We start from the raw sequence: 87666 nt of genomic DNA, 5'->3' as shown, positions 1-87666 counted from the left end.
CGACTCGTAGTCTGCGGTTTTCTGCTTCCAGGTCGAGGGATTCAGCGGGGCTGTCGGCGCCGGATTGTTTGTGGTTGCGGACCCAGACGCGCAGGGATTCTTTGCTGAGGCCGAGCTCATTGGCGATGCGGGTGACCGCGCCGTGGGCGGTTGCCGGATCGGCTTGGGCGCGGAGCACGAGTTCTACAGCACGCTGCTTGAGCTCCGGGGTGTACTTGACGGGCATGTGAAGGTTTCCTTTTCCAATTTCTTACCCTCCATTAAACCCGGGGCGAACCACCACGCCCTGTGGATCCCGGTCGGGACTCGACACAATTTCACCGTGCGGGAAAACTCGGTAGTTACCGCTCTTGCGTTTCCGGTTGTCGACCTAGCCACGACACTGTCCAAGCTGACGATCGTCTCCGTGGACGAACCCCTCAGCCGGCTGATGCATGCCCTCCACGTGGCACAGACCATCGACATTTCCCCACCACCAGACCTGACCCGTCAGATCCTGTCGATCATCGAGGGCTCCTCTCCTGGCGATACGAACCTTCCGTTGCCCAGCTCCCCGGAGGCCCGTGCCGTGGCGGAGACGATCCTCTTCAATCCCGGTGATGTCCGGAGCGTCGCAGAACTGGCGGCATCGGTGCACGTCTCCCCCAGAACAATCGAACGACGGTTCCTCGCCGAGACAGCAACTACCGTCCGCCAGTGGCGGATCCGGGCACGGATGACCACGGCAATAGAACTACTACGGGCGGACACGTCGGTGGCTGCGGTGGCGCACCGAGTCGGCTACACAAACGTGACGTCGTTTCGGAGGGCCTTCACCGAGCACTTTGGGGAATCTCCCACCTGCTTTGCCCGTAGATTCCGTTCCCGGTGATACGGACTCACTGCCAGGTCAGAGGAACATCGCTACGTTTGGGGTATGGACGATCGACAGACTCCCGCCAATGCCCCCACCGGTGCCGGCACCCTCGGAACCAGCGACGACGGTGCCGTCCGAGTCTCCTTCCGCCGGGAAATCCCGGGATCAATCGCCCATGCGTGGGCCGCACTGACCGATCCCGCCCAGATGTCCACGTGGCTCCCGGGAAGCGAAATCCAACCTGAGTCCGGTGGTCACGTTCGCTACGATTTCGGCGAAGAAGGCCAAGCGACCGGCACCGTCACCTCAGCGCTGCCCCTCAATTCCCTAGGCCCAGGATCATCAACTGAAATGGCCGACTTAGTCGAGGCCACCGACTCCACTGCGATGCTCGAGCACACGTGGAGGTGGGAAGGCCTGCCGGATTCGACGGTCCTGTGGCAGTTCCAATCCACCGGATCAGGAACGACGGTGGTTCTCACGCACAGCGCCATCGTCCGAGATGCCGCAGTGGATTTCGCCGTGGGCTGGCACCTGATCTTGGACACATTGCAGCGCTACATCGCCGGCGACGCGATGGAGACCGACGACGAAGACTGGGACGGCTTCCCCACCGACATCATCGAGTTCTACGACCGTCAGCTCGGCTGATCCACCGGTTCTGCGCCGAGGTCGCGGATTTGGCGTTCGAGGTCACGAACTCGACGTCGTAAAGCACGTTGTTTATCCCACTGCTCACTCACGTCATGCAGGACTGCCGCGATGCCCTCAATCTGACCATCTCCGTCGGTCAGGATCGTGATGGAAAACGACAATGAGATCCGTTCACCAGCGGCGTTGAGGCCCGGCACCGTCAGTGGTTCGTGACCGTACGAGGTGTGTCCGGTCTGGAGAACCTTGTCCCACCCGGCCCAGTGAGGTGTGCGGTGTTTCTCCGGGATGATCAGGTCGAGGGACTGCCCCACCGCCTCTTCCTCAGTGAAACCGAAGATATTCTGCGCCGCAGAGTTCCATAGTCGGATGATGCCATTGCGGTCGGCATAGACAACTGCGTCGAGGGGTGTACCGGCGACCGTCCGTGCGGAGATATCGCGGAACTGCTCCGTGTGCGCCCCTGAGCCGGCTGCATCTGTCGTCGAACTGTGGTCAGTCATGGCTTACCTCCGATGTAATGCACGTCACTTCCATTCAATCATGGTTTCCGGCCCGATCAGGGCGACTGGACTACACCCACCGGCTTCTCGCAATGCAGGTTTCCGCTGGTCACCGTAACCTTGAAGGTGAACAGACAGCGCGATTCCACAACAACTCGGGGAGTCAGTGATGAACGACAAATCCTCTGTCGCGTCTTCTCTACCTGAGCCCGGCGACCAGCTGCCGTGGCTCCGTGAGCAGCTCGACGACATCAATGCCGCGCTGATCTCCGCCGGAAAACTCCATGCGGAGGACATCACGGCGGTTGCACCGGAGTGGACCGACAACGCCCGCAACCTGATCCATTACGTGACTCTGCGCCGCCGCGACCTGCGGCCAATTCAGGCCGGATTGTCGCTGCATGGTTTTTCCAGCCTCGGGCGAGTTGAACCGCACGTGCTGCCAACCATCAACGCCATCCGCAATGCCGCGCGGGTGGTCTCGGAAGGCACTGCAGAAGAACCGGCAGATCCCGGGCTGGACACCGACGCAGATGGGGTGATCGACGGACCGGCGAGGCTCGATACTGCTGCTATTCGTTGTTTTGGCCCTGCACCGGAAGATCGCTACACCCGAATCATGGTGACGATGCCCTCGGAGGCATCCCACAACCGGCCGCTCCTGCGAGACCTGGTTGCCGCAGGTATGAACTTGATCCGGGTGAATTGTGCCCACGATGACCCGGAGACCTGGGAATCCATCATCGGCCTCGCCCGTAGTGAGGCCAAGCGCGCCGAGCGTCCAGTGCGAGTCAGCATGGATCTGGGCGGACCGAAACTTCGCACTGGGCCCTTCCTGCCAGCGCCTGGCGTGGTGAAGATTAAGCCGAGTCGGGATACCTACGGTCGGGTGCTCGTCCCCGCGTACGTCTGGCTGGGGCTGACGGACCAGCCCGGCCCCGCGGGTATCGATCTGGAAAACCTGCAAGCGACAGGCTTCGGTGACATCGCTGCTGAGGCCACAGTCGTCCCGGTGACGTGCACTGCTGATTTGGAACGCCGGTCATTGGCCCCGGGCTCAGAACTGCGGCTTATCGACGCCCGCGGCTCCAAGCGACGCCTCCCCATCCTGTATCGCGGTGCAGGCGGAGTGTTGGTCAGCACCGCGAAGACGACGTATGTGACCGAAGGTGTCGGGCTGCATACCGATGGGGCTGCAGACTCCTCCCTCACCATTGCAGCACTGCCCGCGATGGAGCAGGCTCTTCGCCTTCATGAAGGTGAGACACTTCAGCTGCTCAGGACCACAGACCCTCAACCGGTCACTCCAATTGGCCCGGCGCGGGTGGGCTGCACATTGCCGGAGGTATTCGATGCCGTTGAGCCTGGTGAACGAGTACTTTTCGACGATGGCTCTATCGAGGGCACCGCGGTCCTCGTCAGCACAGATCGGATCGACGTTCGGATCGACCGCACTGCTCCCGGCGGATCAAAATTGAAGGCGGAGAAGGGCATCAACGTACCCGATACCGAACTGCCGGTATCTGCGTTGACGGACAAGGATAGGCGGGACCTCAAGTTCGTCGCCAAGCACGCGGACATCGTGAACGTGTCATTTGTGAACACCGCCGAAGATGTCCAAGAAGTCATTGATCTGCTGCGGGACTCCCCTGCCGCTGACCGCGACTTTGGGCTGGTCCTCAAGATCGAAACACTGCGGGCGTTTCGGAACCTCCCCCAGATTCTCCTCGCCGCAATGCGCTGGCCCAGCGTGGGCGTGATGATCGCCCGCGGAGATCTCGCAGTGGAGATCGGCTTCGAACGGATGGCTGAGGTGCAGCAGGAGATCCTGTGGCTCTGCGAATCCGCCGGTGTCCCCGTCATCTGGGCAACCCAGGTGCTGGAACAGCTGGCCAAGAAGGGTCTTCCCACCCGCGCGGAGGTTACCGACGCCGCCGAGGCTCAGCAGGCGGAAGTCGTGATGCTGAACAAGGGCCCGTTCATCGTCACCGCCGTCAGCACCCTGGCGGACATCTTGCAACGGATGCAGACACACACGGAGAAGAAGATCAGCCTCCTACGTCGACTGGAGTCATGGGACTTGGGCCGGACTGGATAGTCAGGGCCCAACTCACTCCTCCTGTAATTGATAGAAACGACGCCTCACATCAAATAGCAACTTTGCTACAGGCCCCTATTTGATGTGGTGCCGCCTAGAGACCACTTGCAGTGAGTCCTCGTGCGTCATCCTGATGCTCTCGGTCTCTATGGCCACCTACTCAGCGGCCGACGTCAATAAACCGGCGTATGGTGGCGCCGGAAGAGGATCGCACCGGCGAGGCGGCCTCGGACCACTGGCTAAGGAGTGTCGAGGTGGGCGCTCTTTACGTCGTTAAGCGTGGCCCTTAAGGCCCCATCGCCGGACGCTCCTTCCTGGATCGGGGAAAGGAATGCCATGCCCACCGTCGCAAAGCACATCGTCGATACTCTCGCCGCCAGCGGAGTTAACCGCGTCTACGGACTGCCCGGAGATTCACTCAATGGATTCACCGACGCCCTGCGGACAACCGACGAGGTGGACTGGGTACACGTCCGACATGAGGAATCCGCTGCTTTCGCCGCGTCCGCTGATGCCGCGCTGACCGGCCGGATTGCTGTCTGCGCCGGCTCCTGCGGTCCCGGCAACTTGCACCTGATCAATGGTGTCTACGACGCGAAGCGTTCCAGGGTTCCGATGCTGGTGCTGGCCGCACACATCCCCACCCCAGAGATCGGCACTGGGTATTTCCAGGAGACCCATCCACAGGACCTGTACCGCGAATCGAGCGTCTACACCGAGTACGTCTCGCAACCAGAGCAGCTTCCCCGGCTACTGCGGATTGCGATGCGGGAGGCGCTTTCCCAATCCGGCCCGGCTGTTCTTGTCATTCCCGGCGACGTGCTAACCGGAAAGACCGACGCGAAGCCGCAGACGATTCTGCCAACCACCTCTTCCATCCTTCCTGATGACGAGGCACTTCAGGCTGCCGCCGACGCGATCAACGGAAACTCCAAGGTCACCATCCTGGCTGGTGCCGGAGCGGCCGGAGCACATGACGAGTTGGTGAACCTCGCAGAGAAGCTGCAGGCCCCAGTCGTGCACGCGCTGCGTGGCAAAGAGCACGTGGAGTACGACAATCCCTATGACGTGGGCATGACCGGCCTGCTGGGTATCACCTCCGGGTACCACGCCCTGATCGAAGCGGAGACGCTCATCATGCTCGGCACGGACTTCCCGTACCCGCAGTTCTATCCAGAAGGAGCCACGGTCATCCAGGTCGATGTCCGTGGTGGGCAGATCGGACGACGGGTCAGCGTCGATCACCCGTTGGTTGGCACGGTCAAGGAAACCGTGGCAGCGCTCCTGCCGAAGCTCCAGGTCAATAAGAGCTCGAAGCACCTGGACAAGGTGCTCAAGCACCACGGCAAGACTCTCAAGAACTTGAAGGACCTAGAGAAGCCCGACCGCAAGCGGATCCACCCGCAGCACCTCACTGCTCTCATCAATGACAAGGCTGCGGATGATGCGGTGTTCATTCCGGACGTCGGCTCGCCGGTGATGTGGGCGGCCAGGCACCTGGACATGAACGGTCGCCGTCGACTCATTGGTTCCTTCACGCACGGCTCGATGGCCAATGCCCTTCCCCAGTCCATCGGCGCCCAGATTGCCTACCCAGATCGCCAGGTGATCGCCCTCGCCGGCGACGGTGGACTGTCGATGCTGATGGGCGAATTGCTCACCGTCACCCAGAACAAACTGCCGGTGAAGACCGTGGTCTATAACAATGACTCCCTCAACTTCGTCGAGCTGGAGATGAAGGCCGCCGGCTTCGTGAACTACGCCACCGACCTGTCCAACCCTGACTTCGCGGCTGTCGCCAACGCTCTCGGGATCAAGGGGATCCGGGTAGAGGATCCGAAGGACCTCGACAAGGCAATCGATGAGTTCCTGGCGCATGATGGACCAGCGCTTCTCGACGTCGTCGTCGAACGCCAGGAGCTCACCATTCCTCCGTCCATCGAGAAGGAACAGGCTGAGGGCTTCGCCCTCTTCGCCGTCCGCACCGTCCTGGACGGTCGCGGCTCCGAGCTAATCGACCTGGCAAAGGCCAACATCCGCCAAGTCTTCTAGAGCCTTCGGCTCATCATTCCTCTTTCCTGCGGTAATCCTGCGTCTTGACCGCACCGATTCTTGAGGTCGCTGTCCCACCATTAAGGGACAACCCCGGTGACCACGGACAACGGGTTCGTCACCATCACCTCGCAGGGGTCGGTGTCCAGCACCCGGCCGCATACCTCGATCGCCTGTGCCATTCCGGCATACAACGAGGAAGACTCGATCGCTTCAGTTCTGGATTCGCTGCTGACCCAGTCTCGTCCGCCTGAGGTGATCCACGTGGTCATCAGCAACACCACTGACCGCACCTTCGCGATCGCCCGGACCTACGCTGGCGAGCACCTGCGCACCGGTGAAGGCACCGGCCATGTGCTCGAGACGTTCTCCACCTACGTGTTCGTTCACGACATCGGTGAGAACGCCGAGAAGAAAGTCGGCGCCCTCAACTACGGTTTCTCCAAGGTGTGCGACAGTTTCGACTACCTCCTCGGCGTCGACGGCGACACCATTTTGGAGTACGACGCCGTAGAGCGCCTGGAGCAAGAGGCCCGTTCTGAGTCCCACATCGGCGGCATCTCCGCGATCTACACCGTTGATCACAAGTCCAGCCGTGGCATCATTTCCTCGTTCCTCACCACCGGCCAGCGCGCCCAGTTCGCGGCATTTGGATCTCGTGGTTCTCCCATGACAAACGCTGGATTCACGTCCTCAACTTCAGCGCGACACTCCTGATCGTCTGGGCTCCGCTCGCTGTAGACATCGACGTGATCTCACCAAACGCGTTCCTTGGGCCGATTCTCGTGCCCGCGATTCTCTGTGTCGTGGGCATTTTCACTGCCGGCGTCAGCAACAGCATCCACACCCAACAGCGGGAACTACAAGCGATGGACGCGGAGCTGCGAACCTCTGCAGACGCCAGTCTGCGCCAGGCCCAGCTGCTCAACACAGTCATCGAGGCTGTGCCCACCGGAGTACTCGTCGTCGACGGTGGTGGCCATGGCGTCCTGATGAACAGCCACCAGCGGGAACTTCACCAGCTAGGAATCCCAGAAACCATCAGCGATCCCGGCGAAGATCAGCTCCTCCTCTTCTCCTCGGACAAAACCACGCCGCTCAATGCAGAAGACCGTCCGGTACGCCGGGCCATCGACGGCAACCCAGTGGCAAACCAGTTGGTCTGGATCGGTGAGAGGTATCCCCGAGCTCTCTCAGTGTCTGCCAGCAGGATGGAAGCTCCGGATGGTTCGTACGCAGGTTCAGTCATTGTTTTCAATGATGTCACCGAACTGATGGATGCCCTCGAAGCCAAAGATGACTTCCTGCACCGCGTCAGCCACGAACTCCGCACCCCTTTGACGTCGATCCTGGGGTATGTCGACCTTGCATAGGAAACCGCAGAAAGTGAGCCAGTACCGGCCGATCTGATAGCGAATCTGCAGGTCGTCGAGCGCAATGCGGAACGCCTCCTGCACCGAGTCTCTGATCTACTAACAACGGCGTCTCGACCATCGATCCACCCGCTGCCCGCGGATCTATCTACCGTTGTGCGATCCAGCCTCATTGCTGCGAAACCCCAGGCGGAGGCAGCTGGGATCACTCTTGTCGATGGGACAACCCAGGATCTGACCAGTGAATTTGATCCATCTCGGATGCACCAGGTCTTCGACAACCTCATCACCAATGCGATCAAGTACTCCTCGGCTGGTGACACCGTCACGGCGACGTGCCGCAAGGACAGCGATAATCTCGAGGTGTGCATCAGCGATACCGGGCGGGGAATGACCGAGGAGGACAGGCTCCGAGTCTTCGACCGGTTCTTCCGCACCACAGAGGTCCGGGAGTCAACGATTCCGGGCCTCGGGCTTGGCCTCACCATCGCCAGTGTCGTCCTCCAAGGCCATCATGGAACCATCGCGGTGGAAAGCGCCTTAGGGCAAGGCACAACGTTCACAGTGCGCATACCTGCCACCGCACCGATCGACACCGGTCGCTGAATCCCCGGCATCAGATCAGAAGAACACAATCATGAGCTGCGCGACGAGCACCTTCAAGATCATGCTCACTGGGAACAGCATCGCGTAAGTGATGGCCAGTCGCTGGTCCGGGACCTTTCCCATCGCGTAAGCGTACGGAGCAGGGTTCAACTGAGAACCGGTAATGCCGCCCAGCGCATTCGCCGTACCTAGTCCCAGCACCGATCGCAGTCCAACGACACACACCAGTGCGTGGACCAGCGTGATCGACAAAATCAGCCCGATCAATGGCAGCGCCTCATCGGCCAGCGCAGTCACGAGTCCGGAGCCAGCACCGGTTCCCACACCCACCAAGAACACCACGAGAGCAAACTGATTGAGCGTGTTCGACACTCCTGGAGGCAGCGTCCACACCACCGGACCGGTCCTGCCGATCGCGCCGAGGACAACACCGGCGATCAGTGGAGCCGTCGCCGTACCCAGCGTCAGGGTTCCGCCGCCGGGCAACGGAATCTGCACGAATGCCAACAACAAACCAATGGTCAGGCCTAAGCCAAGTCCAATGGCATTGATGTCGCCAGCCGCGCGCTCGGAGTCGCCCAAGTCCTTCGCGATCTTCTTCAGATCCGACCGGTGCGCGGTGACGCGAATGCGGTCACCGCTCTGGAGGACAAATTCCGGAGTCGCAATGAAGTCAACGTCGCCGCGTCGCACGCGGCTGGCCATGGCGTCGTAACGCTCTTCTAAACCGAGGGAACTTAACGGCCGACTGACATACTTCGGATTCGACAAGGTGATACGACGAAAGTCGATGTCACTGCGATCCATCCACGGTTCATGGTCGGACGACTCTCCCAAGTCCTCCGCCACGCGTTCGTACTCGTCTGCGCGGGCGGTGACGGTAACAAGGTCACCGTCGTCAAGCGATTCTTTTGCACCAGCCACGACGGTGGTGCCGTTGCGAGTGAGGCGTGAAATGACCGCGTCGTAGCGTTCCGACAGATCCCGGACAGTCATCTTCGGATTCCCGATCATGCGCAAAGTCCGCACGATGATCGGATGCACAACCTCCTTGTCCTCTGCCGTCGGCCGCTTCCGACCAACACTCATGAGGTACGAGCAGGCCAAAATCGTGACCAACACCGTGATCGGATATCCAACGGCATAACCAATCGCCGGGCCCGCCGGCGGCTCACCACCGCCCGCCAATTGCTGCTGAACCGCACCAAGAGCCGGCGTCGAGGAGCCGGTGCCTGCGAAGGCGCCAGCAATCAAACCGATATCAAAACCAAGCGCCTTCCCGACGCCCAGTGCAACTCCCGCCATCGCCACAATCGCCGTGACCACCACAAGGACGATCTTCCATCCTGATTTCAGCGCACCCAGGAACGAGGGCCCTGCCGCAACGCCGACCATGTAGCAGAAGACACATAGTGCCAGGCTCGTGACCAGCGGCGATATGGCGACATCGGGCTCGATCGCCGACAGTGCCAGTGCCACGAACAGTGCTCCCGCGGAACCGAAAGACACCGGTCCGAACCGAATACTTCCCAGCACTGCGCCCACACCGACGCAGAAGAAAATGGTCAAAAGAGGACTGTCAACGAACCACTGCAACATGATTGTTCCGATCGCTGGTGAACGGTGTAGAACGGCACTTTCTTACCGTTTTACCAGCAGATCCCCATATTTAGACCTCTCTGAGACCGTGAGACTCGTCTCTGCCCCCGTTTGGGCCCGCGGGCGCACGCGCTAGGAGATCAGAACTCCTCGTAGACCGCCGGGTCCTGATCCTTCAGGCGTCCGTCGGGGCTGCCGAGGGCAGTGATGGCGTCCACTTCCGCCGGGTCCAGCACGATGTCCACGGCAGCGAGATTCTCCAACTGCCGCTTGTCCGAGGCCGCCTTCGGGATAGGAATGGCTCCACGAGCAATATGCCATGCCAGAACAACCTGTCCTGGGGTGGCATTGTGAGCCTCGGCGATTTTGCCAATGTCCTTTCGGCCCAGGAGATCATTTCCCCGGCCGATGGGGCTCCACGACTCGGTGAGGATTCCATGTTCAGCGTCGTATGCCAACTGTTCAGTCTGCGGGAAGTAGGGGTGGAGTTCGATTTGGTTGACGTCGGGAAGCACGCCAGTCTTCTTCTCCAGAGTCTCTAGGTGCTCCGGGAGGAAATTACTCACACCGATGGCCTTGATGAGGCCACGCTCGCGGGCTTCGATCATCGCTTCCCAGGCCTCTACATAGAGGCCCTGGTTCGGGTTGGGCCAGTGGATCAAGTACAGGTCGATGTAGTCCAGACCAGTGCGGTAAACGCTCTCTTCGATCGTGGTCAGCGCATCATCATGCTTCTGGTAGCGACCCGGGAGCTTCGAGGTGACGATCAGATCCTCACGGCTCACCCAGGAGGCCTGCACCGCATTACCGACGGTTCCCTCATTCTCGTAGTTATAGGCCGAATCCAGGAGGGTATATCCCTTGTCGATTGCCCTCACCACCGCATCGGAGCCCTCTGCACCCTTCAACTTGTAGGTGCCGAAGCCGATCTTCGGCAGCGTCAGGCCACTGTGGGAGGTGCGCGTTGTTTCAGTACGTGCCGTGCTCATCAGATCTTCCCTTCGTAGTACTGCTCGTGAGCTGTCCGAAGGGCCGCGTTCATATACGAACCGACCACTGCCGAGGGTAGGCCTGAGTTCGCCGACTGTGTTGTTGCAGTTGGCGCAGCCTTGTGGCCTGCACAATTGTCACCTGCCCGCTGACTGCCCCTTGACCGCCTGTTGACTGCACCCCCTTTTCATTGAGGCCGCCGAACACAGATCCCCCTTCTTTGATCAGTCCATATCCAGTAACCCCAGGTCAGGAGATTAGATATTAATGGAGACTGAAAATAAAAGAGGGATTCGTCAATAATGCGAAAAACGAAAGGAGGGTGCAGTGAAAGGAGCCCCGGCGAGGCAGCGACCCAAAGCCCCGACTGGGCGAATAGCGCGGGCTGGAAATGCAGAGAATCCCGGTCGCAATGACCGGGATTTCCACGAACTGTGGAGCTTAGGGGAATCGAACCCCTGACCCCCACCTTGCAAAGGTGGTGCTCTACCAATTGAGCTAAAGCCCCTGGTCCTGAGATCGTTTCCAACCTCAACTCCTGCTTCTCCGAAAAGAAACGGGAGTGGTGGGCCTAGGAGGACTTGAACCTCCGACCTCTTCATTATCAGTGAAGCGCTCTAACCACCTGAGCTACAGGCCCGTGAACCGGGATTAAAGATAACCCGCATCGTCTAACAAATACAAATCCCCTGCACAGCGAGCATTTTCAGTACAACGAAAAGCGCACTTATGTGGAGCCACTCCCCCACCTGTCACCGGTTATTCCGGTGATGTTCAGTGGAGGGGTGTAGAGGGAGACGCCGGGCAGAGCCCGGCCTCCTACTTGTTGTCACCCAGGACGACGGAGATGCCGCCGACCAGGCCCGCGCAGGCGTTGTAGATGACCGCACCGAGCGTCAGCAACGCCGGGAACAAGATCATCCACAGAACACCGACACCTGCCGCGCCGCCGAGAATCGGCCCTGCAGTGAGCATTTCCGCTCCGACGAGTTCGCCGAAACTGTTCCACACACCCATCATGCTCAGCACGAAGTAGATGATGCCGGCGGCGATCATCCACACCAGGAAACCGATGACTCCCAGGGACGCCGAAATCTTCAGGGTCGACAACGGGTCGATCCGTCGAACCACAAGTGTCGTTTCACGGGCCATTGTGGGTCTCCTACTCGTTACGGTCGGTCAGGTTGAGCGACACCTGCGTGGGATTAGCGCCTTCAGCGACTGCTGCAGCGGTCTCTTCCACCTCGTCCTCGACATTACGGTCGATCGCGAGCAGTTCGGTGCCTTCCGCAAGATTGACCAGGCGCACGCCCTTTGTCGTACGGGAGGTCGCACGAACTTCTGCGACGCGGGTGCGGACGACGTCTCCGGCGGAGGTAACGGCGAAGATCTCGTCGTCATTGCTGACCACCAGTGCTCCCATCAGCGGGCCACGCTTCGGGTCGTACTTGAGGGTGAGCACGCCCTGGCCGCCGCGACCCTGGACCGAGTACTCGGCCAGCGGGGTCTTCTTGCCGTAGCCGCCGGTCGTAGCGACCAGCAGGTTCTGATCGTCGCGGACGACGACCATACTGAGTAGCTTGTCGTCACCCTTGAAGCGCATGCCCAGGACACCAGCGGTGGAGCGGCCCATCGGACGCAACGCATCGTCAGAGGCGGTGAACCTGATGGACTGGCCCTTCTGGGAGATCAGCAGCAGGTCGTCGTCGCCGGTGCACAGGCGAGCGCCGATGAGGGCGTCGCCGTCCTTGAGGTTGACGGCGATCAGGCCGGAGGACCGTGCGGAGTCGTAGTCCTCAAGGCGCGACTTCTTGACCTTGCCCTCGCGGGTAGCCAGGACCAGGTACGGGGCGTCCTGGTAGGAGCTGATCTGGAGGATTTCGGCAATCTTCTCCCCCGGCTGGAACTCCAGCAGGTTTGCCACGTGCTGGCCGCGAGCGTTGCGGGTTGCTTCCGGCAGCTCGTAGGCCTTGAGCCGGTAGACCCGGCCGGCATTGGTGAAGAACAGAATCCAGTCGTGCGTGGAGCAGACGAAGAAGTGACGGATGATGTCGTCCTGCTTCAGGTCCGCTCCCCGCACGCCCTTGCCGCCGCGGCGCTGCGACTTGAAGGAGTCAACCTTCATGCGCTTGGCGTAGCCGGTGGAGGTGATCGTGATGACCACGTTCTCGCGGGTGATCAGGTCCTCTTCACTGATGTCGCCAACAGAGCCGATGATTTCGGTGCGGCGCTCATCGCCGAACTTGTCGATAACCTCCTGCAGCTCATCACGGACGATGGAGCGCTGGCGCTCCGGCTTAGCCAGGATGTCCTTCAGATCTGCGATGGTCTCTTCGATCTCAGCGAGTTCATCAATGATCTTCTGGCGCTCCAGGGCAGCCAGGCGGCGCAGCTGCATCGCGAGGATGGCATCTGCCTGGGCCTCATCGATGTCAAGGAGCTCGATCAGGCCAGTGCGAGCGATGTCGACGGTGGAGGAACGACGGATGAGGGCAATGACCTCGTCCAGTGCGTCCAGTGCCTTCACCAGTCCGCGGAGGATGTGGGCGCGCTTTTCGGCCTCATCCAGGCGGTACTGGGTACGGCGGACGATGACCTCGATCTGGTGGGCCACGTACAGGCGCACCATTTGGTCGATTCGCAGGGTGCGCGGCACGCCATCAACGATGGACAGCATGTTGGCGCCGAAGCTGGTCTGCAGCTGCGAGTGCTTGTACAGGTTGTTCAGCACCACGCGCGGCACTGCATCGCGCTTGAGCTTCACGACGATGCGCATGCCCCACTTCAGGTCGGTCTCATCCTCAATGGAGGAGATTCCGGCGAGGCGGCCATCGCGGACCTGCTCGGCGATGTTCGCGATGAGGCGGTCCGGGTTCACCTGGTACGGCAGCTCGGTAATGGTGATCTGCTGCCGGCCGTTCTCCTCCTCGATGGTGGTCACGCCACGCATGCGGATAGAACCACGGCCGGTGGTGTAGGCGTCCTTGATGCCGGAGTCACCGACGATTTGGGCTGCCGTCGGGAAATCGGGGCCCTTGATGAAAGACATGACCGCATCGAGCGTGTCCTTCTCGTCGGCCTCGGGGTTCTCCAGGCACCAGTTGATCGCTGCGCCGACCTCGGTGAGGTTGTGCGGCGGGATGTTGGTGGCCATACCGACGGCGATACCGCCGGAGCCGTTCATCAGCAGGCTCGGCACGCGCGACGGGAGGATCGTCGGCTCAGTGGTCTTGCCGTCGTAGTTCGGCTGGAAGTCGACGGTGTTCTCGCGGATGTCGCGGACCATCTCCATCGCCAGCGGCGTGAGACGGGACTCCGTGTAACGCATCGCGGCCGGGCCGTCGTCGCCGCGGGAACCGAAGTTTCCCTGTCCGTCGACGAGTGGGTAGCGCATCGACCACGGCTGGGCCATGCGCACCAGGGTGTCGTAGATCGCCGAGTCACCGTGCGGGTGGTAGTTACCCATGGTGTCGGCGACGGGCTTGGCGGACTTCACGTAGCTGCGGTCGGGCCGGTAGCCGTTGTCGAACATCGCGTACAGGATGCGCCGGTGCACCGGCTTCATGCCGTCGCGGACCTCCGGAAGGGCACGTCCGACGATGACCGACATCGCGTAGTCGATGTACGAGGACTGCATTTCCTCGTTGATGTCGATCGGGTGGATCACATCGTGGGGAATGATCCCGGAGCCGTTATCGTCGCTCACTCGTTCACCTCGTTCTTGTAAAGCGGTTGACAGGCCCATCTTACCCGGTGACGGCGCGAAAAGCGCCTCAGAAGCCCATAAAGTGCTTTACGACGTCCCTTTCGATACCATCGTGATACCAACTCGGGGGCCACACCGTGATTCTGGAAGGCGGATCAGACACATGGCAATGACTCTTAGACTTACTGCAGAACAAGACAAGGCTCTGAGCCTCCTCGCCCAACTCCGTGGCGTGTCCAAACAGGAGGCAGCCACCAGAGCCATCGTGGAGACTGCTGCCCGAACCGTGCGGACCACTGAGGTGCGAGACCTCGCCAGGCGCGATGTGGCGGAGTACCGGGCAGTAGAGAACCGGGTCCGTCGGGATCGAGACTGAGATGGCAGATCCACTAGGTCGATCGCTGAGCTCCGAGGACGTTCTTGTCGTTGCTGACGAGGTGTGCGAGTCCTACCTCAGTCACCTGCGGTCTATGCCTGCAATCTGCGCCATCGCGGCAGTGGCCGACGCTGCTGTTGCGGGCGTTCCTGTCCACCGGTCCGGCGAGGCACGGGACACTGCGATCCGAGATGCTGTCAGGCGTCTACAGCCGATTCAAGACAACGCGGCTAATGCAGCGTTCGCGGATGTCCTTATCTCGGTATTGCACAGTGTCGGTGACATCGATGGCTGACTAATGCCAAGACGGGGACCATGGTGTCCATGCCCCAACTTTTTGACGCCCACTTCCACATCATCGACCCTGCCTATCCCTTAGTGGAGAACAACGGCTTCATGCCCGAGCCATTTCTTGCTTCTGACTATGTCGACCAAGTGGTGGGGCTCGACGTCGCCGGAGGTGCGGTTGTATCCGGTTCCTTCCAGGCATTTGATCAGGGTTATCTCGTTGATGCCTTGGCTGCTCTCGGTCCGGGGTTCGTTGGAGTCACCCAGATCCCAGTCTCGACAACTGATGCAGAGATCAGGAGCCTCAACTCCGCCGGCATTCGTGCCATTCGTTTCAATCTCCGCCGAGGCGGGTCCGCAGGTTTGGAGGACTTGGAAACGTTAGCCCGGCGCGTTCATGATCTGGTTGGCTGGCACACGGAGTTATACGTCGACAGTCGTGAACTAGGCGATCTGGAGTCAATCCTTACAGCTCTTCCGAACGTCAGTATTGACCACCTGGGAATGCATCGAGGGGGGCTGCCGACTCTGCTGCGATTGGTAGAGAACGGCGTCAAGGTAAAAGCCACTGGGTTCGGTCGGATAGAGATCGATCCGGTAGAAACCATTCAGGCCATCATGGCTGTCGATCCAACCGCACTAATGGCCGGTACGGATCTCCCCTCAACTCGAGCCGCGCGACCGTTCAATAGTTCCGACCTAGACGTGCTCGCAGAGGCTGTTGGCTTCAATCACGTAGAGGATGTCTTCTGGAACAACGCCGCTCGCTTCTACCGCGCGACAGAGTCTTAGACTGTTTCACGTGAAACATCCCGACGCCGACCCACTCTCCTATTCCGACATCTCCGACGCTACGGAGAGAATTGCGGGTCGGGTCCGGCCGGTAACGGTGACTCCCGCAGAGCGCGTCGAAAAGCCTGGCGCCTCCGGCGAATACGACCTTCACTTCGCACTGGAGTACATGCAATACACCGGCTCTTTCAAGGCCCGGGGCGCACAAAACTTCCTGCGCGCTCACCATGCCGCCGGGATGCTCCCCGATGCTGGAGTCACCATCGCCTCGGGAGGAAACACCGGGCTTGCCTGCGCATGGGCAGCCCAGGAACTGGGGGTCGCATCCACGGTCTTTCTCCCGACTACCGCTCCCACGGTAAAGATCGAACGCCTGCGGTCGTACGACGTAGATGTTCAACTAGTTGGCTCGGAGTACGCAGACGCCAATGCTGCGTGCCAAGATTTCGCGGCTACCAGCGGCGCGTTGACGTCCCATGCCTACGACAATCCGCTCATCGCAGCTGGCGCCGGAACTCTGGTCGATGACATCAGGACTCACGTGCCAGACATCGACACCATCGTTGTCGCAGTCGGTGGAGGTGGACTCTTCGCGGGCGTTGCCACGGCCGCAGACCACCATGGAATACAAACTGTCGCGGTCGAGCCCGACGGCTCCGCGGTCCTTAATGCCTCATTGGCGGCCGGGAAGCTTATCGACATCCCGGTGAACTCCATAGCGGCTGACTCCCTAGGCGCCCGCCGTGCATCGCAATACGCACTTCATGCCACTCAACTAGAGAGCTCCTCCTCCATCACCGTGTCCGACGGCGACATTATTCGAGCGCGCGCCAATCTCTGGAAGGACCGTCGTATCGCCGTCGAATACGGAGCGGCGACAGCACTCGCGGCACTTGAGGGCGCCTACGTTCCGTCGGTTGGCGAGAAGGTGTGCGTCGTCCTCTGCGGCGCCAATACTGACCCAACCACTCTGTAGTACCCCAGGTGTTTCACGTGAAACATCATGCGGCAACGTGTGCCGCAGCAACCGCCTCTGTTAGTTCCCTGCGGAGCTTGACGAGTTCCGGATCTGCTGCAGCCGCCCGCAGTTTGCCTTGGAGTTGTTCCCGGCTGTGCCCGGATCCATACCCAGTGCTTCGCAGTCGCGCGGGGACCTCGATATCTCGGATTATTCGGCCCGGCCCCGTCGCCATCACGACCACACGGTGACCGATCAGAAGTGCCTCTTCGACTGAGTGCGTGACAAAGATGATCGTCGGCCGGCTCCGATGCCACACTCCGATCACTTCCGCCTGAAGCTGCTCACGGGTGAATGGGTCGAGTGCGCCGAACGGCTCATCCATCAAGACGGTCGCCGGGTCTGCGGCCAACACTCTGGCGATCTGAGTCCGCTGACGCATTCCTCCAGAGAGCTCATGCGACAAACGGTCTACTGCGTGGCTCAGACCCACGGCATTGATGGCGTCGTCGATACGCTCCTTCATGCGCGAGGTACCAACACCTTTCCCGACGTCATACTTCCCAGCCAACGGGACATTGCCAGCCGCCGAGAGCCACGGCAGCAACGGCGGACTCTGGAACACCACTCCCCTGTCCACCCCAGGTCCAGTGATTACCTCTCCGTCAGATGTCACCGTTCCTCCGGTTGGCTCCTGGAAACCAGCGATGATGTTGAGCAAAGTCGACTTTCCACAACCGGACGGTCCCACCAGCGTGACAATTTCTCCGTCACCAACCGTCAGCGTGACGTCATCCAAAGCCACCACTCGGTCGCCTCCATCGGTAATGAAGGTTTGGCCCACATCGCTGATCTGAATCATGATTGGCCTCCTTCAGGCAGTACTACGGCGTCTCGGTAATGGGCTTCATCTGCCACCGCCGGAATCTCGTCCTCGTTGTAAAGGAACTCGGCAGTGCTGAACAGACCAGTCGCCACGGACTCCAATTCCTCCCGCTGTTGATCGCCCTGGATGATATTCAGACCCTCCAGTTGCAATCGGGTGTCCTCAATAGATAGTCCTGACGCCGCCGCGACAGACTCCACGAACTCATCAGTGTTCTCTACGTACTGAGATGCAGCCCAGTTCTTGAGGTCCAGCCAGGTCTCCAGAATCTCGGGATTCTGCTCTGAGTACCCACGATCAACGATCGTGAGGTTGAAGGTCGGAGAGCCCTCCTCCCCCACTTCTTCGGACGTCTCTAATGTCGTTCCGCCACTGTCAGTGAGAATCTGCAGTGTTGGGTTCCAGACGTACGCAGCGTCGAGGTCCGGTGAATTCCAGGCAGCCGGAAGCGTATCCGGAGACAGGTTGACCAGTTCCACGTCGGTGGCCGGATCAATCCCCTCCGCCTGGAGTGTCTTGAGGAGGCTGTAGTGCGATGTGGACCCGAACGGGACTCCAATGCGGCCGCCTTTGAGGTCTTCGATTGACTGAGCGTCTTTGGCCACGAGTGCCTCTGCGGCTCCGATGACCGAATTCACCTCGGGGACAATTACGTCCAGATTCAACGGCTCGCTGAGTGCCCTGGCAGTCGGAGTAGATCCGAGCAGTCCAATGTCCGCCGACCGAGCGGCGAAGCCTTGCACGATGTCCGGACCGGTGGGGTACCTCGTCCAGGAGACGTCGACATTCGGGAAGCACGCCTCGGCCAGACCCTGATCGAGGATGTACGACTCTGGTTCAGCAGATCCAAGGTGGGCAATTCGCAGGGCTCCGTCGGCATCAGAGGTCTCCACTGGGCAGACCGCGTTGACGTCATTTCCCTCTGCGTCTGAGTTGCCATTGCCACCGGAGTTCGCGAGTTGATCGGCCTGGGGCCCAACGCAAGCGGATAGCGCGGAAACCGCCAATGCGGAGACTGCGATTACGGAGGCAGTCCGAGAAAGTGTCGTATTCATGAGGTCACTGCTTTCCCTGCCACGGAGCGACCTTGCGCTCAAGTGCCACGAGTAGTTGGTCGAATGCCAGAGCCGTGATGCCAATGATCACGATGCAAGCGATGGTTAATGCTGTGTCGAGCTGAGTACCAGAGATATAAGCAAGCCCACCGATACCGGGGATTCCGTCATTCATCTCCGCCGCGACGATCGACGCCCAGGCAAGTCCTGCCGCCAGCCGAATACCGACGATGATCGACGGCGCTGCGCCGGGAACTGTCACGTCTCGAAGCACTTGGAAGCGTGACGCTCCGAGCGTCTGCACGGATAACCCCCAGGACTTTGGAACTCCGATAACTCCGGTGAGTGTGGCGATGGCGACGGCCGGGAAGGATGCCAGAAACAGAAGGACAATCTTCGAGGTACCTCCGATGCCGAACCACACGATCAGTAGTCCGATGTAGCCAAGGGGAGGCAGTGCCCGCTGGAAAGTCACATACGGCTCCACCACTGATCTGATGATGCTGTTGCTCGCGAGCACCCAGCCAAGCAGAACTCCTACAAGAACTCCTGCGCCCAATCCCACGGCAATTCGCTGGACGGTCGCTAGGAGGTGCTGCCACAGGAAGTAACCCTGGACGCCACAGTTAACCCGGCCGGATCCCGATGCTGATTCCACACACCGATTGCCGTCGATCACTTCCCCGACCACGGCGTCAGGCCCAGGAAGAATCACGGGATCAATCTGCGCGAAGCGGGCGATCGCCCACCACAGTGCGATGGCCCCAACGAATACAGATACCTGAATCAGTCGTTTCCGAGCAGCCTTCTTCAGAGCAGGCCGGTGCGCTCCTTTTCGGCTCACGGTCGGAGTCACGTGAGGCGCTATGGCATTTTACCCACTTCCCTCTCCCTTCGATGTTTCACGTGAAACTTTGGAGTTTGTTCCACGTAAAACATCGCCGGCCGAAGACTTCTCGTCGGCGTCGTCCGGTCCTGTTAAATCAGCTGCGCGAGGCGCCGTTTCCGACGTGCTCCCGGAGTACGTGCTGTTGGTCGTTGTCATGGTTGAGCCTTACTGGCTCCCAAAAGGGCGGCAAAGAATCGACACGCGATTCATGGAAGACGAGCGGACTGACTGGTTCTTCAATGACGGCACAGTGCGTGACATCCAGGAGAGCCACGAAGTGGTCTCCTACCGGAATCACGCGAAGAATCGAGCCGATGAAATGAGCCGAGGCACCTTCAACGAGAACCGCATTTCCATCGGTGGCGTGCCACCGAACGTCGTCGAGACGCTTATCGGCCGGTCCTGAAAACTGACGCACAACATCCCGGTGCTGTTCTGCCAACACCGAGATACCGATCTGCAGGGATTCCAGCAGTAGCGGCCACGTATTGGACGTCGTCTGAACGCTGAACTGCACGATGCCTGGATCCAGACTGATCGTGGTGAAGGACCCGATGGCCATGCCCACTGCACGCCCACCGACATGTGCTGCGGCAACCGCAATGGAGGTAGGAACCCGGGAAAAGGCCTGACGCAGATCCCCGGGTTCAGGTGAAGTCCGGGCGACTCAATGCGGTGCCGGTGAAGCTGCTGCCCTCTGGTGGGGATTTAAAGCTGTGGTCACGGGAGAGTCCTCTCTGTCTGTGTGGGTGCGCCGCGACTAGGCGGCGAGGCGCCGAGTGTCGTGGATCAGGAGGCCGACGCGTCGGCGAAGGGTGTGGCGAAATGGCCATCCTCGGAGTCCGCATTCTCCGGATCCGGATGATTGGCAACGGACAGCCCGCGACGCTGCAATGCAGGCACGATCCCCTCGCCCACGTGGAACGTCTCTTCCAGGTGCGGGTAGCCGGAGAGAATGAAGTGGCTCGCTCCGACTGCCCGGTATTCGGCCAGCCTTTCAGCGACCTGGTCATAAGATCCGACCAACGCAGTACCTGCACCGCCTCGGACCAAGCCCACCCCCGCCCGGAGGTTCGGCGCGATTTCTAGAGTTCGGGCATCGGCTCTAGCAGTGAAGTTGGACCCGCGACCGTGAAGTTCAGTCATTCTCCGCTGCCCTTCGAACTGCGAGCGAGCCAATCCGTCCTGCACGGCGCGGACGGCGTCAGGGTCAATTCCGTCGAGCAGCTTCTGTGCCTCCGCCCAGGCTTCGTCCTCCGTCGCTCGGGCGATGACATGCAAACGCACACCGTGCTCAACAGTCCGTCCGAGGGTCCTCGCCTTGTCATCGACGGCGGCAAGCTTCTCTCCAACCTGTTCCACGGGCTCTCCCCACGTCAGATACGTGTCCGCGTGAGCGGCAGCAGTAGCAATTCCTGCGGCCGAAGATCCACCGAAGAAGTCAGGAGGCCGCTTCTGCGCGGGGCCTGTTAGATGGGCACCGGTGATGTCGAGGTAATCGCCGTTGTAATCGATCGGGTGTCCTCCGCCCTCGCCTACCGCTCCCTCAGACCAAATTCGGTCAATGAAATCGAGAACTTCACCGGCCTTCGCATACCGCTCTTCCTTGGTGGAATGGTCACCGTAGGCACGTTGCTCGATGTCTTCGCCACCCACTACGACATTGAGAATCAGTCGGTCGCCGGAAAGCCTCTGGAAGGCGTGCGCCTGCTGAGCGGTCAAAGTAGGGCTAGACAGTCCTGGGCGCAATGCCACGAGGAACTTCAACTTCTCGGTCTTGGCGATCAGTGCCGCGGTGGTAATCCAAGCGTCGGCGCACCATGCGCCAGTGGGGGTCAGTACGGATTCGAATCCGTTGTATTCAGCGGCCAGCGAATCCTGGATGAGCGTGCGCTCGCGCTCGGCAGAGCTATTTCTCTTGCTGTCGATGTGGTCGACCCAGAGTCGGTCGTCTTTGCGGGGGAGGCATTCACCTCAGACCGCCGTGGCGTTCAACTCATCGCATCCATGCTCCGGAAGGACCTCGGCGGCGACCGCAAACTCAGCATCCAATGCGCCGGCAGCCGGGTGGTCACTGATGCGGCACGCACGGTGGCACTTCATGGATTGTGGACTGACCCCTTGGGTACGGCTGAAGGACTTCACCAGAGCGCGTAAAAACTTCTGCTTTACGACGTCCCCTCCCCACACGATCTATTTCGTCACGTGACGTTTATCTGCCCTACCGGGAAGGTAGGACGATATTCGTCACGTGACGTAATTGGGTGTCAAAGGATCGACGGGTGATGTTGTCCGGCGCTGACATTCGCGAGAAATTCATCAAACCTGTCGGCAACGATCTTCGGTTCTCGGGCCCACCTATTGTGCCCGAGCCCCTCGGGGACGTAGCCGTAGCGCGCCGCCTTTGGAAGTCGGGCCGCGAGATCCTTCGCCGACTCTGGAGGGCAGTCATAGTCACCGCCACACGTCAGGGCGAGAACCGGCGTGGTGATCTGAAGCTGGGCTCGGTCGTAATTCAAATCAGTTCGGAACGGCTTAAGCCTTCCTCCGGCCGAGTACCGGGCCCACTCGCGGATATGCCGACCGGACTGTCGTCCGTAGCCTGCAAGATCAAATCGACCGCCGGGCCAGTAGCCGAGCGCTGTGGAGAACACCTGCATCACCGGCGATCCGTACCGCAACCGCGCCCGCTGTTTTCCACTGAAGTTGATGTAGTGCGGGATACCTGACCCGATAAAGATGGCAGCGTCGACATCAGCCTCCGGCCGGGACAGGTACATCATGCCGATCTGCCCGCCCATCGAGTGGCACATGAAGTACAGCGGCAGCCTGTCCGACCCCTCCTTGACCGGATATTTCTCAGCGAAATGACCTCGAGCAGCGGCCGTAACAAGTGGATAATCCTGCGACGCCAGGTCGTGATAGCCCCACTGGTTACGCCTGGTGGCCTTGGAGGTCTGACCACCCTGCCCTCGAAGCTCCGATAGGACCACCCCGTAACCACGCGAAGCTAACTCCCGTGCCATAGGAGTGAAATACCGCGCTCCCATGCCAAGGCCCGGCCACAGAACAACTACTCCCTTCGGAGTTTCCTCCGGGGTAAAGACAAGCAGTGGGGTAACCGATTTGTCCGGCAAAACCACCTCGATGGTCTCCCAGTCATTATTCCGGGTTACGGATCCTTCATTCGCATTCACCTGGCTAATAATAGTCATCGATATCTATCTTTTCAGCAACGCACCTGAGAATCGACGTAAGTTTCACGTGAAACATCGGGGTGAATCCGGCTCCCCGTTCACCCGGTCATTCACCCGTAACTTACGATGAGATGCAATGCCCAATGATGTTCAGCAACTCAACTCGACAACGGAATGATTCAGTGACAACATACTCTCCCGGCTCCGATGCCCAGTCCTCTTCTGTGTACGCACGGAAGTTGAGTAGAATTCTGGCTCCTGCGACCTCCCTCGCGGTAGCGTCCACCTTGATATTCTCCCCGGCAGCTAATGCTTCCCCTAACGCTGACGCCATGCCGGATCTCGAATGGACCGACTGCCCAATTGCAGCCTTGACCGATCCTGGGACACTTTGCGCGGAACTTGAGGTCCCCCGTGATTATTCGGATCCGGCGGGAGAGCAGATCACGGTCACGGTAAGTCGGGTTCCTGCGTCATCAGGACAGAGCCAGGGATCCATCGCCGGCAACCCTGGTGGTCCAGGTGGCGACGCTCTAGGTATGTTCGCCGAAGGCGGCATCTCCATGCCTGAAGAGATCTCGCAGAACTTCGATCTGATCGCTGTACAACCCCGTGGGCTGCGTTGGTCCACTCCCCTGGACTGCGATCTCGCCGGTATCCCGATGTCTGGATTAATTGCCGCCACTGTCGGAGGGCTCTACGCATCCTGCGAAACTACGTCCCCGGGATATGCCCGGACCGTCACCACAGAGAACACTGCCCGGGACCTGGAGGAGGTTCGTAAAGCTCTCGGTGAAGACACGATCGGACTGTACGGCACCTCGTATGGATCAGATCTGATGTCCACCTACGCCACGCTATTCGGGGACAAGGTCGACGGGATGGTCTTGGATTCGAGTATCGATGCTGACACCCGATATTTCGACCTGGGTACATCCAGGGAGTCGTGGCGCCGGGACGGAATGAACGCCATGTTCCAGTGGATGGCGGACAGGGACGATCAGTACCACCTTGGCACGACCCCTCTGCAGGTCTATACGAAATGGTCCCAGATGGTGAATGACGAGGCAGGCGCTCCCGGTCAGGCCTATCCCCCGCCGGCCGAGGTCGGCGATCTCCCTGAAACCATCGCAAACAATGCTGACGCCCTCCTGCCTGTAGCCAATGAAATCCTGCCAGTTGCCTGGCGTGGAAGTTCCTTCGTCAGCTCGCTTATGGGCAGCTCCGCGCAGACCTCCCCCACTTTCGCGAAGGCAATGGAAGGTCTGTACACCGAAACCGCGTGGCCTGATCTTGCTAGTGCCATCGCTTCTGGAGAAACTCCTGTTCAGAAAATACCGGAAGAACTCACGGACCAGGATCTCATGGATCAGATGGTGTCCATTGCCACGCTGGAGCGCGCCATCATCTGCAATGACAACATCGTGGCTCCAGATCCCTCGTTGATTGGCCAGTCGTACGCAGAGTCGTTCACTGGTGGGGACATCTTCGAGCTCAACTCTCTGGGCCTGAAGTCCGGTCAGCTATGCCTGGGATGGCCTGCCCAACAGTCGGCGATTGACCACTCCCCCGCGAGCCTCGACCGGCAGCCACTCGTCCTGCATTACACCGGTGATACTGCTGTAACGGGAACACCGGCCGGCGAAGCAACCCGCGATCGCATGAATGGAGAGTTCCTTCTCCTGGATGGCTACAGCCATGTAGTCCTTCTCGACGGCCACCACCCCGATGATTCCGACGTTCAAGAAGCAGTAGTCCGCCAGTACATGGGCTAAGGGTTCGCACAAAGCGCACATTCACAATGATGCCGGGGTGACCACAGGGCGTGGCCACCCCGGCATTGGTCTAGTTAATGTTTCACGTGAAACACTCCACTTCCCGCGGAAATAATGCAGCGGCTCTATCTTCAATCCGATGCAAGTGAGGGATGCGGAGAGGGCGTCGTAAAGCGAATCGTTGTAATGCGATGTTTCACGTGAAACATCAAAGCCCTCGCCAGAAGGCGAGGGCTTTAGCATGCTCGGTTAGACGTCCAAGAAGCGGACATCCTTGGCATTGCGGGTGATGAAGGAACGACGTGACGCGACATCGTCACCCATGAGGATGGTGAAGAGCTCGTCCGCCTTCTGCGCGTCCTCGAGTGCAACCTGGCGGAGCACACGGACCTGCGGGTCCATCGTGGTCTCCCAGAGCTCGGCGGCGTTCATCTCACCGAGACCCTTGTAGCGCTGGATGCCATCGTCCTTGTTGATCTTGCGGCCTGCGGCCAGTCCTGCCTCCAACTGAGCATCACGCTCAGCGTCGGAGAAAGCGTAACCCGGCTCACCCTTGCCCCACTTGAGCTTGTAGAGCGGCGGCTGTGCCAAGTAGACGTGGCCTTCTTCCACCAGCGGACGCATGAGGCGGAACAGCAGGGTCAGCAGCAGGGTCGCGATGTGCTGGCCATCGACATCGGCGTCGGCCATCAAGACGATCTTGTGGTAGCGGAGCTTCGAGATATCGAACTCATCATGGATACCGGTGCCCAGAGCCGTGATGATCGCCTGAACTTCGGCGTTCTTCAGGGTCTTGTCCAGGCGGGCCTTCTCCACGTTGAGGATCTTGCCTCGCAGCGGGAGTATCGCTTGGAACATCGAGTCACGGCCGGACTTCGCCGAACCACCAGCGGAGTCACCCTCCACCACGAACAGTTCAGACTTCTTCGGGTCCTTCGAGCGGCAGTCAGCGAGCTTGCCCGGCAGTCCACCGATATCGGTAGCGGACTTGCGACGGACCAGATCACGGGCCTTCCGCGCAGCCATGCGAGCGTGCGCGGAAGAGATGGCCTTGTTGATAATGGCCTTAGCCTCGGCCGGGTTGGCCTCCAGCCAGTGCGCAATGTGCTCATTGGTCATCTTCTGCACGAAGGAACGAACCTCGGTGTTGCCGAGCTTCGTCTTGGTCTGCCCCTCGAACTGCGGGTCGGAGACCTTCACCGAAATGACACACGCGAGTCCCTCACGCACATCTTCACCGCTGAGGTTCGCATCCTTGTCCTTGAGCAACTTGCGCTCGCGGGCGTAGCGGTTGATCAGGGACGTCAGTGCCGAACGGAAACCCTCTTCGTGGGTGCCGCCCTCGATCGTGTTGATCGTGTTCGCGAAGGTGTGGACCGACTGGGAGTAGCCGGAGTTCCACTGCATCGCGATCTCGACCTCCTGGTCGGAACCGGCTGCTTCGAACGTGATGATGCTCGGGTGGATCGCAGTCTTCGACTTGTTCAAAGCCGTGACGTAGTCAACCAGACCGTTCGGGAAGTGGAAGACCTTCTTGCGCTCGGTGACCTTCGCCTTGCGCTCTTTGTCCTTCTCCTTCGCCTCCTCGGCGTCCTTGGCCAGCGAAGCAGACTCAGCTTCTACGGCTGCGGCGAGTTCCTCAGCCTCAAGCTCGGCCTCGAGCTCTGACTGGCTGACGCGCTTGTCAGTCAGGGTGATGGTCAGACCCTTGTTTAGGTATGCCATCTCACGCAGACGTCGTGCGATCGTCTCGAAGTCGAAGTCAGTGGTCTCGAAGATTTCCGCATCCGGCCAGAAACGGATCGTGGTACCGGAGCCGCGCTTACGCGGGCCCTGAACCAGTTCCTCCGGGACAGCGTTGACGAAGTTCTGGTACCAGAGGTTTCCGCCATTGATGATCTCCGCCTCCACCTTGGTGGACAGCGCGTTGACCACAGAAATACCCACGCCGTGCAGACCACCGGAGACCGCATAGGAATCGGAGTCGAACTTACCGCCGGCGTGCAGCTGGGTCATGACGACCTGGACGGTCGGGGCACCGGAGGCGTGCATGTCAACGGGGATACCGCGACCGTCATCGACGACCTGAACACCACCGTCTTCCAGCAGCGTCACCTCGACCTTCGTCGCGTGCCCAGCCATCGCCTCATCGACGGAGTTGTCGACAACCTCCCACACCAAGTGGTGGAGGCCCCGCTCCCCCGTCGAACCGATGTACATGCCCGGACGCTTCCGGACAGCCTCAAGTCCCTCCAGGATCGTGATCGATGATGCGTCGTAATTATGTTCGGTGGCAGCCACGTGGAGCTGTTCTCCTTCTAGAAGCCTTCAAGCGCCTTTTAAGCCTTATGTAATACCTGACCAGTCTACCCGTATCCCCACACTAAAGGGGCATCGAATCTGGTCTGAGGCGCGTTCTGAGACGTTTTTCATGGGTCGGATGGCATTCGTTCACCGGAAAACATAGGAAATTAGGCCTCTCACGCGCCTTTGAGCCGTCGATTCCGATCAACCGTAGGTGTCTCGCGGGCCACGCCCCTTGACGTAGTACCGGCCCTTGCGCCAGTTCGGAGCTGGTGGGCCAACGATCTTGAGCTGATTGACTACTCCATCTCCGACGGTGTCGGCAATGGTGCTCAAAAGCTGCGACTGCAGCAGGCGCACTTGAGTGGCCCACGCGGTTGAGCTGGCCTGGAGTTTCAAAACACCTTCATCGAAGGATTCGATCGTCACATGAGAGGCGAGTTCGTTCCCGACGATCTCATCCCACTTTGACACCACCATGCCGCGCGCCATGTCGGCATTCCACTTACGTTCGATGATCTCCTTGATCAGGACCTTGCCCAGCGGTTGCGGATCACGTCGGCTGGCTCGATAAATCTTGGCAGAGCGCGACCGCAACAGACTGTCGGGGATCCTCGTGCCAGCGCGGTCACGGGGTACTCCATGGAATCCCTCGTCGCGCTGTGGGGTCACTTTGCCAAGGCCAGGGATCGTCACGTCCTGGGTCTGCGATGCCATGTTCACTCGGTCTGCGAGCATGTCACCCCGTGCTTTACGACGTGGAGGAGCTGACAACACAGGCAGTCGCCCTCTCTTACGGGCTTCTGCACGCATCCGCTGGAACGTGTCCTCCACCATGTCGGAGGAAGAATCGCCGAGATCAGCGGTACGTGGGGAGTCTGGGTCAGCCATCGTGGCTCTGTTCGTCGAGAAGCGAGATCCTTCCGTCCGGGGTATCCCGGACGGTGACGGTGTGGGAGCGGTATCCACCGTCGGTTAATGCCGACGGTAGCTCCTCCCCCACCGCCGAGGTGATGAGAACCTGTTCCGCCTGCTGCGCAATAGCAACCAATGCTTCCCGACGTTGCTGGTCGAGTTCTGCGAAGACGTCGTCGAGGATGAGGATCGGATCCGGGCCCTCATCGCGCAGGAGCTGATACGAGGCCAGTCGGAGGGCCAGCGCATACGACCACGTCTCGCCATGGCTGGCGAAACCTTTGGCTGGGTCACTGCCGAGCGTAAGCACAAGATCATCACGATGAGGACCCACCAGCGACATACCGCGGTCGATCTCTCGCTGTCGAGATTCGGCCATCTCGGTAAGCATCATTGCTTCGATGACGGTGGCGTCGGTAGGCAACTCGTCCAGTGGAGCCGGAGACCCGGAGCTCTGCTGGCCTGATCCGTTCTCAGTGATGCGGAAGCGGTAATTCACGTAGGCTGGTCGGGATCCAGACGCTAGGTGCGCGTAGGCGTCGATGATGCGTGGCGCCAACTCCTGCAGCAGCAGAATGCGCTCGGCAGTAACGATGGACCCCACATGGGCTAACTGTCCATCCCAGGTGTCCAGGGTCGCCAAAGCGGCCTCACCATCTGCAGACCCATATCCGCGGCGCAATGCCTGCCCCGCGGACTTCAGCAGGGCGTTGCGCTGGCGCAGGATGCGGTCGTACTCGATGCGAGCACCAGAGAGCATCGGCCGGCGCAACCCAAGCAGGTCATCCAAGTATCGCCGTCGCTGGGCCGGCTCGCCCTTGACCAGTTCGAGGTCCTCTGGTGCGAATAACACCGAGCGGACCGTCCCTGCCATTTCCCGAGGGCTCTTCAGCCTGGTGCGGTTCAGCTGCGCCTGATTGGCCCGGTGTGGGTTGATCAGCAGATGTGCGGCCAGTGCACGTCCATCGTTGACGACCGTGGCAGAGACCCGCGCTGAGTCGGCACCACTGCGAACCAGAGGCGCGTCAGAACTCACCCGGTGGGATGAGAGCGACGAGAGATAACCGACGGATTCAACGATGTTCGTCTTACCGAAGCCATTGCGGCCGACGAAGACGGTGATGCCCGGCTCCAGATCGACCGACAGCTCCGGCCAGGACCGGAAATCTCGGAGGGACAGCGAACGCAGATACATGAGACTCCGGACTTCCTCCGGCGACTCAGCCCGGCAGACGGACCGGCATGAGCAGGTACGTGTATTCCGTCTCCGGAGTCTGGAACATCCCGTCAGTACCTGCCTCCGGGACCGACTCGGGCTCCGGGACGAGGATCGCCGGGCGGGAGGCCTGGGTGAATCCCATGAAGACGCGGCTGGTGTTGATCGCAGCGAGGCCATCATTCAGATACGCCGGGTTGAAGGCGATGATCAAGGGCTCACCGGTGAAGGCGCAGTCGAGAACCTCATCGGCACGACCGGTTTCTTCGGCCTGAGCCGACAGCCGGACCTGACCTTCAGAGAAGTCCATCCGGATCTGTGCTCCACGGTCAGCAACCAGGGAGACACGGCGAATGGCCTCACGCAGAGGTTCAATCTCCACCGAAGCCACGGCGGTGTGAGCCTTCGGCAGCAGCGGTCGGAACTTCGGGAACTCAGCGTCCAGCAGACGAGTGGTGGTGCGACGGTCCGCTCCGAGAATGCCAAGCAATCCGTCTGCGCCGATGGCCTTGCCGTCCGAGCCATCACCGACAGCGATGGTGACCTGCTCAGAGGAATGCGTGTCGATGGTGCGAGCGGTGTCTGCGAGCGTCTTGGCAGGAACCAGGAGCTCCGCTGCGGCGTCGGTGTTGGAATTCCACTTCAGGGTACGAACAGCCAGACGGAAACGGTCGGTTGCCGCCATCGTCACCGTGTCGCCGTCGGACTCCATGCGGATGCCCGTGAGCATCGGCAGGGTCTCGTCACGACCTGCCGCGACAGAGACCTGCGAAATGGCCTCAGTGAAGACACGGGGGTCGATTGTGGCGGTGACAGCGGGGGTCTCCGGCAGAGCCGGATAATCCTCGAGAGTCATTGCCGGAAGTTCGAAGCGTGAGGACCCGCCGGTGACGTGGACCTTAGTGCCATCAAAAAGCATGTCGATCGGCTTGTTCGCCATCTTGGAGACGATCTCAGAGATCAGTCGACCGTTGACCGCGAATCGCCCTCCTGCGCTGACGTCAGCAGGAATGCGGATCCTGGTGGAGACCTCATAGTCGTATCCGGTGATCTCCAGGCCCTCGGCACCTGCTTCGAACACCATGCCCCGGAGGATCGGCTGCGTGGTGCGAGTCGGCAGGTTACGAGCGACCCAGGCGACGGCCTCAGCGAGGTCGTCCTTTTCAGCGCGGACGCGAACTTCAGTCGGTTCCATCATTCCTCCGCGTCCCCGGCCAGAGCAGGGGACTTCAGTAGTTCTCAGTAGAAGCAGGTGCTCGCGACGGAAGATGACAGTTTCTCGGTCTCCCCCGGGCACACATAAATCACTCCACACTCTAACGCAGTCTCAGTGCCTTAGACGAACGCTCAGGATCAATCAGTTTCCACGTTCGCGCATCGTCGCAGCGCGCCGGGAACCCGATCTTGTCCTGGCAATTTTTGTAATTACAGGATCGCGGAAAGTTGCCCGGACTGAGTTTCCACACGCCTTCTGTTTTTTGAAGACTTTAGGGAGATAGTTGGCAGTAGTAGTAGGGGGTGTGCACAGTGTGGAAAACCACTTCCGCCGCAGGTCGTGCCGTCGGAGAGCTTGTTCACAATGTGGTTCATGAAATGTGGATAAACAGCTGTTGTTGTGGATAACTTCCTTCGGCGCTGGTTATCCCCAGATTGTGGGAAGTTGTACACCTGATCGTTCGCAGGTTTTCCACATCCTAAAACCCCTGCTCGCGCAAACGGCCGGGCAAACCCTGACGGGTTGCCCGGCCGTTCAGAATGACTCAGAGTCGCGCCTGCTCCTGGATCCGCGCGGTGAGTTCCTTGATTTCTCGGCGGGTCGTTTCCTTAACCGCCTGTTCCTTTTCAATTTTGTCGTCGCCATGCTTGATCGTCGAGTGGTCCCTGTCGCCTAGGGCCGCTCCGATACTGACCAAGGACAGGTTCGTCATGCGTCGGATCAGGTGCATCGAGATCTGTCGAGCGTGTGACACCGGACGGGACCTGGAGTCACTTTCTAGATCCTTCACAGAAAGACCGAAGTACTCGGCGGTTGTTCCAATGATGAGCTCAGCGGTGATTTCTACCGGCTCCACCTGGGTACCCAGTACTTCACGAGCCAATTCCACGGTGGGAGCACGCTTGAGCAGGGACGCCTGGGCACTGATCTGCAGCAGGTCGCCTTCCAGCGCACGGATGGAGGTGTTGTTGTTCTCCGCGATAAAGACCAGCACGTCTTCCGGGATGGACATGCTCTCAACCTGCTCGACCTTCTTTTGCAGAATCGCGATTCGGGTCTCCAAGTCAGGAAGCGAAAGATCCGCGAATAGACCCTGTTCAAAGCGGGTACGCAGGCGGTCCTCCAGCGTCACCAGCTGGCTCGGCGGACGATCCGACGACAGCACAATCTGGCGATTGGTCTGGTACAGCGCATTAAAGGTGTGGAAGAACTCCTCCTGCGTACCTTCCTTACCTGCTAAGAACTGGATGTCGTCGACAAGCAGCATGTCGAGGTTCCGGTACCGACGCTTGAAGGATTCCTGGGCATCTTCACGAAGCGAGGTAATGAAGTCGTTCGTAAATTCTTCAGAACTGACGTACTTCAACTTCAACTGCGGGTGCAGGTTCAGTGCGTAGTGCCCGATCGCGTGCAGCAGGTGCGTCTTGCCCAGCCCTGAAGGGCCGGCGATGTACAGCGGATTGTACGAACGACCCGGGCTTTCCGCGACTGCTACCGCTGCGGCAGCGGCGATCTTATTCTGCGGGCCCTGGACGAAGGTTTCGAAGGTGTACTTCCGGTTGAGGGTCGGCTCCTCCACCGGGTCACTCATCTGGTGCGGAACCTTCGGACGCGAGGACTGCTGTGTCGCGCCGACCGGTCCCTGGACCGAATGGTTAGGTGCCCCCTGCGAATGGGAGTGTGAGACCGGACGAGAAGTCGTCACCGAAGATGCGTTATATCCGCTGACCTGGTCGTTGCGGTAGCCGTAGTCACGCGTCTGTGAGTCCCGCAGCTGAGCCTGGTGGTCTCCATAGTGGCCGGAGTTATCTCGGCGACCCTGGTCATCAGAAACTCGCTGACCTGCACCAGAACCATAACCATGGTTCTGGTGATTCTGCGGATGCTGCGTGGACTGCGGAACCTGGGAGCGCTGGTTGTCGTAACCGTGCACCTGCTCAGAACCGGGATTTTGCTGGTTCTGCGGATGCTGTGCCGACTGGGCGCGTTGGCTGGAATCCAGTCCGTCGAAGCGGAAGCCACCCTGCTGACCGGCGCCTGGGTTGGTGTACTGGTCGTCATTGTCTGGGGCCGACTCTGCAACCGTCAGGACAACATGCAGGTTCTTGCCGGTGACCTGGAACAATGCTGCCGTGATGTGATGGGACAGCTGTCCCTCGATGAGCTTCTTTGCTTGGGTGGACGTAGCAGTTAACAGGACATACCCATTTACCTGCCCGACCGGGCGGACGCTGGCAAGAAGTGACCTGTCGCTCGCACGAAGTGTGAGATCCGGCCGCATGGGATCGTCACTGGCAGCTACCAGCTGTTCGATCACTTCCTGCCAAACCCAGTTGAAGTCCTGGGGTACAGCATCCATCTCAGTCGTCCCGTCGTTGTCCGTCGAATCGAACCCGACCACCTCTGGGGTGGTCGGGCCCGATGGTTACCGCTCGCAGTCCGGGAATGTGGCCCGGACCGCCGCTCGCTCAGGACGTTGATTTCCCGGGGTACGGGCAACGTCCGGTCGACACTCTTCGACATTTAGTGCACATATTTGTGCACAGTCTTCGAAGGTGTCTGGCCTGGGTTTCCACATTGTTATCAACACAGTGTGGATAACTCCATTCAGCTGTTCTCCCCCGAATTATTCACATTGTGAGGGGTGGAATCAAGTTTTCCACAACTGTACGTTGACCAGCGCGTATATTGGTTTTCGAGCATGATTTCGAAGCTTTCGACCATGTAGTTATCCACAGCTTATGTCCCTGGCCTGCACTTATAGCCTGTGGATAAGCTGTGTCCCACCAGTGAATTTCATAGATGTAATTTACTTTGGAGGTCGTTTCCCCGTCTCACCTGCGCATCGGTGCACATTCGGGGCCACCCGCAGATTTGTCTTAGCGACGCAACGGGACGTACGCTTACCTGCGTCTGTCATATCCATCGTCCGATCTTGGGCGGCGATATGTTCACCGCAGGTGCACGTCGGGTCTTCCGGCGTCAGCACGCGCGGGCCCACAGGGCCGGTACAGAGCCGACCCACCAGTGGGTGCTTGAAACCGTTTACGGCGGCTCCCGGTCCGGACCTAGTCCGGTTCGCGGACAACCGCCCCAAAGTAGAGGAGTGTTTACCGTGGCCAAGGGCAAGCGGACGTTCCAGCCGAACAACCGTCGTCGTGCACGTGTGCACGGATTCCGTACTCGTATGCGCACCCGTTCGGGCCGCGCGGTCGTCGCTGCACGTCGCAGCAAGGGCCGTGCACGCCTGACCGCGTAGCAGGGTTAACCCGGTGCTTCCCCAGCAGCATCGACTGCACCGGTCTGCCGATTTTTCGTCGGTAGTTCGTGGGGGACGTCGCATCGGGCGCAGGACAATCGTCCTGCACATACTTCAGGTAACTGATGAGGCCGACGTGCCGACTGCCCGATCGGGTGGTCCGCGCGTCGGTCTTGTCGTTTCCAAGGCGGTTGGCAACGCAGTGACCAGACACGCTGTGTCGCGGAAGCTGCGCCATGTCGCCGCAGATGTAATTGCAGGGGTTCCGGATGACGTAGACATTGTCATCAGGGCACTCCCCGCCTCCGGTACAGCAACGAGTCTGGAGTTGGTCAAAGATGTCCGATCAGCGGTCCGGAAATTCCTTCGATGACCAGGAGCTGGATCCAGTTCCGGTGATGCGGGGGCCGGCTCGGGCCGTCGAGAAGCTCATTCTTTTCTACCGCCGGAGACTATCGCCGCTGAAAGGCGGCGGAGGCAGTTGCAGATTTGAACCGACCTGCTCCGAATACGGTCTGGTCTCGGTACGTCGCTTTGGCGCCGTCCGCGGGACTTTGATGGCTGTGGGGCGCATACTGCGATGTGCGCCTTGGCATCCCGGAGGCTGGGATCCAGTACCGGTGGAGTACGCCGGACTGCGTTCCTGGTTGACGCAATTACACAGGTAACCTCAGGGTCGGCCCACGTGGACGGGCCTACCGATCGAACGAAGACAGGAGTCTCCGTACACCGTGCTTAACTTCATTTACTGGCCGATTTCGGCCATCATGTGGTTCTGGCACCAAGCTGCGAGTTTGGTGTTGGACCCCTCGTCCGGCCTGTCCTGGGTGCTGGCGATCGTCTTGCTGGTGGTGACGATTCGTCTGCTGCTCTTCCGCCCGATGTTCAAGTCGCAGCGGTCGATGCTGAAAATGCAGAAGATGCAGCCTCTCATGCAGGAGGTCCGCAATAAGTACAAGAACGACCAGCAGAAGCAGGCCATGGAAATGCGCCGCATCCAGAAGGAGATGGGTGTCAACCCGCTCCGTGGATGTTTGCCGATGCTGGTTCAGATCCCGGTGTTCCTGGGTCTGTTCCATGTGATCCGTTCGTTCAACCGCACCGGTGAGGGGGTCGGCCAGGTTGGTATCAGCCTGGAGGAGAACTGGAACACCTCGAACTACATGTTCAGTGTCGGCGATGTGCAGTCGTTCCTGTCTGCCCGTCTCTTCGGCGCCCCGATGTCCGGTTCGATTGGCATGAGCCCGGACCAGTATGCGGCGTTCGTTGAACCCGGTGCTGCTGTTGACATCACTCGGTTCCAGATCGCCGTCGTCGCTATCCCGATGATGGTTCTCTCCGCTGCGTTTATCCACTTCAACGCCCGTGTCTCGGTGAACCGTACCCAAGACCGTCTGGCTCGTGGTTTGCAGCAGAAGGCTCCCGGCCCGATGGGTGATCAGACCGAGCTGATGAACAAGCTCATGCTGTGGTTCTTCCCGCTGATGATCCTCGCAACCGGTGCCATCTGGTCCATCGGCCTGCTGGTCTACATGCTCACCAACAACATTTGGACCTACTTCCAGCAGCGCTACGTCTTCGGCAAGCTCGACGCCGAGGAAGCTGCTGAGATCGAGGCTGAGAAGGAAGCCAAGCGCCAGGCGCAGGCAAAGCTCGCCCCGAAGGTCGGCGCTAAGCCGAAGAAGAACAAGAAGAACAAGGGCGGCGCGCAGCACCCGGTTGAGGCTGAGGGAACTACCTCGCTTGACGACGTCGACGTGGTCGACGCCCCCACCGCCTCCGACGACGCCCAGGTCTCGGCATCGGAGGATGCCGGTGCGACGGCGGACGCTAACGTGCCCGATGCCCCACAACCCGGTGCTGCACCCAGACCGGGTCAACGCAGTGGCAATAAAAAGAAGAAGAAGCGGAAATAGACTGCCGTACGGCCCGTCCACACTAGGAACCGCCTGTCCTCGAATTTTGAGGCAGGCGGTTTTCCGCGTTCTGGGGTCAATGCTCCGGAGGTGGTCTGGGAAGGGCATGTCGGACGGTTACACTGACGTGTGATTAAGCGTCGCAGAGTCCAGGTGCGGCGCAGAGGGAAGGGTTGTGAAGATGGCGGAAGACGGTCCGGTGCAGGACGACGGAGCTCAGGTGGCTGAACCGACGACGGCGGTGGAGTCGGTCTTCGGATCCCGTGCGGATCTGGCCCGGCGGTACCACTACTGGCTCGCGGAGCACGCCACGGTCCGTGGTCTGATCGGCCCGCGTGAGGTGCCGAAGCTGTGGGACCGGCACATCTTAAATTCCGCTGCGCTGGTGGAGGTCCTCCCAGAGGGCGCTACCGTCGCGGATATCGGCTCCGGTGCCGGACTTCCGGGAATCCCGGTGGCTATTGCCCGACCTGATCTCCTGGTCACGCTGATCGAGCCTCTGCAGCGTCGCACTACGTTCCTGCAAGAGGTTGTTGACGATCTCGCGCTGGACAATGTCCGCGTCATCCGCGGTCGAGCTGAGGAGCCGTCGGTACGCAAGGAGGCTGGCCTGTTCGACGTGGTGACCTCCCGTGCAGTCGCTCCCCTGGGCAAGCTCGCCGGTTGGACGCTTCCGCTGGTGAAGACCGGTGGTGTCATGGCTGCAGTGAAAGGCTCCAGCGCCCCGGAAGAGATCGAGCGGGACGGCAAGCTCATCCGCAAGGCCAAGGGCGGCACAGTTGATGTCGTGCAGATCGGTGAAGAGACCGACACGACGCCGACCTATGTCGTGCGCATCGTCAAGAATTAGTCAGTAATCATCAGGCGTTGTTGCGGAACCGGTGTCGGGGTCGGGACTAGAGTGGCAGTGGTCAGAGACGGCTCGATCCGAGACCTGTGCCGACCAATGGTCCGGTTCGCTCGTCAGCAGTTCCAGCAATGCACGCCATAGGGCGACGGAGGCTCAAGCATGTCCCAGAAATCCTGGGCTAACACACCTATCGCGGAAGCGGCGCGCCGTGCTGCCCAGGTGAGGACGCCGAACAGGTTGTCCCTGCCGAAGCCGTCGGTGCCACGGAGGATCACTATCGCGAACCAGAAGGGTGGCGTTGGCAAGACCACCACGACGGTGAACATCGCCAGTGCGCTGGCCCACCACGGGCTCAAGGTCCTGGTTATCGACTCGGATCCGCAGGGCAACGCCTCGACAGCACTGGGTGTCGAGCACTTCAGTGGCACTCCGTCGACGTATGAGCTCCTGCTTGGTGAGATCACTCCGGAAGAGGCAATGAAGCAGTCTCCGGAATCGGAGAACCTGTGGTGCATTCCTGCGACCTTGGACCTTGCCGGTTCAGAGATCGAATTGGTCAACCTGTTCAACCGTGAGCGTCGCCTGAAGCAGACAGTGACCGAAGAGTTCCTCATTGAGAACGGGTTCGACTACCTGATCATCGACTGCCCGCCCTCGCTGGGGCTGCTCACCCTCAACGCGATGACCGCGTCGGATGAGATCATGATCCCGATCCAGTGTGAGTTTTATGCACTGGAGGGAGTGACCCAGCTCCTCAACAACGTGCAGATGATTCGCCAGCACCTCAACCCGGAACTGCATATCTCCGCGGTTCTGCTGACGATGTATGACGGCAGGACCCGACTGGCAGATGAGGTCTCTGGCGAAGTGCGAAACCACTTCGGCAAGGCTGTTCTCCGGAATGTGATCCCACGTAGTGTGAAGGTGTCGGAGGCGCCGGGATACGGACAGTCAGTGATCTCCTACGATCCCGGCTCCCGCGGCGCGCTGGCCTACATGGACGCAGCCAAGGAGCTGGCCGCACGCGGTAATCTTCTTCCCACAGCCTCTTCCGGTGCAATCGGTGTCGAACCCGCCGAGGAGCGGGCCGGCGCGGCGGATCCGACCACTTAACGTCAGACGCAGGAATGCGGTGACCAGCACAACGAGGTAGATGATGACTCAGGACAGGCAGGAAGCCGGGAAACGTGAACCCCGGAGGGGTGGGCTTGGCCGTGGGCTGGCCGCCCTGATTCCGACGTCAGGGGAAGGTCGGCCCGCACTGGGTGACAGCGCCGCTGACGAACTGTTCGGCCCTTCCCGGGTGCGACCGGCTCAGGAGCAGCCGCAGGCCAGTCCGGCTGCCGAGGTCGAATCCGATTCGGCTCAGGGTGCCGAGACGAGCAAGTCGGCGTCGAAACGCTCCCCTGGAGGGCTCGGACCGGTCGGCCGGTCGATTCCGCAGGCTTCCTCGGCCACCGCGCCAGGAGACGGCCCCGCCGCAGAATCCGCCTCCTCGAAGGCCTCTCCCCTAGTGGTTGGTGCAACCTACCGGGAGATTCCGGTGCCTGTCATCGCACCGAACCCGGAGCAGCCGCGCCAGACTTTTGATGATGAGCCGCTCCATGAGCTGGCCCATTCGATCCGCGAGTTCGGTCTCATGCAGCCGATCGTGGTTCGTTCCATCCCCCGTGAGGGTAGGGCTCGTGCTCTGGAGGTCGCCCGCAGCCGTAATCCGCAGGCGCCGCAGCCTGAGTTCGAGATCATCATGGGTGAGCGCCGTTGGCGCGCTGCCCAGATCGCTGGTCTGGACACTCTGCCGACGATCGTCCGCGAGACGGACGACTCGGAGATGCTTCGCGACGCCCTGTTGGAGAACATCCACCGCGTCCAGCTCAATCCTTTGGAAGAAGCCGCTGCCTACCAGCAGCTTCTCGAGGAGTTCGATGTCACCCAGGCTCAGCTGGCAGAAAAAATTGGTCGCTCCCGCCCGATGATTACCAACATGATCCGCCTTCTGCAGCTCCCCGTCCCGGTCCAGGGTCGAGTCGCTGCGGGTGTCCTGTCCGCAGGACACGCGCGTGCTCTGCTTGGACTGAAGACTGGCCAGGAATCCATGGAGGATCTGGCAGGTCGGATTGTCGCCGAAGGTCTCTCGGTCCGCGCGACCGAGGAAGCCGTCACCCTCGCGAACCGCGATGGCGTGGAACCGGCGCCGAAGCCGCGTGAGCAGATTCCCCAGCCGGAGCGACTGACCGATAGCGCGGACCGTCTCTCTGATCGCTTCGACACCAAGGTCACGGCTCAGATGGGCAAGAAGAAGGGCAAGATCGTCATCGAATTCGGTGATCTGGAGGACTTCGACCGGATCATGGACATTCTCGGGACCGAGCAGGACTAGAGGACACAGCGTCCACGCGTCCGTTCGATACCGACACAACGAGGGAGGTCCCATATGGCACCAGGACATATCGAGGCCATCACGCTGACGAACCTGGATCGCCTCCACCCCAGCGCCCACCGAAGTCTGTTCTGGCAGATGGCAGAGGCGCCCGACGCCGGTGACCAGCAGATATCTGCGGACCGTGTCCTCGGCATCCCGGCCGCTGACCGCATCAGTGGTGGTCACGCAGAGGTCGAGGATCCGATGCTGGAGAAGGAAGCGTGGCTGAACTCCGTCACCTATGAGTGGGGACTGTGCGGCTACACCGTCAGCGAAAATGAGTTCTCCCCTGCCGTGGCGACCGTACTGTTCGCTCCTGCCCTCTACATGCCGAAGAGCAGGACTATGGCCTCAGGGCCGGTCTCCCCGGATGCCGTCTTGCTGTCGAGCCTGCACATCCAGCCGGAGTATCTTGGCCTCGGCTACGAGGGCGCGCTGATCACAGCGGTGGTGCACAATCTTGCCGCCCGTGGTGTGAAAGCGATCGAGGCGTTCGGCTGCTCTGGCGGCGGCGAGGCCGCCGACCAGCAGCCCGGTCTTGGGGAGTTGTCGCTTGCGGTTTCGCTTGACGACGCCAACCCATTCGACATCGAGGACAGCCTCGACCAGGCCGAAGCAATGATTCGGGAATTCGAACGTGCTGAAGCCCGACTTGCCTGCGACCCAGGAACTCTGGGCGATATCGGTCATGGATCCGGAGATGTTCCGCAGACGCGGGTGCTGCTCAATGCCGGATTTACCGTCGTAAAGCCACATCAGCGCCATCCCCGACTGCGACTGGAACTGGATGGCGACTGGGACTGGAGCAGTGCTGTCGGCGAAGCTCTCGACCACCTCGCTGCTACGCAGATGGCAGAGGCGTTGCTGGCGCAACTCAATCGCTAGAGATTCCAAGAAGGGGCGGACCATGATGGTCCGCCCCTTCATTCGTACCGACCAGGTGTCGGTACTGCTGCGTTAGTTTCCTTCGGAGGCCAGCAATTCCTTGAACGAGAACGTGCCGGTCGGGCGGTCATCGTTGTCCAGCAAGTACAGGCGCTTCACTGACACGACGATGGCTTCGGCGATCTTGTCGCGCTGCTCCGGGGAGGTGAGAATCGAGACGTCCTTCGGGTTCGTCAGGTACGCCAATGCGATCTCCACGACAGGCATTCGAGTCATGCGAAGCATGTCCCAGGTGCGTCGGTGGGTCCAGCAGTCAGTCAAAGGAAGGCGTGCGACAATCTCACGCTGGATGAGGCTTGCCAAACGTTCGCCGACGAGCGAGGTGTGGCCTTCTGGAGAACCGAAGTAGAAAGAGGCCACGCCATTGGCCTTGTCATTGTGGAACCGGTCCGCGCGCAGCGAAATCACCGCGTCTGCGCCGAAGGCGTTCGCCAAATCGGCACGCTCTCGGACCGAAGGGTTGCCGCTACGCGGGCGGGAGAGGATCGTCTCCACGCCGGCGGCGACCATTCGACCTTCGATACGAGAAGCCAGGTCCCACAGGATCTCGGCTTCACTGATCGGACCATAGGGTCCGGCGACGGTCAGGCCGGTGTCGTCTCCACCCAAGCCCGGGTCGATGACGATGCGCTTACCGGAAAGGTTCGGACCTGCACGACGGACCTTCTCACGTTCATGGAAGGTCGCTGCGGATCCACCGGTGACACGACGGCCAAGGTAGTCCAAGGCGCGCAGGGTCACTGGACCGCAGACACCGTCGACCCTCAAGCCGTAGTTCTGCTGGTAGTCACGCAGGCCTCGGTCAGTGTGAATGCCGAAGTGACCGTCGATCCGCTCGGTGTAAAAACCCAGCTCCTGAAGAGTCGTCTGGAGCTGACCGATGTCATCACCGGTGAGTTCGGACAGCGGCTCATACTGGAGCACTCGAGCGCCGAGCTTGTAGGTCGCTTCCCGCATCGCGTGCAGGGTCTGGTCACGGATAATTCCGTCGGCCAGGATGCCGCGAGATTGCTGGAAGGCGCGGACGCTCGACTCCAGCCCGGCGTCATACAAGTCGTCTTCCCCGGAAAACTGGGGCGACGAGCTTGCCGTCGCATCGCCTGAATAGTCCTGCACCAGACCGAGGCGGGCAAGCGTCCCGCGTACTTCGGCGACACGGGGATTTCTATCCCCTACTCGAAGAAACTCGACCACGAATCACAGACCCTTCCGCACAAAAAAGTACCTCGCGGCGCCAGTCAGGATGACTGGGTCGCGAGGTCCAGACTACCAGCTACAGCTGAGCCTCAAGCTTCGCTCGAATGGAGGCCTTGGGCTGGACTCCGACGATCTCGTCGACCTTCTGGCCGTCCTTGAAGACATACAGCGACGGGATGGACATGATCTGGAACATCGTGGCCAGCGCACGCTCCTCGTCCACGTTGACCTTCACGATGGAGACGGAGTCGCCGAGCTCTTCGGACAGCTCCTCCAGAACGGGGGCGATCTTCTTGCAGGGGCCGCACCATTCAGCCCAAAAGTCGACGAGGACGGGCTTATCGGACTCTACGACCGCAGTGCGGAAAGTGTCGGTGGTGACGATCTGAGTGGCCATGATTTCTCCTATGGCTTGAGAAGATTTGATTGACTTAGCCTGATGCCGATGAGTGTAACAGCGGTTTCGTCGAATCCGCATGCCCTCGGCTAGGCGGTCCCTACAGGTTCTGCAGGTAGTGCTCGGCGTCCAGAGCAGCCGTGCAGCCGGTGCCGGCTGCAGTGATCGCCTGCTGGTAACGGTTGTCGACCAGGTCGCCCACGGCAAAGACGCCAGGGATGTTGGTGCGGGTGGAGGGAGCCTCGACCTTCACGTAGCCGTCGGCATCGGTATCAATGACGTCTGCGAACAGCTGCGAGCGAGGATCGTGGCCGATAGCAACGAACATGGCGGTGGCATCCAGGTGGGAGACCTCACCGGTGACGGCGTCGGTCAGCTCCAGGCCGGAGACGGAGCCTTCACCGATAACCTTCGACACGGTTTTGTTCAGCTCGAAGTTGACCTTCGGGTTCTGACGGGCGCGCTCCTCCATGATCTTCGAGGCGCGGAATTCCTCACGACGGTGGATGACGGTGACAGACTTGGCGAACTTCGTCAGGAAGGTTGCCTCCTCCATCGCGGAGTCGCCACCGCCGACCACTGCGATGTCATGGTCACGGAAGAAGAAGCCGTCGCACGTAGCGCAGGAGGACACGCCGTGTCCGAGCAGTTCCTGCTCGCCCGGGACGTACAGGTAACGCGGAGCTGCGCCGGTCGCGAGGATGACGGTGCGGGCGCGGTGCTCTTCGTCGCCAACCCACACGGACTTCACGTCACCGGTCAGTTCCACGCGGTCAACGTTCTCCATCCGCAGGTCTGCACCGAAGCGCTCTGCCTGCGAACGCATCTGGTCCATCAGATCCGGGCCCTGGATACCCTCGGCGAAGCCCGGGTAGTTCTCGACCTCGGTCGTGTTCATCAAGGAACCGCCGAACTCGATGCCCTCGAAAATCACCGGCTTGAGCTCAGCGCGAGCTGCGTAGATAGCGGCGGTGTATCCGGCGGGGCCGGAGCCTACGATGATCACGTCGTGGATGGTGTTGTCCGTCATGAGTTGTTCGTCTTCCCTCAGGTCGATGTTCCGGAAATCTCTCAGCAGCCTACCGCTGTGGAACTAGCGGGTCGGGAACTAGATCGGTGGCCGCGCGCGTTCCGGCGTGTCCATCCGGGACAACGTGTCTACGGGGCCGCACATTCCCTCGGCAAGCTCACCGACGGAGCTGGCGGTCGGACCGGCTTGGGTAGAGGCGCTGAGGTGAGGATCTTCCGCAGTTCGCGTCGGCCCCTGGCTCGTCTGGATTTCACCGTGCCCTCGGACACGCCAAGGTCATCCGCGGTCTCCTCGGTAGTCAGTCCCTGGATATCCATCTTGTTGATGGCCTCCCGTTGGTACGCCGGGAGTTTCTCCATGGCGTCCCGCACAGTTAGCTCAATGACCTGACCGACGGCGACACCGAATTGTTGTCCGTTCTGATAGTCCTCCTGGGCAGTAAGCAGGTGGACCTTTGAATGATCGACCGGTTCCTGAACCATCTTGCCCAGCTTCCGATGGTTGTCGTAGATCGAATTCAGCGTGATTCGGTGCAGCCACGTGGAGACCGAAGAGTCCTCCCGCAGACCTTCCGATTTCCGGTGGACCTTCAAGAAAGCTTCCTGCACTGCGTCCTGGGCATCGTCTTCGGAACTGGTGGTCCGCAGCGCAACTTTCAGCAGCTTGTCGGAGTGTCTGGCCCACAGCCGTGGGAACGCCCGGGAATCACCTGCCCGGTGCGCTGCCAACAGATTCGCGTCCGATAGCTCCTGTCTTTTAGTAGATCTCTCATGGTCTCCCCGGCTGTGTCCCCCGATATTCATGATGGGGATGAAACCACCGAGGGCCGGGCCCCGCCACGGAAAGTGGAAGGGGCCCGGCCCGATGGTGGATAACTTCGCGACTGTGGAGAACTATCCGCGTGCGCGGACGGCAACCTCGTTGATCTCTACGAGGTTCGGCTGCTCCATCGGCAGTTCGGATACCCAGATCAGCAGGCGGTCGGTCTGCGGAGCACCGGTCAACGACACCACGGTGCCATTGAGGGAATCGGAACCGGGATCGCCTTCGGCGGCGTTATTGCCGTCGTTCTCGGCAGTGGTGGCAGTGGTCGTCGGAGTCTCCGTGCCACCGTTACCGTTGGCACCTGGCGATTCGCCGAGGCGGGCCTCGCCGACTTCGGTGAGCTCATCGAGAGAGGAAACCGAATCCATATCGACGCCGTCCTCGACCGCATAGACCTGGACCATGACTCCGTCAGTTCCAACGATCTCAACGGATGTCGGTGTCGCCGGGGCGTCCAAGGTCACGACCAGACCGATGCCCTGCTTGAATCCGAGCGGCGGTTCGGCGAACTGCTCCAAATATTCGGAACTACTCCAGGAAGTGTTGAGGTCTCCGTCAGCGGCGAGGCCAGCGCTTTCCGGGTTGTCCAGGTCAGACAGCGGATTGTCCGTCGGAAGCTGCCACTCATTCACCGACGCGATCTGGCGGTCGGAGGCGATGACGTTCTCAACGATCTCGGTACCGCGGCGCAGGGAATCCTGGGACAGTGGAGCGTTTTCACTCTGGTTGACCTGGGCGTAGATGGTGGCGGCGCCAACGGCACCGACCAGGCTCAGTCCGACGACCGAGACACCAACGCCCCACTGCTTCTTCCGGGACATTGCCTGTGCCGGGGCCAGGAAGCGGCCGGAGGTGGAGTCGGCGGCTTCGGGCTCGACGGAGAGGTCGGAGCCGCCGTCACCGTAGGCGGCGTCGCGAAGCTGCTGGGCAGTCACCGCAGGGTCAGTGGTCCGCGCATTCTCTGCGATGGTCTCGATGCCCTCGGGGATCTCTTCACAGCAGCGGCGCAGGAGCATCTCCAGCGCGCGGGTGGCACCTTCCAGATCTTCGTCGGTGTTCGCCCCCGGCAGCGGTGCCGGGTACGCGAGGACGAGATGCCCGTCGACGTTGACACGGAGGCGGTCAGCATTGTCGATGCCGAGAGGCACCTCGGCCTCACGTGAGCGAGCTACTGCCTCGAACAGATCAGAAGCAGCCAGGGCGGCGGCCTCCGGGTTCGGGGCCTCAGACGCCACGGTGTTCAAGGGAGCGCCTGCGACCCAGTCGCTGATGACGATGACGGTGGTGCGGGTGGTGTGCACCTCGCGGATACGGGTCAGGCCCGGGCCCTCGAGCGGCTTGAGCGCTCGGGTCATCTCCGCGATCGAACGAGTCTTGTCGGCGGCTTCGATGTAGGTGAAGGAGATCTCGTCCTTGTCCGGGGAGGTGAGATCCTGCGCCCTCCACATCCGCATGCGGTCGCGCTTGGCCGTCTCGGAGATGAGGCGGTAGCGGCCGGCACCAATAATTTCTCCTGGCACGAAGCGGGGAGCACGAGCAGCCTCGGTGGGCAGCGGCGGCAGCAGCGGGGAGCCGATGATGCCGTCGTTGGCGACACCGAGAGGATCGGCGCCACCGGCGATCATGTCGGAAGCATCCGGAAGGTCCGGGGCGTCCTGGGCGGTCGGCGGTGCCGGGGCGAAACGACGCAGACCCGGGATCCGGCCAAGCATGGAGCCGACTGTGCGGACCTCTGGGAGCGGCGAGCGCATGAGCACCAGGCCGGTGATCGTGAGGAACAAGATTCCCGAGAGCGCCACTCGGATGAAGTATCCGATGGAGCCGAGATCCTGCAGTGGGGTCATGCCGAGCAGGTAGTCGAAACCGAACGCGATGATCGCGGCGATGAGAGCTGCGCCGAACGCCCAGATGGACGTCGTCCAGGATTCTTTGCCGTTGAGCGAACCCAAGGTGCGGCGCAGCAGCAGCACACCGATGACGGCGCCGGCGATGTAACCGAAACCGTTCGCACCACCAAGGAGCACCACCACGAGGTAGGGCTCTGTGGCCATCAGCGGAGCCAGGAGGGTCAACAGGACCTTCACCACGGTGATGCCGATGATGATGAAGGTCGGGGTCCATGCTTCTTCTCGGGCGTAGAACACACGCAGGTGCAACAGCACCAGTGCATACGGGATCAGCGTGAACGCGGAGAAGGACAGCGTCCAACCGATGACGTCGGCCTGCTCAGAGGTGAACTGTCCGTAAGCGAACAGCGCGTTGGCGATCTGCTGGCCGAAGAAGGTGAAGAACACCACGATCGGAACTAGCGCGAGCATCGTGAGCTTGGTGCCCACGTTCAGGTCACGGATCACCGCGACGTTGTCGCCATCAGAGGCATTGCGAGACAGTCGCGGCATGATGGCCGTCAGCAGAGTGACGCCGATGATGCCGTACGGCACCTGCAGCAGCAGCCATGCCTGCTGGTACTGCAGCGGGGCGGCTTCGTTCGCCACCGAGGCGATTCGCATGGTGATGACGTAGCCGAGCTGGGAGACGGCGACATACGCGATGATCGCAATACCCATGCCGGCGAACTGCTTCACGCGGGCGTCGATGCCCCACAGCGGCTTGAGGTTGACCCCGGCCTTGCGCAGCGGCGGGATCATGATCGCTGCCTGGAGGACGACACCCAAGGTGGTGCCTATGCCGAGCAACAGCACGTACGGGTTGAACAGTGAACTGCCACCGTCGTTGAGCTTCGGGCCAGGTAGGAAGATGTATAAAGACAGCGTCGCGATGGCGATGATGTTGTTCGCCACCGGTGCCCAGGCCCCCGGTTTGAACACTCCCTTGGTGTTCAGCACCGCCATGAGCAGCGCAAATACGCCGTAGAAAAGGATCTGAGGCAGGAGTAGAACCGCAAAGGACGTCGATAGATCGACGTTCACTTGCCCCTCAGACGACAGCATCATCCTTGTCAGGAATGGCGCTCCGATCACGGCGATTACCGTCACCACGATCAGGATCGACATCGCCGCCGTGAATAGGCGGCGGACGAAGGTCTCGCCGTGGTCGTCGTCTTCCTTCTCTGCGCGCACGAGCACCGGAATGACCAGAGAGGTCAGCACGGCACCCAGGACAATCTCGGTGATGAGGTTGGGCAGAGTGTTGGCGACGTTGAACGCAGAAGCGACACCGCCACCGAGGGCGGCACCGATCATTGCGTTGCGGACGAATCCAGTGATGCGAGAGATCAGCGTCGCAATGGCCATCGAGCCGGTCGAGCGAACGACATCTCGGTCTGTTGCCCGCGGGCGTGAATCGTCGGTGTGTTCCTCGGCGACGGCGATGGCCGATGCCTCACGAGGGGACCGACTCAAGTCCGGTGCCTGCTCGACGCGGCGCGGTTCACGGCGCGTCGGGTCCGGGGCAGGCGCAGTTGGACGACGGATACGTCCGCGCTGTCCGGTATGCGGCACCTGCCCGTTGGGCACGGAAGGTTGAGAAGGGTCGGGTTCGGTCACGGAAACCATTGTTCACCAAGCTGGTGAGCTGATTCGAATCTGCTGTGAATCAGTTACGGGTTCGTGGAGCGTTCTGGGACAGTTTCTGCCAACGCCTGCGAGCGAAAATCCCGGCACCGAGAAGGAACAGGGCGGTGAGCACGAAGAAAAGCCCGGAGCCGAGGCCGGACTGCACGGTGATTGCCACCGGGGCTGAGATCGCCCGTCCGTCAGGGGTTTCCAGTCGAACCTGAAGATCAGATCGACGGCTGTCTGCTTGGTCGACATCGGGGTACAACTGCAGAGTCAAAGAGCCGCGGGCAGGAATCCGGGTGGGTTCGTGCAGGGGGCTGCTCATGTCATCACCGTCAAGAACCACAGTCGCGTCGACCGGCAATGGCAGTCCATTTCCGGCGACGACGGCCACAGGAGAGGCTCCCGTCGCACGGGTGTATCGCGATCCCGGGGTGATTAGCCGGACCGATTCGCGCAGGCCCTGGATCATCGAGCCGGTGTGTTCCTGGATCTGCCGGGCGCGGGCTACGGCGGAGTCGTATTCCTCGGCGTTGTTCCTGCCGAAGACGGAGATTGAGCGCAGGATGTCCCGATTGATGGGGAGGGTGAATCCGGCGGGAGTCAGCGCGATGTCCGGTTCTTCGACCATCAGGCCAGTGAGCTCGGAGGTGTACCGCGCTTGCTGAGTCGCACGGCCGATCTCTGAGGCGGTGACTTCACCGGGGTCGGTGACAGAGGTGGACACGTTTCCGGGGCCGGCGGAAGCCGCATCGGCGATCGGACCGATTGCGTCGGCGAAAGCGGTAGGGGCCGCCCTGCCATCGGCGAACGTCTGGAGGACAGCGCCGAACCACTCGTTGATATCTGCCTCGTCCACGGACCAGTCGCCCGGGGGAATTATGAACAACGCGCCATCGCCGCCATCGTCCAGTTCGCTATGAAGTGTTCCAACCGCGGTCTGCATGCGTGCGACAGACGAGTCGATGTCTAGCCGGTGCCGCCCGAGCTCCCGCGAGTAGCCGGCCACCGACGGATCGGATCCGGTTGCCGCCAGGGTGGTGGAGAGATCAGTCGGAGTGGTGACTGCTCGCAGGTTGTGCGGCAGCTCCACCGCCGCGCCGGGCTGGATCTGAGACTGAGCCGTGACAGATGTGGAGGCCACCAACGCCGTGGTCGTCCCAGTGCCCGCAAGTGTGTCGACGGACCGAGCACTCAACTGTCCCTCCGGCGGCAGCAGCACTGACTCGACCGGCTCGACGTCCAAGATGTCGCGCAGATACGAATCACCACTGAGCCAGATACTCGTCAGGTCAGGATCACCAAGTGAGGCGACGCCGGATGCGGAGGCATTGGCCCACGGCATGGAGATCACACACTGGCCCTCAGTGAGGTCGCGCAGTGAGTTCAACCATGCCCCGGCGGCTGCGGAGTCCTCAGAGGAAGCCGGCTCAGCATCGATGCCGTCATTGTGGGTCCATGAGTCGCGAAGGCGCACGCCGGTCGACGTCGGGTCCGAGCGCTCGCCACCGATCAAGTAACCGCTGCTCATGCGCTTTGCCGCAAGAACTAGCTCTGGGTCAATCGCGATACACGTGGAGAAGCCCAGTTCCTGGCCGCCAGGGCCGTCTAAGGCTTCAGCCAACGAGGTAACCGTCCGGTTCAGCCGACCGCCCTCGGACATGGACTCCGACAGAGAATTATTCGAGAGAATGAGCTCCGGTGACTCTGGGGCGTCGCCGGTCTCACCGGGGACGACTGGCACTGGCTCGGTGATCGGCCAGACCATCGACAGCGGCCTGGGCGCAGCTTCCTCGTCGTCAATGGTTGCGTCCGGTTGGTCGGTTGGGGGGAGGGTGAGGTCGGAGGCGTCGTCAAGCGGCTCTTGCTCTTCCCCACCACGGACCGGAAGTAGGGTGCGGGTCTCTGCCAATTGGCGGAGGATCCCATGACCTGCGGAACCATTGGCGTTCACCAAAATCGGGTACACGCCACCGGAAGTGATGGACAGACCTTCAGGGGCCGGCGCCTGCAGCGGCACCGTAATCGGGACTGTGGTGGAGGCCCGCGGCCCAAGCGTCACCGGGTCCGAGAACTGCGTGACCGTGCTGTAGGTGGTCTCCGGCTCGGCCATCGCCAACGATGCCTGCGCAGACGACGGGAGCGCCTCCGACCGCTGGGTGCGCAGCGACAGATCCGAGATGGTGTCACTGGTGCGGTTGGTGAGCGTGACGTTGATCGTCACCGTCTCAGAGGCATCAGCCACCCGCGGCGCAATCGAATCCAATTGCAAGTCTAGCGGACCGTTAGAGGTGCCAGTGCGAGAATCCGAACCGAACCAAACCTGCTCCACCTCAGGCGATGTCGGCGACACCGGGAACGGCTGGACGCCCTGAGCGGACGCCACTGGAATGCCCGCGAGCACCATGGCGCCACTCAGGCACGCCGCAACCCACCGCCGGATCATCGAGGTGTCCGCCTCCCCGCCTCGTACTCCGCGCGGGCGAGTTCGGGCAGCAAGTCATGGGCGCGCCGGGCGAGTTTGCGCTCGTCGGCGTACGCCAGTCGTTCCACCAGGCCCACTACCGGCACCCACTGCACCTCAGTCACCTCCGGGTCCTCGTCATTGAGGTCACCGTCAAGGTAACGCAGCAGGTGGTGGTACACGGTCTTGTGGATCCGCACGCCATCAGAGACGAACCAGTAGTCGATCACGCCGAGGTCAGTGATGACCCCGCCGTGGATGCCGGTTTCTTCCCAGACCTCGCGCTCGGCGGTGGAGTCGTGCTGCTCCCCCGGTTCCACGTGGCCCTTCGGCATCGACCACAGCAGACGTCCGCGACGATCTAGGCGGCCGATGAGGGCGACGTAGATGCGGGACATATCAACGGTGCCGTCCGGACGCACAGCTTCTGGGAGCCCGGACACGACGAGACCGCCAGCGGAGGTCTCCACCGAGGTGCGCATCTGCGACTTCTGCGGCTGACGCTGCGGTGCCCGGCGGTTCGGCCGGTTCTGCTGGCCCTTCCCTCGGCCACGACGGTTTCGGTTGCCCTGCTTCTGCCCCTGCTTGGCGCCCTGCTTCTGGTTCTTGTTGGAGCCCTGCCCGGACTGCTTGTCCGTGCCGGACTCCTGGGAGGTCTGTTTTTCCTTGTTGTTGTTCTGAGCGCCGGCGTTCTGCTTCGGTCCTTGCCGCCGCCTGCGGCGACGCCTGGAGGACCCGCTGGTAGAAGAGCCACCGCCGGCGTTGCCGTCGGAGTTTTTGCTTCCCGACGTCCCCGTCCCCTCACCCACAGACTTCGTCCCCGCAGCCTGTGACTGTGGGGACTTCGGTGCCGATTGGTTGTTCCGGGAATCCGGGTTCTTCTTCTGCTGGCTCTTCGGGGAGTTGTTCTGCTGCCCGGTGCCGTTCGCACCGTCGCCGGATGCGGCGGTTCCCGGCGCTCCCTTGCGGCGGCGCGACCGACGTCGGCGGCGCCGCTGGGGCTCCGCCTGCCCTGTTTCGCGCTGGCTATCGTTCATCCCCAGTAGCTTAGCTGCCCTGATCGCCATGGAGGGTATCGTGTCGTGGGTGATTGCGCCGATTCCCGAACCCGGTTCCGACGTCCGCCGTACTGCCATGCTCGCGGTCGCGGATCAGGCGATCGGTTCCGAGTCTGACCTGCTAGTTTCCCTTGCTGCCGAGTTTTCGGCGGGGGGCCATGATCTCTACCTGGTCGGCGGTTCCGTCCGGGACGCGCTCATGGGGAAGTTGGGGGTGGACCTGGACTTCACCACTGACGCTCGGCCAGAGGTGGTCAAAGACATCCTGGATTCGTGGGCCCCGGTGGTGTGGGACACAGGCTTGGCGTTCGGAACCCTCTCCGCGGAAAAGAACGGTCGCCAGATCGAGATCACCACATTCCGCTCGGATGAGTATGACCAGGTCAGCCGCAACCCAGAGGTCACCTTCGGCGACACCCTGGAAGGGGACTTGGTCCGCCGGGACTTCCGCTGCAACGCCATTGCCGTGCAGTTGCTCGCCGATGGCTCCCGGATCTTCGTCGATCCGCTCAATGGTTTCGATGACATCGTCGCCGGCATCCTGGACACCCCGGGACCGGCTGAGGTCAGCTTCGGCGACGACCCGCTGCGAATGCTCCGAGCATGCCGGTTCACCTCCCAGCTCGGATTCGCTGTCTCCGAGCGAGTGCTTGATGCGATGACCCGGATGAATGACGAGATCAACCGCATTACCGCTGAGCGCGTCCAGGCCGAACTGAACAAGATGATCGCCGGGCAGGACCCCGCCGCGGGCATCGACCTGATGGTGGAGACCGGCCTCGCCGCACACATCATGCCGGAGATCCCCGACATGAAGATGACGCAGGACGAGCATCGCCAGCACAAAGACGTCTACCAGCACTCTCTGCAGGTAATGCGCCAGGCGATCGAGCAGGAGGAGCCCGGGGAGCCGGACATTGTCCTGCGTTGGGCCGCACTGCTGCACGACTGCGGTAAGCCGGAGACCCGCGAATTCAAGGAGAACGGCGCCGTCACGTTCCACCACCACGAGGTGGTCGGGGCGAAGAAGGTCCGCCGACGTTTCCGGAAGCTCAAGTACCCAAAGAAGACCGTCGAGCAGATCTACGAACTGGTCTACCTCCACATGCGCTTCCACGGCTATGGCGAAGGAAAGTGGACCGACTCTGCTGTCCGCCGTTACGTCAACGACGCCGGTGATCTGCTGCCGCAGCTCAACAAGATCGTGCGCGCCGACTGCACCACCAGGAACAAGCGCAAGGCCGCCCGCCTCGCACGCGCCATCGATGACCTGGAGACCCGCATCGACGAGATCGCCGCGAAGGAAGACCTCGCCGCAGTCCGCCCGGATCTCGACGGCAACGACATCATGCAGATCCTCGACCTCCCTGCCGGCCCCGTCGTCGGCCAAGCCTGGAAACACATGAAGGAACTACGCCTCGACCAAGGCCCAATGGAACGCGACGACGCGATCCTGGAGCTCAAGAAGTGGTGGCACGAACAAGAGGACGACAATAATGAGTGACATGAACCCGCGCGACAACGACCTCTTTGGCGACCGACTCTTCACCTCCCTGGAGAAGGTCGACCCGGAAGCCGGCATGCTCCTGGTCGCCGCGCCGGGAATGGGCTCCCCGGAGTTCGCCCGCACCGTGGTCTTCATCGTCGAGCACGATGAGCAGGGCACTCTTGGCGTGGACCTGACCACCAGGTCCGAAACACCGGTTCACAACGTCCTGGAGCCCTGGGCAAAGATGATGACCTCTCCCCCGGTCATCTACGTCGGCGGCCCGGTGAACCAGACCCAGCCGATCTGCCTCGGCGTTGCTGCTGTTGGAGCGGAGATCTCTGAGGATCCGAACCCCCTCGCAGACGGTGAGCCGCTGTTCCAGAAGCTCGCGAATCGCTTCTCCATCGTGAACATCAGCGTCGACCCGGAGCACTTTGAGGGGCTGCTCTCTGGAGCTCGCCTCTTCGCCGGATACGCCGGCTGGGAGCCCGGCCAGCTCCAGGACGAGATCGACCGCGGCGACTGGTACGTCGCCCCTGCTTTGCCTTCCGACGTCCTCGCCACCGCCGGCTCAGACGTCTGGGGCGACGTGATGCGCCGTCAGCCGTGGCCGCTTCCGCTGTACGCGACGTACCCGGCGGATCCGCGGGAGAACTAGAAGCCTATACAGGGGCCGCGGCTATCTGAACGATGCTGCGGTTGGTGTGGGATCGCGCTGTTAGAGTCCACCCATGATCAGTTGCTTCGTCAGCACCCGAGTCCGGGGCCAAATCTAACTGCGGTTCTCGTGAAATAGCAGATGATGAGCGATGCAGTCAATGAACTCTGCATCCGTGGCCATCTGCTTTATTGTCATGGCTTGGTTAGCTAACGGGCAAATGCGAGGTTCCGCTCAAAGAGCCACTCTCTGAGCCCCTAAGGAAGCAACTCCATGATTCACATCGTTAGTTACACACCTGAATACCGCGCCGACGTGTTGGCCTTGTCGATCAAAGCCTGGGAGCCGGTGTTCCCGCCCCTGCTCGATGAGGCTCCAGCATTTGTCTGTGAGTCTTTCTATCCCGACGGCTGGCGCGAACGTCAGTTCCGGGATCTCGCCGAGGTTCTTGACGAGGACTCGCAGAACATTGATGTCGCCCTCGACGACGACACACCTGTGGGATGGGTCTGTACGAAATTCCATCCGGAAGACGACATGGGTGAGATCTATGTCTTGGCGGTGCACCCAGATTTCCAAGGTCAAGGAACCGGACGGGCGCTCATGGAGGTCTCCTTCTCTCGGATACGCGGCGCCGGAATGCGCATGGTGATGGTGGAAACCGGTGACGACTCCGGTCATGCGCCTGCTCGGGCGGTGTACGAGTCAGCGGGCTTTCAGCGCTGGCCGGTCGCTCGGTATTTTAAGGATCTCGATCCGTCGCACAACTGATCCACTGGTGATTCTCGGGAAATGGGTGTTTTCAACAATGCTGCCTAAAGCAGTGATCGCCGCGAATTTCCATTGGGGCCCTATTTCTGGATACGGAAGCCCTCTCTTGGATTGTCCGTCAGGAGCGTGCTTTAACCTGCTCGTATGAGCGTCAAAGATGAGATACGGCACGGCATCTCCGTGTCGTGGACCGTTGGCCTAGGACTGGTACCCCTCGGTTTGGCTTTCGGTGCGTTGGTGACCCAGACCGGATTCGCCTGGTGGTGGGCTCCGGTCCTGTCAATCGTGATCTTCGCCGGGTCCATGGAGTTTCTGGCGATCGGCCTCATCATGGCCAACACCGGTCTGGTTGGCGCCGGGCTCACCGCGTTCATGGTGAACTTTCGGCACATCTTTTATGGACTGACGTTTCCACGTCATTTGATCTCGCCGAAGGGGATCAAGGGCAAGATGGCGCGGGCGTACTCGACGTACGCGACCATCGACGAGGCATACGCCATCGCCCCGAACGAGCGCGGACATACCGGCGGCAGTGTGTTGACCGCCCAGATCTTCTGTCAGCTCAGTTGGGTGCTGTCGGGAATCGTCGGGGCCCTCGCAGGCTCTGCGATGCCGGACGGGCTTCAGGGCATGGAGTTCGCACTCACTGCACTGTTCGTCGTTCTAGGAATCGACGCTTTCCAGTCGAACCGCGATTGGTCACTTCCGATCGTTGCCTTTATCTGCACGATGATTGGATGGGCCATTTCGCCGCAACGGATGCTGGTGATCGGACTCTCGCTTTTCTTCCTGACTCTGGTTGCTCGAGTCTGGTCTCCCAGGCTGGATAAGGCTCTGACGTGGGTGTCGGAGGGTGATCGGAAGAAGATGACGTCGATAAGCGAGCTCGTATCTGAAGGAGAGCAGAAATGACCTCCTACCTCGCGGAAGGAAACGCACCTGGGGCCTGGGGGCTGCCAGAGGCAGCACCGTCTTTCCCTTATGTCATGGCGATGCTGCTCATCATCGGCGGAGTCACAGTTCTGCTGAGGTGGCTGCCGTTCGCGTTCGCCGACCGGATGCGTGGCAGTGAATTCATCAGGATGCTCGGGCGGACCATGCCCGTCGGAGTCATGGTGGCGCTGGTGGTGTACACGATGGTCAGCCGGATCGACGAGAGCGCCGGAGTGTGGTGGCCGGCACCGGTCGCGCTGCTGTTTACCGTGGGACTCCACCTGTGGCGGCGCAGTCCCGCGCTGTCGGTGCTGGCCGGGACCGCGTTCTACATGGTGCTGATCAACGTGGTCGTGTGACCGGGACTGACAGCGAAAAGTGCCGCAAACCTACGCACGCAGGTGACTGACGCGCAGCCAGGCCGGATCATCCTCGGAATCGGTCGCGACCTCACCTTCCGTCCAGGTAGAGGTTAGGTCGAGAAGGCGCTGCTCGGCATCAGACTCTGGGTCGACGTAGAAGTGCAGCAGGCGCACACCATCAGAAGTCTCAGCGCCGACGAAGACGCCATCTTCCTGCTGGGACTCAGCCATCGCACGCCCGATGCGATCGAGAGACTCAGTCGACTCCTTGCCGGGCAGACCTTCATCATCGACGTCGGTGAAGAGAAGCTGGACCACGATGTGGCGGGTCAGAATTGGATCAACCAGCGGGGACAACGGTCCGCGAGCGGTCACGTGCACTGGACGGTCTGAATTGACGCCCTCCATGCCGTACCAAGTCGGGCAGGTGTCGGCGACATCTGCGACGACTTCCGGGAGCTCCGACAGCGGTACCGCTTCTTCCGGAAGATCCTTGGCGAAGACGACCTGGCTGATCCAGAGACCGAAGGCCTCCTCCCCCAGTGCCATCTGCAGTAACATGAAACCGATCTCGGTGACGGCGTGCTCGGCGGCCTCGACACGGTCCTGGTCATCCTCAGGAAGGTCTTCGACCTCGGCGAGGATCTCGGCGAAGTACGGGTGGTGCAGACGTACGCCGACGGTGGTGCTGCCGCGCATGATCTCGACGGAGGCGTCGGAAGGCTCAAGGGTCTGGCCAGCCCACGTGATCGACGCGGACGGGTCCGCCCGACGCAGATCGCTGAACGACCAGGTTTCGCCGTCCTCGGGAGCGCCGAGCAGGAAACGCCGTGCGGTCGGGCGCAGCTCGGGGTCTCCTCCAGCGGTCACTGTGAACAGATGGCGGGAGTAGTCACCGCCCGGACCGAACCCCCACGTGAGTCGCGGATCGACGGCGGCGACGCGCGGGCCGATCTCAGCCTGCACGTCCAATTCACCGCCGCCGACGAACAACTGGTCCAAGGCCTCAGCGCCCTCGGAGTTCCACCAAGTCCAGAACGACCTGATTGCCGCATCACGGTCGGCGGGGGAAACGGGATTCATCGGTTCGGTCATGTTCTCCAGCTTCTCACCTCAGTGGCGTGATGCGCCACAGGCCGGGTTGGCCCTCCAGTGCTCGTTGGATTGTCGATTTGCGGAAAACTCGTGCCCGCCGGGGTATTACCGGGAATGAAATGACCCTGCCGTACGATGACGGCCGTGACTGACGACCCGAACCCAGCCTCTCCCTCAGAATCCGCGACTGACGCAGAGACTGAGGAGACATCCGGTAGCTCCCTGAAGATGGGGAACATTCCGTGGAGTTCGGCGCTGCGCAATGGTGCACTGATCGTCGTATTGCTGGGGATGCTGTGGCTGGCGTTCAACGTCAGCCTGCCCTCGGTGGAGGAACTGCAGCAGCAGCTTGATCGATGGGGCAGCGCCGCGTTTGTCATCTTTATCCTGATTTACGCCGTGGTGGCGGTGACGCCTATTCCGGTGACGATCATGGCCGTTGCCGGAGGAGTCCTCTTTGGCGTGGTGGAAGGAAGTCTTCTCTCAGTTGCCGGTGCCCTGCTAGGCAGTTGGGCGGCCTACTGGTTGGCGAGGGGACTTGGGCGGACCACTGCGTCGACGTTGATGGGGAGGCATGCTGAGACCGTCGAGAAGCAACTTGAACGCTCTGGGGTTGCGGCCGTCTACTTCCTCCGGGTCATGCCCGGACTGCCGTACTGGCCGGTTAATTATGGCGCCGGCGCGTTCGGTGTGACGCAGCGGAACTTCCTCGTGGGCAGTGCCCTCGGAGTGGTTCCCGGTCAGGTGTCGCTGGTGGCTATCGGTGCGTTCGCCGTGGAGCCGTCCTACTTCACCGGAATTGTCCTCGTGGCCGCATGGGCGGCAGTGCTGATCATGACCGCGATCGCGTTCCGTGATCTGCGCAGGACCACCTCCAAGTAACCCTGGGGCCTCTCATCACGAGGGCCACCGCAAGGTCATGCTGTGGTCGGCTACACCGAGGACTTCTCGCCCTCTTCGTATTCCTTGCCCCACTTCGCTGCGTACCACGCGCACATCATGAGCTGGATCTGGTGGAAGATCATCAGCGGCAGAATGATCTCACCGGCATTGCCCGCGAAGATGACCGCAGCCATTGGCAGGCCGGTGGCCAGAGACTTCTTGGAACCGGCGAACATGATGGTGATTCGGTCCGCGCGGTTGAAGTGCAGTGTTTTGCCGATCACTCCGGTGATCTTCAGCAGCAGCCACACCAGGACTACGGAGAACACACACAGGAAGATGATGCTCGAGGCAGGCACCGCGGCCCAGATTCCGTCGACCATGCCTTGGGAGAACGCCGCATAGACGACCATCGCGATGGAGATACGGTCCACGTTCTTCGTGATCGGCGAAGCAGCGAACTTGTAGGTCCAGCGCCTAGTGAACTGACCGATGAGGAACGGCAGCAGCAGCTGCAGAGAGATGCTGAAGAATACTGAGCCGTCGACGTGCAGTTCGCCGTCGCGGGTCATGAGGGCCATGACGAGAAGAGGCGTCAGGAAGATGCCCATAAGGTTCGAAGCGGACGCCGCCACCACTGCTCCGGCAACGTTGCCCTTGGCGATCGACGTGAAGTTCACCGACGACTGCACGGTCGACGGCACCAAACACATGAACAAAATGCCCATGTACAGGCCGGTGCCGAGGAACCACTCGGTCGGCTTCATCAGCAGGCCGATGATGGGGAACATCACGAAGGTGATGAGCATGATCGTCAGGTGCAGCTTCCAATGCCGCACACCGTCGATTGCCTCGCGGGGGCTCAGGCGAACGCCGTAGAGGAAGAAGAGGAATGCGATCGCGATCTTCGTCGCGACATCAAAACCCTCGGCGAATTCACCGCGGGCGGGAAGCACCAGTCCCAGGATCAGAGCGACGATGATCAGGACGATCAGTGGATCCGGGCGCCACTTCCGCAGTCTCTGCCACACTCTTGGATATCTCGTTTCTCTAGGAGGTGCCGTCGGCGCGGGTTGCTGCCCGCTGGATGGCGTCTAGGTCGACTGCGGGTGCGGTCGAAGAAGATTCGCTTCCTTGCGCCCCCGTCTCCTCAGTCCCACACCCACCACAGGTGCCACAGGTCGCACCATCGCCGCAGATGCCTCCGGCGCTCGCGGGGGCCGCCGGGCTGGCAGTCTCAGCGGAACCACCGGAGGAGCAGCAACCGCCGTCGTTGGCGGCTTCTTCGGCGGCGCGGATCTTTGCGTCGTAAAGCGCGATCGTGTGCGAGCCCATGGCGCCACCGACGCCGAGCATCGCGAGGCCACCCAGAGCCGCTACCGCGACCCACAGCCACATCCAACCGGACGTGCCCGGCTCGATAGCGACGTACGACAGGGCGGCGGAACCAAGGAACGCCACCGCAGCCACGGCCCACGGAGGGCCAGCAACACGGTGGGTGATGTCCCAGTTCTCCTTGGATTTCCGGGCCTCCGGGGCGCGGATTCCAATCCAATTGTTGCCGGGGAGCTTGGCGGACCAGGCCAGGCCCGCCACCACGGCGATAGCTGCGGAGAAAAGCAGCAGGACAAGGGGGATGGCGATCATGGAGAACACCATACTGCGCTCCCTGCGAACGGCAGAAAGGGAGGTCCCCGTGGTGAATCGGCGTGCCCCCGGCCGGTGACCGCGTCCCACCAAATGCGGCCCGTTACACTGTGTACCCATGACGACTAGCGGGAACACGCCTGGCGGCGAGGCGAATCACAACTACACCCCTGAGGTAGCTGCCTCGGTTGAGGCGAAGTGGCAGAAGCACTGGGACGAGGCGGGCACCTTCAGCGCCCCGAACCCGGTCGGCGACCTGGCTCCGGCCGAGGGCGCAGACCTTCCAGAGAACAAGCTCTTCGTGCAGGACATGTTCCCTTACCCCTCGGGCGCGGGTCTGCATGTTGGCCACCCGCTCGGCTACATCGCGACGGACGTCTTCGCGCGTTTCCACCGGATGCAGGGCAAGAACGTGCTGCACACCCTGGGTTATGACGCCTTCGGTCTGCCCGCCGAACAGTACGCCGTGCAGACGGGTGCCCACCCGCGCACCACCACTGAGGCGAACATCGAGAACATGGGTCGCCAGCTCGGCCGGCTCGGTCTGGGCCACGACAAGCGTCGTGCCTTCGCCACCACTGACCCGGAGTACTACAAGTGGACCCAGTGGATCTTCCTGCAGATCTTCAACTCCTGGTTCGACGAGCGCGAAGATAAGGCCAAGCCGATCTCTTCGCTTACCGACGCCTACTCGGACGGCTCCGTAGCCCTCCCTGAGGAATTCGCCGGACGTTCCTGGGCTGACCTGGATGGCGTTGAGCGCGAGAGCGCTCTGGAATCCCGCCGCCTGGTGTACCGCTCCAACTCGACGGTGAACTGGTGCCCGGGTCTTGGCACGGTGCTCTCCAATGAAGAGGTCACCGCCGACGGCCGCTCTGAGCGCGGCAATTTCCCGGTCTTCCGCAAGCGCCTCGGCCAGTGGATGATGCGCATTACCGAGTACTCGGATCGCCTGGCTGATGACCTGGAGCTGCTGGATTGGCCGGAGAAGGTCAAGACCATGCAGCGCAACTGGATCGGCCGCTCCCGTGGCGCCGAGGTGACCTTCGCCGGTCAGGGCCCGGACGGCACCGAGCACCCGATTGAGGTGTTCACCACCCGCCCGGACACCCTCTTCGGTGCGACGTACATGGTGCTGGCACCGGAGGTTGAGCTGGTCGATCAGCTTATCGCTGAGGAATGGCCCGCTGAAATTCCGCAGAAGTGGACCGGTGGCGCTGCCACCCCGCGTGAGGCCGTGGAGTCCTACCGCTTCACCACTTCGCAGAAGTCCGAACTGGAGCGCCAGGAAGACAAGGAGAAGACCGGTGTCTTCACCGGTTCCTACGCGATCAACCCGGTCAACGGTCACCTCGTGCCCGTCTTCATCGCTGATTACGTCCTGGCTGGCTACGGCACCGGTGCCATCATGGCCGTGCCGGGCCACGACTCCCGTGACCACGAGTTCGCTTCCGCCTTCCAGCTGCCGATCGTCGCAGTGGTCGGCGACACCGCTGCCGGCTACACCGGTGACATTGACGCTGAGCCGTTCACCGGCGACGGCGTTGCTGTGAACTCCCAGAACGATGACGACCTGCTCCTGGACGGTCTGCCGGTCGACGAGGCCAAGGCCACCGTCATTGCCTGGCTGGAAGAGCGCGGCTTGGGCAAGGGCACCACGCAGTACAAGCTGCGCGACTGGCTCTTCGCTCGCCAGCGTTACTGGGGCGAGCCGTTCCCGGTGGTCTACGACGAGAACGACGTGGCGCACCCGCTGCCGGAATCCATGCTGCCGGTGGCGCTGCCGGAGGTCGAGGACTACAAGCCGGTCACCTTCGATCCGGATGACGCCGACACCGAGCCGCAGGCTCCGCTGTCCAAGGCCACCGACTGGGTGAACGTGGAGCTCGACCTCGGCGATGGCAAGAAGAAGTACCGCCGCGACACCAACGTCATGCCGAACTGGGCAGGTTCCTCCTGGTACCAGCTCCGCTACATCGATCCGACTAACGCTGACGAGTTCTGCGATCTGGAGAACGAGCGCTACTGGACCGGCCCGAAGCCGGCTATCCACGGCGAGAATGATCCGGGCGGAGTCGACCTGTACGTGGGCGGCGTGGAGCACGCGGTGCTGCACCTGCTGTACTCCCGCTTCTGGCACAAGGTGCTCTTCGACCTCGGTCATGTCACCTCTGTCGAGCCGTATCGACGCCTCTTCAACCAGGGCTACATCCAGGCCTTCGCCTACACCGACTCCCGTGGTGTCTACGTGCCGGCCGAAGAGGTTGTCGAGCGCGACGGCAAGTTCTACCTCGGTGAGGAGGAGGTCTTCCAGGAGTACGGAAAGATGGGCAAGTCCCTGAAGAACTCCGTCTCCCCGGACGAGGTCTGCGACAACTACGGCGCCGACACCCTGCGCGTCTACGAGATGTCGATGGGCCCGCTGGACACTTCCCGCCCGTGGGCGACGAAGGACCTGGTCGGCTCCCAGCGCTTCCTTCAGCGCACATGGCGCCTGGTCGTGGACCAGGTAACCGGCGAGTTGGGTGTCTCAGACACCTCGCTTGACGACGCCGACCTCAAATCCCTCCACCGCACCATCGCCGGCGTCACCGATGATTACGCGAACCTTCGGGACAACACCGCAATCGCCAAGCTCATCGAGTACGTCAACTACCTGACGAAGCGCTACGGCTCTTCCCAGGCACCGCGTGCCGCTGTCGAACCGCTGGTGCTCATGCTCGGCCCGGTGGCACCGCACATCGCCGAGGAACTGTGGTCGCGTCTGGGTCAGGAGAATGTGCTGGCTGCCGGCCCGTGGCCGCAGCTCGAGGAGAAGTGGCTCGTCGACGACAGCGTCGAGTACCCGGTGCAGGTCAACGGCAAGGTTCGTGCCCGCATTCAGGTCGCCGCTGACGCGGACAAGGCCTTGGTCGAGTCCACCGCCCTCGCCGATGAGCGCGTGGTGGCGTACACCTCTGAGGGCACCGTGGCGAAGGTCATCGTTGTGCCCGGCAAGATGGTGAACATCGTGGTGAAGAAGTAGTCACCATAGTTTCGGCCGGCTTGTGACGTCCCCGCCACCTGCCCGATACCCCAGTTCGTAGCTCTCCCAAGAGCGCGACCTGGGGTTTCGTTATTTTTTTCCCAACGAAGCGGGGTACTAGGTGTCTAGCCATGGATCCGTGGCTTGGCGCAGCGGGCGGATGAAGTTTTCGACCGCCGCCGACGGTTCCTCGCCCTTGCGTCGGATGATGAAGATATCCCGCTCGATCGTCGGAGTGAGCGGTACGAACGAGAGCCTGGCGAATTCCATGAGTGGTTTGACCAGCTCCGGGACAGCGGTGACTCCCAGGCCGGAAGCGACTAACCCCGCCACGGTGCCGACATTGTGTCCCACCATCATCTTCTCCGTCACAATCCCGGCCTTCTCTAGAGACAGTTCCACCGGTCGGGAGATGCTGGTGAAGGACGAGAACATGATGAGTCGCTCCCCGCTGAGCATGCTCCAATCGATGCTTTCGCGCTCAGCCAGAGGGTGCTCAGGCGGCAGGGCGCAATAGAACTTATCCGCGCCGATCCGCTCGTAGGTTAGATCAGGCTCGAGGTGAGTAGTCGCGGTGATGCCGAAGTCCACTTCCCCACCGCGCACGAGGTCAACAACCTGGGCCTTGAGCGCGTCGCGGATTTCAACGCGGACATCTGGATACTTGTCGACGAAATCCCTGATGAAATTCGGCAGGTAACTTGCGGCGATCGATGGCAGGCAACTGACCGTCACGGTGCCGGATTCCCCGGCCGCCTGTCGGCGCATCTGTGCCACTCCCTGGTCGAACATCTGCAGAGTGCGTCGCATGAGCACCAGCATCTCCTTCCCAGGCAGGGTCGGCTCGACCGAGCGCGTGGTGCGATCGAAAAGCTTCACCTTCAGGACCTTCTCTAGGTCTGAGATTCGCCGGCTTAGCGACGACTGTGATAAGTGCAGGTCGCGCGCGGATTCAGTGAAACTGAGGGTGTCTCCCAGGGAAATAGCTGCCCTCAGGCGGTCCACCGTAACGAAGCTATCTATGCGCATGGCGCAATAGTCTATCCGGAATTTTCTATTGTCCACAAAAGTTAGCCCGGTCATGCTCAGTGACACAGGACACAACTATTGGTTCAAATAAGGAGTCACAGTGGATGCGCTCATAGGATTTCTCATCATCGTGGTGATTCTCGGAGGTGCTGTTGCAAACAGGAATTCCAGATAACTAACTATTTGTTAGTGTGCAGCACAACGCTGGTACCGGATCCGCCGTTTTCGTCGAGAACGCGAGTTTGCAACAGCACCCACCGTCGCATGCTGGTACAAACATCAGGGACAGGAGGCCGGTGATCGAACGGTGCCGGTCCATGGTCTCGCCGCGGAAGACGGACCCTCGGCGGGCTCAAACACCCCAGGGGAAGTCCCTATCTTTCTTATTGCTTCAGTTTGGCAATGGTGATCAAAACAGCGGAGTCCTCGATTGCCTCGAGGCTGTGCCGAGATCGCGGCACGATCAACAGATCACCGCTGCGACCTATCCAGGTCTCATCGCCCGTCCTGAGTCGGACACGCCCTTGTAGGACATAAATCGTGGATTCATCGTGATTGTCGCGCTCTCCGAGCTCGGCACCCTGACGTATCCCGACGACGGTCTGCCGCAGAATTTTTTCGTGCCCGCCGAAGACGGTATCGGCGGCACGAGCACTAGGGGCGATGACGGCCTCTTTAAGTTGCTTGCGGGCGAGGGCCTCGATCGATATTTTGTGCATATAAACAACCTTTCGGAGCCGGTCTGGGAAGCATCGAATGGTGAGGAGACGATGTTTTTGTTCATGCGCCTTCCCTGATGGCCCGAGAAGTTAGCGCAGTACGTAAAGAAGTGGACTCTGACGTGTCAGTGGTAGGGATCCTCCGTGGGCGGGCCGATGCGCAGGATAGCGGTCAGCGCTTGGTTTCGGTCACTGACATCGAGACGAGGTGGTGCACCCGGCCAGGGTGGGCGCACAGACAGCGAGGAGGGCGGCGAATCGGTTCATGGCAGATCCTTGCTTCATGTTTCTATGGTCAAACATAAAAACTACTGCATGTGACAGTAAGAGGAAAAGGGGACGTGGCCCTTTCCGGGAAGGTCGACGCGAACCCAGTATGCCGCGACCCGCACCGTCATGCGCAGCTGCTCCCGCCGGTCGGGACCCTTTTCCGGTTGTTTGATCCAGGTTAAGGAATTACTCCGGATATGGCCGTATTTTCATTACTATGCACCCATTCCATGTGCCTCCGATGAAAGGGCCTTACTGTCATGACCACTCCCATCCTCAAGCACACCACCGTGTCCACATCGGGGTTTTTCTGCCCGAGTTGCCTGGCCACCGCCTAGACCACACTCAGTGACCTGGAGGGGGTGGCCTCCGTCGAAGTGGTAGTACCGCCCGGCCATCTCGTGGTGGCCCATGACCTACAACAAGTATCTGTGGGCGAGCTCATCAGGACCGTCACCGACATCACCTCCATTGCCCACCCCTTGGCAAGCTAGTGGTGAGGGGGTGCGGCTGTCGGTTGTGTCGGAGGCTTTTGTTCCTCCGCTTCCGCGGTCATTGCTCTCCGGGCCCGATAGCATGGGGCTTATGGCCCGCAATCCCGTCCGTCACAACTGCGCCCAACCCCACCAGTGCTCCCTGGACGTGCACATGCAGGTCATGGCCCGTTCCCCGCTGACCAAGGAACTAGGCCCACAGCAGCACAGGGAACTCGACCAGCATCTGACCTCCTGGGCCTGGGCCGCGGGTGATCCCATCCTCCTAGCCGGCGAGCAGGCTCAGGGCAGCTATATGGTCGCCTCCGGTCGGGCCCGGATCACCCGGGACACCATCGATGGCCGCGAAATCACCGTCGACATCGCCGCCCCCGGGGATGTCATCGGCCCGCTGCACACCCATAGCTCCCCAGCCACTGACTCTGCCTGGGCGATCGAGACCACCTGTGCGCTCTACCTGCCCGCCGAGGCCCTGGCCGAGGTCGTGGACGCCTACCCGCAACTGGCGTTGGCGATCATACGGATGCAGCAGGATCAGTTGGCCCGGTCCCGGGAGCGTGAAACCGCCCAGGCCACCTCGACTGTCGAGCAGCGCGTGGCCGCTGCCCTCCAACACCTGGACGCCAAGCTCGGGCAAATCCGACAAGACGGATCCAGCCTGCTGCAGGTCCGCCTGCGCCGCGACGACGTGGCCGGCATGGCCGGCACCACCGTCGAGTCCGCCTCCCGGGCAATGGCGCGGATGAAGAAAACCGGTGTCATCGACTCCGGCCGCGAATGGATCGCCATTACCAACCACCAGGCCCTGGCCGACCTGGTCGCCGGCCTCTAAACGCCCACATCCCTCTCTCTTTTCCAGGACAATTTCCTGGTAGGAGAGATTTGTCGTTGTTTGATCCAGGTCAAGGAATTAACCCGGAAAGGACCGTATCTTTAAAGGTGCAAGCACAGGAACATGACGATAAAAGATGAAAGGACCTGGTTACGATGACCGCCCCGGCCACGCTGAAGAACACCACCTTGCGCTCTGATGAGTTCACCTGTCCGAGCTGTGTCGCCAAGATCGAAAACAAGCTGAATGGTTTGGACGGCGTGGAGAATGCGGAGGTGAAGTTCTCCTCCGGACGCATCCTGGTCACCCACGACCCACAGAAGGTCTCCGTACGTGACCTGGTCACCGCGGTAGCCGAGGTCGGTTACGCCGCCAAGCCGTCGGCGATCTGACGCACTCCCGACCCCACAAGCCCGCCCGCACCAGAAAGTGCCGGCGGGCCATCTGTGCCCCGGGCTACGAGCACCACAGTCTTTTTGCGATCCAGATCTCACTTTGCGGGTACTTGATGCGGATCAAGGTACTTTCTCCGGATTGTTCATAACTTAATGAGTGTCACAGAAAACACCTGATCGTCATCATGAAAGGACACCACCATGGCCGAAGTGACCTTTGCCAGTCTCCACGAGAAGATGAACTTCCTGCTCAAGGACCACGGGGTCGAGAACTTCGACGAGTCGGATCTGGACCTCGAATCCGTCTCCTCACTGCACGCCAAGGCGAACGCGTTATGCGCCGCCCACGGCGGTGACCCCTCCCGCATGGCGAACGATACCCTCGCCCAGCTGCACCCGAAGCTGGACTTCCTGATGAAGGGGCACGGCGTGGACACCGACACTGCCCGCCTAGACTTGAGCACACTGGAGGCTGTGGATGCCAAGGTCAACGCCATTGTCAACGCCCACGATCATTAGCGACTGGACCATCTTTCCGAAGTGGGAGCCGCGCTGTCCTGATGCCCACACCGACCCGTGAACGACAGGGACCGAATCTTCTCGCAAGAACTCGAGCCCTGAATACAGGCGACATCCAGGGTGCCATACGCAACGGCTACTCCCGCCTATCACAGTGTGGCGGCGTTGTACCGCGTGAGCCGTCCTGCGGGCCAGGACGACACTATCCACCTAGGACATCTCAAGGAGACCCGTGACGCCTACCAGCGACGCGTAGATGACGACCTCGCCCTGTTCCCCTCCCTTGCGGCGCCCGACCCACACGGCCGCCACCCGATCCGGGAATGGCTGAGCACTCGCACCGGCCCTCTCATGGACGCCGGCTGTACCGCCAAACCCTCGGCCTACTAAACACCCCCTATCCGAGTACCCGGGAAGGAGCGTGATCGACGCCACGTCGTCTCCACGCTAGGAACCCACCAGCACCGTGCGGTGCTGGTGGGTTCCTGGCGTTGACAGGCCACGTGGCATGCTCTTCTGCTCCACCTCGTCAGGTCGGAGGTGTGTGGGTAATTGATCCAGGTCAAGGAGGTTTCTCCGGAGTTGTCCTAACTTAATGAGTGTCACAAGAAAAAGACCCTCAAAAAGTAAAGGACACCCATCATGAAGACCTGGAAAACCTGGGGCGTGGTCGCCGTCTCAGGCCTGTTGATTATCCTGTCCTGGCTCACCCCCGCTGGGTGGCTGTCAGACGGATTCATGATCGCCGCCGCGGTGGTCGCCGGCTGGCAGATCGCCGTCTCCGCCGTCCAGGCCCTGCGCATTAGGATGATCTCGATTGACCTGCTGGTCATCGTCGCCGCCATCGGCGCGCTGTTCATCAACAACTACTGGGAATCCGCCGCCGTCACCTTCCTCTTCGCCCTGGGCAAGGCCCTGGAGAAGGCCACGATGAACCGCACCCGCAAGGCACTGTCGGACCTGGTGGACGCTGCCCCCGAGACCGCCACCGTGCTGCGCGACGGTGAGCCCGAAACCGTTGAGATCTGGGAACTGGCCCCCGGTGACGTCGTGCTCGTGAAAAACGGCGAGCAGATCCCCGTCGATGGACGCGTGCTCTCCGGTCACGGCGGGGTCGACGAGGCCACCATCACCGGGGAATCCGTACCCGCTGAGAAGGCCGAGGACTCGGAGGTCTTCGCCGGTACTTGGCTGCGCTCCGGTGTGCTGCGCATCGAGGCGATTGGCATCGGCTCGGACTCCACACTGGCCAAGATCATCCACCGTGTGGAAGACGCCCAGGACGATAAGGCCAAGACCCAGACGTTCCTGGAGAAATTCTCGAAGTACTACACCCCCGGTGTGATGGTCGCCGCCCTCGCCGTTGGCCTGATCACCCTCAATGTGGAACTGGCCTTGACCCTGCTGGTCATTGCCTGCCCCGGGGCGCTGGTCATCTCCATCCCGGTCTCGATTGTCGCCGGTATCGGACGCTCCGCTAAGGACGGGGTGCTCATCAAGGGTGGCGAATACCTGGAGACCTCCGCGAAGGTCGACACCGTGGTCGTCGACAAGACCGGCACCCTGACCAACGGCCGCCCCGAGCTGACCAACGTCGACGTCCTCGACCCTGCCTACTCGGACGATGAGGTGCTTACCCTGGCCGCCCGTGCCGAAACCGCCTCCGAGCACCCCCTGGCCGAGGCGATCATCCGCGGTGCGGAGAACAAGGGACTGACCATCGAAATGGTCGAGAAAGCCAAACCGGTCACCGGCAAGGGCATCATCGCGAAGGTCGACGACCATACCGTCGCCGTCGGTTCCGCCGACCTGCTCGACCACGCCCCGGACACCACCCGCATCCTTGAACTCAATGACCAGGGCAAGACCGCCATGTACGTCGGTGTCGACGGACGCGCCATCGGCATCGTCGCCGTGGCCGACACCATCCGTGACGACGCACCGGCCGCTATCCGATCGCTGCATGACAAGGGTGTGCGCGTGATCATGGCCACCGGTGACGCGCAGCGGGTGGCCCGCAACGTCGCCGCCGAACTCGGGGTCGACGAGGTCCGGGCCGAACTCATGCCCGAGGACAAGCTCACTATCGTCAAGGACCTGCAGGCCCAGGGCCACACCGTGGCCATGATCGGCGACGGTGTCAACGACACGCCGGCACTCGCTCAGGCCGACATCGGCATCGCCATGGGGGCTGCTGGCTCACCTGCCGCCATCGAGACAGCCGATATCGCCCTGATGGCCGACAAGCTCCCCCGCCTGCCGTACGCCCTGGGTTTGGCCCAGCGCACGGTACGCACCATGCGGGTCAATATCGCCATCGCCCTGGCCACCGTGGCGATCCTGTTGGTCGGTGTGCTGCTCGGTGGGGTGACCATGTCGATTGGCATGCTCGTCCACGAAGCTAGCGTCCTGATCGTCATCGCGATCGCCATGCTGCTGCTGCGCCCCACCCTGAAGGAAGACAAGGACAAGGCAGACGTGAGTACTGCTGACGCCGCGAAGGAGACGCTGAGCGCCTAACGACACAATCGCCACAGCCAGCCCCGCCGGTTTTCCTCCAGGTCTTCCCGGTGGGGCTTTCCCCTGTGCACCAGATCCCCGATCTCATGTAGCTGCACTGTGACTCAGAGCAGGAACTGAGGCGGGGCAAGCGGCGCAAAGCGCCACCCTTACTCTTCTCTGCACTTCACGAAACCATATGCACATCTACGCAGATGATCAATGGAGTATCCCCGCCGACAGTGCCTACGTGGAGCTGGCTGGGGAGATGTTCTCCATGCTGACCGATCCCACCCGCGACGGAACCTTGACCCCCCGGGCCCGGAACCGGGTCCACCTTCACCCTCCGCCTTCCCCTCGCCCCCACGGAGTCCACCTGATGCATAACAAGCCCCACATCCCACTTTCCCCTCCCGAGGACCACCACAACCTTCACAACCGGGACACCGATCCCCACCACCCTCCTGACGATACCCCCGAGGGGTATATGATGAGGGGTGAGGCCCCTCCCGATCCCACCAACCTATAGGAGCGCTTTCGATGACCACCCCGACTCCCCGCTTGCTGCCGCTGGCCTACGACGGCTGTGGATGCTGCGCGCCCTCTGCGCCGCCTGCGGCCACCTCCGACCCGGCGATGACCATCGCCGACGCAACACCTAGCGATCGTGGCTCATTTGGACGGAGCTGGCGCCTCGACCTTCCTCATCACTATCCCGGCGATGCTGCCGCTCTACGAGCGAATGGGAATGAGCCGATTGGTGCTGGCCACATGTGTCGCTCTCTGCGCCGGCGTTATGAACATTCTTCCGTGGGGTGGCCCCACCTTGCGTGCCGCCGCGACAGCTGACATCCCAGCGAACGAACTCTGGGGCCCGGTCATCCCAGCGCAGATTCTCGGTATCGTGCTGGCGCTGGTCGTCGCCTTCTACCTGGGTGTCCGTGAGAAGAGGCGCCTCGCACGTCTCGAGGCAGGTGACGTGAAGGCCGAGGTACCTGAATCAACCGCACGTGTCGGCGAGAACGGCATGGTTATCGTCGGACCGGACGGAAACTCCCTTGACGGACTCGGTACCGACTCGGGCTCTGGTGGGACGGATGCGGATAGTGACGATGGGGACGTCGTAAAGCAGGAAGAGCTTGAGGCGCAGAGCCTCAAGCGACCGAAGCTACTGTTCGTGAATCTGGCGATCACAGTGATCATCGTGGCAGGGCTGGTCTCTGGAATCATCGATCCGGCCGTCTGTTTCATTATTGGTGCGATCACCGTGCTGGTCGTCAATTACCCAAACCCGAAGGAGCAGGCTAAGCGAATCAATGCCCACGCCTCAGCCGCAGTGCTGATGGCCAGTACCCTGCTCGCTGCTGGAGGTCTGCTTGGAGTTCTGGCTGAATTGGGGATGGTCGAGGCGATGGCGCAAAGCGGTGCGAGCCTTCTGCCGGAGAATCTCGCTCCCGGCCTGCTAGTGATCATGGGAATCCTCGGTGTTCCCTTGAACCTCGTTTTCGGACCGGATGCATACTACTTCGGTGTGATGGGTGTCGGTGCTGAATTCGGTGTCGACGGAACTGATATCGCGATGGCATCGATCCTGGGCCAGGAGACGGTCGGCTTCCCGATCAGCCCGATGACAGGATCGTTCTACCTTCTAGTTGGCTTGGCGAATGTGAGCATCGGCCGGCATATCAAGCACGCGTTCTTCTGGCTGTGGCTGGTGAGCGTGGTCATGGTGCTGGCCGCCGTACTGATGGGAGTGATCCCGGGATGGGTGTAGATATGCGGACTGACAATGAGACACAGGTCCAGACGATCCGGCTCGGCGCTGGCGCAGGCTTTGCGGGTGACCGCATCGACCCGGCGGTGGAACTCGCTGAGCACGCGGACCTGGATTACCTGATCTTTGAATGCCTAGGCGAGCGCACCGTCTCTGCCGGTCAACTGCGCAGGCGGCAGGACCCCGACACCGGGTATGACCCGCTGCTCCTTGCACGTATCGATGCGGTCATTGACCACACCTTGGCGGCAGGCGCCACGGTGATCACCAATGCTGGCAGTGCTAATCCCCTGGCGGCTGCAGATGCGGTAGCGACGATGCTGAGGCAGCGTGGTGTCGCTCGCCCGGTGCGGATCGCGGCGGTAACCGGCGATGACGTCGGCGCGACTATCCGGGTAGTCGACCCTGACGTTTGGGAGACTGGTAAACCGGTCTCGCGGTACGCCTCGGAGCTGCTCTCTGCCAACGCTTACATCGGTGCGGACGCCCTCATCCCCGCCTTGGAACAGAACGCTGACATCGTCATCGCTGGCCGAGTCGCCGATCCGTCTCTGTATCTCGCGCCGATGATCCACGAGTTCGGGTGGTCTCGCGAGGACTATCCCCTCCTAGGAAAGGGCACGTGCATCGGTCACCTGCTCGAGTGCGCCGGCCAACTGACAGGTGGATACTTCGCGGACCCGGGCCCGAAGGATGTCCCCGGCCTGGCAACCCTCGGGTTCCCTTATGTGGATGTGGAGTCTGATGGTTCGGCAGTGGTCGGCAAACTGGAGCGTTCCGGTGGACTCCTGGACGTGCGTACTTGCCGCGAGCAATTGCTCTACGAGGTCCATGACCCTCGCCGCTACATCACCCCGGACGTAACGGCGGATTTCTCCCGCGTCGAGTTCACTGAGATCGGCCCTGGCCGGGTGCAAGTGTCCGGGGCCAGTGGCGCCGAGAAGCCAGATGCCCTCAAAGTCAGTCTAGGTTTCCGCGGCGGGTTCACCGGTGAAGGACAGATCTCATATGCCGGACCCCGCGCCGAGGAACGGGCGCGCCTCGGAGGGGAGATTGTGGTGGAAAGACTTGAGATGCTTCACGACGTACCCGCCCACCTCCTCACCACCGAACTCATCGGGACCGGATCTGCCTTCCGGGGCGCGCCGGGCGCGCGCGGCCCTCTGGCAGAACGAGAAGCGTCAGTATCGCTGATTCCGGAAGTGCGGCTGCGAGTTTCAGGCGTCGTCGACTCGAAAGAAAAGGCTGATGCTATTCGCTGGGAGGTGGAGACGCTCTATACGAACGGCCCCGCCGCTGGAGGTGGAGCACGAGGTTCAGTGAGCGAAGTCGTCGCCATTCGTGCGGCGTCCCTGTCCCGCAGTGATGTGCTGACGGACATTCACATAAAGGAGGTCACGGCATGATTCTCGACGAGATCGCGGATGTCCGCACCGGAGACAAAGGTGATGACCTGATCATCGCAGTGCTGCCACGAGAAGAAGCATCATTCGACCTGGTAACGGCGTCGGTGACCGTGGAAAAGGTGGCGGTCCATTATGGGCTGGATGGTTCAGTGGCATCGGTCAGGCGCGTGTTGATGCCGACCATTAGCGCCATGGTCTTCCATCTCGTAGGGGTCCTGGGTGGCGGCGTGACAGGCAGTAGTTACCTAGACGGACACGGCAAAACCGTGGGTTACCATTTGCTCACGCTGGAGATCGAGGGACCGAATACTGATTGATGCCAAGCGAATCGCTCGGCGTCGGCCGAACCTATCTAATACTGCTCGGGCACGTCTTGCGAATCATCAGTCGCATTGAGTGGGATCAGGACGTCTTCGGCTAGGTACATGAACGCTGGAAGCGTCGTGCGGCCACGGTTCGCTTTACCGCGAGTTTTGCCCACTTGATGAGATCTGCCGTATCCGAAGGATCCTCCCCGAAGCGGCCCAGCTTGCGGACGTCGGTCGTTGATTCGCGATTATCGGACATCGGACTCGGCTTCCTCGTGTGAGAAATCTACGGTGCGAATTAGGATAGCCCGAACATTGCGATCGAGAAGGTGCCTGTCATCCAAGCAAGGGTCCAGGGCAGCAGGACCCAGCACATCGCCAGCCATGGGCGCCAGCGCTGGAAGGAACGCCACTTGAGGTAGGTCATCCAGAAACAACCGGCGGCTCCGAAGAAGCTGATCGCTCCCGGAATCAGCGGAAATGCCAGTTCAAAGGCTCGTGAACAGACGAAGACGGACTTACCGGCGTCGCACAGGGGTCCACCGGTAATGGCACCAATGATCGCGATGATGATCGCGGTAACAACGGTGAGGCCGAAGACGCTTCCGGCGTAGATGTACGCCTGCTTGCCGGAGCGTTCGTTGCGTTCAAGACGCTCGAGAGGATCGCCGGGGGCGTCCGTGTAGGCATGTCCGGCACGGGTCGGGATGCTTTCGTTCTCGTCGTCGTTCGCCATACCTTCGACCATACGCTGTGACTTTTACCCCGCGGGCACCGGAATGTCAGGCGGTGGTGATGAGCATGGGGACGCGGCTATTGCGCACAATCTGGTTCGTCGAAGAACCGATAAATACCCGTCCGAAGGTGCCTAGGGTCGAGGAGCCCACCACCAACAAGTCGCCCTTCTTCCACTTGATGGAGCTGATCGAGGCTTCCCAGCCGTCACCGGAAGCGACTGCTGCCTCCACCTGGAGTTCAGGGTGCCTGGTCAAAGCGCGGTCTCGGCCGCGGTCGAGCAATGCCAATGCCTGCTCGTGCCACTCGACCATGAGGTCATCTGAGGTGCCATAGCCAATGTCCGAGCGGTACATTGTGGCACCGGTCGGGGTGAATGCGACTAGGCGAAGGGGGACGCTCCACTTGTGTGCGAGGTCCGCGGCCTTGGCCAGAGCCTTGTGGGATTGCGGCGTATCGATGTAACTGCAATTGACTCGCGTGACACCCCGCTTGGATAACTCCGGGTGTGAAGGAGCCAGTGCCAGTGGTCGGTTGGAGCAGTGCAGCAGTGCGTCTGCGGTTGACCCGGCACGGAAGTGTCCGTCTCGGCCGCCCTCACCGCTGGAGAGCATCACCAGGTCGGCTTCGAAGTCCGCGGCGGACCGGAGGATAGCGGTGGCCTCCGAGGAATCTTCGATGAACTCGATGGGGTCTTTGTCGAGCATCCCCTTGCGCAGGCCGCCAGTTTTCCACGCGCGCTTGATGGCGGCTGTGGTGGACTCGGTGACGTCATTGACCCATGAATCGTTCAGAGTCGAGCGGGCCAGCGACAGGAGGGGCCAGCCCCTGGACAACACCACCACGAAGCGAACGCGGACCTGGCAGGTGTGAGCGAGCCAGGCGGCGTACGCGACGGATTCAGATCCGTCTGAGCCCGGTCGCCAGGCAACCAGGATCCGCAGGGGGGCAGAAGCCATCGATTAACTCCTCGACGATCATCCGAATCGGGGTAATAGCCCCATGTTCGGGATGATTGTATCCCGTCTGGTGGAATTATTCAGCGGAGACGGATGCTGCGTAGGAATCGAGGATGTGCTTGAGCACCGGGGAGACGGTGTCTGCGACCTCGAGCTGCTCCTGCGACAGGGGGCGGAGCATCTCTGCCATCTGCTCGTCACGCTCCTTGGTGACACGCTCAAGCTCTTCACGGCCCTTGGCGGTCAGCTCCACGCGGACGCCGCGGCGGTCGGAGGTGTCCCGGACGCGCTCGACCATGCCGGCGTCTTCCAGGTGGTGCACTGCGTTGGACGCGGTAGGCATGCGAATGGCCTCGGCCTGTGCGAGCTGGTTGATGCGGCACGGTCCCAGGTTGTCCAGCGTCATCATGATGGAGAGCTGGGCGCGACTGAGCTGAGATTCCTCAGATAGTCGGCTGTACAGCAGTTCCGCCCTAGTGAGCAACGGACGCAGCTGCTGGGCGACGGTAAGCGGGGTTAGCTCCGCCGCGGAGTCATCTTTCGAGTTGGTCATGGCCGCAATCCTAACGGAAAACCACGCCTGATTGCCATGACAAAACTGTTGAGATGAAACAGTTATTTTATGAAGACTGTTTCAGTACAGTTAACTGTGCCCGTCTACGCTGTTCGCGCATGTCGTTCACCAATTTGACAGCAAACAACCAGCGTTCATCTCCGTGACCAACACCACGAGCGCGTGAACTCTCGCTTAACGACGCATACCCCGCCGACAGTATCGGCGGGGCACACAAAGGAATTAGCCTTCAGTTGTTTCAGCTCAGTGAACCGACTGGTGTGTCAGCCAACCGAGAAGGCCAGATAATTAGTCTGCGCCGATGATGAAGGCCTCGAGCTGGGCACGTGCGACGTCGTCAGCTAGCTGCTTCGGCGGGGACTTCATTAGGTAGGCGGAAGCAGGCAGCACCGGGCCGCCGATTCCACGGTCCTGGGCGATCTTTGCGGCGCGCACCGCGTCGATGATGATGCCGGCGGAGTTCGGCGAGTCCCAGACCTCGAGCTTGTACTCCAGGTTCAGCGGGACTTCACCGAATGCCTTGCCCTCTAGTCGGACGTAGGCCCACTTGCGGTCGTCGAGCCAGTCGATCCAGTCGGACGGGCCGATGTGGACGTTGCGGTCGTCGATCAACCCGGACAGCGGTCCGGTGAGGTTGGAGGTAACCGCCTGCGTCTTGGAGATCTTCTTCGACTCCAGGCGCTCGCGCTCGAGCATGTTCTTGAAGTCCATGTTGCCGCCGACGTTCAGCTGCAGGGTCCGCTCCAGGCGCACACCGCGGTCCTCGAAGAGCTTTGCCATTACACGGTGCGTAATGGTCGCGCCGACCTGAGACTTGATGTCATCGCCAACGATCGGGACGCCAGCGGCGGTGAACTTCGCAGCCCACTCCGGGTCCGAGGCAATGAACACGGGCAGTGCATTGACGAAGGCCACGCCTGCGTCGATCGCGCACTGGGCGTAGAACTTGTCTGCCTGTTCCGAACCGACGGGCAGGTAGGACACCAGAACGTCGACCTCGGCGTCCTTCAGTGCCTGCACCATGTCGACGGGCTCAGCGTCAGACTCCTGGATCGTTGCTGCGTAGTACTTGCCGATTCCGTCGAGGGTCGGGCCTCGCTGGACGGTCACTCCGGTGGTGGGGACATCGGCGATCTTGATGGTGCAGTTCTCCGAGGCGTTGATTGCCTCAGAGAGGTCGGTGCCGACCTTTGCTGCGTCGACGTCGAAAGCGGCGACGAACTCCACATCGGAGACGTGGTAGTCACCGAACTGGACGTGCATCAGACCCGGGACGATCTCGCCCTTCTTCGCGTCCTTGTAGAACTCGACACCCTGCACAAGCGAGGAGGCACAGTTGCCCACGCCGACGATCGCTACGCGTACCGAACTCATCTGTTATCTCTTCTCCTAGGTTCAGCTCTGTTGCTGGCGCGGCCGCCGGGACGATGCCCGGTTGATCCGGCCGAATCACCCAGACGCTATAGCCACATGCACTTTCGCAGTGAGCCTGAAACCCCTAAAATCGATGTTTACCGATAAAGTCCAGAGGAAAATCCGGGTTATTCGCGGCAATTTCGCGGATTCTGTCGGGGTGTCGTCAGGGGAAACTGAGCCATGACATGCTCAGGTGTCGGCACCATGTCAGTGAGCGTCGGAGGTCAGAAGAGCGGGAAATATCGCTTTACGGCACCCGCACTCGTATTCTGGACGTTCGAAGACCAGCGCACCAGCGCGGCACGGTTGGAAGTCAAGGAACCATTGGAGACCCCGTGAGCAAAGATCCGCAGAACCCCGCCGGGGCTGAGAAGAACGCCAGCGGCGGTTCTCAGCCTGCTCGGGGAACCAGCAGCGGCAAGGACAGCAAGTCCACCTCGTCGCCGGGAGACAAGTCCCGGTGGAAGCGAGTACTCGGATGGTCGGCGGCATTGCTCGTCCTGATCATCGCAATGCCTTTCGCCGTGTTCGGCGTCGCGTACATGGTGACCGACGTCCCGGACCAGGAAGACTTGGCCAACTCGCAGATCGCGATCATCTACGACAACACTGGCGAAGATGAGATGATCCGCATTACCCCGGAGGCGGGAAACCGTGAGCCGGTGCGCATCGAAGAGATCCCCATGGGGGTTCGCGATGCCGTTCTGGCGGCTGAAGACCGTGACTTCTACACGAACCCGGGCTTCTCAGTCTCCGGTTTTGCTCGTGCAGGAATCGGCGCCGTTACCGGCAACACCTCCGCCGGCGGCGGCTCGACGATTACCCAGCAGTACGTGAAGAACGCGATCGTCGGTGACGACCACTCGTACGTCCGTAAATTCAAGGAGCTCGTTGTCTCCGCGAAGATGACGCGTGAGTGGGCCAAGGACGAGATTCTTGAGGCCTACCTCAACACGATCTACTTCGGCCGCAATGGCTACGGCATTGCCGCGGCTTCCGAGGCGTATTTCGGCGTTCCGGTTCAGGACCTCAGCGCTGAGCAGGGTGCGGTGCTCGCAGCCGCTATCCAGATGCCGTCGGTTCTGGACCCGTGGGTGAACCCGGCAGAGTCCGAGCAGCGCTGGAACTACGTGCTGGACGGAATGGTCGAGATGGGGACCCTGGACCAGGGTCAGCGTTCCGGCATGGGATACCCCGACACCATCGACCCGAACACGATCGACACCGAGGAAGAGCCGGAAGGCTCCGACGGGCTGATCAAGAACCGCGTGCTGGAGGAGCTGGCCAACGAAGGCATCAGCGAAACCCAGGTCAACACCCAGGGTCTGCGAATCACCACCACGATTGATCCGACCGTGCAGGATGCTGCAGAGACTGCAGCAGCGACTTACGTTCCGCAGAGCGAAGAGAGCTCACAGCGCACGGCCATTGTCTCCGTCGAGCCGGATACCGGTGCTGTCCGCGGGTACTACGGTGGCGAGGATCCGCATGGTTGGGACTACGCCAACTCGGGTCTGCAGACCGGTTCTACGTTCAAGATCTTCACCCTCGCGGCGGCACTGGATCAGGACATTCCGCTCAGCCGGCAGTACGACTCCGGGCCGGTGCAGTCCGGTGACGCGACAATCAGCAACTCCGGCGGCGCCGGTGGCGGATCCATGCCGATCTCTGAGGCACTGCGTCAGTCCCTGAACACCCCGTTCATTCGACTTCAGCGTGACCTGGAGAACGGTCCGAACGACACTGCAGCCATGGCTCACCGCCTTGGTGTTGCCGAGTCGATTCCCGGTATCGAGCGCACCCTTGAGGAAGACGACGGAACCGGTTCCTACGACGGAATCACCCTCGGTCAGTACCTGACCCGTCCCCTGGATATGGCTGTCGGTCTAGCCACACTGTCCAACGATGGTGTCTACAACGCACCTCACTTCGTGGAGCGCGTGGAGACCGCCGGTGGCGAGGTTCTCCTGGAGCGAGATAACTCCGGTGGAGAGCGAGTGGTGCCCGAAGCAGTCGCTACGAACGTCATCGACGCCATGATTCCGATTGCGTCTTACTCGAACCAGGCACTGGCCGGTGGACGCCAATCCGCGGCAAAGACTGGTACCGCACAGCTCCAGGACACCGGGCAGAACAAGGACGCCTGGATGATCGGTTCCACCCCGCAGCTCTCCACTGCAGTGTGGGTCGGAACCATAGACGGAACTCCGCTGTACAACTCGTCCGGTGGAAACATGTTCGGTTCCCAGACTCCGGGTTCGATGTGGAAGTACGTTATGGACAATGCCTTGGCGAATGAGCCAATGGAGACCTTCAGTGACGTCGGCAATGTTGGAGGACAGTCGGGTCGCCCCAACTGGAGCCCGCCGGTGGCGGCGACCACCACGGCCGAACAACCGGAGGCACCAGATACCGGTGGTGAGACCACTGAGACTGAAGATCCGGGCAATGGCCTGGAGAACCTGATTCCGGGACTTCCGGGCATCGACCTGCCGGGCCTTGGCGGCGGCGGTAACACCGGTGGCGGAGGCAATGCCGGTGGCGGCGGTGGCGGAGAAGCTGGCGTCGACCCCGGTGACGGTGGCGGCGGTGGAGACGGCGCCCAGTAGCCGAATCCGACTGAATCGCAAGAAATGAGGGGCTGACCGAAAGGTCAGCCCCTTTTTCGGTGGCAAATTTCAGGTCGGGAAGTTCCGTGACAATCTGAAAGTAAGTTCCCGGCCGCGGTGCAGATGCGTGCCGGAAGTGAAAGGACGGTGGCGGAGCGTGGATCCGCAGATGTATGTGCTGATGGGATCTGTCTTCGTCGGATTCCTGTTTTTCGCCGCGGGGTGGGCCAACTTCTCGTACAAGGGCAACACCAAAATCACGTGGATTCTAGTTCTAGTTGCGTTTCTCCTGTGCACGGTCGTGCCCGTCATCATCGCCTTGTTCTGGGCAGTCGGGGCGCCGACCTGATCAGTGATTGGTCAATAGGGGTCAACTGCGATACCCTGGGCAGGTTGCTTGACGCAACGAACCCTCCTGCCGCGGTAACGATGCCGCGGCCGAACAACTACTAGACCACAGGAGGTGATGAGGTCCGTGCGTCACTACGAACTCATGATCATCCTCGACCCGTCGGTCGATGAGCGCACCGCAGCCCCGTCCCTGGACAAGTTCCTCGAAGTCGTCCGAGAGGACAAGGGCGAGGTCAAGAGCGTTGATATCTGGGGCAAGCGCCACCTGGCGTACCCGATCGAGAAGAAGGACGAGGGCATCTACGCCGTCGTCGAGCTGGGCTGCGAGCCGGCAACTGTCCTGGAACTGGACCGCCGCCTGAACCTGAACGACACCATCCTGCGCACCAAGGTGCTGCGGGCTGATCGCTAGCAGGTTCCCCGGAACCGGGAACCTTTAGGAGCGGACAAATGGCACAGGGAGATACCCCCATCACAGTGATCGGCAACGTTGTTGCTGATCCGGAACTGCGCTACACCTCGTCTGGTGTAGCCGTATCGAACTTCCGCGTGGCGTCTACGCCGCGCACCTTCGACCGTCAGCAGAACCAGTGGGTTGACGGTGAGGCTATGTTCCTCACCTGCAACGCCTGGCGAGAGATGGCGGAGAACGTGATGGAGACCCTGAGCAAGGGCTCGCGCGTCATTGTGACGGGCAAGCTTCGCCAGCGCTCCTTCGACACCCGCGAAGGCGAGCGTCGCACCGTGTTCGAGATTGAGGTCGACGATGTCGGCCCGTCACTGCGGTTTGCTTCCGCCCAGGTCACCCGAAACCAGCGCTCCGGCGGTGGCGGCGGTGGCCGACAGGGCGGCGGACAGAACTTCGGTGGTCAGCAGAACTCCGGTGGCGGCGATGGCCGTCCCAACTACAACCAGAACTACGGCCAGGGTCAGCCCGGGCCGGCAGGTTCGAATGGTGGCGGAAACCAGGGCTTCGGCGGCGGACAGCCGGCCGAGGATCCCTGGAACTCCGCACCGTCTGCCGGAGACTTCTCCGGCGGTGACGAGCCCCCGTTCTGATTCCCAGTAGTTGGGCGCGAGTTCAGGTTTCTGACTCCAACTGAGCTTTACGGTTGACGGTGTATCCGTCACCACCTTTCTTCCTATTCAGAATCTTCCACCGAAAGGCAGGGATCATGAAGCTGATCCTCACCGCCGCCGTTGAGAACCTCGGTGTCCCCGGTGACATCGTGGAGGTCAAGGCCGGCTACGGACGTAACTACCTGCTTCCGCGCGGTATGGCGATTGTCGCCACCCGTGGTGCAGAGAAGCAGATCGAGGGCATCCGTCGTGCCCAGGAGGCCCGCGGAATCCGCGACCTCGATCACGCTCGTGAAATCAAGAACACCATCGATGGTGCTGAGAACGTGTCCGTCGAGGTGAAGGCATCTGAGAGCGGTAAGCTCTTCGGTTCCGTCACCCCGGCCGACATCGTCGCCGCCATCCGTACCGCCACCGGTCAGTCGATCGACAAGCGGAACGTCGAACTCGCGCCGAGCCAGATCAAGGCACTCGGCAAGCACACCGTGGACGTCAATCTGCACCCGCAGATCACCGCACACGTTTCCGTGCAGGTCGTCGCCGGCTAGTCCAAGCCATTTCTGACGACGGAAGGCTTGTCCAGCCTTCCCAATGACAACAGCGCATCTCAGGGTCCGCCACTTACGTGGTCGGGCCCTGAAGTGTTTTCCGAGGCTATCTGAATGTGCTTCTGGGGCCCCTGGCGCGGGTGTGAATATCCCCGTTTCCATTGTGGATAACTTGTGGATAAGGTCCACTGGAGTTGTTGAATTCCCGTTCGTTTCAGTGGATTACGAGATGAACGAGAGCGTCACCTGAGTTAAACCGGCACCTGCCTCCAGGTCTGGAATGAAGATCTGCAGGCCAGGCGCGTCTGAGTTGACATGTCCAGAATATGGTCGTGACCTGGTAGTTTACCCAAGTGAACCGTAGTTGCCGACGGATGCGCGACACTTCCCACATACGGGAACATGAGGTGACCAGCGGGTTCTCAAAAAGTGGAGAATCTTTCCCCACTTCGTCCACACAGTTATCCACATTGGCCGGTGGAAAACTGTGGATATCGGACCGCCGATGAGTTCACGAAGCCGCTGATGGTGCACTAGTCTGCAGAAGATGGGGCCGCTGCCTGCGGTCTGGGGCAAGGGGGAAGATGTGTGTAGAACACCAATGATCGTGACGAAGGAGTTGGATCGGTGACCAGTCCCTACGAGGAAAGCCAGGACTCCGGGTACCCGGACGTCCCCGCGGATTCCGGTCCGAGCTTCGACGATTACATCGACGGTGCCGCTCCCCCGCCGCTTGACGACGCTCCCCTGCCCCCTGATTCCGATTTCCGCGACTCAGGCCGCAGAGGCGACTCCGGAGGAGCCACCAGCGCTGGCCGGGGGTCGTCGGCTGAGGAGTATCGGAAGCGTGGATCCGGAGCGTCGGAAAGCGTGAGCTTTGACCGCCAACCTCCTCACAACATCGAGGCGGAGCAGGCGGTGCTCGGCGGTATGCTGCTGAGCCCGAATGTCATCGCGGACGTGTACACGATCCTCAAGACCGAGGACTTCTACCGGCCGGCTCACCAGGCGATCTACGAGGCGATTTTGCACCTGTTTGGTGAGACCTCCGAGGTCGACCCGATCCTGGTGGCTGGGCGTCTCGACCGGCTCGGTGAACTGGAGCGTATTGGTGGAGCCCCGTATCTGCACACGCTGACGGCCATGGTGCCGACCGCAGCCAACGCTCATTATTACGCGAAAATCGTCGCGGAGAAGGCGCTGATCCGTCGTTTGATGGAAACAGGCACTCGCATTGTGCAAATGGCCTACGCGGGCGCGGAAGACACGGAGGCTGAGCAGCTCGTTGACGCGGCGCAGCAGGAGATTCTGGAGCTGACCTCGGCCGAGGCAAAGGACGACTACGCCTCAATGGCGGAGCTCCTGGACCCGACCATTAATGAACTGCAGTCGCTGGAGCAGGACGGTGGTATTGCCAAAGGTGTTCCCACTGGCTTCCGAGACCTCGATGACATGACCAACGGCCTGCAGTCGGGCCAGATGGTGATCATTGCGGCGCGACCGGGTGTTGGTAAGTCGACCTTGGCGATCGACTTCATGCGCTCGGCGTCGATCCGCAATGGCAAATCCTCCGTGATCTTCTCGCTGGAAATGTCCAAGTCCGAGATCATGATGCGAATTCTCTCCGCTGAGGCTCAGGTGGCGTTGTCGGATATGCGCTCGGGAAACATGGACGAGGACGCTTGGAGCCGACTGATCGACGGAATGGCGAAATGGCAAGACGCGAAACTATTCATCGACGACTCCCCCAACCTCACCATGATGGAAATTCGCTCCAAGGCCCGTCAGTTGAAGCAGAAGAACGACCTCGACCTTGTCGTGGTGGACTACCTGCAGCTGATGTCGTCGGGCAAGAAGGTTGAGTCTCGTCAGCAAGAGGTCTCGGAATTTTCTCGTCACCTGAAGCTGATGGCGAAGGAACTTGAAGTTCCCGTCATTGCGATCTCGCAGCTAAACCGTGGTCCGGAGTCCCGTACGGATAAGCGGCCTCAGGTCGCCGACCTGCGTGAGTCCGGTTCGCTGGAGCAGGACGCAGACATCGTGCTGCTGCTGTACCGGCCGGATTCGCAGGCCTCGGAAGAGTCGCACGAGCGCGCTGGTGAAGCGGACATCATCATCGCGAAGCACCGTGGTGGCCCGCTGGGCGTGGTTCCGGTTGCGACGCAGCTGCACTTCTCCCGGTTTGTTGACATGCATCGCGGCTAACGGCATCGCAGGTCATGGCTCCACTACTCCCCCGCGGAACATTCGCGGGGGATTTCGTGTTGCATGGGGCGTAGACATTTCCAACTTCCCGGGAGGGACCTGAATGCCAACGATCGACGTAACCAATGAGAACTTCGCCAGCACTGTCGAACAGGAGGGCATCGTTCTGGTTGACGCATGGGCTGAGTGGTGTGGTCCGTGCAAACAGTTCGCACCGATCTACGAGCAGGCCTCGGAGCGTCACCAGGACGTGGTGTTCGCGAAGCTGGACACCGACTCCAACCAGGAAGTCTCGGCAGCGCTGGGCATCCAGTCCATTCCGACCCTCTTCCTCTTCCGTGACGGCATCCTGCTGTTCCAGAACCCGGGTGTCATCCCGGGTGAGGCTATCGATGATGTGCTGAAGCAGGCGCAGGAGCTGGACATGGAAGACGTCCGCCGCCAGATCGCTGAGGCGCAGGCGCAGCAGGGCGAAGAGAATCAGCAGTAGTCTGCCGGTACCTCACGCCTAAGCTTTCGGCCCCCGGCCCCTGTACTGACAGGTTCCGGGGGCCGACGTGTATACGCAGATGGATTAAGGATTGGTGCGCTTGCCCCGGTTCATCCAGCCCAGGATGTATGCCAGCGCAGCGATGAGGATTGCGCCTCCGGCAATTGCGAAGACGCTGACACCGGCGATAGTCCCAGAGTCGGAGCTGTTCTCCATGGTGAGGATTTGTGCCGAATCGTCGGAACCACTGTCAGGATCGGTGATTGCGTCACCGCCTTCTAGGGCGAAGTCGACGATGTCGGTGACATCATCAGCCGAGAGATTCTGGGTCAGAACAGCCATGGTGAAACGCTCGTCGTCACCAAGGAATCCTGCAGAGTTCAGGTAGGACGGCGGAACCCATCCGTTCTTCTGTCCGGTCGGAAGGTTCGGGGCGCCGGCGCGCAGACCAAAGTCCTGGTCCGTGCCGCCGTAGCTGTACTTCGGGGAGGAGTAGAGCAGGTTCGTCAGGTACGTCGACTCTTGCTGGGACAAACCGCCGGAGCCATCCAGCAGTCCATCGAAGAAGTACGCCAGGTCCTCGGGGGAACTGGTGACGGCACCCCAGTCGCCGGAGGCAACCGTTGCATCCGACAGGCCGTACCGCTCCTTCACGCTCTCGATGATGTCGCGGGACCCGTAGGAGCTCCACAGTGAGGTGGTGGCCTCATTGTCGGAGAGCCGGATCGCGTCGTCGCGAAGCATGTTGTCCTGCACGCTGCTGTCCGGGGTGATGCCCTCGCCCTGTTCCATCGGGCCGTCATCAGGATTGAAGTTGGTGAAACCCACAACTTCAGCGATGAAGATCTTCGTCGTGCTCGCCAGACTGAACGGCGACTGCCCATCCTCGTTGGACAACATCGTGCCGGTGGCGCGGTCCAACAAAGCGATTCCGACTCGACCTTGCCCGTTTAACTCTTCGGTGATCTCGTCCATGCGGTCTTGGATCGCGTCATAGTCCGGGAGGAAGGTTGCCTCCGGCAAGTCTGCCCATGGCTGGGAAGAGGTGAACGTGGTGCGTCCGTCGTCTGGTTCATCCGACTCATCAGGTTCAGCTGAGGTGTCAGTAGAGGTGCTTCCCGACGTTGTGGTCGAGGCCTCCGAAGTCGTACTGGACGATGTCGACGCAGGGGACGTCGAGCTGCTGGTTGCGATGGAAGACGGAGCGAACATTGCGGCAGCGAGCAGCGCGGTACCGAATGCGGCCGAAACGCGGCCGAGAATCCGTGCGGATGACATGGTTAATGATGATACCGACATGACCTGCGCTTCTCGCGCCCGGTAGCCACATGATGGATGCAGGCAGATTCCGTAGAATGTCGGTGTAAATGGGCCGCACGTAGTTAACGCGGTCGTGCTCGAACCAGACGACCAGGAGTTCCGAATGTCTAACCCGTTCAGCAAAGGCTGGAAGTACATGATGTCTTCCTTCGACAAGGCGATCGAAGACAATGCCGATCCGAAGGTTCAGATCCACCAGGCCGCGCAGGCGGCACGGGAACAGCACCAGCAGATTCAGGAGCAGGCGGCGTCCGTCATCGGTAACCGCAATCAGCTGGAGATGAAGCTTGGTCGTCTGAAGAAGGAGCGCGACAAGCTCGACACCAACACCCGCGCCGCTCTGGACCAGGCCGGCCGCGCTGCCGAGGCTGGCGACGCCACCAAGGCCCAGCAGTACGAGGCCAGCGCGGAGACGTTCGCCTCGCAGCTCATCTCCGTCGAGCAGGAGCTGGAGGACACCGCCGCGATGCACGAGGCCGCCTCCCGCGCCGCCGAAGAAGCGCAGACTCAGGCCAAGCGCTCGCAGATGGAGTACCAGCAGCTCTCCTCGCAGATCCGCGAACTGGAGTCGCAGGCAGACCAGGCGAACATGCAGGAGCAGACCTCCGCTGCCCTGGATGGGGTCCGTTCTGCTAGCAAGTCCTCCGGTCCCAGCCTCGACGAGGTCCGGGAGAAGATCGAGTCCCGTTACGCCAATGCCCTGGGTGCTCAGGAACTGGCCGGGGACTCCGTCGACGGCAAGATGGCTGAGATCGAGTCGAGCATGACTGACTTCAAGGCCAACTCCCGTCTGGAGGAGATCCGCGCCCAGATGAAGGGCGACGGCTCCAATGAGCTGTCCGCCGGTTCTACCGGTGGAGCTGGTGGTGAGATTGAAGGCGGCACCGCCGAGCCCACCGACGACCAGGGTGAGGCCGACGCCACCGGGGACGCCGGCCGCAACTAGTTGTTTAGCCGTTCTTACGGCTGAGCAGAATCGCCCGGATTCCGGAGTGGAAACCGTCCCGGAGATTTACCCGCTGAGTCTCCGTGAGTGTGTACTCGTGGAGTGATTCGCAGGCGAACTGCAGCAGCGGCCGGTCGATTTCCGGAGGAAGCCCGCCTCCTGTGAGGAGGTGGGCTTCATCGCGCTGTGTGTCCGATGCTACGTTCTCGAACCACCATGTCGCGTACTGCTGTCCGGCATCGAATGGCGTATGAAAACCAGCGGAGGACCACACTTCGTTAGGCAGCGGCACATAGCGCGAGCGGAGCTTCCGCTTTGGCGCCATCATTGACGGGTTCGGTCGCGCGCCGGGGCCTGCCGGCTCCTCGTGGGAGGCGAACTCCTCAGCGCCGGGCATCGGGGGAACCTCCGGCATGGGCTCGGGGTGGGCCTCAGGCTGGGGAGTGGCCACCGGCGCAGCCGGTGCAGTCTGTGCAGGCGGTGCTTCCGGCACAGGTGCGGCAGCAGGTGCCGCAGGTGCAGCAGAGTCCTCGCTGGAGGAGCGGGTGTCGGGGTCTGGGGTGTGGAGGGGGGCGTCGGGAAGCGTTTCTGAGTCTTTGCCCTTGCTCTCCTCCTGCGCAGCAGGAGTCGCCTCGGTGGGGCGCGCGAAGCCTGGCACCGGAACCGCTTCCTGGCCCTCAGGCTCTTCGCAATCGCCAAGGGGCTTGCTGCGGACGGTCGGCTGCAGCGGACCTTCCAGCACGTTCAACCGCATCGACTCGGCGAAGTCCTCACGCGGGTCGAGGATCGTGGTCGTATCGCTCTCATACCGCAATGCCGAAGACGTTGAATCCCAGCCGAAGCCGTACAGATGCACGCGCACACCGGATTTCACCGCCTCGCGGACACCTGGCAGCATATCGGCGTCGCCGGAGACCAAAACGATATCGGAAGCATGACTGCGGAAAGCGGCCGTGACCATGTCGACCACGAGCAACGTGTCCACGCCCTTCTGGGTCCTGCGGTCACCCCACTCGATCAACTGACCGGCGCGCAACTGCACACCGTCGATGGAACGTAGCTGTCGCTGGTAACGGTGCGGCCCCGACTCCGGGATGCCGTCGTACCAAAACTGTCGTTGAATCGGTTGGCCTAACTGTTGACTGATCATCTCGTCCAACACCCGCACGACACCACGCAGATCTATCTCCAACTGACCGCGCGCCCCGCTGTCCCAGGAGTTGTAGAAGCTCGCCAAAAGGTAAGAGGTATCCACGTACACGAGAGTTCGCTCAAGCATTATTTTCTGTCTCTTTCTATCGTCAGTAGCGTCTTGGCTCCCCCAAGGATGCATGACGTGGCGCTGTGTTTGTCGGACCTCGGTGGTTGCGCCTATCGCTTTTGATGGAAAACCCTCCGGAAAAAGCCGCGGTGAACGGCGGTACCATCACCGACATGAAAAAGCCCACGGACGATTCCAGCGATTCGAATGAGCACGACCTGAAGCGTTGGTTCTTCGTTCTTGTGGCCGTTTCGGTCGGCACGCAGGCAGTGTTCAGCGGTGCAAGGATGTTGGTTAGTTACCGGATTCTTGAGTTCGGTGGCAACGCGACGACGATCGGTGTGTTCACCGCGGCGTTCTCTCTGGTTCCTCTGTTGGTGGCCGTCGCGGCAGGAAAGCGGGCAGATGCCGGTGCCGCGCCAACGTTGATGCGGATCGGCTTGGTGACGACGGTGCTCTCGGCGCTGATGATTGCCCTGTCCCCCGACCTCATCATTCTCCTTCTTGGCTACGTCCTGATGGGTTTCGCTCTCTTGGTGACCCTGATCGCAGCACAGGGAATGGTCGCGCATCTGCGGGGCTCCACGGCCGGGCTGGATTCCATGTTCGCCTACTTCACTCTTGGCGTGTCGCTCGGCCAGTTCGCCGGCATCCTCATTTCCGGTGCAGTTGCCGCATCCGGGCAGGATCAGGTCGGAAGTGTCGATACGACGCCAGCGCTGCTCGCGCTGACGGCGCTGGGTCTGCTCGTCCTTATCCCCGGGTGGTTTAACGCCACCGCTTACCGACGTTTCCTTCCTCCACCCTCCGACACCTCGACACCGGAACCTCATATCGGTGTTGGTGCGCTCCTTAAGGAGAAGGGAATGGGAACGGCAATGTTCGCGTCGATCACCGTCATCGTCGGAATCGACTTGATGATTGCGTACATGCCGCTAATTGGCCGGGAGCTCGGGTTGAGCGTCGCTGTTGTGACGATGATCTTGTCTGCACGAAGTGGAGCTGCGGTTGTTGCGCGTGGCTTCATGCCAATGATCCTGAAGAACCTCCCGAGGAACCGGGTATTAGTGGGATCCTCCGTCATCGGAGCGGTATCGATGCTGGCGATGGGAGCGGCTCCGTGGTTCGGAGGGCCGGTGAACCTATTCATTGGGTCGGCCATCTGTGGATTCACATGGGGAATGCTGATGCCGATGACGATGACGTGGGTTTCCCAGTTGGCTCCGGAGCAGGACCGGGCGCTGGCGCTTTCTGTACGTCTGACTGGAAACAGGCTGGCGCAGGTCGCCATTCCTCCAGTGGCCGGACTCTTGGCTGCCGCGACCGGATCTGCGTCGGTGTTCTTGATGGCTGGCGGAATGGCAGTCATCGCGACAGTGGGAACGACGGCTGCGGTGCGAAACGGAACCGTCGACGGGGCCGGAAAGGACCCCGAGTGACACATTTCCGGAAGTGTTAACCATAAAAACGCGGATGACCACGTGTTTTGCGGTGAGTGGCCACGTATGGCTAATGTATATCGAGTCAGCGAGGCACGGACCGAGCGAGACACCAAGGGGAATCCACTACTGAGAATAATCAGTGATGGCTTCGCGGTGTCCAGCACAAGAAGTAGCCAGCGTGACGCTGAGAAAATTTCTTCTCTGCTCGGTTTGACACCGAGAAGGTGAGGAACTAAGTTTTTCTCTTGCTGCCTGGGCGAGTCGGACATGATCTGATGAGCAGGGTGTGCGAATGTTTTTTGAGAACTCGATAGTGTGCCGATGTACTTATTATTTACTTCGGTTTAATGATGCCGGCAGCGCCTAGCGGTGGCTGCTTAAACATTAACCGTATTTTTTGCGCATCCCATTTATACCCCGTCGGGTGGGGGTGTGCTATTT

80 protein-coding genes and 2 tRNA genes are annotated in these 87666 nt (G+C 61.2%); 44 read left to right on the top strand and 38 right to left on the bottom strand.

Translation table 11 applies throughout. The features are described 5' to 3' along the window. On the bottom strand, positions 1-226 hold a 226-nt coding region (locus tag YWU_RS17900; protein WP_034647558.1), incomplete at its 3' end, for a transposase. 96 nt (positions 227-322) lie between these two features. Here YWU_RS17900 and YWU_RS17570 point away from each other — a divergent pair. Beyond that, positions 323-871 carry a helix-turn-helix domain-containing protein gene (locus YWU_RS17570; protein WP_156892769.1) on the top strand — a complete coding sequence of 183 codons (549 nt, stop codon included), beginning with the start codon at positions 323-325 and terminating at the stop codon, positions 869-871. Positions 872-916: 45 nt separating this feature from the next. Next, positions 917-1507, top strand: a complete 591-nt coding sequence (locus YWU_RS15925; RefSeq protein ID WP_051260188.1) for an SRPBCC domain-containing protein — start codon at positions 917-919, stop codon at positions 1505-1507. On the opposite strand, the gene YWU_RS15920 is transcribed toward YWU_RS15925, so the two are convergent. Continuing rightward, a complete protein-coding gene (locus YWU_RS15920) occupies positions 1495-2010 on the bottom strand; it encodes a PAS domain S-box protein (RefSeq protein WP_084141987.1) in 516 nt (171 codons plus the stop codon). The two genes, YWU_RS15925 and YWU_RS15920, sit on opposite strands and share 13 nt — an antisense overlap. Before the next feature lie 169 nt (positions 2011-2179). Between YWU_RS15920 and YWU_RS0108355 the strand changes: the two genes are divergently transcribed. The 5 genes from YWU_RS0108355 to YWU_RS17560 all read left to right on the top strand — a co-directional run bounded on the left by YWU_RS0108355 (position 2180) and on the right by YWU_RS17560 (position 8139). Then, the gene (locus tag YWU_RS0108355; RefSeq protein ID WP_027020122.1) at positions 2180-4108 is read left to right on the top strand and encodes a pyruvate kinase; all 1929 of its coding nucleotides are present in this window, start codon (positions 2180-2182) and stop codon (positions 4106-4108) included. A gap of 336 nt (positions 4109-4444) precedes the next feature. After that, entirely contained in the window at positions 4445-6160 is a 1716-nt protein-coding gene (gene poxB / locus YWU_RS0108350) for a ubiquinone-dependent pyruvate dehydrogenase (protein WP_027020121.1), read from the top strand. A 96-nt stretch (positions 6161-6256) separates the two neighbouring features. After that, the gene (locus YWU_RS15915) at positions 6257-6877 is read left to right on the top strand and encodes a glycosyltransferase family 2 protein (protein WP_027020120.1); all 621 of its coding nucleotides are present in this window, start codon (positions 6257-6259) and stop codon (positions 6875-6877) included. A gap of 32 nt (positions 6878-6909) precedes the next feature. Then, entirely contained in the window at positions 6910-7533 is a 624-nt protein-coding gene (locus tag YWU_RS17565; RefSeq protein ID WP_051260187.1) for a histidine kinase dimerization/phospho-acceptor domain-containing protein, read from the top strand. Positions 7534-7689: 156 nt separating this feature from the next. Then, the gene (locus YWU_RS17560; protein WP_051260186.1) at positions 7690-8139 is read left to right on the top strand and encodes a sensor histidine kinase; all 450 of its coding nucleotides are present in this window, start codon (positions 7690-7692) and stop codon (positions 8137-8139) included. 15 nt (positions 8140-8154) lie between these two features. Here the strand turns inward: YWU_RS17560 and YWU_RS0108335 are convergent, their stop codons facing one another. From YWU_RS0108335 to gyrA, 6 genes are all read right to left on the bottom strand, one after another. After that, positions 8155-9708, bottom strand: a complete 1554-nt coding sequence (locus YWU_RS0108335) for an aspartate:alanine exchanger family transporter (RefSeq protein WP_240484093.1) — start codon at positions 9706-9708, stop codon at positions 8155-8157. Positions 9709-9878: 170 nt separating this feature from the next. After that, on the bottom strand, positions 9879-10727 hold the full coding sequence (locus tag YWU_RS0108330) for an aldo/keto reductase (RefSeq protein WP_027020118.1): 849 nt from the start codon (positions 10725-10727) through the stop codon (positions 9879-9881). A gap of 436 nt (positions 10728-11163) precedes the next feature. Continuing rightward, a tRNA-Ala gene (locus YWU_RS0108325) sits at positions 11164-11236 on the bottom strand. A gap of 55 nt (positions 11237-11291) precedes the next feature. Continuing rightward, a tRNA-Ile gene (locus YWU_RS0108320) sits at positions 11292-11368 on the bottom strand. Positions 11369-11547: 179 nt separating this feature from the next. Continuing rightward, entirely contained in the window at positions 11548-11880 is a 333-nt protein-coding gene (locus YWU_RS0108315; RefSeq protein ID WP_027020117.1) for a DUF3566 domain-containing protein, read from the bottom strand. A 10-nt stretch (positions 11881-11890) separates the two neighbouring features. Continuing rightward, a complete protein-coding gene (gene gyrA / locus YWU_RS0108310) occupies positions 11891-14434 on the bottom strand; it encodes a DNA gyrase subunit A (protein ID WP_027020116.1) in 2544 nt (847 codons plus the stop codon). A gap of 163 nt (positions 14435-14597) precedes the next feature. Between gyrA and YWU_RS0108305 the strand changes: the two genes are divergently transcribed. The 4 genes from YWU_RS0108305 to YWU_RS0108290 are packed head-to-tail and all read left to right on the top strand — an operon-like array spanning position 14598 to position 16866. Then, positions 14598-14810, top strand: coding sequence for a hypothetical protein (locus YWU_RS0108305; RefSeq protein ID WP_027020115.1), 213 nt, complete (start codon positions 14598-14600; stop codon positions 14808-14810). A 1-nt stretch (position 14811) separates the two neighbouring features. Further along, positions 14812-15105 (top strand): hypothetical protein, encoded by a 294-nt coding sequence (locus tag YWU_RS15905; protein ID WP_051260185.1) that lies wholly within the window; start codon positions 14812-14814, stop codon positions 15103-15105. Between the two features lie 29 nt (positions 15106-15134). Next, positions 15135-15890, top strand: coding sequence for an amidohydrolase family protein (locus YWU_RS0108295; protein ID WP_027020114.1), 756 nt, complete (start codon positions 15135-15137; stop codon positions 15888-15890). 10 nt (positions 15891-15900) lie between these two features. Next, positions 15901-16866 carry a threonine/serine dehydratase gene (locus tag YWU_RS0108290; protein WP_034647507.1) on the top strand — a complete coding sequence of 322 codons (966 nt, stop codon included), beginning with the start codon at positions 15901-15903 and terminating at the stop codon, positions 16864-16866. 25 nt (positions 16867-16891) lie between these two features. On the opposite strand, the gene YWU_RS0108285 is transcribed toward YWU_RS0108290, so the two are convergent. The 6 genes from YWU_RS0108285 to YWU_RS0108255 all read right to left on the bottom strand — a co-directional run bounded on the left by YWU_RS0108285 (position 16892) and on the right by YWU_RS0108255 (position 22875). Further along, positions 16892-17710 carry an ABC transporter ATP-binding protein gene (locus tag YWU_RS0108285; protein ID WP_027020112.1) on the bottom strand — a complete coding sequence of 273 codons (819 nt, stop codon included), beginning with the start codon at positions 17708-17710 and terminating at the stop codon, positions 16892-16894. Beyond that, positions 17707-18789, bottom strand: a complete 1083-nt coding sequence (locus YWU_RS0108280; protein ID WP_034647505.1) for a taurine ABC transporter substrate-binding protein — start codon at positions 18787-18789, stop codon at positions 17707-17709. Before YWU_RS0108280 ends, YWU_RS0108285 begins: the two co-directional genes overlap by 4 nt. Positions 18790-18793: 4 nt before the next feature. Continuing rightward, positions 18794-19633: an ABC transporter permease gene (locus YWU_RS0108275; protein ID WP_240484092.1), complete on the bottom strand. Its 840-nt coding sequence runs from the start codon at positions 19631-19633 to the stop codon at positions 18794-18796. A gap of 139 nt (positions 19634-19772) precedes the next feature. Next, the gene (locus YWU_RS15900; RefSeq protein WP_084141983.1) at positions 19773-20315 is read right to left on the bottom strand and encodes a flavin reductase family protein; all 543 of its coding nucleotides are present in this window, start codon (positions 20313-20315) and stop codon (positions 19773-19775) included. A gap of 152 nt (positions 20316-20467) precedes the next feature. Next, entirely contained in the window at positions 20468-21607 is a 1140-nt protein-coding gene (locus tag YWU_RS15895) for an LLM class flavin-dependent oxidoreductase (protein ID WP_084141981.1), read from the bottom strand. 338 nt (positions 21608-21945) lie between these two features. After that, entirely contained in the window at positions 21946-22875 is a 930-nt protein-coding gene (locus YWU_RS0108255) for an alpha/beta fold hydrolase (protein ID WP_240484091.1), read from the bottom strand. A 332-nt stretch (positions 22876-23207) separates the two neighbouring features. On the opposite strand from YWU_RS0108255, the gene YWU_RS15890 reads away from it, so the two are divergent. Beyond that, entirely contained in the window at positions 23208-24650 is a 1443-nt protein-coding gene (locus YWU_RS15890; protein WP_169718896.1) for an alpha/beta hydrolase, read from the top strand. 249 nt (positions 24651-24899) lie between these two features. Here the strand turns inward: YWU_RS15890 and gyrB are convergent, their stop codons facing one another. From gyrB to dnaA, 5 genes are all read right to left on the bottom strand, one after another. Further along, the gene (gene gyrB, locus YWU_RS0108245; protein ID WP_027020108.1) at positions 24900-26951 is read right to left on the bottom strand and encodes a DNA topoisomerase (ATP-hydrolyzing) subunit B; all 2052 of its coding nucleotides are present in this window, start codon (positions 26949-26951) and stop codon (positions 24900-24902) included. 207 nt (positions 26952-27158) lie between these two features. Beyond that, entirely contained in the window at positions 27159-27845 is a 687-nt protein-coding gene (locus tag YWU_RS18795) for a DciA family protein (protein ID WP_051260179.1), read from the bottom strand. Next, positions 27838-29064: a DNA replication/repair protein RecF gene (recF, locus tag YWU_RS0108235; protein ID WP_027020107.1), complete on the bottom strand. Its 1227-nt coding sequence runs from the start codon at positions 29062-29064 to the stop codon at positions 27838-27840. The genes YWU_RS18795 and recF overlap by 8 nt, the downstream gene beginning before the upstream one ends. Before the next feature lie 25 nt (positions 29065-29089). Then, on the bottom strand, positions 29090-30280 hold the full coding sequence (dnaN, locus tag YWU_RS0108230; protein WP_027020106.1) for a DNA polymerase III subunit beta: 1191 nt from the start codon (positions 30278-30280) through the stop codon (positions 29090-29092). 565 nt (positions 30281-30845) lie between these two features. Continuing rightward, the gene (gene dnaA, locus YWU_RS0108225) at positions 30846-32702 is read right to left on the bottom strand and encodes a chromosomal replication initiator protein DnaA (protein WP_051260178.1); all 1857 of its coding nucleotides are present in this window, start codon (positions 32700-32702) and stop codon (positions 30846-30848) included. Positions 32703-33416: 714 nt separating this feature from the next. Between dnaA and rpmH the strand changes: the two genes are divergently transcribed. From rpmH to YWU_RS0108185, 8 genes are all read left to right on the top strand, one after another. Then, entirely contained in the window at positions 33417-33560 is a 144-nt protein-coding gene (gene rpmH / locus YWU_RS0108220; RefSeq protein WP_027020104.1) for a 50S ribosomal protein L34, read from the top strand. A gap of 13 nt (positions 33561-33573) precedes the next feature. After that, a complete protein-coding gene (gene rnpA / locus YWU_RS0108215; protein WP_027020103.1) occupies positions 33574-33933 on the top strand; it encodes a ribonuclease P protein component in 360 nt (119 codons plus the stop codon). 25 nt (positions 33934-33958) lie between these two features. Next, the gene (gene yidD / locus YWU_RS17895; RefSeq protein ID WP_205618311.1) at positions 33959-34228 is read left to right on the top strand and encodes a membrane protein insertion efficiency factor YidD; all 270 of its coding nucleotides are present in this window, start codon (positions 33959-33961) and stop codon (positions 34226-34228) included. Positions 34229-34291: 63 nt separating this feature from the next. Beyond that, the gene (yidC, locus tag YWU_RS0108210; RefSeq protein ID WP_027020102.1) at positions 34292-35476 is read left to right on the top strand and encodes a membrane protein insertase YidC; all 1185 of its coding nucleotides are present in this window, start codon (positions 34292-34294) and stop codon (positions 35474-35476) included. A gap of 181 nt (positions 35477-35657) precedes the next feature. Next, positions 35658-36326 (top strand): 16S rRNA (guanine(527)-N(7))-methyltransferase RsmG, encoded by a 669-nt coding sequence (rsmG, locus tag YWU_RS0108200; protein WP_051260193.1) that lies wholly within the window; start codon positions 35658-35660, stop codon positions 36324-36326. A gap of 159 nt (positions 36327-36485) precedes the next feature. Then, on the top strand, positions 36486-37439 hold the full coding sequence (locus tag YWU_RS0108195; protein ID WP_027020100.1) for a ParA family protein: 954 nt from the start codon (positions 36486-36488) through the stop codon (positions 37437-37439). A gap of 43 nt (positions 37440-37482) precedes the next feature. Then, complete coding sequence (locus YWU_RS0108190) at positions 37483-38706, top strand: ParB/RepB/Spo0J family partition protein (protein WP_027020099.1); 1224 nt, start codon at positions 37483-37485, stop codon at positions 38704-38706. Positions 38707-38760: 54 nt separating this feature from the next. After that, positions 38761-39633 (top strand): hypothetical protein, encoded by an 873-nt coding sequence (locus YWU_RS0108185; RefSeq protein ID WP_027020098.1) that lies wholly within the window; start codon positions 38761-38763, stop codon positions 39631-39633. A gap of 72 nt (positions 39634-39705) precedes the next feature. Here the strand turns inward: YWU_RS0108185 and YWU_RS0108180 are convergent, their stop codons facing one another. From YWU_RS0108180 to YWU_RS0108150, 7 genes are all read right to left on the bottom strand, one after another. Next, positions 39706-40887, bottom strand: coding sequence for an N-acetylmuramoyl-L-alanine amidase (locus tag YWU_RS0108180; protein ID WP_027020097.1), 1182 nt, complete (start codon positions 40885-40887; stop codon positions 39706-39708). A gap of 79 nt (positions 40888-40966) precedes the next feature. Beyond that, entirely contained in the window at positions 40967-41287 is a 321-nt protein-coding gene (trxA, locus tag YWU_RS0108175; RefSeq protein ID WP_027020096.1) for a thioredoxin, read from the bottom strand. Positions 41288-41387: 100 nt separating this feature from the next. Continuing rightward, a complete protein-coding gene (gene trxB / locus YWU_RS0108170; protein WP_027020095.1) occupies positions 41388-42317 on the bottom strand; it encodes a thioredoxin-disulfide reductase in 930 nt (309 codons plus the stop codon). Positions 42318-42445: 128 nt separating this feature from the next. Beyond that, a complete protein-coding gene (locus tag YWU_RS15880) occupies positions 42446-43120 on the bottom strand; it encodes a sigma-70 family RNA polymerase sigma factor (RefSeq protein WP_084141973.1) in 675 nt (224 codons plus the stop codon). Between the two features lie 90 nt (positions 43121-43210). After that, entirely contained in the window at positions 43211-46648 is a 3438-nt protein-coding gene (gene murJ / locus YWU_RS15875; protein ID WP_169718895.1) for a murein biosynthesis integral membrane protein MurJ, read from the bottom strand. Between the two features lie 49 nt (positions 46649-46697). Continuing rightward, complete coding sequence (locus YWU_RS0108155) at positions 46698-49106, bottom strand: DUF6049 family protein (protein ID WP_156892767.1); 2409 nt, start codon at positions 49104-49106, stop codon at positions 46698-46700. Next, positions 49103-50161 (bottom strand): NUDIX hydrolase, encoded by a 1059-nt coding sequence (locus YWU_RS0108150; protein WP_027020093.1) that lies wholly within the window; start codon positions 50159-50161, stop codon positions 49103-49105. The genes YWU_RS0108155 and YWU_RS0108150 overlap by 4 nt, the downstream gene beginning before the upstream one ends. A gap of 97 nt (positions 50162-50258) precedes the next feature. On the opposite strand from YWU_RS0108150, the gene YWU_RS0108145 reads away from it, so the two are divergent. From YWU_RS0108145 to YWU_RS0108125, 5 genes are all read left to right on the top strand, one after another. Further along, entirely contained in the window at positions 50259-51686 is a 1428-nt protein-coding gene (locus YWU_RS0108145; protein WP_034647526.1) for a CCA tRNA nucleotidyltransferase, read from the top strand. Further along, complete coding sequence (locus YWU_RS0108140; protein WP_027020091.1) at positions 51679-52329, top strand: YqgE/AlgH family protein; 651 nt, start codon at positions 51679-51681, stop codon at positions 52327-52329. The genes YWU_RS0108145 and YWU_RS0108140 overlap by 8 nt, the downstream gene beginning before the upstream one ends. A gap of 273 nt (positions 52330-52602) precedes the next feature. Continuing rightward, positions 52603-53100, top strand: coding sequence for a GNAT family N-acetyltransferase (locus YWU_RS0108135; RefSeq protein WP_027020090.1), 498 nt, complete (start codon positions 52603-52605; stop codon positions 53098-53100). Between the two features lie 144 nt (positions 53101-53244). Beyond that, on the top strand, positions 53245-54012 hold the full coding sequence (locus YWU_RS15870; protein WP_051260175.1) for an AzlC family ABC transporter permease: 768 nt from the start codon (positions 53245-53247) through the stop codon (positions 54010-54012). Then, a complete protein-coding gene (locus tag YWU_RS0108125; RefSeq protein ID WP_084141971.1) occupies positions 54009-54392 on the top strand; it encodes a branched-chain amino acid transporter permease in 384 nt (127 codons plus the stop codon). Before YWU_RS15870 ends, YWU_RS0108125 begins: the two co-directional genes overlap by 4 nt. Before the next feature lie 30 nt (positions 54393-54422). Here the strand turns inward: YWU_RS0108125 and YWU_RS0108120 are convergent, their stop codons facing one another. Beyond that, positions 54423-55490 (bottom strand): DUF695 domain-containing protein, encoded by a 1068-nt coding sequence (locus YWU_RS0108120; RefSeq protein WP_034647503.1) that lies wholly within the window; start codon positions 55488-55490, stop codon positions 54423-54425. Positions 55491-55634: 144 nt separating this feature from the next. Between YWU_RS0108120 and YWU_RS0108115 the strand changes: the two genes are divergently transcribed. Further along, complete coding sequence (locus YWU_RS0108115) at positions 55635-56372, top strand: TVP38/TMEM64 family protein (RefSeq protein WP_205618310.1); 738 nt, start codon at positions 55635-55637, stop codon at positions 56370-56372. Between the two features lie 50 nt (positions 56373-56422). Here the strand turns inward: YWU_RS0108115 and YWU_RS0108110 are convergent, their stop codons facing one another. Continuing rightward, the gene (locus YWU_RS0108110; RefSeq protein WP_027020086.1) at positions 56423-57403 is read right to left on the bottom strand and encodes a bile acid:sodium symporter family protein; all 981 of its coding nucleotides are present in this window, start codon (positions 57401-57403) and stop codon (positions 56423-56425) included. A 19-nt stretch (positions 57404-57422) separates the two neighbouring features. Next, positions 57423-58019, bottom strand: a complete 597-nt coding sequence (locus tag YWU_RS0108105; RefSeq protein WP_027020085.1) for an SdpI family protein — start codon at positions 58017-58019, stop codon at positions 57423-57425. 118 nt (positions 58020-58137) lie between these two features. On the opposite strand from YWU_RS0108105, the gene leuS reads away from it, so the two are divergent. Beyond that, positions 58138-61044, top strand: a complete 2907-nt coding sequence (gene leuS, locus YWU_RS0108100) for a leucine--tRNA ligase (RefSeq protein WP_027020084.1) — start codon at positions 58138-58140, stop codon at positions 61042-61044. Positions 61045-61161: 117 nt separating this feature from the next. Here leuS and YWU_RS15865 read toward each other — a convergent pair whose 3' ends face one another. Together YWU_RS15865 and YWU_RS0108090 are read right to left on the bottom strand one after the other, a co-directional pair. Then, positions 61162-62073, bottom strand: coding sequence for a LysR family transcriptional regulator (locus YWU_RS15865; protein WP_051260174.1), 912 nt, complete (start codon positions 62071-62073; stop codon positions 61162-61164). Positions 62074-62456: 383 nt separating this feature from the next. Next, entirely contained in the window at positions 62457-62792 is a 336-nt protein-coding gene (locus YWU_RS0108090) for a cupin domain-containing protein (protein ID WP_027020083.1), read from the bottom strand. Positions 62793-63647: 855 nt separating this feature from the next. Between YWU_RS0108090 and YWU_RS0108085 the strand changes: the two genes are divergently transcribed. The 8 genes from YWU_RS0108085 (at position 63648) to YWU_RS0108045 (ending at position 71298) form a co-directional block, all read left to right on the top strand. Then, positions 63648-64388 (top strand): Crp/Fnr family transcriptional regulator, encoded by a 741-nt coding sequence (locus YWU_RS0108085; RefSeq protein WP_027020082.1) that lies wholly within the window; start codon positions 63648-63650, stop codon positions 64386-64388. Between the two features lie 155 nt (positions 64389-64543). Next, entirely contained in the window at positions 64544-64780 is a 237-nt protein-coding gene (locus YWU_RS0108080) for a heavy-metal-associated domain-containing protein (protein ID WP_027020081.1), read from the top strand. A 204-nt stretch (positions 64781-64984) separates the two neighbouring features. After that, positions 64985-65302: a hypothetical protein gene (locus YWU_RS0108075; protein WP_003862060.1), complete on the top strand. Its 318-nt coding sequence runs from the start codon at positions 64985-64987 to the stop codon at positions 65300-65302. 174 nt (positions 65303-65476) lie between these two features. Further along, positions 65477-65692, top strand: coding sequence for a hypothetical protein (locus tag YWU_RS18175; RefSeq protein ID WP_156892765.1), 216 nt, complete (start codon positions 65477-65479; stop codon positions 65690-65692). A 252-nt stretch (positions 65693-65944) separates the two neighbouring features. Then, positions 65945-67822: a heavy metal translocating P-type ATPase gene (locus tag YWU_RS0108065; RefSeq protein WP_027020079.1), complete on the top strand. Its 1878-nt coding sequence runs from the start codon at positions 65945-65947 to the stop codon at positions 67820-67822. A 646-nt stretch (positions 67823-68468) separates the two neighbouring features. After that, positions 68469-69575, top strand: a complete 1107-nt coding sequence (locus YWU_RS15860; RefSeq protein WP_205618309.1) for an SLC13 family permease — start codon at positions 68469-68471, stop codon at positions 69573-69575. Positions 69576-69577: 2 nt separating this feature from the next. After that, on the top strand, positions 69578-70981 hold the full coding sequence (locus YWU_RS0108050; RefSeq protein WP_034647500.1) for an acyclic terpene utilization AtuA family protein: 1404 nt from the start codon (positions 69578-69580) through the stop codon (positions 70979-70981). Then, positions 70978-71298 (top strand): AtuA-related protein, encoded by a 321-nt coding sequence (locus tag YWU_RS0108045; RefSeq protein WP_027020076.1) that lies wholly within the window; start codon positions 70978-70980, stop codon positions 71296-71298. Before YWU_RS0108050 ends, YWU_RS0108045 begins: the two co-directional genes overlap by 4 nt. Positions 71299-71398: 100 nt before the next feature. Here the strand turns inward: YWU_RS0108045 and YWU_RS18170 are convergent, their stop codons facing one another. The 5 genes from YWU_RS18170 to YWU_RS0108015 all read right to left on the bottom strand — a co-directional run bounded on the left by YWU_RS18170 (position 71399) and on the right by YWU_RS0108015 (position 74931). After that, on the bottom strand, positions 71399-71548 hold the full coding sequence (locus YWU_RS18170) for a hypothetical protein (protein WP_156892764.1): 150 nt from the start codon (positions 71546-71548) through the stop codon (positions 71399-71401). A gap of 39 nt (positions 71549-71587) precedes the next feature. After that, entirely contained in the window at positions 71588-72025 is a 438-nt protein-coding gene (locus tag YWU_RS0108030; RefSeq protein ID WP_027020075.1) for a hypothetical protein, read from the bottom strand. A gap of 46 nt (positions 72026-72071) precedes the next feature. Then, a complete protein-coding gene (locus tag YWU_RS0108025) occupies positions 72072-72983 on the bottom strand; it encodes a universal stress protein (protein ID WP_027020074.1) in 912 nt (303 codons plus the stop codon). A gap of 76 nt (positions 72984-73059) precedes the next feature. Next, complete coding sequence (locus tag YWU_RS0108020) at positions 73060-73536, bottom strand: MarR family winged helix-turn-helix transcriptional regulator (RefSeq protein ID WP_027020073.1); 477 nt, start codon at positions 73534-73536, stop codon at positions 73060-73062. A 309-nt stretch (positions 73537-73845) separates the two neighbouring features. Beyond that, a complete protein-coding gene (locus YWU_RS0108015) occupies positions 73846-74931 on the bottom strand; it encodes an inositol-3-phosphate synthase (protein ID WP_027020072.1) in 1086 nt (361 codons plus the stop codon). A 377-nt stretch (positions 74932-75308) separates the two neighbouring features. On the opposite strand from YWU_RS0108015, the gene YWU_RS15855 reads away from it, so the two are divergent. From YWU_RS15855 to trxA (YWU_RS0107970), 7 genes are all read left to right on the top strand, one after another. Continuing rightward, the gene (locus tag YWU_RS15855) at positions 75309-77582 is read left to right on the top strand and encodes a transglycosylase domain-containing protein (RefSeq protein WP_240484090.1); all 2274 of its coding nucleotides are present in this window, start codon (positions 75309-75311) and stop codon (positions 77580-77582) included. Positions 77583-77739: 157 nt separating this feature from the next. Next, positions 77740-77931 carry a hypothetical protein gene (locus YWU_RS0108000; RefSeq protein ID WP_240484089.1) on the top strand — a complete coding sequence of 64 codons (192 nt, stop codon included), beginning with the start codon at positions 77740-77742 and terminating at the stop codon, positions 77929-77931. Positions 77932-78057: 126 nt separating this feature from the next. Then, entirely contained in the window at positions 78058-78345 is a 288-nt protein-coding gene (gene rpsF, locus YWU_RS0107995) for a 30S ribosomal protein S6 (protein WP_027020070.1), read from the top strand. Positions 78346-78383: 38 nt separating this feature from the next. Next, a complete protein-coding gene (locus tag YWU_RS0107990) occupies positions 78384-78992 on the top strand; it encodes a single-stranded DNA-binding protein (protein WP_027020069.1) in 609 nt (202 codons plus the stop codon). Between the two features lie 116 nt (positions 78993-79108). Next, positions 79109-79561, top strand: a complete 453-nt coding sequence (rplI, locus tag YWU_RS0107980; protein ID WP_027020068.1) for a 50S ribosomal protein L9 — start codon at positions 79109-79111, stop codon at positions 79559-79561. Positions 79562-80188: 627 nt separating this feature from the next. Beyond that, positions 80189-81766, top strand: a complete 1578-nt coding sequence (dnaB, locus tag YWU_RS0107975) for a replicative DNA helicase (protein WP_084141963.1) — start codon at positions 80189-80191, stop codon at positions 81764-81766. Between the two features lie 103 nt (positions 81767-81869). Next, a complete protein-coding gene (gene trxA / locus YWU_RS0107970) occupies positions 81870-82256 on the top strand; it encodes a thioredoxin (RefSeq protein WP_027020066.1) in 387 nt (128 codons plus the stop codon). Between the two features lie 84 nt (positions 82257-82340). Here trxA (YWU_RS0107970) and YWU_RS0107965 read toward each other — a convergent pair whose 3' ends face one another. Further along, entirely contained in the window at positions 82341-83534 is a 1194-nt protein-coding gene (locus YWU_RS0107965; RefSeq protein ID WP_169718894.1) for a serine hydrolase, read from the bottom strand. A 115-nt stretch (positions 83535-83649) separates the two neighbouring features. On the opposite strand from YWU_RS0107965, the gene YWU_RS15850 reads away from it, so the two are divergent. Beyond that, positions 83650-84522, top strand: a complete 873-nt coding sequence (locus YWU_RS15850) for a PspA/IM30 family protein (RefSeq protein WP_240484088.1) — start codon at positions 83650-83652, stop codon at positions 84520-84522. 4 nt (positions 84523-84526) lie between these two features. Here YWU_RS15850 and YWU_RS0107950 read toward each other — a convergent pair whose 3' ends face one another. Then, positions 84527-85801 (bottom strand): NYN domain-containing protein, encoded by a 1275-nt coding sequence (locus tag YWU_RS0107950; RefSeq protein WP_027020063.1) that lies wholly within the window; start codon positions 85799-85801, stop codon positions 84527-84529. Positions 85802-85956: 155 nt separating this feature from the next. On the opposite strand from YWU_RS0107950, the gene YWU_RS15845 reads away from it, so the two are divergent. Continuing rightward, positions 85957-87222 carry an MFS transporter gene (locus YWU_RS15845; RefSeq protein WP_240484087.1) on the top strand — a complete coding sequence of 422 codons (1266 nt, stop codon included), beginning with the start codon at positions 85957-85959 and terminating at the stop codon, positions 87220-87222. Positions 87223-87666: the final 444 nt, after the last annotated feature.

Source organism: Corynebacterium sputi DSM 45148 (assembly GCF_000427865.1).
Classification (GTDB): Bacteria; Actinomycetota; Actinomycetes; order Mycobacteriales; family Mycobacteriaceae; genus Corynebacterium; species Corynebacterium sputi.
This window is presented reverse-complemented; position numbering and strand designations above follow the sequence as displayed.

Coding starts and splice junctions, on each gene's coding strand:
- YWU_RS0108280 (WP_034647505.1), bottom strand. CDS start 18,789: ATGAATACGACACTTTCTCGGACTGCCTCCGTAATCGCAGTCTCCGCA.
- YWU_RS0108285 (WP_027020112.1), bottom strand. CDS start 17,710: ATGATTCAGATCAGCGATGTGGGCCAAACCTTCATTACCGATGGAGGC.
- YWU_RS15920 (WP_084141987.1), bottom strand. CDS start 2,010: ATGACTGACCACAGTTCGACGACAGATGCAGCCGGCTCAGGGGCGCAC.
- trxB (WP_027020095.1), bottom strand. CDS start 42,317: ATGACGGACAACACCATCCACGACGTGATCATCGTAGGCTCCGGCCCC.
- YWU_RS0108190 (WP_027020099.1), top strand. CDS start 37,483: ATGACTCAGGACAGGCAGGAAGCCGGGAAACGTGAACCCCGGAGGGGT.
- rsmG (WP_051260193.1), top strand. CDS start 35,658: ATGGCGGAAGACGGTCCGGTGCAGGACGACGGAGCTCAGGTGGCTGAA.
- YWU_RS0108295 (WP_027020114.1), top strand. CDS start 15,135: ATGCCCCAACTTTTTGACGCCCACTTCCACATCATCGACCCTGCCTAT.
- YWU_RS0108015 (WP_027020072.1), bottom strand. CDS start 74,931: ATGAGTTCGGTACGCGTAGCGATCGTCGGCGTGGGCAACTGTGCCTCC.
- YWU_RS15865 (WP_051260174.1), bottom strand. CDS start 62,073: ATGCGCATAGATAGCTTCGTTACGGTGGACCGCCTGAGGGCAGCTATT.
- YWU_RS0108045 (WP_027020076.1), top strand. CDS start 70,978: ATGATTCTCGACGAGATCGCGGATGTCCGCACCGGAGACAAAGGTGAT.
- yidD (WP_205618311.1), top strand. CDS start 33,959: ATGCGGGGGCCGGCTCGGGCCGTCGAGAAGCTCATTCTTTTCTACCGC.
- leuS (WP_027020084.1), top strand. CDS start 58,138: ATGACGACTAGCGGGAACACGCCTGGCGGCGAGGCGAATCACAACTAC.
- YWU_RS0108305 (WP_027020115.1), top strand. CDS start 14,598: ATGGCAATGACTCTTAGACTTACTGCAGAACAAGACAAGGCTCTGAGC.
- YWU_RS0107965 (WP_169718894.1), bottom strand. CDS start 83,534: ATGTCATCCGCACGGATTCTCGGCCGCGTTTCGGCCGCATTCGGTACC.
- YWU_RS0108135 (WP_027020090.1), top strand. CDS start 52,603: ATGATTCACATCGTTAGTTACACACCTGAATACCGCGCCGACGTGTTG.
- YWU_RS0108030 (WP_027020075.1), bottom strand. CDS start 72,025: ATGGCGAACGACGACGAGAACGAAAGCATCCCGACCCGTGCCGGACAT.
- recF (WP_027020107.1), bottom strand. CDS start 29,064: ATGTATCTGCGTTCGCTGTCCCTCCGAGATTTCCGGTCCTGGCCGGAG.
- poxB (WP_027020121.1), top strand. CDS start 4,445: ATGCCCACCGTCGCAAAGCACATCGTCGATACTCTCGCCGCCAGCGGA.
- YWU_RS18170 (WP_156892764.1), bottom strand. CDS start 71,548: ATGTCCGATAATCGCGAATCAACGACCGACGTCCGCAAGCTGGGCCGC.
- dnaN (WP_027020106.1), bottom strand. CDS start 30,280: ATGGAACCGACTGAAGTTCGCGTCCGCGCTGAAAAGGACGACCTCGCT.
- YWU_RS0108125 (WP_084141971.1), top strand. CDS start 54,009: ATGACCTCCTACCTCGCGGAAGGAAACGCACCTGGGGCCTGGGGGCTG.
- YWU_RS0108195 (WP_027020100.1), top strand. CDS start 36,486: ATGTCCCAGAAATCCTGGGCTAACACACCTATCGCGGAAGCGGCGCGC.
- YWU_RS0108090 (WP_027020083.1), bottom strand. CDS start 62,792: ATGCACAAAATATCGATCGAGGCCCTCGCCCGCAAGCAACTTAAAGAG.
- YWU_RS0108315 (WP_027020117.1), bottom strand. CDS start 11,880: ATGGCCCGTGAAACGACACTTGTGGTTCGACGGATCGACCCGTTGTCG.
- YWU_RS15880 (WP_084141973.1), bottom strand. CDS start 43,120: ATGAATATCGGGGGACACAGCCGGGGAGACCATGAGAGATCTACTAAA.
- YWU_RS15905 (WP_051260185.1), top strand. CDS start 14,812: ATGGCAGATCCACTAGGTCGATCGCTGAGCTCCGAGGACGTTCTTGTC.
- rplI (WP_027020068.1), top strand. CDS start 79,109: ATGAAGCTGATCCTCACCGCCGCCGTTGAGAACCTCGGTGTCCCCGGT.
- YWU_RS15870 (WP_051260175.1), top strand. CDS start 53,245: ATGAGCGTCAAAGATGAGATACGGCACGGCATCTCCGTGTCGTGGACC.
- YWU_RS0108085 (WP_027020082.1), top strand. CDS start 63,648: ATGGCCCGCAATCCCGTCCGTCACAACTGCGCCCAACCCCACCAGTGC.
- YWU_RS0108025 (WP_027020074.1), bottom strand. CDS start 72,983: ATGGCTTCTGCCCCCCTGCGGATCCTGGTTGCCTGGCGACCGGGCTCA.
- YWU_RS0108140 (WP_027020091.1), top strand. CDS start 51,679: ATGAGTGACATGAACCCGCGCGACAACGACCTCTTTGGCGACCGACTC.
- YWU_RS0108355 (WP_027020122.1), top strand. CDS start 2,180: ATGAACGACAAATCCTCTGTCGCGTCTTCTCTACCTGAGCCCGGCGAC.
- YWU_RS0108105 (WP_027020085.1), bottom strand. CDS start 58,019: ATGATCGCCATCCCCCTTGTCCTGCTGCTTTTCTCCGCAGCTATCGCC.
- YWU_RS0107950 (WP_027020063.1), bottom strand. CDS start 85,801: ATGCTTGAGCGAACTCTCGTGTACGTGGATACCTCTTACCTTTTGGCG.
- trxA (WP_027020066.1), top strand. CDS start 81,870: ATGCCAACGATCGACGTAACCAATGAGAACTTCGCCAGCACTGTCGAA.
- YWU_RS15890 (WP_169718896.1), top strand. CDS start 23,208: ATGCCGGATCTCGAATGGACCGACTGCCCAATTGCAGCCTTGACCGAT.
- trxA (WP_027020096.1), bottom strand. CDS start 41,287: ATGGCCACTCAGATCGTCACCACCGACACTTTCCGCACTGCGGTCGTA.
- YWU_RS0108075 (WP_003862060.1), top strand. CDS start 64,985: ATGGCCGAAGTGACCTTTGCCAGTCTCCACGAGAAGATGAACTTCCTG.
- YWU_RS15925 (WP_051260188.1), top strand. CDS start 917: ATGGACGATCGACAGACTCCCGCCAATGCCCCCACCGGTGCCGGCACC.
- YWU_RS0108185 (WP_027020098.1), top strand. CDS start 38,761: ATGGCACCAGGACATATCGAGGCCATCACGCTGACGAACCTGGATCGC.
- YWU_RS15845 (WP_240484087.1), top strand. CDS start 85,957: ATGAAAAAGCCCACGGACGATTCCAGCGATTCGAATGAGCACGACCTG.
- YWU_RS0108150 (WP_027020093.1), bottom strand. CDS start 50,161: ATGAACGATAGCCAGCGCGAAACAGGGCAGGCGGAGCCCCAGCGGCGC.
- YWU_RS0108330 (WP_027020118.1), bottom strand. CDS start 10,727: ATGAGCACGGCACGTACTGAAACAACGCGCACCTCCCACAGTGGCCTG.
- YWU_RS0108120 (WP_034647503.1), bottom strand. CDS start 55,490: ATGACCGAACCGATGAATCCCGTTTCCCCCGCCGACCGTGATGCGGCA.
- YWU_RS0108155 (WP_156892767.1), bottom strand. CDS start 49,106: ATGATCCGGCGGTGGGTTGCGGCGTGCCTGAGTGGCGCCATGGTGCTC.
- YWU_RS0108145 (WP_034647526.1), top strand. CDS start 50,259: ATGCTCGCGGTCGCGGATCAGGCGATCGGTTCCGAGTCTGACCTGCTA.
- YWU_RS18795 (WP_051260179.1), bottom strand. CDS start 27,845: ATGGCTGACCCAGACTCCCCACGTACCGCTGATCTCGGCGATTCTTCC.
- YWU_RS0107990 (WP_027020069.1), top strand. CDS start 78,384: ATGGCACAGGGAGATACCCCCATCACAGTGATCGGCAACGTTGTTGCT.
- YWU_RS0108020 (WP_027020073.1), bottom strand. CDS start 73,536: ATGACCAACTCGAAAGATGACTCCGCGGCGGAGCTAACCCCGCTTACC.
- YWU_RS0108080 (WP_027020081.1), top strand. CDS start 64,544: ATGACCGCCCCGGCCACGCTGAAGAACACCACCTTGCGCTCTGATGAG.
- YWU_RS0108050 (WP_034647500.1), top strand. CDS start 69,578: ATGCGGACTGACAATGAGACACAGGTCCAGACGATCCGGCTCGGCGCT.
- YWU_RS0108065 (WP_027020079.1), top strand. CDS start 65,945: ATGAAGACCTGGAAAACCTGGGGCGTGGTCGCCGTCTCAGGCCTGTTG.